Source organism: Desulfovibrio litoralis DSM 11393, assembly GCF_900143255.1.
Classification (GTDB): domain Bacteria; phylum Desulfobacterota; class Desulfovibrionia; order Desulfovibrionales; family Desulfovibrionaceae; genus Frigididesulfovibrio_A; species Frigididesulfovibrio_A litoralis.
In genome coordinates this window covers 230,687-346,029 of sequence record NZ_FRDI01000003.1, presented here as the reverse complement: position 1 = coordinate 346,029, position 115,343 = coordinate 230,687, and the positions used below count along the sequence as shown (strand labels likewise).

Annotated in this window: 114 protein-coding genes (2 of these 114 running past the window's edge); 49 read left to right on the top strand and 65 right to left on the bottom strand. The window is 37.1% G+C overall.

Annotation, left to right across the window (positions count from 1 at the left end):
- From BT999_RS04015 to BT999_RS03910, 22 genes are all read right to left on the bottom strand, one after another.
- A protein-coding gene (locus BT999_RS04015) for a methyl-accepting chemotaxis protein (protein WP_072696481.1) crosses the window boundary here: on the bottom strand, positions 1–1,604 show its 5' portion. It extends 148 nt beyond the left edge of the window; the window shows 1,604 of its 1,752 coding nt (coding positions 1–1,604); its start codon is at positions 1,602–1,604; its stop codon lies beyond the left edge, outside the window.
- Between the two features lie 90 nt (positions 1,605–1,694).
- Positions 1,695–3,113 (bottom strand): DNA integrity scanning protein DisA nucleotide-binding domain protein, encoded by a 1,419-nt coding sequence (locus tag BT999_RS04010; protein WP_072696480.1) that lies wholly within the window; start codon positions 3,111–3,113, stop codon positions 1,695–1,697.
- A gap of 47 nt (positions 3,114–3,160) precedes the next feature.
- Complete coding sequence (locus tag BT999_RS04005; protein WP_072696479.1) at positions 3,161–4,015, bottom strand: 4-hydroxybenzoate octaprenyltransferase; 855 nt, start codon at positions 4,013–4,015, stop codon at positions 3,161–3,163.
- A gap of 7 nt (positions 4,016–4,022) precedes the next feature.
- Positions 4,023–5,438: a glutamyl-tRNA reductase gene (hemA, locus tag BT999_RS04000; RefSeq protein WP_072696478.1), complete on the bottom strand. Its 1,416-nt coding sequence runs from the start codon at positions 5,436–5,438 to the stop codon at positions 4,023–4,025.
- Positions 5,439–5,524: 86 nt separating this feature from the next.
- Positions 5,525–6,385 carry a cytochrome c biogenesis protein CcsA gene (gene ccsA, locus BT999_RS03995; protein WP_072696477.1) on the bottom strand — a complete coding sequence of 287 codons (861 nt, stop codon included), beginning with the start codon at positions 6,383–6,385 and terminating at the stop codon, positions 5,525–5,527.
- Positions 6,372–7,079 carry a precorrin-2 dehydrogenase/sirohydrochlorin ferrochelatase family protein gene (locus BT999_RS03990; RefSeq protein ID WP_084650579.1) on the bottom strand — a complete coding sequence of 236 codons (708 nt, stop codon included), beginning with the start codon at positions 7,077–7,079 and terminating at the stop codon, positions 6,372–6,374. The genes ccsA and BT999_RS03990 overlap by 14 nt, the downstream gene beginning before the upstream one ends.
- A gap of 16 nt (positions 7,080–7,095) precedes the next feature.
- Positions 7,096–8,484 (bottom strand): peptidase U32 family protein, encoded by a 1,389-nt coding sequence (locus BT999_RS03985; RefSeq protein WP_178139309.1) that lies wholly within the window; start codon positions 8,482–8,484, stop codon positions 7,096–7,098.
- A gap of 108 nt (positions 8,485–8,592) precedes the next feature.
- Entirely contained in the window at positions 8,593–10,068 is a 1,476-nt protein-coding gene (locus BT999_RS03980; protein WP_281246531.1) for a sodium:proton antiporter, read from the bottom strand.
- Positions 10,069–10,203: 135 nt separating this feature from the next.
- Positions 10,204–10,692 carry a transcription antitermination factor NusB gene (nusB, locus tag BT999_RS03975; RefSeq protein WP_072696475.1) on the bottom strand — a complete coding sequence of 163 codons (489 nt, stop codon included), beginning with the start codon at positions 10,690–10,692 and terminating at the stop codon, positions 10,204–10,206.
- Between the two features lie 9 nt (positions 10,693–10,701).
- Positions 10,702–11,172 (bottom strand): 6,7-dimethyl-8-ribityllumazine synthase, encoded by a 471-nt coding sequence (gene ribH, locus BT999_RS03970; protein WP_072696474.1) that lies wholly within the window; start codon positions 11,170–11,172, stop codon positions 10,702–10,704.
- A gap of 36 nt (positions 11,173–11,208) precedes the next feature.
- Positions 11,209–12,444 carry a bifunctional 3,4-dihydroxy-2-butanone-4-phosphate synthase/GTP cyclohydrolase II gene (locus BT999_RS03965; protein ID WP_072696473.1) on the bottom strand — a complete coding sequence of 412 codons (1,236 nt, stop codon included), beginning with the start codon at positions 12,442–12,444 and terminating at the stop codon, positions 11,209–11,211.
- A 65-nt stretch (positions 12,445–12,509) separates the two neighbouring features.
- A complete protein-coding gene (locus BT999_RS03960) occupies positions 12,510–13,178 on the bottom strand; it encodes a riboflavin synthase (protein ID WP_072696472.1) in 669 nt (222 codons plus the stop codon).
- A 4-nt stretch (positions 13,179–13,182) separates the two neighbouring features.
- Entirely contained in the window at positions 13,183–14,394 is a 1,212-nt protein-coding gene (gene ribD, locus BT999_RS03955) for a bifunctional diaminohydroxyphosphoribosylaminopyrimidine deaminase/5-amino-6-(5-phosphoribosylamino)uracil reductase RibD (RefSeq protein ID WP_072696471.1), read from the bottom strand.
- A gap of 155 nt (positions 14,395–14,549) precedes the next feature.
- Positions 14,550–15,062, bottom strand: a complete 513-nt coding sequence (locus tag BT999_RS03950) for a deoxycytidylate deaminase (protein ID WP_425429655.1) — start codon at positions 15,060–15,062, stop codon at positions 14,550–14,552.
- A 389-nt stretch (positions 15,063–15,451) separates the two neighbouring features.
- Positions 15,452–16,690 (bottom strand): serine hydroxymethyltransferase, encoded by a 1,239-nt coding sequence (gene glyA, locus BT999_RS03945; RefSeq protein ID WP_072696470.1) that lies wholly within the window; start codon positions 16,688–16,690, stop codon positions 15,452–15,454.
- Between the two features lie 11 nt (positions 16,691–16,701).
- On the bottom strand, positions 16,702–17,949 hold the full coding sequence (gene fabF / locus BT999_RS03940; protein ID WP_072696650.1) for a beta-ketoacyl-ACP synthase II: 1,248 nt from the start codon (positions 17,947–17,949) through the stop codon (positions 16,702–16,704).
- Positions 17,950–18,386: 437 nt separating this feature from the next.
- Positions 18,387–18,620 (bottom strand): acyl carrier protein, encoded by a 234-nt coding sequence (gene acpP, locus BT999_RS03935; protein ID WP_072696469.1) that lies wholly within the window; start codon positions 18,618–18,620, stop codon positions 18,387–18,389.
- Positions 18,621–18,693: 73 nt separating this feature from the next.
- Positions 18,694–19,446 (bottom strand): 3-oxoacyl-[acyl-carrier-protein] reductase, encoded by a 753-nt coding sequence (gene fabG / locus BT999_RS03930; RefSeq protein WP_072696468.1) that lies wholly within the window; start codon positions 19,444–19,446, stop codon positions 18,694–18,696.
- A 179-nt stretch (positions 19,447–19,625) separates the two neighbouring features.
- Complete coding sequence (locus tag BT999_RS03925) at positions 19,626–20,636, bottom strand: beta-ketoacyl-ACP synthase III (protein WP_072696467.1); 1,011 nt, start codon at positions 20,634–20,636, stop codon at positions 19,626–19,628.
- 10 nt (positions 20,637–20,646) lie between these two features.
- Positions 20,647–21,684 carry a phosphate acyltransferase PlsX gene (plsX, locus tag BT999_RS03920; RefSeq protein ID WP_178139313.1) on the bottom strand — a complete coding sequence of 346 codons (1,038 nt, stop codon included), beginning with the start codon at positions 21,682–21,684 and terminating at the stop codon, positions 20,647–20,649.
- Between the two features lie 11 nt (positions 21,685–21,695).
- Positions 21,696–21,884: a 50S ribosomal protein L32 gene (rpmF, locus tag BT999_RS03915; protein WP_072696465.1), complete on the bottom strand. Its 189-nt coding sequence runs from the start codon at positions 21,882–21,884 to the stop codon at positions 21,696–21,698.
- 39 nt (positions 21,885–21,923) lie between these two features.
- Entirely contained in the window at positions 21,924–22,541 is a 618-nt protein-coding gene (locus tag BT999_RS03910; protein ID WP_072696464.1) for a YceD family protein, read from the bottom strand.
- A 307-nt stretch (positions 22,542–22,848) separates the two neighbouring features.
- On the opposite strand from BT999_RS03910, the gene rpmB reads away from it, so the two are divergent.
- Together rpmB and BT999_RS03895 are read left to right on the top strand one after the other, a co-directional pair.
- Positions 22,849–23,058, top strand: coding sequence for a 50S ribosomal protein L28 (gene rpmB / locus BT999_RS03900; RefSeq protein ID WP_072696462.1), 210 nt, complete (start codon positions 22,849–22,851; stop codon positions 23,056–23,058).
- Between the two features lie 135 nt (positions 23,059–23,193).
- A complete protein-coding gene (locus BT999_RS03895; RefSeq protein WP_072696461.1) occupies positions 23,194–23,607 on the top strand; it encodes a PaaI family thioesterase in 414 nt (137 codons plus the stop codon).
- Between the two features lie 120 nt (positions 23,608–23,727).
- Here the strand turns inward: BT999_RS03895 and BT999_RS03890 are convergent, their stop codons facing one another.
- Complete coding sequence (locus tag BT999_RS03890; RefSeq protein WP_178139308.1) at positions 23,728–24,927, bottom strand: OmpP1/FadL family transporter; 1,200 nt, start codon at positions 24,925–24,927, stop codon at positions 23,728–23,730.
- 271 nt (positions 24,928–25,198) lie between these two features.
- On the opposite strand from BT999_RS03890, the gene yecR reads away from it, so the two are divergent.
- A complete protein-coding gene (gene yecR, locus BT999_RS03885; RefSeq protein WP_072696460.1) occupies positions 25,199–25,456 on the top strand; it encodes a YecR family lipoprotein in 258 nt (85 codons plus the stop codon).
- A 165-nt stretch (positions 25,457–25,621) separates the two neighbouring features.
- Here yecR and dmpI read toward each other — a convergent pair whose 3' ends face one another.
- The 9 genes from dmpI to BT999_RS03840 all read right to left on the bottom strand — a co-directional run bounded on the left by dmpI (position 25,622) and on the right by BT999_RS03840 (position 31,088).
- Positions 25,622–25,837, bottom strand: a complete 216-nt coding sequence (gene dmpI, locus BT999_RS03880) for a 4-oxalocrotonate tautomerase DmpI (protein ID WP_072696459.1) — start codon at positions 25,835–25,837, stop codon at positions 25,622–25,624.
- A gap of 202 nt (positions 25,838–26,039) precedes the next feature.
- Positions 26,040–26,480: a GNAT family N-acetyltransferase gene (locus tag BT999_RS03875; RefSeq protein ID WP_072696458.1), complete on the bottom strand. Its 441-nt coding sequence runs from the start codon at positions 26,478–26,480 to the stop codon at positions 26,040–26,042.
- A 13-nt stretch (positions 26,481–26,493) separates the two neighbouring features.
- Positions 26,494–27,561 (bottom strand): hydrogenase expression/formation protein HypE, encoded by a 1,068-nt coding sequence (gene hypE, locus BT999_RS03870; protein WP_072696457.1) that lies wholly within the window; start codon positions 27,559–27,561, stop codon positions 26,494–26,496.
- Between the two features lie 17 nt (positions 27,562–27,578).
- Entirely contained in the window at positions 27,579–28,667 is a 1,089-nt protein-coding gene (hypD, locus tag BT999_RS03865) for a hydrogenase formation protein HypD (protein ID WP_072696456.1), read from the bottom strand.
- A 107-nt stretch (positions 28,668–28,774) separates the two neighbouring features.
- Entirely contained in the window at positions 28,775–29,335 is a 561-nt protein-coding gene (locus BT999_RS03860) for a DciA family protein (protein ID WP_072696455.1), read from the bottom strand.
- 72 nt (positions 29,336–29,407) lie between these two features.
- Positions 29,408–29,710 carry an isoamylase early set domain-containing protein gene (locus BT999_RS03855; protein WP_072696454.1) on the bottom strand — a complete coding sequence of 101 codons (303 nt, stop codon included), beginning with the start codon at positions 29,708–29,710 and terminating at the stop codon, positions 29,408–29,410.
- Between the two features lie 90 nt (positions 29,711–29,800).
- Positions 29,801–30,163 carry a hypothetical protein gene (locus BT999_RS03850; protein WP_072696453.1) on the bottom strand — a complete coding sequence of 121 codons (363 nt, stop codon included), beginning with the start codon at positions 30,161–30,163 and terminating at the stop codon, positions 29,801–29,803.
- A gap of 295 nt (positions 30,164–30,458) precedes the next feature.
- Positions 30,459–30,752 (bottom strand): hypothetical protein, encoded by a 294-nt coding sequence (locus BT999_RS03845; RefSeq protein WP_072696452.1) that lies wholly within the window; start codon positions 30,750–30,752, stop codon positions 30,459–30,461.
- Positions 30,753–30,776: 24 nt separating this feature from the next.
- On the bottom strand, positions 30,777–31,088 hold the full coding sequence (locus BT999_RS03840; protein ID WP_072696451.1) for a helix-turn-helix domain-containing protein: 312 nt from the start codon (positions 31,086–31,088) through the stop codon (positions 30,777–30,779).
- Positions 31,089–31,647: 559 nt separating this feature from the next.
- Between BT999_RS03840 and BT999_RS03835 the strand changes: the two genes are divergently transcribed.
- From BT999_RS03835 to tgt, 11 genes are all read left to right on the top strand, one after another.
- A complete protein-coding gene (locus tag BT999_RS03835; RefSeq protein ID WP_072696450.1) occupies positions 31,648–31,977 on the top strand; it encodes a dual-action ribosomal maturation protein DarP in 330 nt (109 codons plus the stop codon).
- Positions 31,978–31,999: 22 nt separating this feature from the next.
- Positions 32,000–32,776, top strand: a complete 777-nt coding sequence (cbiR, locus tag BT999_RS03830) for a cobamide remodeling phosphodiesterase CbiR (RefSeq protein ID WP_072696449.1) — start codon at positions 32,000–32,002, stop codon at positions 32,774–32,776.
- Positions 32,777–32,838: 62 nt separating this feature from the next.
- On the top strand, positions 32,839–33,711 hold the full coding sequence (amrB, locus tag BT999_RS03825) for an AmmeMemoRadiSam system protein B (protein ID WP_072696448.1): 873 nt from the start codon (positions 32,839–32,841) through the stop codon (positions 33,709–33,711).
- Between the two features lie 40 nt (positions 33,712–33,751).
- Positions 33,752–34,486 carry a flavodoxin family protein gene (locus BT999_RS03820; protein ID WP_072696447.1) on the top strand — a complete coding sequence of 245 codons (735 nt, stop codon included), beginning with the start codon at positions 33,752–33,754 and terminating at the stop codon, positions 34,484–34,486.
- Positions 34,486–35,397 carry a ComF family protein gene (locus BT999_RS03815; RefSeq protein WP_072696446.1) on the top strand — a complete coding sequence of 304 codons (912 nt, stop codon included), beginning with the start codon at positions 34,486–34,488 and terminating at the stop codon, positions 35,395–35,397. The genes BT999_RS03820 and BT999_RS03815 overlap by 1 nt, the downstream gene beginning before the upstream one ends.
- A 250-nt stretch (positions 35,398–35,647) precedes the next feature.
- Positions 35,648–36,490 carry a sulfide/dihydroorotate dehydrogenase-like FAD/NAD-binding protein gene (locus tag BT999_RS03810; RefSeq protein ID WP_072696445.1) on the top strand — a complete coding sequence of 281 codons (843 nt, stop codon included), beginning with the start codon at positions 35,648–35,650 and terminating at the stop codon, positions 36,488–36,490.
- Positions 36,483–37,922: an NADPH-dependent glutamate synthase gene (gene gltA / locus BT999_RS03805; protein ID WP_072696444.1), complete on the top strand. Its 1,440-nt coding sequence runs from the start codon at positions 36,483–36,485 to the stop codon at positions 37,920–37,922. Before BT999_RS03810 ends, gltA begins: the two co-directional genes overlap by 8 nt.
- Positions 37,923–38,006: 84 nt before the next feature.
- Complete coding sequence (locus tag BT999_RS03800) at positions 38,007–39,185, top strand: glycosyltransferase (RefSeq protein WP_245790980.1); 1,179 nt, start codon at positions 38,007–38,009, stop codon at positions 39,183–39,185.
- A 280-nt stretch (positions 39,186–39,465) separates the two neighbouring features.
- Complete coding sequence (pth, locus tag BT999_RS03795; protein WP_072696442.1) at positions 39,466–40,053, top strand: aminoacyl-tRNA hydrolase; 588 nt, start codon at positions 39,466–39,468, stop codon at positions 40,051–40,053.
- A 107-nt stretch (positions 40,054–40,160) separates the two neighbouring features.
- Positions 40,161–40,685, top strand: coding sequence for a CarD family transcriptional regulator (locus tag BT999_RS03790; protein ID WP_072696441.1), 525 nt, complete (start codon positions 40,161–40,163; stop codon positions 40,683–40,685).
- A 54-nt stretch (positions 40,686–40,739) separates the two neighbouring features.
- A complete protein-coding gene (gene tgt / locus BT999_RS03785; protein ID WP_072696440.1) occupies positions 40,740–41,897 on the top strand; it encodes a tRNA guanosine(34) transglycosylase Tgt in 1,158 nt (385 codons plus the stop codon).
- Between the two features lie 1,283 nt (positions 41,898–43,180).
- Here the strand turns inward: tgt and BT999_RS03780 are convergent.
- Positions 43,181–43,573 (bottom strand): Fur family transcriptional regulator, encoded by a 393-nt coding sequence (locus BT999_RS03780; protein WP_072696439.1) that lies wholly within the window; start codon positions 43,571–43,573, stop codon positions 43,181–43,183.
- Positions 43,574–43,913: 340 nt separating this feature from the next.
- On the opposite strand from BT999_RS03780, the gene rpsB reads away from it, so the two are divergent.
- The 5 genes from rpsB (at position 43,914) to frr (ending at position 48,277) form a co-directional block, all read left to right on the top strand.
- Complete coding sequence (gene rpsB / locus BT999_RS03775; protein ID WP_072696438.1) at positions 43,914–44,705, top strand: 30S ribosomal protein S2; 792 nt, start codon at positions 43,914–43,916, stop codon at positions 44,703–44,705.
- 2 nt (positions 44,706–44,707) lie between these two features.
- Positions 44,708–45,574 carry a translation elongation factor Ts gene (gene tsf / locus BT999_RS03770; protein WP_072696437.1) on the top strand — a complete coding sequence of 289 codons (867 nt, stop codon included), beginning with the start codon at positions 44,708–44,710 and terminating at the stop codon, positions 45,572–45,574.
- Positions 45,575–46,059: 485 nt separating this feature from the next.
- Positions 46,060–46,932: a glycosyltransferase family 2 protein gene (locus BT999_RS03765; RefSeq protein WP_072696436.1), complete on the top strand. Its 873-nt coding sequence runs from the start codon at positions 46,060–46,062 to the stop codon at positions 46,930–46,932.
- 71 nt (positions 46,933–47,003) lie between these two features.
- Positions 47,004–47,720, top strand: a complete 717-nt coding sequence (gene pyrH / locus BT999_RS03760) for a UMP kinase (protein ID WP_072696435.1) — start codon at positions 47,004–47,006, stop codon at positions 47,718–47,720.
- 2 nt (positions 47,721–47,722) lie between these two features.
- On the top strand, positions 47,723–48,277 hold the full coding sequence (gene frr / locus BT999_RS03755; protein ID WP_072696434.1) for a ribosome recycling factor: 555 nt from the start codon (positions 47,723–47,725) through the stop codon (positions 48,275–48,277).
- An 83-nt stretch (positions 48,278–48,360) separates the two neighbouring features.
- Here frr and BT999_RS03750 read toward each other — a convergent pair whose 3' ends face one another.
- From BT999_RS03750 to BT999_RS03740, 3 genes are read right to left on the bottom strand one after another with little or no spacing between them, the layout of a single operon-like run.
- On the bottom strand, positions 48,361–49,029 hold the full coding sequence (locus BT999_RS03750; RefSeq protein ID WP_072696433.1) for a class I SAM-dependent methyltransferase: 669 nt from the start codon (positions 49,027–49,029) through the stop codon (positions 48,361–48,363).
- A gap of 34 nt (positions 49,030–49,063) precedes the next feature.
- Positions 49,064–49,303, bottom strand: a complete 240-nt coding sequence (locus BT999_RS03745; RefSeq protein ID WP_072696432.1) for a hypothetical protein — start codon at positions 49,301–49,303, stop codon at positions 49,064–49,066.
- Positions 49,304–49,312: 9 nt separating this feature from the next.
- Entirely contained in the window at positions 49,313–51,205 is a 1,893-nt protein-coding gene (locus BT999_RS03740) for a hypothetical protein (RefSeq protein ID WP_072696431.1), read from the bottom strand.
- Between the two features lie 387 nt (positions 51,206–51,592).
- Between BT999_RS03740 and BT999_RS03735 the strand changes: the two genes are divergently transcribed.
- The 4 genes from BT999_RS03735 to BT999_RS03720 all read left to right on the top strand — a co-directional run bounded on the left by BT999_RS03735 (position 51,593) and on the right by BT999_RS03720 (position 58,418).
- A complete protein-coding gene (locus tag BT999_RS03735) occupies positions 51,593–52,702 on the top strand; it encodes a sigma-54 interaction domain-containing protein (protein ID WP_072696430.1) in 1,110 nt (369 codons plus the stop codon).
- Between the two features lie 85 nt (positions 52,703–52,787).
- Positions 52,788–56,561, top strand: coding sequence for a tetratricopeptide repeat protein (locus tag BT999_RS03730; RefSeq protein WP_072696429.1), 3,774 nt, complete (start codon positions 52,788–52,790; stop codon positions 56,559–56,561).
- A 41-nt stretch (positions 56,562–56,602) separates the two neighbouring features.
- A complete protein-coding gene (locus BT999_RS03725) occupies positions 56,603–57,610 on the top strand; it encodes a polysaccharide deacetylase family protein (protein ID WP_072696428.1) in 1,008 nt (335 codons plus the stop codon).
- Positions 57,611–57,758: 148 nt separating this feature from the next.
- A complete protein-coding gene (locus BT999_RS03720) occupies positions 57,759–58,418 on the top strand; it encodes a hypothetical protein (protein WP_072696427.1) in 660 nt (219 codons plus the stop codon).
- Positions 58,419–58,504: 86 nt separating this feature from the next.
- On the opposite strand, the gene lgt is transcribed toward BT999_RS03720, so the two are convergent.
- From lgt to BT999_RS03705, 3 genes are all read right to left on the bottom strand, one after another.
- Positions 58,505–59,287 (bottom strand): prolipoprotein diacylglyceryl transferase, encoded by a 783-nt coding sequence (lgt, locus tag BT999_RS03715; RefSeq protein WP_072696426.1) that lies wholly within the window; start codon positions 59,285–59,287, stop codon positions 58,505–58,507.
- 82 nt (positions 59,288–59,369) lie between these two features.
- Positions 59,370–59,726, bottom strand: a complete 357-nt coding sequence (locus BT999_RS03710) for a ferredoxin-thioredoxin reductase catalytic domain-containing protein (RefSeq protein ID WP_072696425.1) — start codon at positions 59,724–59,726, stop codon at positions 59,370–59,372.
- Entirely contained in the window at positions 59,716–59,976 is a 261-nt protein-coding gene (locus tag BT999_RS03705) for a glutaredoxin family protein (RefSeq protein WP_072696424.1), read from the bottom strand. The genes BT999_RS03710 and BT999_RS03705 overlap by 11 nt, the downstream gene beginning before the upstream one ends.
- Before the next feature lie 292 nt (positions 59,977–60,268).
- On the opposite strand from BT999_RS03705, the gene hisI reads away from it, so the two are divergent.
- From hisI to BT999_RS03675, 6 genes are all read left to right on the top strand, one after another.
- Complete coding sequence (hisI, locus tag BT999_RS03700) at positions 60,269–60,691, top strand: phosphoribosyl-AMP cyclohydrolase (protein WP_072696423.1); 423 nt, start codon at positions 60,269–60,271, stop codon at positions 60,689–60,691.
- A complete protein-coding gene (hisG, locus tag BT999_RS03695; protein WP_072696422.1) occupies positions 60,691–61,581 on the top strand; it encodes an ATP phosphoribosyltransferase in 891 nt (296 codons plus the stop codon). Before hisI ends, hisG begins: the two co-directional genes overlap by 1 nt.
- 176 nt (positions 61,582–61,757) lie before the next feature.
- Complete coding sequence (gene selD / locus BT999_RS03690) at positions 61,758–62,810, top strand: selenide, water dikinase SelD (protein ID WP_143145486.1); 1,053 nt, start codon at positions 61,758–61,760, stop codon at positions 62,808–62,810.
- 36 nt (positions 62,811–62,846) lie between these two features.
- Positions 62,847–63,740, top strand: a complete 894-nt coding sequence (gene tsaB, locus BT999_RS03685; protein WP_072696420.1) for a tRNA (adenosine(37)-N6)-threonylcarbamoyltransferase complex dimerization subunit type 1 TsaB — start codon at positions 62,847–62,849, stop codon at positions 63,738–63,740.
- Between the two features lie 286 nt (positions 63,741–64,026).
- On the top strand, positions 64,027–67,275 hold the full coding sequence (carB, locus tag BT999_RS03680; protein ID WP_072696419.1) for a carbamoyl-phosphate synthase large subunit: 3,249 nt from the start codon (positions 64,027–64,029) through the stop codon (positions 67,273–67,275).
- Positions 67,276–67,400: 125 nt separating this feature from the next.
- Positions 67,401–68,105 (top strand): ABC transporter ATP-binding protein, encoded by a 705-nt coding sequence (locus tag BT999_RS03675; protein WP_072696418.1) that lies wholly within the window; start codon positions 67,401–67,403, stop codon positions 68,103–68,105.
- A 202-nt stretch (positions 68,106–68,307) separates the two neighbouring features.
- Here the strand turns inward: BT999_RS03675 and tyrS are convergent, their stop codons facing one another.
- On the bottom strand, positions 68,308–69,525 hold the full coding sequence (tyrS, locus tag BT999_RS03670; protein WP_072696417.1) for a tyrosine--tRNA ligase: 1,218 nt from the start codon (positions 69,523–69,525) through the stop codon (positions 68,308–68,310).
- 274 nt (positions 69,526–69,799) lie between these two features.
- Here tyrS and BT999_RS03665 point away from each other — a divergent pair, with 274 nt between their 5' ends.
- The 4 genes from BT999_RS03665 to purE all read left to right on the top strand — a co-directional run bounded on the left by BT999_RS03665 (position 69,800) and on the right by purE (position 72,054).
- Positions 69,800–70,396, top strand: coding sequence for a MerR family transcriptional regulator (locus BT999_RS03665; RefSeq protein WP_072696416.1), 597 nt, complete (start codon positions 69,800–69,802; stop codon positions 70,394–70,396).
- Between the two features lie 97 nt (positions 70,397–70,493).
- Entirely contained in the window at positions 70,494–71,144 is a 651-nt protein-coding gene (gene rpe / locus BT999_RS03660) for a ribulose-phosphate 3-epimerase (RefSeq protein WP_072696415.1), read from the top strand.
- Positions 71,145–71,213: 69 nt separating this feature from the next.
- Positions 71,214–71,534: a hypothetical protein gene (locus BT999_RS03655; protein WP_072696414.1), complete on the top strand. Its 321-nt coding sequence runs from the start codon at positions 71,214–71,216 to the stop codon at positions 71,532–71,534.
- Between the two features lie 13 nt (positions 71,535–71,547).
- Positions 71,548–72,054 carry a 5-(carboxyamino)imidazole ribonucleotide mutase gene (purE, locus tag BT999_RS03650; protein ID WP_072696413.1) on the top strand — a complete coding sequence of 169 codons (507 nt, stop codon included), beginning with the start codon at positions 71,548–71,550 and terminating at the stop codon, positions 72,052–72,054.
- 100 nt (positions 72,055–72,154) lie between these two features.
- Here purE and icd read toward each other — a convergent pair whose 3' ends face one another.
- Positions 72,155–73,294, bottom strand: a complete 1,140-nt coding sequence (gene icd / locus BT999_RS03645; RefSeq protein WP_072696412.1) for an NADP-dependent isocitrate dehydrogenase — start codon at positions 73,292–73,294, stop codon at positions 72,155–72,157.
- Between the two features lie 48 nt (positions 73,295–73,342).
- Positions 73,343–73,903, bottom strand: a complete 561-nt coding sequence (locus tag BT999_RS03640) for a hypothetical protein (RefSeq protein ID WP_072696411.1) — start codon at positions 73,901–73,903, stop codon at positions 73,343–73,345.
- 262 nt (positions 73,904–74,165) lie between these two features.
- Here BT999_RS03640 and BT999_RS03630 point away from each other — a divergent pair, with 262 nt between their 5' ends.
- Positions 74,166–75,179: an HDOD domain-containing protein gene (locus BT999_RS03630; RefSeq protein WP_072696409.1), complete on the top strand. Its 1,014-nt coding sequence runs from the start codon at positions 74,166–74,168 to the stop codon at positions 75,177–75,179.
- A gap of 16 nt (positions 75,180–75,195) precedes the next feature.
- Here BT999_RS03630 and BT999_RS03625 read toward each other — a convergent pair whose 3' ends face one another.
- Entirely contained in the window at positions 75,196–76,653 is a 1,458-nt protein-coding gene (locus tag BT999_RS03625; protein ID WP_072696408.1) for a two-component system sensor histidine kinase NtrB, read from the bottom strand.
- A gap of 233 nt (positions 76,654–76,886) precedes the next feature.
- On the opposite strand from BT999_RS03625, the gene rimO reads away from it, so the two are divergent.
- Positions 76,887–78,233: a 30S ribosomal protein S12 methylthiotransferase RimO gene (gene rimO / locus BT999_RS03620; protein ID WP_072696407.1), complete on the top strand. Its 1,347-nt coding sequence runs from the start codon at positions 76,887–76,889 to the stop codon at positions 78,231–78,233.
- Positions 78,234–78,288: 55 nt separating this feature from the next.
- Here rimO and BT999_RS03615 read toward each other — a convergent pair whose 3' ends face one another.
- The 3 genes from BT999_RS03615 to BT999_RS03605 are packed head-to-tail and all read right to left on the bottom strand — an operon-like array spanning position 78,289 to position 81,411.
- Positions 78,289–79,131: a toxin-antitoxin system YwqK family antitoxin gene (locus BT999_RS03615; protein ID WP_072696406.1), complete on the bottom strand. Its 843-nt coding sequence runs from the start codon at positions 79,129–79,131 to the stop codon at positions 78,289–78,291.
- Between the two features lie 21 nt (positions 79,132–79,152).
- Positions 79,153–80,271 carry a toxin-antitoxin system YwqK family antitoxin gene (locus BT999_RS03610; RefSeq protein WP_072696405.1) on the bottom strand — a complete coding sequence of 373 codons (1,119 nt, stop codon included), beginning with the start codon at positions 80,269–80,271 and terminating at the stop codon, positions 79,153–79,155.
- Positions 80,272–80,292: 21 nt separating this feature from the next.
- Complete coding sequence (locus BT999_RS03605) at positions 80,293–81,411, bottom strand: toxin-antitoxin system YwqK family antitoxin (protein ID WP_072696404.1); 1,119 nt, start codon at positions 81,409–81,411, stop codon at positions 80,293–80,295.
- Between the two features lie 164 nt (positions 81,412–81,575).
- Between BT999_RS03605 and miaB the strand changes: the two genes are divergently transcribed.
- The 4 genes from miaB to BT999_RS03585 are packed head-to-tail and all read left to right on the top strand — an operon-like array spanning position 81,576 to position 85,853.
- Positions 81,576–82,955 (top strand): tRNA (N6-isopentenyl adenosine(37)-C2)-methylthiotransferase MiaB, encoded by a 1,380-nt coding sequence (gene miaB, locus BT999_RS03600; protein WP_072696403.1) that lies wholly within the window; start codon positions 81,576–81,578, stop codon positions 82,953–82,955.
- Positions 82,949–83,704 (top strand): bifunctional nuclease family protein, encoded by a 756-nt coding sequence (locus tag BT999_RS03595; RefSeq protein WP_084650576.1) that lies wholly within the window; start codon positions 82,949–82,951, stop codon positions 83,702–83,704. Before miaB ends, BT999_RS03595 begins: the two co-directional genes overlap by 7 nt.
- Before the next feature lie 2 nt (positions 83,705–83,706).
- Positions 83,707–84,393 (top strand): histidinol phosphate phosphatase domain-containing protein, encoded by a 687-nt coding sequence (locus tag BT999_RS03590; RefSeq protein WP_072696401.1) that lies wholly within the window; start codon positions 83,707–83,709, stop codon positions 84,391–84,393.
- Positions 84,394–84,446: 53 nt separating this feature from the next.
- The gene (locus BT999_RS03585; protein ID WP_072696400.1) at positions 84,447–85,853 is read left to right on the top strand and encodes a dienelactone hydrolase family protein; all 1,407 of its coding nucleotides are present in this window, start codon (positions 84,447–84,449) and stop codon (positions 85,851–85,853) included.
- A 193-nt stretch (positions 85,854–86,046) separates the two neighbouring features.
- Here BT999_RS03585 and BT999_RS03580 read toward each other — a convergent pair whose 3' ends face one another.
- The 4 genes from BT999_RS03580 to BT999_RS03565 form a co-directional block, all read right to left on the bottom strand.
- Positions 86,047–86,961, bottom strand: coding sequence for a DMT family transporter (locus BT999_RS03580; protein ID WP_072696399.1), 915 nt, complete (start codon positions 86,959–86,961; stop codon positions 86,047–86,049).
- A 73-nt stretch (positions 86,962–87,034) separates the two neighbouring features.
- A complete protein-coding gene (gene ahbB, locus BT999_RS03575) occupies positions 87,035–87,520 on the bottom strand; it encodes a siroheme decarboxylase subunit beta (protein ID WP_072696398.1) in 486 nt (161 codons plus the stop codon).
- Between the two features lie 76 nt (positions 87,521–87,596).
- Positions 87,597–88,967 (bottom strand): DNA repair protein RadA, encoded by a 1,371-nt coding sequence (radA, locus tag BT999_RS03570; protein ID WP_072696397.1) that lies wholly within the window; start codon positions 88,965–88,967, stop codon positions 87,597–87,599.
- Between the two features lie 107 nt (positions 88,968–89,074).
- Entirely contained in the window at positions 89,075–89,635 is a 561-nt protein-coding gene (locus tag BT999_RS03565) for a hypothetical protein (RefSeq protein ID WP_072696396.1), read from the bottom strand.
- 505 nt (positions 89,636–90,140) lie between these two features.
- Here BT999_RS03565 and BT999_RS12280 point away from each other — a divergent pair.
- The 3 genes from BT999_RS12280 to BT999_RS03550 all read left to right on the top strand — a co-directional run bounded on the left by BT999_RS12280 (position 90,141) and on the right by BT999_RS03550 (position 93,205).
- Entirely contained in the window at positions 90,141–90,518 is a 378-nt protein-coding gene (locus tag BT999_RS12280) for a hypothetical protein (RefSeq protein WP_178139307.1), read from the top strand.
- A gap of 146 nt (positions 90,519–90,664) precedes the next feature.
- Positions 90,665–91,933, top strand: coding sequence for a glutamate-1-semialdehyde 2,1-aminomutase (gene hemL, locus BT999_RS03555; protein ID WP_072696394.1), 1,269 nt, complete (start codon positions 90,665–90,667; stop codon positions 91,931–91,933).
- A 12-nt stretch (positions 91,934–91,945) separates the two neighbouring features.
- Complete coding sequence (locus tag BT999_RS03550; RefSeq protein WP_072696393.1) at positions 91,946–93,205, top strand: cobalt-precorrin 5A hydrolase; 1,260 nt, start codon at positions 91,946–91,948, stop codon at positions 93,203–93,205.
- Between the two features lie 38 nt (positions 93,206–93,243).
- On the opposite strand, the gene recR is transcribed toward BT999_RS03550, so the two are convergent.
- The 5 genes from recR to BT999_RS03525 form a co-directional block, all read right to left on the bottom strand.
- Complete coding sequence (recR, locus tag BT999_RS03545; protein WP_072696392.1) at positions 93,244–93,855, bottom strand: recombination mediator RecR; 612 nt, start codon at positions 93,853–93,855, stop codon at positions 93,244–93,246.
- Positions 93,856–93,920: 65 nt separating this feature from the next.
- A complete protein-coding gene (gene mazG / locus BT999_RS03540; protein ID WP_072696391.1) occupies positions 93,921–94,787 on the bottom strand; it encodes a nucleoside triphosphate pyrophosphohydrolase in 867 nt (288 codons plus the stop codon).
- Entirely contained in the window at positions 94,787–95,311 is a 525-nt protein-coding gene (locus tag BT999_RS03535; protein WP_072696390.1) for a CvpA family protein, read from the bottom strand. The genes mazG and BT999_RS03535 overlap by 1 nt, the downstream gene beginning before the upstream one ends.
- A 101-nt stretch (positions 95,312–95,412) precedes the next feature.
- Positions 95,413–95,934, bottom strand: a complete 522-nt coding sequence (locus tag BT999_RS03530) for a hypothetical protein (protein WP_072696389.1) — start codon at positions 95,932–95,934, stop codon at positions 95,413–95,415.
- 68 nt (positions 95,935–96,002) lie between these two features.
- Positions 96,003–96,575, bottom strand: coding sequence for a hypothetical protein (locus BT999_RS03525; RefSeq protein WP_072696388.1), 573 nt, complete (start codon positions 96,573–96,575; stop codon positions 96,003–96,005).
- Positions 96,576–96,798: 223 nt separating this feature from the next.
- Here BT999_RS03525 and rpsF point away from each other — a divergent pair, with 223 nt between their 5' ends.
- Genes rpsF through rplI form a run of 3 tightly spaced genes read left to right on the top strand, consistent with a single transcriptional unit; the run spans position 96,799 to position 97,891 of the window.
- Positions 96,799–97,104, top strand: coding sequence for a 30S ribosomal protein S6 (gene rpsF, locus BT999_RS03520; RefSeq protein ID WP_072696387.1), 306 nt, complete (start codon positions 96,799–96,801; stop codon positions 97,102–97,104).
- Position 97,105: 1 nt separating this feature from the next.
- On the top strand, positions 97,106–97,369 hold the full coding sequence (gene rpsR / locus BT999_RS03515; RefSeq protein ID WP_072696386.1) for a 30S ribosomal protein S18: 264 nt from the start codon (positions 97,106–97,108) through the stop codon (positions 97,367–97,369).
- A 9-nt stretch (positions 97,370–97,378) separates the two neighbouring features.
- Positions 97,379–97,891, top strand: coding sequence for a 50S ribosomal protein L9 (rplI, locus tag BT999_RS03510; protein WP_072696385.1), 513 nt, complete (start codon positions 97,379–97,381; stop codon positions 97,889–97,891).
- 182 nt (positions 97,892–98,073) lie between these two features.
- Here the strand turns inward: rplI and BT999_RS03505 are convergent, their stop codons facing one another.
- Both BT999_RS03505 and cimA read right to left on the bottom strand, forming a co-directional pair.
- Positions 98,074–98,493, bottom strand: coding sequence for a hypothetical protein (locus BT999_RS03505; protein ID WP_072696384.1), 420 nt, complete (start codon positions 98,491–98,493; stop codon positions 98,074–98,076).
- A gap of 369 nt (positions 98,494–98,862) precedes the next feature.
- A complete protein-coding gene (gene cimA / locus BT999_RS03500; RefSeq protein ID WP_072696383.1) occupies positions 98,863–100,476 on the bottom strand; it encodes a citramalate synthase in 1,614 nt (537 codons plus the stop codon).
- 225 nt (positions 100,477–100,701) lie between these two features.
- Between cimA and BT999_RS03495 the strand changes: the two genes are divergently transcribed.
- On the top strand, positions 100,702–101,067 hold the full coding sequence (locus tag BT999_RS03495) for a winged helix-turn-helix domain-containing protein (protein ID WP_072696382.1): 366 nt from the start codon (positions 100,702–100,704) through the stop codon (positions 101,065–101,067).
- Positions 101,068–101,086: 19 nt separating this feature from the next.
- Here BT999_RS03495 and BT999_RS03490 read toward each other — a convergent pair whose 3' ends face one another.
- Positions 101,087–101,290, bottom strand: coding sequence for a heavy-metal-associated domain-containing protein (locus BT999_RS03490; RefSeq protein ID WP_072696381.1), 204 nt, complete (start codon positions 101,288–101,290; stop codon positions 101,087–101,089).
- Positions 101,277–102,260 (bottom strand): radical SAM protein, encoded by a 984-nt coding sequence (locus BT999_RS03485; RefSeq protein WP_072696380.1) that lies wholly within the window; start codon positions 102,258–102,260, stop codon positions 101,277–101,279. The genes BT999_RS03490 and BT999_RS03485 overlap by 14 nt, the downstream gene beginning before the upstream one ends.
- Positions 102,261–102,625: 365 nt before the next feature.
- Between BT999_RS03485 and BT999_RS03480 the strand changes: the two genes are divergently transcribed.
- Together BT999_RS03480 and BT999_RS03475 are read left to right on the top strand one after the other, a co-directional pair.
- Positions 102,626–103,432 (top strand): ATP-binding cassette domain-containing protein, encoded by an 807-nt coding sequence (locus BT999_RS03480; RefSeq protein WP_072696379.1) that lies wholly within the window; start codon positions 102,626–102,628, stop codon positions 103,430–103,432.
- A 32-nt stretch (positions 103,433–103,464) separates the two neighbouring features.
- Positions 103,465–104,568 carry an ABC transporter ATP-binding protein gene (locus BT999_RS03475; protein WP_072696378.1) on the top strand — a complete coding sequence of 368 codons (1,104 nt, stop codon included), beginning with the start codon at positions 103,465–103,467 and terminating at the stop codon, positions 104,566–104,568.
- 234 nt (positions 104,569–104,802) lie between these two features.
- Here the strand turns inward: BT999_RS03475 and pseI are convergent, their stop codons facing one another.
- Positions 104,803–105,858, bottom strand: coding sequence for a pseudaminic acid synthase (pseI, locus tag BT999_RS03470; RefSeq protein WP_072696377.1), 1,056 nt, complete (start codon positions 105,856–105,858; stop codon positions 104,803–104,805).
- 42 nt (positions 105,859–105,900) lie between these two features.
- On the bottom strand, positions 105,901–107,409 hold the full coding sequence (pseG, locus tag BT999_RS03465) for a UDP-2,4-diacetamido-2,4,6-trideoxy-beta-L-altropyranose hydrolase (RefSeq protein ID WP_072696376.1): 1,509 nt from the start codon (positions 107,407–107,409) through the stop codon (positions 105,901–105,903).
- Positions 107,410–107,680: 271 nt separating this feature from the next.
- Here pseG and nadD point away from each other — a divergent pair, with 271 nt between their 5' ends.
- Positions 107,681–108,409 (top strand): nicotinate (nicotinamide) nucleotide adenylyltransferase, encoded by a 729-nt coding sequence (nadD, locus tag BT999_RS03460; RefSeq protein ID WP_072696375.1) that lies wholly within the window; start codon positions 107,681–107,683, stop codon positions 108,407–108,409.
- Between the two features lie 11 nt (positions 108,410–108,420).
- Here nadD and BT999_RS03455 read toward each other — a convergent pair whose 3' ends face one another.
- The 4 genes from BT999_RS03455 to BT999_RS03440 form a co-directional block, all read right to left on the bottom strand.
- A complete protein-coding gene (locus BT999_RS03455) occupies positions 108,421–108,969 on the bottom strand; it encodes an NADPH-dependent FMN reductase (RefSeq protein WP_072696374.1) in 549 nt (182 codons plus the stop codon).
- A gap of 81 nt (positions 108,970–109,050) precedes the next feature.
- Positions 109,051–110,250, bottom strand: coding sequence for an AI-2E family transporter (locus tag BT999_RS03450; protein ID WP_072696373.1), 1,200 nt, complete (start codon positions 110,248–110,250; stop codon positions 109,051–109,053).
- A gap of 196 nt (positions 110,251–110,446) precedes the next feature.
- A complete protein-coding gene (locus tag BT999_RS03445; protein WP_072696372.1) occupies positions 110,447–113,998 on the bottom strand; it encodes a response regulator in 3,552 nt (1,183 codons plus the stop codon).
- Positions 113,999–114,338: 340 nt separating this feature from the next.
- Positions 114,339–115,343, bottom strand: partial view of a UbiD family decarboxylase gene (locus BT999_RS03440; RefSeq protein WP_072696371.1) — the 3' portion only. 861 nt of this gene lie beyond the right edge of the window; 1,005 of the gene's 1,866 nt are visible here — the last part of the coding sequence; its start codon lies beyond the right edge, outside the window; the stop codon is at positions 114,339–114,341.

The following is a 115,343-nucleotide window of genomic DNA, read 5'->3' as shown; positions in this document are numbered from 1 at the left end:
CTTGCTTGCGATTGTTCTTCGCTTGCCGTGGCGATAGATAATACTTTATCTGAGGTCGCTTCGGCTATTTTTACAATATCAACAAGGGCTTGTCCGGCTTCTTTTGCCAGATCTGAACTTTTCATTACAACCACGCCGGCTTCTGACATAGTTTGTATGTTGTTGGTTGTGCTTTTTTGAATTTCTCTGATAACGTCGCCAACTTGTTTTGTGGCTGCCATAGTTTTTTCGGCGAGTTTTCTAACTTCATCGGCAACAACGGCAAAGCCTCTTCCGGCTTCTCCGGCTCTGGCTGCTTCTATCGCCGCATTAAGAGCCAGTAAGTTTGTTTGATCGGCAATATCTGTAATAACAGTCATGATTTGACCTATTCCTTGGGCTTGTTCGCCTAGGACATTCATTTCTTGAGACATAACTTGTGCCTTTTGACTGACCTCGTAGATAGCTTTTATTGTAGCGTCTACAATACTTGAGCCTTTATCGGCATTTTGTCTGGTTTCTGAGGCACTATTTGAGGCTAAAGAGGCGTTTCGTGAAACCTCGATTACCGTACTGGTCATTTCATGCATGGCACTTGAAGACTCGGCAAGTTTGATACACTGTAACTCTGAGCCTTTATGGGCTTGAATAACTTTTTCTGCTAAAATATGTGCAGTATTGTTGGCTTGTTCAACGATATTTTCGAGACTATCCGCTGCTTGTTGCATTCCTTCTTTTTTAGCTTTTTCTGCTTCTAAAAGTGCCTGATTGGCTTTTTCAGTAGCAGTTTTTGCATGTTCAAGGTGCATTTGGACTTCTTTATTTTTTTCTTCTGCACTTTTCAACATAGTGGTGATATTATCTACCATATTGTTGAGACCGGTTGAAAGAATACCGATTTCGTCGCCTCTGTTTAATTCAAGAGGTAAGGTATCTTTGCCGGCTGAGAAGTTGTTAACAAAGGTAGAGAGTTGAATAATTGGTTTTGTAATAATTTTTGACATGATAAGCCAGAAAATACCAGCTAAAACAATAGCAAAAGCAACGCCGATATAAGTTATATTTAGAGAGTTTTTTGTAGTTTTTGCTAGTGTTTCTAGTGTTTTATTTGATTCTGTTTGCAGGATATTTCTAATTTTCGTAAAAATTTCGCGCAGCCCTGATAAGTTTTTTAGAGTAATGTCTTCAAAGGTTTTTACCGATTGCACGGTGTCCCCTGCTTCATGAAATTTGATGATAGTAGGAACACTCTGGTGCATGGCAGAATGGTAGGCTTCTATGTTTTTTAATAAAGGAATAAGTTCAGGGAAAAGTTTTTCGGCTTCTTTTCTGCCTTCTCCGTAATACCAAACTCCAAAGGCACATTTATGAGGGTCTTGTTGCACAGAGAGGGTTTTTTTGTCATTGTTGAATACATATTCTTGTACGGAATTCACCCAACGCAGGTGGTCTATTTCTCTTCCGAGAACGTTTTTAATAATTTCTTGTGCGGTATTATTGCGTTCTATGCTTTGAGATAAGTTTTTACTGTTTACAATAAAAAGACCTGCCATAAACATTATAACTAGTAATAATGCAAAGAAGATAAGGCCTATTTTTTTATTAATGCCAAAACTTGTTGCCATATTTTTAACTCCGGTGTGTGTAATTTTTTATATGATGGTTTAGATTAAAATATACTTTTTTTTGTTTTTGTAAATGGGAATAATTATTGTTTATTCACTAAACTGGGTTGAATCTGGTTGGTTTTTGGGGCAAAAGGTTATTTCTTTGCCTATCAACCTATTGTATTCACTTCCTTTATATATGATTGAAATCGGGCGATCAGACGAGACAACAATTACGACAACATCAGGGTGTCTGGCGCTAAAGCGTAAAGCACTGTTATAACGAGCTCCGCGGCCTCTGCATTCTTGTGCCATGCTTGGACCGTCTAATAAACTGGCAAAGCTTAAAAGTTGAGCCTCTTTATTGATATGTAACGCACCGTCAATTTTAGCAAAAGAGGCACTTAAAGAGATGTTTTCGGGAATTTTTAAGTCTAGCGGGCTGGTGAGTGATAAACCCGAAATATAAGTTGGTGGTTCGCCTAAGTCTAGAACAATAGAACAGCCGTGTTTTCTCCCTTGAGCATATTCGACAATATTAAAGCTACAGTTAAGCAGGGCGTTGGCTTCTTCTTCCGAAAGTTGAAAGGTGTGTAATAAGCGTTCAAGCGTATCTAAGTTTGGTCGACGATTTGTTCCCACAAAACCACTTTCAGTAAAAGCACAAATGGTTTTATTATCAAAACGCAAAAATCCAAAACGCCCTTTAAAATCAGCGACCACTGTTCCTTTGGGTAACTGGCTTTGGCTTATTCCGACTATTGTTGTTCCGTCGGAAATTAGTAAACGTGTAGAACCTTCAACCGCTTGTATGAGCTTGCGACAATGTTTTATATCTTCGAGAGTTGGTTGTTCATGGCTTGGAAATGACGCCATAAAATTTACATGATCAATAACGCTTGGGTCTACAAAGGCTATTCCGCCTCTTGCCCAAGCCCCTTCTTCTCTGGTGCTTGCGATATTTATTATTGTATCTAAAATATTATAAAAAGATAAAGCAACGTCCATTCCGAGTGCTTGGGTTCTTAAGTCGCTTAAATGGTCTCTTACTGCGTGCATGGCGTAACTTTCTATTGCCAAATTTGAGATATTTTCACGCAGATTTTTTTTGTCCATAATATCAAGATGTAGCTGGCTTGCGGCAAACTCAAGCCAACGCAAAATAGGTTCTTTTGAACACAAGTCAGATTGTCGCTCGACTATCCAATATTGCATGGCGATATGTTTCATATTACAGCCAAAACTGATAGTATTTGCAATTTTTAAATTTGGAAGGAGGTTATAATCGAGGTTTGTTATCCAGTTAGCTTGCTTTAACTCTTTTTTAAGGGTTGGAGATTTTAAAAAACGCTGTATTTGCTCTGTGTTTTCGTCTAATAAACCGCTAGGATCATAGATTTCAGGCGTACTGTTATTTTTTAGTTTAATGATTAAAGCGATACGGTTAGAGCCAAAAAATACGCCCAGCCCCCTTGATAAGGCGGCAAGGGTTTGAGCGATAATACGTTTATGTTTTTTTCTTTCCATGAGTTTATTATATGTTTGAGTTAAAAAAATCAGTAATTACACGATGTTTAGGGAGAACAAAGAATAAAGCCTAATAAGATTAATGGTGAAATAATAGCATTAATGTAAAAAAAAGCTATATTTACTTTTGATAGATTTGTGTGGCTGACTAATTTGTGTTGCCAAATCAGAAGACCACTCACAGTAGCCATGATAAGATACCAGTAAAAATTAAGGTTTAACGCCAAGCCGGATAAAAGGAAAAAGATTATCGTATTTATATGAAAAAAACCGGCAAAAGTTAAAGCTGTGTTGAGTCCGTATTTTACCGGAAAAGAATTTAGACCTTGTTTTAAATCAAATTCAAAATCTTGGCAGGCATAAATAATATCAAAGCCCGCAACCCAAAACATTACTCCAAGACCGATTAAAATAGGGGTAAGAGTAAGTTCCGTTCCTGTTGCAAGCCACCCGGCGACAGGCGAAAGCCCTAAAATTAAACCAAGTATAAAGTGGCATAAAAAGGTAAAGCGTTTGGCATAGCTATATAATACCGACAGGCATAAAATAATTATTGCCAAGATAACACACTTAATATTCAATAAAGCCGAAAAAATCAAAAGCCCAACTCCCATGCTGAGGCTAAAGATAAGAGCTTGTTTTTTTGTTATTTCGCCGGTGACCAAAGGACGCATCAAGGTTCTTGGGTTTTCTGTGTCAATCTTGACATCAAGAATGCGATTTATACCCATTGCGAATGAACGCCCGCAAACCATAGCCAAGCTGAAAACAATAAAGGTCAATAAAGAGGGAAAGGTGTCTTGAGCCGCAAATAAGCCAAACCACGCAAAAGGCAGAGCAAAAATGGAATGCTCTATTTTAATCATTCTGCATAAAGCAAAAAATGTTTTTAGTTTTGTCATACAAAGTTTATTTTTTAGCCTTGAGCTGAGAATCAAGTTTGAACATTTGCCGCGTTATATCAATATATTGCGTTCCGCTTTCTTCTTCAAATTTCTGTTTTAAAAAGGTAATGGGTTCATGATTTATTTTTTTGACAACAGCCGCCAACATAATTTGAAGGGCTTCTCTGCTTTGTTCGTCCAATTGTGGTAATTTCTTTAATGTTTTATTTAATTCTTCCGTAGCGATTTCATCAGAGCGATTTAAAAGCTCGACGATAGTTGGTTGAAGGTCAAGAGAACGCAACCATGTGCAAAATTTATGTGTTTCTTCTTCGACGATTTTTTTGGCTCTTTCGGCTTCGCTACGTCTTTGAGCAAGATTTTCTTCAACAACGTCTTTTAAATCGTCAATATCATAAAGATAAACGTTATCAAGCTCGTTTACGTTTGTATCAATATCTCTTGGAACGGCGATGTCAATAAAGAACATGGGGCGTTGTTTGCGTTTTTTTAAAACTTCTTTAACCTGATCGGCGTTTATTATGGGTTCGTGTGCTCCGGTTGAGCTGATAATGATGTCTGCTTCTTGCAGTGCCGGAATAAGTTGATTAAAGTCAATGGCTTTAGCGTTTATTTGCGGGAAGTTTTTAATTAATTCTTCGGCTCGTTCCAAAGTTCGGTTGACAACAATCAAATTTGAAATTCCGGCATTAATCAGGTGGGTTGCGGATAATTCCGCCATTTCTCCCGCTCCGATCAACATAGCGGTATAACTTTCCATGTTGCCGAAAATACGTTTTGCTAACTCAACGGCGGCATAGCTAATAGAAACCGCACTCGAGGCGACGGCTGTTTCTGTTCTCACTCTTTTTGCGACAAAAAAAGCTTTATGTAAGAGACGATTAAGAATAATTTTTGTTTGTTTGTCATCAACGGCTTTACGATAAGCGTCTTTTAGCTGTCCTAAAATTTGAGGTTCGCCAAGCACGAGCGAGTCTAAACTTGAGGCAACGCTAAATAAGTGTTTTACCGCATCAAAGCCTTTATGTATGTAGACATGAGACTTTAACTCAGAGGCGGTTTTATTCCTTGCCTTTGCCCAAAGTTCAAGCATGTAGTCGGCGGCACTTTCGTTTTTTCCGACTATGGCGAGTTCGACCCTATTACAGGTAGATAAAATCAGGCATTCTTGAACGGGACAAGTATAGGTTTGTTGACACTTGTCAAAAGAAGGACAAGGCTCTTCCGCATGTTTTTTATTGCTTTGCGTTTGATATTCTTTTTGTTTTTCCCAACATTCTTGTGGGTTGCGTTTCATACAAGGCTTTACGGGTAGTAAACATTTTGCCTTTACCTCAGGGTCAGAAAGGGCAAAAGATTCTCGAATGGAAACGTCAGCACAATGATGATTTAAACCGAGGATAAATATTTCTTTTTTCATAGTGTTGTGAACAGATTGGAATAAGTTGAGGTTTAGAAGGGGGTTTTTAACTCTAAGATAGGCTTATTTTCCGAGCGACAAAGTTTTTAAGGTTTTGTGCTGTTGCTTGTAAAAAAATTATGATGACTGTCTATAAAAAAGTTACTTAATAAAGACAAAATAGCAATACAAAAGACTAAAATTAATAATAAAGCTGTTTTCTTACCTCGCATGTTTAAAGCCAAGCGAAGATAAAACAAATAGGCAAAACAAAGCCAGTTAAAAATTGAAATAAGTTCTTTTGCGTCCCAACTTATGGTCTTTCCCCAAGTTGAACCCGCCCAGATAAAACCTGAGGCTAAGCCCAAAGTATAAAGAGGAAAACCCAAAACCGTAACAAGCTGATTAACATTATCACAGGTAGCCAAGGCGGGAAGGTCGGGGTCAAATTCTTTCAAACGATTTTTTTTATGTTTAATTTTGTTTTCGCTGTAAAGAAAGAATACGCTTGCGGCAAAACCTAAAACCAAAAGGGCAAAACTAATAAAAAATGCACCAATGTGAAAGTTTAAAAAAAGCTGTGATAAGTCGGGTGGAAGATTACTTTTCACGTTGGCAACTTTAAAAGATAAACCCAAAAGCAAGAGAGAAAGCGGTAAAATCGTTACGGAAAGCAATTTAAAGCCAAGTTTTTTCCTGAAAATAATATAAATTAAAACCAAACCAAAAGAGAGTAGGCGTAAATAATAACCTTTTGTGAGGTTATTGGAAAAATCCATGATAAAAATTTCGGCGTTAGCTTCTGTTGAATCAAAGAGCGAAGCGATTAAAAGATAGCCGTGAATAATAAAACCCAAAATCGTCAGATAATAAGACAGATTTTTTAGCTTGTCATATTTAAACTGAATAGCGATCAACACAAGGAAAAAACTTAAAGTATAAAGGGCGATAATGCTAAGTGCAATCATGGAGCAAGTCTCCGATACGGTTATGTAATTGAGATGGAAGGAGTTTTGATAAGGTTTTTTGAGCCTCGCCGACTTGGTTTTGATTAAGTTGGTTCATTAACTCAGAGGCAATTAACTCTCTAAAAATTCTTGTATTCTCTTTTGTATTGAAATTTAGTTCTAAAAGCAAGGGGCGTAATTTACCAAGTAATTTTAGTGTCTTATCAAAACGGTCTGTGATAAAACCTTCTAGTTCTTGACGTATGACTCTTGCCAGAGCCGGGCTTTGTCCTGATGTTGAAATGCTAAGTTGTAATCCGTTATGTGAAAAATGGGCGGGAACAATAAAAGAGCTAAGTTCCGGTGAGTCAATAATGTTACATAGTATATTGTTTTGGTTGCATAAATCAGCGATAAAGTGGTTGATTTCTTTATTGTTTGTACAGGCAAACACTAAGTTACGTCCTAAAATATCGCTATCGGCAACATTTCTTTGTTCAAAAATAAAGTTATTGTTTTCTGTCTGTTGTTTTATGCATTCCAATTTTTCTTTTGTTAACGAGATTAAATCTAATAAAAGCAGGTCTTTGGGTTTGGCTTGCAAAACCGACAAGGTTTTACGCATACCGACTTCACCAGCACCAACTATTAATATGCGAGCTTGAGTTAGATTTATATTTATAGGCAGGTATTGCATGGCTTGTCTTTGTATCATGCTAAAAATTAACAGCTTAAAGAGTTGAGCGGATAAAAATTCCGGCTATGAGTTCGGGGTTATTGGCTTTTAACCTTGCCCTAACGCCTGAGTGTAGGACGCTTATTTTTTCGCCTCTTGTATTTTCGAGGCTGTAACTATTGGGTTCTAGTATAACTTTTTTAAAGTTTGGCAACATTAATTCAGCCGGAAGGCTACTATCCCAAGTTCCTTTTATTTCAATATTCCAGTCGCCTTTTTCTTTGGCGGCTTCGGCAAATTTTTGTTGATCCAAATCAAGTATGCGAGCGAGAAGGCGTTGCCCTTTGGTGTTGGTGTTGTGAGCGTTTTCTGTTCCGGGTTCTGTCTCATTAAAATTAAGTCGCATATTTGGAATAAAAAAGCCTGAACCCAAAGGTCTGGTGGCTGTGCTGAAAAGTTCTTGCAAGTATGCACTTGAATCAAACAAGTTTAGGCTATTGTTTTGCGTAAGCGTGGAAAGCTGATTTAACGCCGCCCGATACACATTAACAACATAGGCGACATAAGCCGAGCTTTTCATACGTCCTTCGATTTTAATCGAGTCAATTTTATTTTTTACAAACCAAGGCAGATAAGGCAACAAACATAAATCTTGTGGCGACCAAAATCTTGCATAATCACGATCTTGATCTATAGTCCAAACTCGTTCGTTTGGTCTTTTGCGTTCACTCACGCTTAATTCTGTTTCGGGATATAAATCGCCATCACAACTATCACATTGTGTTTTGGGTTTGGCTTCCAAGGTTTTATATTCAAAACGACAAGGGTGGGTACAACGTCCTAAGTTTGCCGGGCGGTTATTAAGCCAAGCCGATAACAAACATTGACCGGAAACCGCAAGGCACATAGCACCATGAACGAAAACTTCAAGCTCTGTATCGGGACATTTTTTTCTTAAGCGATAAATATCCGAACAAGAGAGTTCTCTGGCTAAATTGACACGACTTACACCTTGTTCTTTCCAAAAATTAATACTTTCGCTGTTGGTGGTATTGGCTTGAGTTGAAAGATGAATTTCTATTTGAGGAGCATATTTTTTAGCCAGCCTTAAAACGCCGGGGTCAGCAATGATAAAACCATGCACCCCTGCGAGTGCCGCTTGTTCTATTTCGCTGGGAATATTTTTAAGGTGTTTTTCCATAGGCAGGGCATTTAAACAATAATATATCTTTGCTTTTTTTGCCTCTGCTTCGAGAACGGCTGTTTTTAATTGGCTAAAAGAAACACCATCGGCACTTGCTCTTAAGTTAAGGTTTTCGCTACCCATATAAATAGCATCAGCCCCATAGAGCAGGGCTGTTCTAAATTTTTCAAAGTTGCCTGCCGGTGCAAGCAGTTCCGGCAACTTGATTGAAGTATTTTTGCGGTGTGTTTCTTGAAGCACTTTGGAATCCATTTTGAGATAAAATATTTACAATTACTATACAGAAACCACTACATAATAGCAAGCTGCCGGTATGTAGTGGTTTTTTATAGTATATTTTTTTTAAAATTAAAAGAATATAACTGTCATTATTGCAAATAACGGAACGAGGATACCGAATGACCAGGCCATGTAGCCAAAGAAGCTAGGCATCTTAACACCGCTGTCTTCAGCGATAGAACGCACCATAAAGTTTGGAGCGTTACCAATATAAGTGTTTGCACCCATAAATACAGCACCGGCAGAGATTGCCACTAGAGTGCTGATAGCTTCAGTAGTTAACTTAACTGCATCACCACCGGCAGTATTAAAAAATACTAAATAAGTAGGAGCGTTATCCAAGAAGCTTGAGAGCATACCCGTTAACCAAAAATACATAACGTCTACTGGTTTTCCGTCTGGGGTTGTTACAAGAGAGATTAAATCTCTTAAAGCACCATTGTGAGCTGCTTTAAGAATGGCAATAGCGGGAATCATACTGATAAAAATACCTAAAAATAATTTACCGACTTCTACAATCGGGAACCATGAAAATTCGTTTAAACGACGATTTTCAGCGGTGGTAAGTTTAAGAGATAAAAGAGCTATTACAACTAAAATTACGTCACGAGCAATGTTTTGAAGCTCCATAGTAACGTGATAAACGGTTATGCCTGAGCCTGGCTTCCACATACCGCTCATTAATACAGCGGCAACAACACCAAGTAAAAGGAAGAGGTTTATCCCACCATCAATAGCAAGTTTTTCGTTGTTAGCACTTTTAGGGGCTTCAGGGGAACCTTCTTTTTTGTATAAGACAGTATCAATTACAAAATAAAGAGTTAACAAAACAGTCGCAGCGAACAAAGTTTCTGGCCACATATGTTGAGCTGTCCAGAAAAATGGTACACCTTTTAAAAACCCTAAGAATAAAGGTGGGTCGCCTAAAGGAGTTAAAGAACCACCAATGTTAGCTACTAAAAAGATAAAGAATACGACAGTATGTACTTTATATTTACGATGGTTAATAGCACGCAAGAGCGGGCGAATAAACAACATCGCCGCCCCGGTTGTTCCCATCCAGCTAGCGAGTAGAGTTCCGATAAGTAGGATTGTTAGGTTTACTGCCGGAGTCCCTGCTAAAGAACCTTTTAAGCGAACACCGCCGGCAACGGTAAAGAGTGAAAAAAGTAAAATAATAAATGGAATATATTCACCCAAAATAGTGTGTAATACTTCATATAAAGCGAGAGAAGAGCCATAGTATATAGTAAATGGCACTAAAAAAGCTAACGCCCAAAAAGCAGAAACCTTTCCAAAATGGTGATGCCAAAAATTTGGTGCTACCAGTGGAAAAATAGCAATAGATAGCAACATACAGGCAAAAGGAATTATCCACATAATACTAAGTTCCGCACCGTCTAAATGTGGTGCGGCATGTGCAACGTCGGCGACATGTGCAGCCTCCGTTGCGTTTGTTCCAATCGCCCAGCAAAGAGCCGGTATACATAATGTCATTAAAGCAGATAAGATTAACATCAATCCCGATTGTCTTTTCAATGTCATTTTTTTTCCTCCCGGATAGTTAATTGTTGTATGTTATTTTTAAAACAATGTTCTATTCTATAAAAGGCTAAGCTTTATGGCAATCTTTTATTTTAAGCTTATTTTATGATTTGGAAAACTCGATTTTTACGAAAGTTAATTATTACTATGCTTTATAACTCCGTCCAAAATTCCGTTAATAAAGCCTTTAGAATTTTCTTCGGCAAAAAGTTTGGATAACTCTAAGGCTTCGTTAATTGCTACTTTATGGGGAATATCATCACGATATAAAATTTCAAACATAGCTATGCGTAAAATAGTAATTTCTACTTTGCCCATACGTTCGATGCGCCAATGTTGTGAAAAAGTGGCAATATTTTTGTCCAAGTCGTTTAGGCTAAGCCAAACGCCATAGACTAAGTCCCATGCGTAGCCGCTTTGTTCGATATTGTTATCTTCGTTTTCTTCTTTAGACGGAACAGATAAAAACGCTGATTTTAATTTTTCTTCGTTATCTATTTGAGAAAAAGTCAGACCGTATAAAACTTGAAAGGCTTTGGCTCTTGCGTTTTTCCTACTGGCATTTTTCGGTTGAGAGCTTTTTGTTCCGCCGGTCTGCGATTTTGTGTCGTTGGTTTTGCTCATGTTAATCTCTTATATTTTTTCCAAGACTCTTATTGTCTCTAACATGGCGGCGGCGGCATCAACGCCTTTATTTCCGGCTTTTGTTCCGGCTCGTTCTATGGCTTGTTCTATGTTGTCGGTTGTAAGCAGTCCGAATCCCAAGGGAATTCCAAACTCCAAAGAAACTTGTGCCAAGCCTTTGGTCGCTTCGTTGGCAACAAAGTCAAAATGTGGAGTCGCACCTCTAATGACAGCACCAAGGGCAACGATTCCGTTAAATTTTTTAGATTGTGCAAGTTTCTTACAGACAATGGGCATTTCAAACGCACCGGGAATGCGAATAATCGTAATATCATTTTCACTTGCACCGTGGCGTGTTAAATAGTCAACAGCACCCCCAACAAGACGGTCTACGATCAAGTCATTAAAACGAGTGGCAAGAATGGCTATTTTTAGCCCTTTTGCGTCCATTTGTCCTTCTATTGTTTTCATGTTTGGCATTTTTGACTCCGAAATTTTTTACTTTTTATTGTTTATTTATTTCTTACATTTTTGATCAGGCAGGTTTAATAAATGCCCCATTTTTTCTTTTTTAGCTTTTAAATATAACGAGTTATGTTCACAAGCAGCAAGTTCTATCGGTACTCTTTCAACAACCTCAAGCCCATAACCTTCGAGTCCGACTATTTTTGTTGGGTTATTAGTCATAAGACGCATTTTCTTTATGCCTAAGTGAACTAAAATTTGTGCTCCGATACCATAATCTCGCAGATCAGGTTTAAATCCGAGTTTTTCATTGGCTTCAACCGTATCAAAACCTTGGTCTTGTAAGGCATAAGCTTTGATTTTATTAACTAAACCTATACCACGTCCTTCTTGGCGCATATATAAAACAACGCCTGAACCTTCGTCTTCTATTTTTGAGAGTGCTACAGAAAGCTGTGGACCGCAATCACAACGCAGACTACCTAAAATATCACCGGTAAAACATTCGCTGTGAACACGCACCAAGGTTGGTTTACTTGGATCAATAGTTCCTTTAACCAAGGCGATATGAACGTCATTGCTCAAGTCGTTTTCAAAGGCAATAATTTTAAAATCGCCGTAACGAGTTGGGATATTTGCTTCTGCCAGACAACGAATAGAGAGTAAGCCGGTACGCATGCGCAACCTGATTAAGTCTTTGATTGTTGCAATTTTTAGATTATGTTTTTCGGCAAATTTAATTAAATCAGGCATACGAGACATTTCGCCGTTGTCATTAATAATTTCACAGATAACCGCACCGGGCTTTAAACCGGCAAAACGAGCGAGGTCTACGCTACCTTCGGTTTGTCCGGCACGCACGAGTACGCCGCCTTTTTGGGCTTTTAAAGGGAAAATATGCCCCGGAGAAACAATATCGTTTGGTTTTACATCATCTTTAATCGCAGTAAGTATGGTGGTTGCTCGATCTGCTGCGGAAATTCCCGTTGTTACGCCTTTTCTGGCTTCTATGGAAACAGTAAAGTTTGTACCGAATTGCGATTCGTTTCTTGTTGCCATTAGTGGAAGCTCGAGTTTTTCAACCCACTCAGGTCCAAGGGGCATACAGATAAGTCCGCGTCCGTGAATCGCCATAAAATTAATGATTTCGGGAGTAATAAATTCGGCGGCAATCGTTAAATCACCTTCATTTTCACGATCTTCGTCGTCAACGAGAATAATCATTTTACCTTGGCGTATTTCTTCTATGGCTTCTTCGGCACTGCAAATTGGGGAATGAGCACTCATATTATTCTCCTTAACGTATCATAAATTTTTTTGTGATTTTTTTGTAATCTTTTATTAAGCTGTTTTTAAAATCCGTTTTCTCTTAAAAACTCCAAACTGAGCTGTGTTTTTTCCGCTTGTTTTTCCGTTTGTGTTTTGGGCTTAAGATAATGGGTTAACATACGTTTAACATATTTTCCCAGTAAATCGGTTTCAAGGTTAACTTTATAACCTTTTTTCCAAGTTGAAATATTTGTGATATTTTGTGTTTCCGGAATTATACTAACTGTAAAAAAATCTGTTTCACATTCATTAACGGTGAGGCTTATTCCATCTAACGCCACGGAACCTTTAGAAATAATTTCGCTTGTATATTCGTTTGGAATTAAAATTTTATAAATTATCGCCAATCCGACTTTGTTTATTTCGCTTACTTCGGCTAAACAATCAACATGACCTGAAACTAAGTGTCCGCCAAGCCTGTCGCCTAAGGCTAAAGCTCGTTCTGTATTGACTTTTGTTCCGATTTTCCAGTTGTTTAAATTGGTACATTTTAAAGTTTCGTTAGATACAAAGACGGTATAAGAGTCGGTCGTAAAGCTTTCAACGGTTAAACAAACGCCATTAGCGGCTATGCTTTCACCTTTTTGAAAATTTTTCAGTTCAAAAAGAGGCGTAAAGCATATTCGGCATTCGTTTGCCATTTTATCCAAACCGCTTATACGGGCTTGCCCTTGTATTATTCCTGTAAACATTTTGTTAGTTTTTCTTAGCTGTTATATTAGGCTGAAAAGTGTTTATACATTGTAAAATGTCGTTATGAGGTCTTAGCTTTATAATGGTATCAGTTCCGAGAATTTTTATACTCAATATTTTTAAAGGAATAGCTTCGGTCATTTGCATCGGACAACGCCCGTCAAAAAGACTGATTGCTTCATGGTCTCCTAATATTTTAGGGGCATAATGCAAATGAAGTTCATGTGCTAAACCGTCATCAAGCAAGGCTGTTCCGAGTTTTCCGCCACCTTCACACATGAGGTGATAACAATTGTGTTCTTTTCTTAAAATTTCCAAACCCACACTTAAATCAAGAGTAACCCTAGTTGAACTTCCAGCTTTTGCTTTAATGGGTAAACCGTAAACAGTTACTCCGATATTGCGTAAAGCGGCTGCTTTTGGGCTTGCCGCCGCTGCGACTGTTGTCCAAAAAATAGTTTGGGTTGGGCGTTCTTTAATGAGTTTAAAGTTTGATTCAGCAGAGGGTAGCCTTGAGGTTACGATAACTGCTAAGGGTTGTTTGGTTGCCGGAGGACAGCCCTCTTTGGGGCGATAAGTCAGGCTTGGATCATCTTGATTAAAGGTGTTGCCCCCAACGATAATAGCGTCCATCTTGCTTCTTAAAAAGTGTACCTCAGCCCTGCTTTCTTCCGAGCTAATCCACTGAGACTGTCCTGTTCTACTAGCGATTCTTCCGTCGAGGGTTGAGGCTAGTTTAAGAATAGTATAAGGCACATTTGTTGTTTTCCAAACATAAAAGTCGGCAATCAGATCAAGGCAGGCTTCTTCGGCTATTCCAACTTTAACGTTAAGCCCTTTTTCTTGTAAAAAAGTCGCACCGCCCGAGGCTTCGGGGTTTGGGTCAAGACAACCTATGACAATATTTTGAATGCCTGATTGTAAAATTGCCTCTGTGCAGGGCGGAGTTTTTCCTTTGTGTTTGCAAGGCTCTAAGGTGATAAAGAGAATATGATCCGTTAGGTTGAGGTTTTTATTTTTTGCTTCATTAAGAGCGTTAATTTCAGCATGAGCTTCCCCATAAGCTTTATGAAAACCTTGGGCAACTATTTCTCCTTGAGGTGAAACGATTAATGCACCAACACAAGGATTGGGCGTTGTTATCCAACGTCCTTGTTTTGCTAATTCTACAGCTTTTAACATTAAATTATGAATTTTGTGCTCAGAAATATTCAAAACAAACCTCTCGTAAACGATCTAATTAAAATAAACGGTGTTTTTCTCTTATAACCAAATTGTGTAAAATTTGCAAAGCACAAAGTAGTCTTTTTTATGAGAGTTTTTTTTAGGTAATGAGTAAAAATAATACAAATTTTTTGTGTTAAAATAGGTTAAGTTATATTCGAATTATTCTTAAAATTAATAATTTTAAGCTCAACTCCGGCTTCTTTCAAGATCTCATCGGCGAGAGGGTCGGGGTAGTTTTCGGCTGAATATATTGTTGTGATGTTACAGTTAATCAGCATTTTAGCACAAATACTGCATGGTTTGTGGGTGCAATAAATAACCGAACCGCCTAAGGGTATTCCGTGGAGAGCCGCTTGGATAATCACATTTTGTTCGGCGTGAAGAGCCCGACAAAGTTCGTGTCTTTGACCTGAGGGAATATTTTCTGCATCTCTTTTACAACCTATATCAAGACAGTGGGAGACTTTTGAAGGTGCTCCGTTATAGCCTGTTGCTAAAATTCTTTTGTCTTTAACTGCAATTGCCCCGACCCGTCTTCTTAAACAAGTAGAACGTTCTGCAACCAAATAAGTGATTTGCATAAAGTATTGGTCCCAAGAAATGCGTTGGGGTTTTATATTGAGTTCAGTCATGGTAAGTTTGTCTTGATTGTTCATAGTTTGAAGACCGTTGCAAAACTTTGTTTTATGTTCTTTGTTTATCATTTTATATTTTGTTTGCACGCCGCATAAAATGTCTTAATCCTCAAAAAAACGCTAAATTTACAGGAAAAATAAATTTGACTTTTGGTTTCGTGGTTATAGTTTCGAAGTTATAAAGTCTACCGGCAGGCAAAGCGGTATGAGTATCTTTATTCGTGTTTTTTAGAGTTGAGGCTATTGTGAAATAGTCTCGTCTTTTATTTTTCTATTAAAGAGCATTTGTTTTATTCGCCTGCTTAAAAAAATAAGTCAAGGAAAAGCTTTTATTTTGGTTTTTTAATAAAACAACAGGTCATTTCGTTTTTTGAAATGACCTGTTGTTTTGATATTTTTATATAAAGAGCTTACCAAGCAAAAAGTGGAAACTTTTTAGAAAAGGCGGTTACTCTTTTGTTTATATCAGCCAAAGCAGTTTCATTGTTGTGTTTTGCAAGAGCTTCAGTAATAAAAGCCGCAACTTGTTGCATGTCTTTTTCTTTAAAGCCTCTGGTGGTTAGAGCCGGAGATCCTAAACGAATTCCTGAGGTTACAAAAGGCGAACGAGTTTCAAAAGGTATTGTGTTTTTATTAACGGTAATACCGGCAAGGTCAAGGGCGTGTTCCGCATCCTTTCCCGTATAATCTTTTAAGCTTAAATCTAATAACATCAAATGGTTATCTGTTCCGTTTGAAACAAGTTTAAAACCGGCGTTTTTGAGTTCGCTTGCTAAAACTTGTGCGTTTTTCACAACCATTTTTTGATATTCTTTAAATGCGGGTTTTAAAGCTTCGCCAAGGGCAATGGCTTTAGCGGCAATAACGTGCATTAAAGGACCGCCTTGAATTCCCGGAAAGATTTGACTATTTATGGTTTTTCCAAATTCTTCAGTGGCAAAGATCATTCCGCCTCTTGGACCACGCAAAGTTTTGTGAGTTGTTGTCGTAATAAACTGGGCGTGCCCTACGGGAGTAGGGTGTTCGCCTGTTGCGACCAAACCTGCGATATGAGCCATATCGACCATTAATTTAGCCCCGACGGAATCGGCGATTGCTTTAAACTTATCAAAATGCAAAGTTCTTGGATAAGCACTTGCTCCGGCAACAATCAACGCAGGTTTATGTTCTTCGGCAAGTTTTTTGAGTTGATCAAAGTCAATCAATCCGCTTTCTTTATCAACTCCGTAAGACACGATCTTATAAAGACGACCGGAAAAGTTTACGGGGCTACCGTGGGTTAAGTGTCCACCGTGTGAGAGATCCATGCCGAGTATGGTGTCTCCGGGTTTTAAAGCGGCAAAGTAAACGCCCATATTTGCCTGACTGCCTGAGTGAGGTTGGGCATTAACATAGTCTACGCCAAAGAGTTCTTTTGCTCTTTCAACAGCCAAATCTTCTACCAAGTCAACATATTCACAACCGCCGTAATAGCGTTTATGAGCGTAACCTTCGGCATATTTATTGGTTAAAACAGAGCCTTGAGCTTCTCTAACCGCTTGAGAAACAAAGTTTTCCGAGGCGATAAGTTCAAGCTTTTCGGTTTGCCTTCCCATTTCTTTAATAATGGCATCAGCAACCGCTTTATCGTTTAAGATAATATTTTCCATTTATTGATTCCTTATGCTTCCCAACGTTTAAACAAGACGCTTGCGTTTGTTCCGCCAAAGCCAAATGAGTTGCAGAGAGCGTAAGTTGGATCAAGTTTTTTAGAACCGTTGGACATATAGTTTAGATCACATTCAGGGTCAGGGTTTTCATAGTTAATAGTTCCCGGAATAATCCCTGTATTTAAGGTCATAACGGAAAATACGCTTTCAATACCGCCGGCAGCACCGAGTAAATGTCCGGTCATTGATTTATTCGCAGTAATCGGAATATTGTAAGCATGTTTGCCAAAGAGCTTTTTGATTGCTGTTGTTTCACAAAAGTCATTAAGATAAGTGGAGGTAGCGTGTGCATTAATATGATCAATATCAGACGGTTGTAACCCGGCATCTTTGATCGCATTACTCATGGCTTTTGCCATGCACTCTCCGTCTTCTCTTGGGGCAGTCATATGGTTTGCATCATCAGAAGCACCGAAACCAATGATTTCGCCATAGATGGTTGCTCCACGAGCCTTAGCAGACTCGAGACTTTCAAGCATTATGAATCCGGCACCTTCGCCCATAACAAAGCCGTTACGGTTTTTATCAAAAGGACGAGAGGCTTTGGTGGGTTCTTCGTTGTGAGTAGAAAGGGCTTTCATGGATGTAAAGCCGGATATACCCATTGGGGTAATGGTTGATTCAACACCGCCCGTAATCATAGCATCAGCACGCCCGAGTAAAATCTCGGAATAAGCCGCACCGATAGCATGAAGAGCAGAGGCACAGGCACTGGTCATAACTACGTTTGTGCCTTTTATTCCGGTCGCTATAGCGATTTGTCCGGGTGCCATGTTTGATATAAGCATGGGTATCATAAAAGGAGAGACTTTGTTTGGGCCGGCTTCGACCAAGCGAGAGTGGAACACTTCGATTGTCGCAAGACCGCCTATTCCAACACCAAGAATAATACCTATTTTATCTTCGTTTTCAGGGGTAATAACATATTTGGAATGGCTCATAAGAGAGTTTCCGTTGGCAACGGCATACTGCACGAATAAATCCATGCGTTTTGCATTTTTTGCACTGATTCCAAAGTGTTCGGGGTCAAAGTTTTTGATCTCACCCGCTATGCGACTAGTATATTCAGACGCATCAAAACGTGTAATGGGGGCTATCCCAGATTTACCAGCCACAAGATTTTCCCAGCTACTGGCGAGGTCGTTGCCCAGTGGGGTTAGAGCCGAAAGACCTGTAACCACAACGCGTTTTCTAGACATGGATAAATCCTCAATCAATAAAATTATTAAAAAAAAAATTACCAATAACAATTTATATAGTATATAGTTTATTGTTATAAAAGGCAATGAATTATTAGTATTAAGACCTTGTTCTGTTATATCAAGACCATTGCAAAACTTTGTTTTGCGTACTTTTGTCATCATTTTATGCTCTGTATGCACATAGCATAAAACGTCTTAAGTCACAAAACCCACTAATTTTACAGGAAAATTAAATTTTCCTTATTCGTGGTTTTTGGAGTGTCTTTCTGACGAAAGCCACTTTGAGCCTATTGTGCAATAGTCTCATATCAGTAAAAAAATTACCTTATGTTTAACATAAGGTAATTTTAAAGTATAACTCATTATAAAACCAGAATTTTGCCTGATAGTTACAATGATAAAGATAATACATTGATAAGTTTTTTATATCAAACTTATTTTGTTTTATTTTCGATATATGAGATAGCGTCTTGTACTTTAAGAATTTTTTGAGCATCATTTTCATCAATGGTGATGGAGAAAGTATCTTCCATATTCATGATAAGCTCAGTCAAATCAAGAGAGTCAGCACCAAGGTCTTCTAAAAAAGAAGCTTCTGGTTTAACGTCTTCCGGTTTAACTCCGAGTTGATCAACAATAATTTTTCTTACTTTTTCTTCTACAGACATGATTCCTCCGAATGGTTGCTACCATTTTATTTTATGTTTAAAAACAAGCTCTTTTACAAGCTTGAAATGTTTTTTAACTATACATTCCACCGTTTACTGCCAATACTTGAGCCGTAATGTAATTAGCTTTTGGAGAGGCTAAAAACGCTACTGCTTCGGCTACATCTTCGGCTGATCCAAGACGACCGAGGGGAATAGCCTTTGCGTAATTTGCTTTAACTTCATCAGACAATGTTGCAGTCATTTCCGTTTCGATAAAACCGGGGGCAACTGCGTTGACGGTAACGTTTCGAGCCGCCAATTCTTTTGCCAAAGATTTGGTCATTCCGATAACACCGGCTTTAGTCGCAGAGTAATTGATTTGCCCGGGGTTACCCATTTGCCCTACAACAGAAGATATATTGATAATTTTTCCGCTACGTGCTTTCGCCATTAATTTACTGGCTTCACGCATACAATAAAACGCTCCGCGTAAGTTTATATCGATAACTGAGTTAAAATCTTCGTCTTTCATGCGTAAAATAAGACCATCTTTGGTGATTCCCGCATTATTAACCAAAACTTCGAGTTTAACTTTATCTTTAATTTCATTGTTAAAGAGTTCGCTAACGGCGTTTGAGTCTCCGACATTAAGTTTAAAAGCTTTTGCTGTTCCGCCGCTTTTAATAATTTCGTTTACTACCGCTTCGGCTTCGTCTGACCTGCTGACGTAAGTCAAGATAATTTGAAAACCGTCTCTGGATAAAATTTTAGCTATACTTTTTCCTATTCCTCTCGAACCGCCGGTAACTAGTGCCGTTGGGGCTGTGGGGCTAAATTCACCCATGTGCAGGTCTCCTTTAGTGCTTTGAAAATAAGATTTTTAGTGATTAATCACTAAACAACAACTTTATATTTATGTTAAAATAAAAATAAAACGCTTTTAAAAATTACGCATTATTCAGTTTGTTTTTTATATATAACCGAAGAATCAACGAAAGACAATTATTTAGTTTAAGAGAAAGATTAATTTTTTATTGTTTGAAATAAGGCGGTTCCCCATGTAAAACCGGCCCCAAACGTTGTAAGCAAAATTTTTTGATTTTCTTTGATCAATTTTTTTTCTTTTGCTTCTTTTAAAGCAATGGGAATTGAGGCGGCTGAGGTATTTCCATATTTTTCTACATTGGAAAAAATTTTTTCTTGGCTAAAATTCATTTGTTTTCCAACGGCTTCGATAATACGCATATTGGCTTGATGTGAAATAAATAAGTCAATATCGTTTCCCGTTAGGTTCATCTGGGTTAAAAGTTCTTCACAAATACTCGTCATAGAACGCACGGCGTGTTTAAATACTTCTCTTCCTTCCATTTCCAAAAAGTATTCTTTTCCGACTTTATCGTTTAATTTATAAGGATAAGCCGAGCCACCGCCTTTTATGGTTAAAAGTTGTCCCAAGTCTCCGTCAGAATTTAATTTTAGACCGATCAGATTGGCAAAACCTTTTTTTTCTCCGATTTTAGAATCTTTGTGAGTAAAAACGCCCGCTCCGGAGCCGTCTCCAAATAAAACACAGGTTGTTCTATCTTCCCAGTTGGAACGCAAAGATAAAATCTCAACGGCAACGAGTAAAACAACAGCGTTTGGGTTAGTCGAAACAAGGGCGTTAACCAACTCTAACCCATAAATAAACCCAGAACAGCCGGCATTAATATCAAGCGCCGTTTGTCCTTTAATATTCAACTTTTGAGCAATGATACAAGCGTTATTGGGGCAGTAAGTATCAGGGGTGCAAGTCGCACAAATAATGTGAGTCAGTTGTTCGGCTTTTATGCCGGCATCATTCAATGCCTGCAGAGCGGCGGTTACAGCGAGGTCTGTTCCAAGCTCTTGGTCAATAACTCTTCGTTCTTTTATTCCGGTTCTGGTATAAATCCATTCATCAGTCGTATCAACAATCTTTTCAAGATCTTTGTTGGTAATGACTTTTTGGGGAATACCCGCTCCGACTCCTCGCAACTGAGCAGAAAAATTCATAATAACAACCTTAGTGCTTAATTGCTTTGCTATAGCGAGAAAGTTCTTCGTTAGCACTGATTGCTTCGGTTAAGCGTTGATTTGTGCCTTTCCTGACATAATTTGCCGCCATGATGGTTGCATTAGTGATGGCTTTGATGTTTGATTTTCCATGACAGACTATGGCGATATTTTGCAAGCCGAGCAGGGGCGCTCCGCCATATTCGGCATAATCTACGATACGGGAAAAGCGTTTAAAGGCTGATTTAGAAAGCCAAGCTCCGAGTTTGGTTACCGTAGAAGAAAAAATTTCGCGTTTTAAAACTCTGGCGAGCGAACCGGCAAGACCTTCGGATAACTTTAAGGCAACGTTACCGACAAAACCATCGGAAACAATAACATCAACATCACCCGTAAAGAGGTCTCTTCCTTCAACGTTTCCAACAAAATTAATATTTTTTGCCAATTTAAAGAGATCGTAAGATTCTTTAACAAGGTTGTTGCCTTTTCCTTCTTCTTCGCCAATAGATAAAAGCCCGATTCTTGGGCTTGAAATATCGAGCAAATCTTGGGCAAAAGGGTGAGCCATAAGACCAAACTGAAAAAGATGGTGGGCTTTACAGTCTACGTTAGCACCAACATCAAGCAAAATAGCCGGATTTTTTTCGGTTGGGATAATGGTTGCGAGTGCTGGGCGCTCAACTCCGGGAACACGCCCGATAATAAACATTCCGCAAGCGACTGAGGCTCCGGAATGACCTGCACTGACAAAACCGTCAGCCTTAGCTTCTTTGACCAAACGACAACAAATCTGAATAGACGCATCTTTTTTGCGTCTTAATATATCAGACGGTTGTTCGTTCATAAGGGCAACTTCAGCTGCATGAACTATCTCAAAATTAACGCCACTACAATCGTGTTGTTTTAGTTCAAGTTCTATAGCTTCTTTACGCCCTACAAGGAGTAGGTCGATATTGCTACTGCGAGCTGCGGCTAATGCCCCAGGTAACACAACGGGCGGTCCAAAATCGCCGCCCATAATGTCAACAGCTATAACAGGTTTTTTAATACCCATATAAATTAGTTCGCCTCTGTGCTTTTTACCTGAACAACAGTACGATCACGGTAAACGCCACAAGCAGGACAGGCGGTATGAGAAAGGGTTGCTTCTCCGCATTTGCAGAAAACAACGTTAGGAATGTCTACTTGGTGGTGGGCGCGACGCATTCCTTTTTTGGATTTTGATTTTTTATTTTGTTGAACAGCCATGTGTATCTCCTTGGGCTTTCTTGGTATTAGATTAAAATGTTAAGATTTTTTGTTGAGATGTAAATTTTGTAAAGCAGCAAGTCTTGGATCTTGTATTTCTGATTTACATTCGCAAGTAGCTTCGTTAAGGTTTTGTCCACACTCGGAACAAAGCCCCTTACAGCGTGTATTACAAAGAGGTTTAACGGGAAGAGATAAAACAAATTCTTCCCATGCCAGAGCAAAAAGATTTATTTCAAAGCTTTTTAGTTTTTGGTTATAACGCAAAACTTCGCTGTCTGAGTCAAGATCAAAGTCTTGTTCTTCTTTTGTTGCTTGTTTAGTCGTTTGGTTTGATTTTAAAATATGTTTATTTAGCGGTGTATCAAAAGAAAGTTCGGGCGGAAAAGGTTCAAAGCTTTCAAAACTATGAGAAACCGTAACTTTTGTGTCTTCTGTGCAACGATTGCAGGGCAACACGAATTCGCCGTTTATTTGACCACGCACAAAACAACCCTCGGCTTGGGGCAAAACAAAAAATATTGCTTTAAGCGGAGAGGTGATTTGACAGTCTAAATTATATTTATCAATAAAATCAGTGAAATATTTTTCTTCACTAATTTCAAACTGTTTACCTTCGGCAGGTATAGCATTAACATCAATCCATAACTGACACATTATATCCTCACAAATGAACCTTTTAACTTTAAATCTTTATTCTTGTCAAGGAAAAGGCGTAATTTTTCATTAAAGTATTTTTTCTATGAAAAGTATTTTTTATGGTGCCTTATTGATTTATTTTTATTATTTTTACCCAAAAAATATTTTTTATTTTGATAACTCTTTAATCATATTATATAATTTTTATATATTCTTTTTTATAAAAATAGTTGCATTTTGTTTGGTTAGGGGGTATATATCTCTTTCTTTAATTTTTTGTGCGTAAATTTGTCATGAATTTTATTTATAGATCGGAGGGATTATTATGTCCAGAGAATGTGCAATGTGTGGAAAACGTCCTCAAGTAGGGAACAGCGTAAGCCACTCTAATATTAAGAACAAACGTCGTTTTAACCCAAACTTACAAAATGTACGTCATCAACATCCTAACGGTCAGGTTGTTACCTTGTCTGTTTGTACAAGATGTTTACGTAGTGGTTCTGTTGTTAAGCCTGTGGCGCGTAAAGCAAATTAATTTTTTTGTTATTTTGTTTTTAACGGTTTACACTTTAAAGGTGTAGACCGTTTTTTTTGTGTCTTTATTTTTTTATAAAGATGTTGTATTTTATTTGAGAGTTAATACTGTTGATTTTTTATATGAGGTATTTTTATGCAAACTTATTTGGAAGATGTGGTAAAAACTCCGCAAAGTGTGAACCCCTTACTTAATACGCTTGGGGTAAAAATTGTTGAATTAAGCGATAAAAAAGCGATATTTAGCCTTAAAGTTTGTGAAAACCTCGCACAGGGAGCGGGAAATTTGGCAGGTGGAATTTTAGCCACGATAGCCGACGAAGCAATGGCGCATGTCTTATTAAAGGCTTTGGACGGACACAAACAAATAGTAACCACCAACTTAAACGTGAGTTTTTTGCGGGCTGTGAGACAGGGGCTTATTACTTGTGAGGCGATTGTTTTAAAAAAAGGTCGCAGTGTGGCTTTCGTTGAAGCTAAAATATATAATGATGAAAAAGAATTAATTTCTACCGCCACGGCAACCTTTCATATAAGTCAAATTAAATAGAATTATTTTATAATTATAATTTTGTTAAATCTATATTGGGTTTATTGTTGATATAAAAAAAGAGTCAGTCTTAAATATTTAGACTGACTCTTTTAAATTTCTTAAAATAGATAAATTATCTTAGAAATTAATAGAATACATTATTTGAGAACTTGTTTGTTCGTGAGTTGTTGATGTGCCCCTGAACATTCCATCATTATTTACTCTTACTTTTGGAGCGTAAGAAAAGCTGGCGTTAACGGAATGTGTTTCATTAAACTTATAACCAAAACCGGCGGTGTAATGATTTTCTATAATAGCAGGGAACATTGGAGTAGCATTTTTGTTAACAGGGTTGTCGCCTAAGTTTACCCCGGCTCTTAAAGTTAGTTCCGGTAAAGACGGTAGGGTATAAGCCAAGCCCATTGATACTACGTTTTGATCTCTCCAGTCTTGGCGTAATTCTGCTTTTTGGTTACCTTGGGTGATAGTAATAGTTTGCATCACCTCAGACCAAAAGATTTTTTGATAATCAGCGGTAAACATAAGATCATCAGTAATATTGGCGGCAAAACCAATATTAGCTGTTGCAGGCATATCAAAGCCTTCAACTCTTGCACCTTTACCCGTTAAATCGCCTATACCGCCTTTATTGTGATAAGCTCCACCAATAGTGAAACGGTCATGCAATTTATAAGTAAAGCCTAATTTTCCTGATACACCATAATCAGAGGTAGCACCGCTAAAGTCAGAACCGTCTTTAAAGTCAAATTTGGGCATCATTGGACCTCGTGGTTTCAAGACTATGTCCATTTGAGCTTGAGTCAATGAGATTGTGGCACCTATGGTAAACTTATCGGTAACATCGTAAGCGAAAGGCACTAAGATTTTACCGACAATCACTTGAGAATACATACCTAAGTTATCATCAAGATAGTCTGTTCCCATTCCGCCAAGAGAATACATACCGATACCATAGGCAAAATCACCATCTTTTCTGACGTAACCAATAGCTGGCATTAAAAACAAATCTGAGCTAGACTTATAGGTTTTTCCGGGAGTTTCATAACGCACGTCCGGCATTAAAAAACCTAAAGCAATATCAACTCGATTGCCATCAGGCATAAGCCCCAAGGTTGCGGGGTTATTAGACATAGCCGCTGTTCCGTTGTCATACGCCATGGAGGCACCGCCCATTGCCTGACTGATTGGGCCGTATCCGTCAAAGAGCATACCGTTTGTGGCGAAAGCTTGTTTAGCTGTAAAGGTGGATAAAGTAACAGCTGACAACATTAAGAACGCTAAAAAAGCTTTAACTTTGGTTTGGTGAAAATTTAACATAAACATACCTTTCTGATATTGTTGGTTTCTTTTATGTAGGCAATTACATAATATATTTATATTAATAAATATTTAAAAATAGAAAAAAAGCAAGCAAAAAATAGCTTAACAGCAGTTTTTTTCTTAAAGATTATTTGAAATATATCATGGTTTTATAAAACATCTGTTCTTTTAACTTGAAATATATTATTTTTAGTGTACTTATCTTGATATAATTTCAATAAAACAAGAGTTCTGTGTAGATAAAATTTAATTTAAAGGGTTATAATTTATGAAAAAAATACTATGTTTATTACCTGTATTCATGCTAATGCTTTCCAGTTGTGCAGTTAAAAAAGATTGGGCTGCTACTGGTGGTAGCCGTGCTGATGCGACAGTGCGTTTATCTTATAGTTACGGTGGATTTGAACAGCCAGTAGTTGATGAAGCACAGGCTCTTGCGGTAGCAACTCAGCGTTGTCAATCATGGGGCTATACAGGAGCAGATTTGCGTACTTTTGTCATCGCTTTATGCTCTGTATGCACATAGCATAAAACGGCTTAAGTCACAAAACCCACTTATTTTACAGGAAAATTTAATTTTCCTTATTCGTGGTTTTTGGAGTCTCTCTCTGACGAAATCCACTTTGAGCCTATTGTGCAATAGTCTCAAATGCGTGGCAATTTGCTGAAAACAATTTGTCAATATAACTACTTATTTTTTGATTTGATTCTGTTGATATTCTTGCTTAGTTTTATCAATAGTTTTGCCGTTGATTCCAATGTTTTCATCGGGCAATTCTTTAATCGTAACAAAGAAAAATTCGCTTGGAATCTGTGTAATTTTTGACGCAACTTGTGTTATTTCTTCAATCAGCTTACTTTTTTGCTCTTTCGTTAACGAGCCACTTTCTATTGTTATATATGGCATTTGTACTCACTCCAAATATTTACGAACTAAAATTTTATTTTAAATATAATTTTTAACAAATGCGTGGCAATTGTTCACCTTCAAGCATGGAAAGTAGTCTTGTTCCACCGAGTGGAGTTTCTAAAAGCACTTGCCCGGCTTTTGCGTTTAGGGTGCGTTGTCTTTTTTACCTGTTGGTTTGCAATTTTTATACTATGATTTATTATTCATCATAAGTTAACTTCTTTTTAAATCCTTTAACCATTGGATATCCTAAGTTTTCATAAAATGTATGTGCTTCTTTCCTTGCATTTCCAGAAACTAGTATAATGAGTGCACACTTGTTTGAATATGCAATGGCTTCAAGTTCTAGCATCAACATTTTTCCAATACCTTGACCTCGATAACTTTCTGAAACAACTACGTTTTCAATGAGCATAAAAGGGGCACATAAATCAATCAAATCGTAACATATAACCCCCATAGCCGTACCAACTGCCTTGTTCTCTTGATTTAGTGCAACAAGGAGATAATAATTTTTATCCTTTGATATTAAATCAAATATTGGTTTCATTTTATTATGTTCTGGATATTTCTTCGTCAATTGATAATATAGGCTGCTTAACTCTTCAACATCTGAAAGATTTGCTTTCTCTATTTTCATATAACAATCTCCTTTAACAAATGCGTGGCAATTGTTCACCTTCAAGCATGGAAAGTAGCCTTGTTCCACCGAGTGGAGTTTCTAAAAGCACTTGTCCGGCTTTTGCGTTTAGGGTGCGTTGTCTTTTTAATTCAATATTACCTGGTGCAAAGATTTCACCAATATAACAGGCGTTTTGACTCGCTTTATGTTTGTGCATAATTTCTAGAGCTTTGTCTTGGTACTGTTTTGGTAAAATACAGATTAATTTTCCTTCATTCGCAAGGTAAAGAGGGTCTAGCCCTAAAATAGAACAGCCTTGTTTAACATCATTTAATACAGGGATTAGACTTTCTTCAATTTTACAAACTACGCTTGATTGCATGGTAATTTCATTTAAAGTTGTCGCTAAACCACCTCTTGTTGGGTCTCTTAAAACGTGTATTTCTGGAATGTTTTGGATTAATTCTTCGATAATTAAGTTTAGCGGAGCAGAATCGCTTTTTAAAGCCGCACCAAGAGGCAGGTTTTCTCTGGCCGCCATAATGGTTAAGCCATGATCGCCCATAGTGCCTGAAATTAAGACCACATCGCCCGCCTGAGCTTTAGAGCCTGAAGGGGGATTATTCGAGATGATTTCTCCTAAGCCTGTGGTATTAATAAAAATTTTATCAACCGCCCCCTTAGGAACAACTTTAGTATCGCCGGTAACAATCAGAACTTCGGCTTCTTTGGCTGCTTCCGCCATGCTTTTAACTATGCGTTCAAGCAGTTGCATATCCAAGCCTTCTTCTAAAATAAAAGCTGTGGATAAATAACGGACTTTAGACCCTAACATAGCGACATCATTCACTGTTCCGTGGACGGCCAAAGAGCCGATATTCCCGCCTTTAAATTCTAAAGGAGTAACGGTATAAGAATCGGTACTTATCGCTAAGTGTCCTGATAAGTGTAGTTCAGCGGCGTCGTTCATTTGTCTTAAAATCGGATTGTCAAAATAATGTAAGAATAAATCATTAATCAAACGATGCGAAGCTTGTCCGCCACTGCCATAATCTAATAATAAGTTACCGATAAATTTAGTTTTAGAGTCTTTAGACATGGTAAATCCTTAAATTATTATACATTATATTTATAGTAGGCCGCACAACTGCCTTCGCTAGAGACCATACAAGGTCCGACAGGGTTGGCGGGGGTACAGATTTTTCCAAATAAAGGGCATTTATTGGGTTGCATTTTACCTTTTAAAATTTCGCCACAGCTACAACCTGCGAGGGGTTTAGTAGGTTTTAGCGTTAAACCTAAACGCTTTAACGCATCAAAGCGTGCATATTTTTCTCTTAAACGCATGCCCGCTTCGGGGATACTGCCAATGCCCCTAAATAAACCATCGCACACTTCAAAAACTTCATTCATAACAGCACAGGCTTTGGGGTTTCCGTTTTCTGCCACAAGGCGTGTGTATTGGTTAATGAGTTTTGGCTTTCCTGTGTTTTGCATCTCGCTCATATAAATAAGAGATTCGAGAATATCCGCAGGTTCAAATCCGCCAATGACAGAAGGCATTTTAAAATCAGTAATGAGAAATTCATAGGGTTTTACACCAATCACTGTGGAAACATGCCCGGGAAGGAGTAGGGCGTCTAGCTTTGGAGCTTCTTTATCGCTAAGCAATGCGGAAAGTACGGGTGGAACGAGTTTATTGGCACAAAATACGGCAAAGTTGTTAAGCTTTAAAGCTTCGGCACTTTGGATTGTCGCCGCTATGAGGGGAGTGGTTGTTTCAAAGCCAACACTCAAAAAAACAATTAAATGGTCAGGTTTTTTTTGTGCTAATTCAAGTGCATCAAAAGGTGAATATAAAACAGAAATTTTTGCACCATTTGCTTGTGCGGTTTTTAATGAACGCCCGTCAGGACTGGGAACACGCATAAGGTCGCCAAAAGTGGCTACTATTACTTTATCTTGAGAGGCTATATCTAAAAAAGCCATTACTTCGCTATCGTGAGTAACGCAAACTGGGCAGCCTGGACCAGATAAATGAGTAATATCTTTAGGTAAAATACCTTTTAACCCACTTTGGAAAATAGACATGGTATGAGTTCCGCAAACTTCCATAAAAGTAAGCGGTTGTTTTAAATTGGCTTCAAGTTTATCTAATAATTTTGCACAAAGCTCGGGGTTATGAAAAGCTTCTTGATTAAACATGATAGTCTCTTTTTTGTCTTTAAGTTATGGTTTTGTTTTACTTGTTTTGTATAAAACAGTTTTGCTCGCTTGTCATGTTTAAATATTGGTGGTTTATGAGGGAGTTTTTATTTTTTTGTTTCTCTGGTTTTAAAATAATTATAATAGGCTTTAAAACAGCTCATAACAGGGGAATTGGGATTTAGTTTTTCTTCTACCGTATCAAGCCCCGGTGGTTCGGGTACGATATATTCATAGACAACAGGTTGTTCTATTCCTTTATAGCTGTCTAAGCCTTGTTTGCCTTTGGGCAGGGTCAGTTGGGCTTTTACAAAAAAATTTTCGCCCATGATATCCCAGAGATATTCATTAACCAGTCGCATGATCGTTTGGAGCTGATAATGAGCCTCTTGCATCATTATACTATCTTCAACGGCAAGCACCAGAGTTCTGTCTTTATTTCCGAGAGGTTTAACCAGTTCGGCTAAATCTTCGCCCAAAACTTCTGACCATGCCAGCCAAAGGCGAGTTAGCCGCATCGACTCAGTACCTTTTTTGCGTTTTGTAAACCTGTTTATGCCGTCTGAAAACGACAAAAGCTTACGATTACGCAAGCTTTTTGGGTTTTTTACAACATTATTAGCATTGGAATAACTAAGGTTTGTTGATGTAAAGTTTTTTTGTGGCATTTTTTGCTCAAAAATAGATTTTTATTATTCTATTTAAAGAGATAAATTTTGATATTTCAACTTTTAATAAGGTTATAACGCCACTACGGAATTTTGAACACCTTCAAAACCGGAAGCTGTATACTCGTCGGCTTCGGGGTCATTGATCCATTCCGAGGAGTTTAAAACATATCTATAACAATGCTTTTCTCCACAAGGTAATGAAAATTCAATGCTTGCCGAACCATCTTTAAGTATTTTCATGGGGTTTAACTCCCAATCGGTAAAGCTAGCCGCCAACGCAACTTCTTTTGCATTTTTAATGTCGTCTTTAAACAGTTTAAAACGAACTCTACACTTATCGCCAACTTTGTTATAAGTTTTAATAATGGGCATGAGTCCTCCTTATAGCCAAAAATAAGGCTATAGTTTGAGTGTTTAAGGTATATATACTTTTTTATATACGATAAACAAATAAAAGGCAACTTAACAAGAGGCTGTGTTTAAAGATTCTACTAAAGTTTCGCGTAAATCAAGAGCGTCTTGGTTATCAATGCCACAAAGGTTAAAAACAGACGAAAGCAACAAATCAATGCTAACGTTCATTTCTAATGCACCATTGTTGATTATACAGTTTTCACCTTCGATACGCATTTTGTACACACGATAACTTTTTTGTGCCGCAGAACCGCTTACTATTGAATAAACGTATTGGCCACTTTCTTCTTTGTAGAGGCAATGACGGGTGAGAACACCGCTAACATCCTCATAGTACGAGCTTTCTGAAAACATTCTGCCGCGAAAACGGACTTCATCTCCGAACTCGTTCTTTAAGGAAATCTGCTCCATTTTACTCTTCCTGTTTTTGCCTGCCGTTAACTTGTCAGCAGGGTCAACTGCATAGGCGCATTTGCCTTTGCAACTTTGTTTTGTTTGTCTTTGTTTTTCTCTGAATTAAGAACATTTTTCTTCTTTGTTCTTGATTCATGGTTGACTCTTCTTTTGAGGGAAAAGTTCGCCTCCGCCTTGTTCGTTTCAATAAAGTAGTGAAGTCGATTTTAGAAACCTTTCTTCCCCACCTGCTTGAATTATTATTAAAGAGTATTCTCTAATATTTTTGTTGAAATTTGTTTTTATTAATGTTTTATCGCTGGCATAATACATTTTGCAATAACACGTCGTCATCTATGGACATTTCTAAACTACCATTGTTTATTATGAAACTATCCCCTTCACGACGCATTGTATAAACACGAGACTTTTTTTCTTCTCCTGAACCGCTTACTATAAAGTAAACGTATTCACCATTTTCTTTTTCGTAGAGGCAATTCCGGGTAAGAACACCGCTAACATCATCATAGTGTGCGTTTTCTGAAATCATTCTTCCACAAAAACAGACTTCTTCTCCGAACTCGTTTTTTAAGGAAACCTGTTTCATTTTACGCTACCTGTTTGGGGGTTGTTAACTGGTTGGAAGAGTCAACTGCATAGGCTCGTTTGCCTTTGCGGCTTTGTTTTGTTTTTCTTTGTTTTTGACCGAATCAAGCATATCTTTTTTATCTTGGTTTGATTCAGAATTAGACTCTTCTTTGGGGAAAAGTTCGCCTCCGCCTTGTTCATTCCAAAATGCTGTAAGATCAACTTTAGAAATTCGCCAGCCTCTACCTAAGCGAGCCGCCCTTAAAGAGCCTTCTTTTATTGCTCTTCTTAGGGTCTCTTTATGGCAACTTAATAAAGTTGCAGCTTCGCTGAGGGTATAGGTTGTCTTCTTCATTCTTTATTGACCTGAATATTAACAAAAAGCAATACTAATTTTAGCTTTTTGCTAAAAAAAATCTAAAAAATCTTTATTTTTTTTCTAACTTTTAAGCTAAAATAAAGTAATCTATAGTTGATATGTTGACCACTACCATTAAACACGACTTAATGTCAACAATATATCTTTAAAATAGTATAAAAAACATTTAGCATGTTGTATATTGTTTAAAAGTGTAATCAGCGTCTTTAATATACCGAGATATCGATAAGGTTTTTATCATTAATAATACTTCGATATTATAACTTTTACCTGTTTAATATTGATTAAAATTTACTTTGTGTCAATATATATCTTTTAGGTATAACCACCTCAACCACAATCAACTCAAATAAACTTAAATCAACTTTGATTAACAAAAAGCAGAGAAGGGTAAGAGTGCGTTTTTTTTGTTCTTTTTCTAACCCATTAAATTGTATAGAATAAATTAAAAAATTATTTTTATTTTGAAAAACTGGACTTCGCCTAAACAAAGTTTTAGATTAAAAAAATAACAAAATATAACAAAGAGTAAAAAATGCGTAAAAAACCAGCTCCAAAACTTCCAAAACCAGAAGATGAAATTTTAGAAAAAAGCCGTTCTCAAAAAAAACGAGAAAGTACAGCGATCCAAGAGCTTGGCGAAAGACTCGTTGCTCTAACCAAAACAGGGCAGGGCAGGGCAAGGCTCAAAGAGCTTGTTGCTCTTGAATTGTTGGATTTGGACGTTTATAATGCCCTTCTTGAGCTTGGTGCTCTTAAAACTCACGAGGCAAAACGCAGGCATATGCAATATATTGGTAAGATGATGCGCCTTTGTGATTTGGATAAAATGCTTCAAATATCTGAACTTATAGCTAAAGATTAAGTTTTTAATTTAGGATTTTGATTTGAACAGCGTTGAAGGGTTTAGGGAAAAATTTGTTTTAGTGGCTCCGTCTTGGGTAATTCCCGGTGGTATAGTTGAAAATTCAATGTTTTTAGCCGATAAAGTTGATGAAGTATCTTTGTGCTTTTTTGAATTGAACTCGTCTTTGGCGTATACAGAAAAAGATATTCCACAAAGCTTAGCCCTCTTGCCTCTTTCGTGGCAGGTGCATTTGCCTTTTGATTTGCCTGATAAAGCTGAAATGGCTTTTGAAAATTGTTTGGAGTTGTTAAAAAAAATCTCTTTTTTACGTCCAAAAGCTTGTGTTTTACACCCGTTTAAAGGTGAAGGCGGAGTAAGTGAGCTTCGTTGTTTCTTACAATTATGGCAAAACTTAGATTTTAGTGTTTTTATAAAACCTGAACTTTGGATTGAAAACACTGAAGAAAATGATCTTATTGAACTGTTCGATTTGATTTGTGAATTTGATTTGGGTATTTGTTTTGATCTTGGACACGCCGTTGCGTATAATCAAACAGAATTAATAAGGCTTATCACAACAGAAAAACATTTGACGAACAGGGTCAGGCAAGTGCATATTTCGGTAATTGATAAAAATATTCATGCTTCACGGCATTTGGAATTACCTTCCGTTAATGATGTAAAATGGAAAAACGAGTTGGCTTTTTTTAAGCCACTTTTAAAAAAATTAGCTCAAGGTACTAGATTACAGCCTGAAATTTTTAACTGGAAGAAATATATAAATTCGGTTAACAGATTAAATAAGTATTTTGATTAAAAAAATGTAAAATCTAGTTTTTCAAGGGTTCTTTATTGGTGATTTAAAAGGGAGGCAACAAAATGCAAAATTTATCTCGCAAACCTATAGTCAGCGGACGTTTTTATCCTGATAATGCTCAAGAATTAGGCGGGGTTGTAAAAAGATTTTTAGAAGTTAAAAGTGGTGTTGTTATTCCTGAAAAACCAAGCTTGATGACGATAATTCCTCACGCCGGTTATCTGTTTTCCGGAGTTGTCGCCGGAGCAACTTTGGGTACGGCACATTTAGAAAAAAATTGTATTTTACTCGGACCAAACCATACCGGACGAGGTGAGGCTTTATCGGTTTGGCCCGGCGGAGAATGGCTTAGCCCTTTAGGGGCGGTTCCCGTTAATTCTTCTTTGGCTAAAGCCATTATTGATGCAAAGCTGGGTTTTGTTGCTGATACTGAGGCTCATTTGGGAGAACATTCTTTAGAAGTAACCTTGCCTTTTATTCAAGAAAAATTGTGTATTCAAGATAAAGGCATTTGCATTCCCCCTCATATTGTTCCTATTTGTGTGGCGAGTGTTGATTTTGAAACCTTAAAAAAAGCCGGGCAAGGTCTTGGAAAACTTATTAAAAAGTATAATGCTCAACACTCTTCCCCTGTTTCCTTGATTGTAAGCTCTGATATGAGCCATTATGTTTCCGCCAAAGAAGCCAGTCGCCTTGATAGTTTGGCATTAAACGAAGTTTTGTCTCTCGATCCTAAGGGCTTGTTTGATGTGGTAAATCGTGAAAAAATAAGTATGTGCGGAGTTGCCCCTGCCGTGCTTGGTCTTTTTGCCGCTCTGGAACTTGGAGCGTCTAAAGCGTATAAGGTGGCTTATACAAACTCGGGCGAAACAGGAAGCAGTTTTGGTGCAACTATGGACAGCGTTGTCGGTTATGCCGGAATTATTGTGCAGTAGTCTTAAAGTTTGTCTGTAATATTGCGACTAGGAAAAGAAAATGAATTCTTCCATATCAGCCGTATCTTTGCAAAATAATGCTTTAACAAATTTAGCTTTAGGCATTTCTGTTAGTCCAAGAAAATTGGGAAATTCAGATTTTGCCGCTGAATATTTCATGCAGTTTTTTAATCAAAAACAGAAGCACATGGACTTTTTGGCGTTGCGTTCTTTTCCTGTTAAAGCTTGTGTTTCTTGTGGTCGTTGTGATCAAAAAAATAATTTGCCTTGTATTTTGGATCGGTCAAAACCTGTTGAAACCCTTGAGTCTGAAAAAAATATTTTAGCGTTTGAAAATAGAGCTAATTATTTAGCCGATAGCGAAGACAACGCCAATTTTTTATTTGATAAGCTTTTTTCTGTTCCGGCTTTGTTGATTTGTTCGCCAATATATTTTTATCATGTTCCCGCTTTGTTTAAATCTTTGATTGATCGCAGTCAATATTGGTGGAATCGTAAATTGCAAGGGCATGAAAGATTTGCGACTTTACCGCCCAAGCGTTTGGCATATTTAATTTTAATCGCCGCTCGCCCTCAAGGGTTGCGTTTGTTTGAAGGGGCTTTAGTTAGCTTAAAATATTTTTTGGATATATTTAACTTTGAGTTGCAAACTCCTTTGTTGTTAAAGGGGTTAGACGCGAAAAATGCTTTAAAAAATAACCCCGAGGCTTTGGCGAATATTAAACAGTATGCGGAGTTTGGGGCAGAACAATTTTCTCTTGAAACGCTTTTGTAATGTTGTTGAGTAAACGGTTTGTTCTGCAATGTTTAAGTGCTGTGGGTTTGGGGGAACGGCGTTGTCTTTGTTGCGGTGAACCTTCAAAAGTACAGCATTTTTTCTTGAAGGGTGTTGCTTTTGATTTGGCGTTATGTGATTTGTGTCGAAGCTTGCTACCTTGTTTTCATGATTTTTTTGAATATGAACTGAATGGTAGCGATTGGTGTTTGACTGAAAAAAATATTAAACCTGAAAAGTATGATGCAAAAAAGAACTGTGCTAGTTGTTTTTTGCCTTTTTTTAATAATGAACATGCGATGTTTTCAGATGGTGAAGAATATAAGTGTTTGTATTGCATAACAAAAAATACTTGTTGGCGAGATATTTATTGTTATGGTGAATATACAAAAACCCTTAGAAACTTATTGTTGTCAGCAAAGTTTTCAAATAATTTAAGTGCGTTACATCTTGTTGGGTTGTTGTTGGCGGAAGCTGTTTTAATAAAACATCAACATAAATTTGGCGATAAAAAATTTGATTGGGACTTTATCACCGCAGTTCCTCTTCACCCAAAAAGATTGCAAAAGCGTGGTTTTAATCAATCTTTAGAGCTTGCCAAACAACTTGGCAAACTTTTTAAGCTTCCTGTTGAACAAAAGGCTTTAAAGCGTATTGTTTTTACCACCCCGCAAGCAGGCTTAAGCCAAAAACAACGCAGGCTTAACCTTGTGGGTTCAATTCAGGCAGGGACTTTGACTTCTAAGAAGTTTATCAATAATTTTCAAGGCTTAACTGTTTTGTTGGTTGATGATATTTTTACAACCGGAACGACGTTGGAACATTCTGCAAAGGCTTTGTTGGAAGCGGGGGTAAAAGCTGTCGATATCGCTGTGGTTGCAAAAACTTCAATGCTTTCGGTTAAGCCGTAAATCTTTGCACTTATCTTATTGTTTAATTTAGTTGGTTGGTTATAAAAAAAATAAAAAAACGAGCCTCAAATACTTTCAATCGTTTGAATAAAATGCTACATTGAAAAAACATTATTATTCTCTGATAGAGTCATTATAAAAGATATGACAATTTTAATTAAGAAGTTATAAGTTGAAATATATAACTGATTAGGTATTCGTTTAAAATTGTGGCAAAGCATTTTTGCGCCGCCCGTAAGAAGGAGTTTTTATGCCCTACCTGATAAAACAAAAAACCATACTTATAGAAGGTCAAACCTGTAAGATGGTTATAGAAGCACCCCATGTGGCTTCAAAAGCAAAACCGGGAAACTTTGTTATTTTAAGAGTTTCTGAAAACGGTGAGCGTTTTCCTCTTACTATTGCCGATGTTGACCAGGAAAACGGCACTATTGTTTTGGTATTTTTAATAATGGGTAAAAGCAGTGCGTTACTGTACTCCTTGAATGAAGGTGATTCAATCATGGACGTTTGTGGCCCTTTAGGAAAACCAACCCATATTGAAAAATGTGGAACTGTCGTTTGTGTCGGTGGTGGAACGGGTATTGCCGCCATGCACCATATCGCCAAAGGGCATCATGCCGCCGGAAACCACGTTGTTGCCATTATTGGTGCAAGAAGCAAAGACCTATTGCTTTTTTATGACGAATTGTCTGCTTTTTGTCCCGAAGTGTTAGTTTGCACAAATGACGGCAGTATGGGCGTTCAAGGTTTGGTTACGGATATTTTAAAAGCTAGACTGGAACAAGACAAAAACGTAGCCGAAGTCGTTGCTATCGGTCCTGTTCCGATGATGCAAGCTGTGGCTGATTGCACTCGTCCTTTTGACGTAAAAACAACAGTTAGTTTGAACCCAATTATGGTTGACGGAATTGGTATGTGCGGTGCGTGCCGTGTTGAAGTTGACGGAAAAACCAAATTTGCTTGTGTTGACGGACCTGAATTTGATGGTCATTTAGTTGACTTTAATCAGTTAAGACAGAGGCTTGGAGCTTTTAAAGAACAAGAAACCCTTTCTTTTGAAGAATATAAGTGTAGGTGTAACAATGGCTGATGCAAAACCTAAAAAAGCTGTGTTGCCACGAGCTGAAATGCCTTGTCAGCCGGCGGCTCAAAGAGTAAAAAATTTTGATGAAGTGGCACTCGGATACACAGTTGAAGAAGCACTATACGAAGCTAAACGTTGTTTACAGTGTAAAAAAGCCGGTTGTGTAAAAGGTTGTCCCGTTGAAGTTCCTATTCCGCAATTTATTGCTGAACTTGCCAAAGGAAACTTTGCCCAAGCTTATAAAATTATAAAAAGTACCAATAGTTTACCGGCTATTTGCGGGCGTGTTTGCCCTCAGGAAAACCAATGTGAAGGTTCTTGTATTTTAAACGCCAAAAAAGAACCTGTTGCTATCGGGCGGTTAGAGCGTTTTGTCGGTGATATGGCGATTCGTGGAGAAAATGCCTGTGAATTGGTTGATGCCAGTAATGCTTGTAGGTTAACCGACGAAAATTTAAAGGTTGCTTGTATCGGAAGTGGTCCTTCAAGTTTGACCGTTGCCGGTTTTTTAGCCAGTCGTGGAATAAAAGTTACGGTTTTTGAAGCCTTACATGAAACAGGAGGAGTTTTAGTTTATGGAATTCCTGAGTTTCGTTTGCCTAAAGAAAAGGTTGTTGGCCCTGAAGTTTCGGCATTAAAAGCCCTTGGTGTTGATTTTGTAACCAACTATGTTGGCGGGCGTTCTTTTGATATCGAAGATTTATTTAAACAAGGCTATAAAGCTGTTTATATCGGTGTTGGTGCAGGTTTACCCGGCTTTTTAAATATTCCCGGTGAAAACTTGAGTGGCGTTTTTTCAGCCAATGAATATTTGACAAGGGTTAACCTTGGACGTGCTTATGAGTTTCCGCTTTATGATACGCCAACTTTACGCGGTAAAAACGTAACTGTTTACGGGGCGGGAAACGTAGCTATGGACGCCGCCAGAACCGCTAAACGTCTTGGTGCCGAAAACGTTTATATCGTTTATCGCAGAACGGAAAAAGAAATTCCTGCCAGACATGAAGAGTTAGAACACGCCATTGAAGAGGGTATAGAGTTAAAGCTTTTATCAGCTCCGATAAAGTTTATTGGAGATGAAAACCATAGGCTTGCGGCGGTTGAAATACAAAAAATGCAACTCGGTGAGCCTGATGCTTCGGGTAGACGTTCTCCCGTGCCTGTTGAGGGTGAGACTTTTACTTTGAAAACTGATTTAGCGATTATTGCTGTTGGAACTCGTCCTAATCCGATTTTACTTGAAGCGACTCATGACTTAAAGCTCAATAAACGCGGATATATTGAAGTAAATCCGGAAACTAACGAAACCTCAATCCCTAACGTGTTTGCCGGTGGTGATATCGTTACGGGTGCGGCGACGGTTATCTTGGCTATGGGAGCGGGACGCTTGGCAGCAAGAGAAATTGCTACGCGCTTGATCGGAAAAGAAGCATTATAAAGCTTTTTTGAGTTTTTTACTTGAATTATTTACAGGGAGGGGCTTAATTCCCTCCCTGCTTTTATTATATATTTTTGATAACATATGCAGAATATTCAATTTTCCATGAATGCCAATCCTGATTTAAGTGGCGAAAAAAAACTGAAAATTATTCAGGTTGTTAATGTGCGTTGGTTTAATGCAACGGCATGGTACGCTCTTTTTTTGTCAAAACTTTTGAAAGAAGCTGGGCATGATGTTTTGGTAATCGGTTTAAAAGATACCGATAGTTTTAGGCAAGCCGAAAAGTTTGGTCTTAAACCAATTAGTCTTGATTTAAACAGCTCTAATCCGTTTAAAATATTTTCAACATTTTTTCGTTTAAAAAAACTTATTCAAACTTTTCAACCTGATGTGATTAATTGTCATAGAGGAGAGGGGTTTGTTCTATTTGGTTTGTTAAAAAAAATCTTGAACAGCTTCGTTTTGATTCGTACTCGTGGTGATCAACGTTTGCCTAAAAATAATTGGATTAATCGTATTTTGCACGTGCGGGTTAGTGATGCCGTGATTGCGACCAATCAATATATGGCAACGCACTTTTTGAAAGAAATAAAAGTAAGTCCTGAAAATTTATATACAATTTTTGGCGGAGTAGACAATTCAAAATTTTATCCCGCTCTTGAATATAGAGAAGAAATACGCAGGCGTTTGGGATATAAAAACAGCGATTTTGTACTTGGCTTATTGGGGCGTTTTGACTTGGTTAAAGGACAAAAAGAATTAATTAAGGCCGTTTCGCTTTTACATAAAAAAGGTCTTAAACAAGTTAAATTGCTTTTATTGGGTTTTAGCACTACATTAAAAGAAGAAGAAGTCAGAGCTTGGATTAAAGAAGAGGCTTTGGAAGAAAGCGTAATTATTACAGGCAAGGTAGATAAGATTAATGAATATCTTCAAGCTCTTGATCTTGGCGTTGTACCTTCTTTGTGGTCAGAAACAATAGCCAGAGCCGCTTTAGAGTTGATGTCGGTTGGAATTCCGACAATTGGAACAACTGTTGGGGTTATGCCGGATATTTTTCCTCATTCGGCGTTGATTCCTCCGAATAATATTGAAAAGCTGGCGGAATTAATTCAAAAAAGTATGGAAAATAAACAGTTTTTAACTCAAATTAAAGAAGCTGAAGAAATCATAATTAAAAAGTTGAGCATGGAATCTTTTTTAAATACGACTTTGATAATATATTATAAAGCTCTTGATAATCTCCATGCGAAACATTAATTTAATACTATTGTACAATAATTTTAAAGTAAATTTAACAAGGAAGGCTCTCTAAAAAACACGAATATAAAGAAATTAATGCGGTTTTGTTTGAGAGTTAACTTGAGATTTTGAGGGTGTAGCCCTAAAACAAAAAGTCAAATTTATTTTTTCGTAAAATGAATGATTTTTGTGCCTGAAGATGTTTTATACTATGTACATACAGAAGATAAAACGATGACCAAAAAACGCAAAACTGAGTTTTGCAATGATCTGAATTTAGAATTTTAACGGAGCATTAATGTATAGTGGATTAATTGTCGGGCTTGGTAACCCCGGATCTGAATATAATAATACAAGACATAACTTTGGTTTTATGTTAATAGATGGTATCATTCGATATGCAGAAGAAAAAGGGGCGGCGATTACGCGACTAAGTTCCAAGGGTAAATATGAACTTTGGAAGTGTCAAATTCAAAACCAAACTTGGCTTTTACAAAAACCTTTGACTTTTATGAATCTTTCGGGTGAGGCTGTTATTCCTGTTTTAGCTTATTATAAATTAAAGCCGGAACAACTTATTGTTGCACATGATGAACTTGACCTGCCACTTGGACGTATTAAATTTCAACTTGGCGGAGGTGCAGCAGGGCATAATGGCATCAAATCAATACTTCAATGTATTGGTGGTGTTGACTTTTGGCGTTTACGTTTGGGAATAGGAAAAAACCAAGTCGGTTCAAGTGCCGGTTATGTTTTAAATAATTTTTATTCTGAAGAAAAACAGTCTGTTGAAGAGTGTTTAACCAATATTTGTGATAAGTTTTGGAAGTATTTTAATAAAGGTTTTATAGAGTTACAAAAAGAACTTAATACGAAAAAACCTTAATTGTGCTTATATATTTGTTGCGTAATATGTTTTTGTGCAACAGGTATATATGTTTTAATATTTTGAAATAGTTATAGAATTAATCTTTTTTAGGTCGGGTTGTTATTGTGTTTTCTTTAAATGAGCTTATTGTGTACCCTGCTCAGGGGGTTGGGCGTATTTCTGCTATTGAAAATAAAACAATAGGAGGAAGTTCGCTTGATTTTTATATTGTCTGTATTTTAGGCACGAAAGTAACCCTCATGGTTCCTGTGAAAAATGCCGCCAATATAGGTTTAAGAAGCTTATGTTCTCGTGAAGAGGCGTTGTTGATTTTAGATTCTTTAAACAATGATGATGGTTTTGTCGGTTATGCCGGTCAAAACTGGAATCGCCGCCAACGTGAATATAGCGAAAAATTAAAAAGTGGAAAGCTCCCCGATGTTTGTTATGTCTTAAAAGATATAAGCATGATCGCCAAAAACAAAGACTTGTCGTTTGGCGAACGTCGTATTTTTGAACAGGCAATGAACTTGCTTTGTTCCGAGCTTTCTTCGGTTTTGGATAAAGAATTTATTGAAATAGAAAAACAGGTTGGCGGATATTTATCTCTTAGCGTTTTAGTTAATGATGAAATTCCCCAAACTACTTAAAATATAGCTATTTCTTTGTAAAAAATAAAAAAATATCATAAATTAATTAGTAATATGCAAAAAGAGAATATCGGAACTTTTAAACTTCTTAATAAAGATAATAAAGCACGCACAGGGCTTTTTTATACGGCTCATGGTGTTATTCAAACTCCAATTTTTATGCCTGTTGGTACAGTCGGAACAGTAAAAGCGATTGCCCCCGATGATTTAGATAATATTCAGGCGGAAATTATTTTAGGAAATACCTACCACTTACATCTTAGACCGGGTGATGAACTCATTAAGGGTTTTGGTGGGTTACATGAGTTTATTTCTTGGGATAAACCAATTTTAACAGATAGCGGCGGTTATCAGGCTTTTAGCCTTTCCTCTTTGCGTAAAATAAGTGAAGCCGGCGTGGAATTTCGTTCTCATTTAAACGGAGCGAAACTTAATTTTACACCGGAAAAAGTTATTGAAATTCAACGCAATCTTAATTCTGATATTATGATGGTTTTAGACGAATGTGTTGCTTATGGAACAGATAAGGAATATACCGCAAAATCAATAGAATTAACAACTCGTTGGGCAAAACGTTCCAGAGTTTATTACCCTCAAAACAGCGGGCAAAACCTTTTATTTGCAATCACTCAGGGTGGCTTTTTTAATGACCTTAGAACGGAATCAGTAGAGCAGTTAACTTGTGATGATCTGTTTGATGGTTATGCGATTGGTGGTGTTTCTGTTGGAGAACCAAAGCCCGAAATGTATCAGTTGATGGAACATACGGCCCCTTTGTTGCCTGAAACACGTCCTCGTTATCTTATGGGAGTGGGAACTCCTTTGGATATTGTCTATGGAATCGCCCAAGGTGTTGATATGTTTGATTGTGTATTGCCAACTCGCAACGCACGCAACGGAACTTTGTATACCTCGCTTGGTAAGGTGAATATTAAACGCAAAGAGTTTGCTGAAGACAAAAACAGTCTTGATCCAAACTGTTCTTGCTATACCTGTAGAACCTTTAGTCGGGCTTATTTAAGGCATTTGTTTGTTAGTCAGGAGCTTTTGGCGTTTAGGCTTAACTCGTTACATAACTTGACGTATTTTTTGAATATTGTGCAAAAAGCCAGACAAGCGATTAATGAAAAAAGGTATAATGCCTTTTTAAACGAAATGATTGCTTTATATCCTGATGAAGCGGCTTTGGGTGGAATAGGGCTTGGGGTATAGGATATAGAAGCGGTGTTTTATTGTTGGTTTTGTTTGGGTGGAATTGATATTATGTTGTTTTTATTATAACTTTTTTATTAATCCCAACGCTCTCACGAAATAGACCTTGCTTTGGTCGTCTCCGACTATTCATATAATAAAATTCATTTTATTATTATATTATATTAAATTTCATACTCTCGCGAAATTAATTTTACTGGTCGCCTCCGGCGGGCACGGGCTTTATGTGAAGCCCTTTGCATTCCCCACAACAGGGCTGCCGCCCTGTACCCGCAAACGCACCACGCATTAGTTGATGCCTATCGGCATCAAAAGTTTGAACGCACCGTGGTTTCTTTTAATGGCAATTATAGCTTGAAACTTTCTTGATTATAACGGCAACTAAAAACGTAAGTTTTTTGTAAAATAGATATGAAATTTTGTATTTATTAGGTTTAAGCTTTTTTGTAATCCGCTTAAAAACCCTATGCTCTCGCGAAATTAATTTTACTGGTCGTCTTATATATCTATAATAAAACTTGTTTTTATTATAACTTTATTATTAATCCCAACGCTCCCACGAAATAAACCTTACTTCGGTCGTCTCCGGCTATTCATATAATAAAATTCATTTTATTATTATATTATATTAAATTTCATACTCTCGCGAAATTAATTTTATTGGTCGTCTTCGTTTTTTATTTAACCACCATGTCCATGTAAAATTTAAGTTACTGTTTCTGTATGATGATTTAAACACTATTAATCTTTTCCAACAGCATAGTGTTAGCTTGCCAATGAAAGAGACTAAAGTGCGTTTAAACTTTTGATGCCGATAGGCATCAACTAATGCGTGGTGCGTTCGTGGGGTTAAGGGGCGACTAGCCCCTTATGGCGGGAATGCAAAGGGGAAAACATTTTCCCCGTGCCCGTCGGAGACGACCAATAAAATTAATTTCGTGGGAGTGTGAAGTTTAATATAATATAATAATAAAATGAATTTTATTATATGAATAGCCGGAGACGACCGAAGTAAGGTTTATTCCGTGGGAGCATTGGGATTAAAGATAATATAATAATAAAAATGTAATTTTATTATCAATATATGAGTAGACCAAAAACTTAATTTTGTGGAATCATGGGCTTTAAAAGTATAGGCTTTAAAGATAAACTATGATAAAAATGATTTATTGAATTATGTGTCAAATTATTACTGCACGATAGTTTTATTGCAACTTTCGCCAGAAAGATACTTCAGAAAGACACTCCAAAAAACACGCAAAAAATCCGTTTTGCAATGGTCTTTAATTAGATAAGGTTGCACACTTATCGCAGATACCTTCAAACTCTATGCGGGTATTGGTAATTTTGAATCCTTCAACACTGGGGATTTTGTCTAAGGTCATTGGAAGAGTCGTCATTATATCGCCGATGCGTCCGCAATGTGTACAACGTACATGCTGATGTGGGCTTAAATCGCCGTCAAATCTTTTTTGAGAGCCGGCATTTTCGATTTTTAAAATTTCGCCGTTTTCCGCTAAGATTTCAAGGTTGCGATAGACGGTTCCAAGGCTTATTTTGGGTATTTGTTCTCTTACGATATGATAAACTTCATCTGCTGTGGGGTGAGTTTTAAGTTTTTTTAAAACGTTAAGCATGACGGTGCGTTGTTTGGTGTTGCGAGTAGCTTGAGACATGTTTTAATTTCCTTTCTGGTCAATAAAATATAAAACATATAAATAAACAAGTGTGGTTAAGATAATCAGAATTTTGCTATAGGCTTGCTTATTATGTTTAATCTGTTAAATTTAAGTATTAGCCTCTAAATCTAAGCAGTAACTATTATTAACAGCAAACAAAAAAAAAGTAAATAATAATTATATAAAAAAAAGCTTGCAGAACTTTGATTTTATGGGTAAGTAGAAATGTTTTTAAATAAATACTCACAATAAGAGAAAAGCCCGGGGTGTTCAAAATGTTTTTGAACTTGACGGCTAAGGTCTTATTGGAGGCAAAACCCCTTTTAGGAGCTTTTTTATGTCTTATGTTAGCATGAAGCAAATGCTTGAGACTGGTGTCCATTTTGGTCACCAAACCAGACGTTGGAATCCAAAAATGAAGCCTTATATTTTTGGAGCTCGTAACGGAATTCATATTATCGACTTGCAACAAACCGTTAAACTTTTCCATACTGCTCATGACAAAATTGTTGATGCGGTTGTGCGTGGTGGTAAGGTTATTTTTATCGGAACCAAGCGTCAGGCTCAAGAAGCTATCGCTGGTGAAGCCGAACGTGCCGGTCAATATCACGTTACTCATCGTTGGATGGGCGGAACTTTAACTAACTTCCAAACTATCCAAAAAAGCATTGCTCGCATGAAAAAACTTGAAACAATGTTTGAAGATGGTTCTATTAATCGTTATCAGAAAAAAGAAATTTTATCTCTTCAACGTGAGCTTGATAAATTAAAGCTCGTGCTTGGCGGGATTAAAGATATGGAAAATTTACCTGCTATTGCTTTTATTATTGATCCTCAGCGTGAAGCGATTGCCGTTCAAGAATGCCGCAAACTCGGTATTCCTATTGTTGCGATTACTGATACAAACTGTGATCCTGATTCTATCGACTATGTTATTCCGGGTAACGATGACGCTATTCGTGCTATTAAGCTTTTCGTTGGCCATATCGCCAATGCTTGTTTAGAAGGCGAAGCCATGCGTAAAGAAAAAGGCGGAAAAGACGTTGAAGAAGAATTAAAGAAAAGTGCTAATGCCGCTTCTTCTTTAGTACAACAGGCTGAAGAAGAAACAGAATTACAGGGAGAATAATCATGGCTAACTATACAGCTCAAATGGTCAAAGAACTGCGTGAACTTACCAGTGCCGGTATGATGGATTGTAAAAATGCCCTTGAAGAATGTAAGGGTGAGCTTGATAAAGCTGTTGATTGGCTTCGTCAAAAAGGTTTGTCAAAAGCCGCCAAAAAATCAGGGCGTGCTACCTCTGAAGGCGTAGTTGCACTGCGTGTTAATGATAACAACACTTGTGTTGCTATGGTTGAAGTTAAGTGTGAAACAGACTTCGTTACTCGTGGTGATAAGTTCCAAGCTTTCGCCAAAAGCGTTGTTGAAACCGTTTTTAATAAAAAACCTGCTGATGCTACTGCTTTGGCTGATTTAACTTCTACTTCTTTGAATGAGCAAATTGCTATTATCGGTGAAAACATGACTATCGGGCGTTTTGCTCTTTGGGAAATGTCAACCCCCGGTGTAATTGGTGCTTATATCCACTCTAACGGAAAAATCGGCGTTTTGGTTGAAATTGATTGTACTAAACCCGAAACCGCTGCAAACCCTAAGTTAATGGAACTTGCTCGCAATATCGCCATGCAAGTTGCTGCTGTTAGCCCTGCGGCTTTAGATGCGGCAAGTCTTGACCCTGCTTTGGTTGAACGTGAGCGTGAAGTTTATCGCCAAAAAACTATAGAAGAAGGCAAGCCTGCGGATAGAGTTGAAAAGATCGTCGACGGTCGTATTCAAAAATTCTATAAAGAAGCTTGTTTGATGGAACAAGGATATATTCGCGATGATAAAGTCAGCATTAAAGACTTAGTCGCCGCCGAAGCTAAAGCCTTGAACGATACTTTGACTGTTAAGCGTTTTGTTCGCCTTCAACTTGGTGAAGATGCGAGTGCATAAGCTGTTTTAAATGAATCACAATAGGGGGTCGAAAGACCCCTTTTTTATACTTTGAGACTATTGCACGATCGTCTCAAAGTGGCTTTCGCCAGAAAGATACTTCGGAAAGACACTCCCAAAACCACGAATAAAGACAATAGGCTGGCTTTGCCTGGCAGTGGCTTGGGGGCTTGGGGGCTTCGGGGGTATCCCTCGAAACAAAAAGAAAATTTAATTTTCCTGTAAAATGAGTGCTTTTTGTGTTTGAGATTATGGTTTTTATTTTTAAAAAGCTTGTTGCTTTTTTTGAGCTGTGCTTTGCCTAATAAAAAAACTATAGCTTTTAATCTTAAACAGGTTTAATATATTTAATAAAGATTATTGCAAAGCTCCGTTTTGCGTGCCTTTGCCCTCGTTTTATGAGTGTCGTCCAGACGGAATACACTCTGAGCCTATTGTGCAATAATCTCTAATCGCATTATCACTATATCAGGGTGGCGTAATAAATGTCTGAAGATAACGTTGATAAATTTAATTCCAATAATGACTTTGAACTAACGGCTTTGATTTTAACTTATAATTCAGAACGCTTAATTAAAGCGTGTTTGGAGTCTTTAGCTTTTTGTACTCGTATTATTGTTGTCGATTCTCATAGTACGGATAACACTCAACAAATAGTTAAAGATTTTGGTGCGACTTTATTGATCAGAGCTTGGGAAGGTCCTTACCCTCAGCTTCAATTTGGTTTCAAATATATCGAAGAAAATATTGTAAACGCTAATCCAAAACTCAAACATTGGATACTTTGTATTGATTCTGATGAAGTTTGCGATCTTGCCTTACAAAAAAATATTCAACAAGTTTTAACCGAACCAACGCTTGAACAAAAAGAGTGTACGGCTTTTGGAATAAACCGCCTTTCTTGGTATTATGACCGTTTTATGTATCATAGCTCTTGGCACCCCGATTGGTTAAATCGTTTGTTTGTTTTTGGTGAGCTTGAAATTAAAATGAGTGGAGCCCATTATTCTTTTCACCCGAAATCAAAAGCCGGTAAGCTTGACGGGCTTTTATATCATTATCCTTATACCGGTTTTTTTAATCAGCTTGAAAAACTTAATTCTTATGCCGAACAAGGGGCGAACGACCTTCGCAAAAAAGGGCGTAAGGGTGGAATTTTAGTTGGTTTAATTCATGCTAAAGTATGTTTTATTCGTAAATATATTTTAAAGCGTGGTTTTTTAGACGGGCGTGCGGGTTTTATTTTGGCGGCTCATGATGCCTTTTATACTTTTCTAAAATATGTTCGTATTCCTGATGCGAGCTGGGGCAAGCCTTATAACCATTTTGAATCTCAACAACAGGCAAAAAAGAACTAAGATAATTTCTTGATATCATAACTGTTTTTAGCTAAAATTTCAACGAACCAAAAAATCTTCAGGGGTGTTTAATGAGTAAATTAAAATATAAACGTCTGCTTTTAAAATTGAGCGGAGAAGCCTTGGCAGGCGATAACAAATTTGGAATTGATCCTGCTACGGTTGTTGCAATTTGTGCTGAAATTTCCGAAATAGTCAAACTTGGTGTCGAACTTGCCATTGTTATTGGCGGAGGAAATATCTTTAGAGGTTTGGCGGCTTCTGCCAAGGGAATGGATAGGTCTTCGGCTGATTATATGGGAATGCTTGCTACTGTGATGAACTCGGTTGCGGTGCAAGATGCTTTGGAAAAATTAGGACACAGCACAAGAGTTTTGTCTGCCATTACCATGCAGGAAGTTTGCGAACCTTATGTGCGTCGTCGTGCCGAGCGCCATCTTGAAAAAGGGCGAGTTGTAATTTGTGCTGCCGGAACCGGTAACCCTTATTTCACAACCGATACCGCCGCTACTTTAAGAGGAATGGAATTAAAGTGTGATGCGATTGTTAAGGCGACTAAGGTTGATGGAGTTTACGACAAAGACCCTATGAAGTTTTCTGATGCCGTGATGTTTCATGAGCTTGGACACATGGAAACCGTCAACAAACAGCTTGGCGTTATGGACAATACGGCGATTACTTTGGCAATGGAAAATAACTTACCGATAATTGTATGTAATATGTTTGGTGGAAATATTCGTCGTTTAGTGCTTGGCGAAAAAGTTGGCACCATAGTTCAAGGAGGCTAATTATGGAAAATATTAAAAAAGATACTGAAGAACGCATGAATAAAGCGTTAGCAGCGTTAGACAAAGAATTTGACAAATTGCGTACGGGGCGTGCTTCTACCTCTCTTGTAGATAATGTCAAGGTTGATTATCACGGAACTCCGACTCCGATTCAACAACTTGCCTCTGTGGCGATTCCCGATAGCCGTTCAATTACTATTCAGCCTTGGGATAAATCAGCTTTTTCTTTGATTGAAAAAGCTTTGCAAAAATCTGATTTGGGAATTAATCCCGTGAATGACGGAAAGATTATCCGCATTAACATACCGCCTTTAACAGAAGATCGTCGTAAAGATTTGGCAAAACTAGCAAAAAAATATGCAGAAGAAGCAAAAGTTGCTGTGCGTAATATTCGCAGAGACGCTAATGATGCGTTTAAAAAGCTGGAAAAAGATAAAACCATATCAGAAGACGACCACAAAAAATCCAGTGATGTCGTACAAAAAACTACGGATAGCTTTGTTCAGAAAATTGATCAAAGACTAACCGCCAAAGAAAAAGAAATTATGGAAATCTAAGTTCTTTTAATCGAATATTGATTTGATAAAAAAATCCATTGTAATATATAAGTTACAATGGATTTTTTGCGTTTTGCTAGTATTTATTTTTTGGCGTATAAAACGCAAAAATGATAATATTTAAACAAAACATCACTATATTTAAAGCCGGCTTTTTTAAGCCAAAGTAACTGGTCTGATAAAGTAGAGGGGTTATCAAGGGTTAATCTTTGATAAGCCTTTTTTATTTCTTCAGGCTCAAGACCGCTTTGTTCCACTTCTTTTTTCCATAAGTTTGAAAACATACTTTCAACTTCGGGGTAAGGGCTTAATACTTGATCGGCATTGATAAAAATTCCGTTGTCATTCAACATCTTATAACATGAGTCATAAAGAACCTCTTTTTGCGTTGCCGAGAGGTGGTGAATAGATAGGGCGGAAATAATTATATCAAATTTTTCATTAAACTTATGTTTGGTATAATCTTCTGTGATAAATTTAAAGTTGATATTGTTTTTAAAGCGTTCTTTGGCAAGTTCCAACATTTTATCGGACAAATCAATTAAGGTGAACTTTGCGTTTGGATATTTTTTTAAAAGTACAGAGGAAAAAAGCCCCGTTCCACAACCTATATCTAAAATATTTGGAGTTGTGCCTTGAAAATCCAAAACTTCAGAGGGTAGTCTGTAAAAGTCGTCAAAACAGGGAATAAGCCCTCGACGTTGTTGATCATATTGTTTTGAGATACTGTCAAATTGTTCTTTAACGCTCATAAATAGTCTCGTGGCTAAGAAAGTTAGTTAAGCTTTAAAAAGAGACATAGCTTAGTTTTTTTATTTTATTCAAACAAAACAAAAGCTCAACCGTTAAGCGGTTTTGTTTTTGTTTCAGATTGTGAATTTCTTGAGCAAAAAAGATGCCCTGTTGTGGTTTTTCAGCCAACATGAGTTCTTTTATTTTTTCCGTGATATTTTTCTGTTCGGTTTCAATTCGTTCTTTTTCTTGAACGAGCAAAGCCTGTTGTTCTTTTATTGATATTTCGGACATAAGCTTAATTTATTCTGCGATAAAACGACGTTTTGTCGGTTCATCGGCTTGACTTACATTTTGGGTGTTTTTCAAAGACGGGTTTGGTAAGGCGTTAAATAAAGACCAATATTGTGGGTATATTTGTTCAATATCTTTTGGGTTAACTAATTGTAAGGAGGCTTTTTGCCCTTTAAATTGACCAAGATATTGTAATGAGGCAACAGCTAATGCTAAAATCCACCAAGGGTTTGGGCTGATAAACGCCGTTTGATTTTCCGTTTCGCTTACTTCATTTTGTTTTTTTAAACAATTATCTTCAATAGTTAATCTTAATAAACTTAAAAATTCAGAGCTAACTTGTTTAAATTCTTCGCTTTCTTCGCTTAAATTGAGCGTTATTTTGGAAACACCTTTTAACACCAAAGTTGCCAATAAAGCCAAGGCAATCGGTTTAAATTTTGTGTTCAAAGAATTAAAGTCATTAATTTCAAGTTGTTCAAAGTTTTTTATTTGCCAATCTGTTTTGCGTTTGGCACTTAAACAATTTGCGTTTTGTTCAAGTTCTATTCCGATTTTATTGAAAAAAACCGAAATATTGTTTTCTTTTAGTTTATAGTCGGCATAAAAATCGTTTAAGTTGACTATTCCGCCGTGTGCAAGGCTTAGTGCCAAGAAAGAAGCACTTAAATTTAGGTCGGAATTTATTTTGACTTTTTGAGTTAAGTCGATTTTTTCAGCGTTTAGGCTTAAATTATTTTCCGATAACTCAGAGTGAACATTTAATTGGCTTAAAAAGGGTAAGACAAGCTTAGAGGCTTTATTAAAGCCTTTTTGACAAGAAGAGTCTAAGTTTTCCGTAGTAATGGAAAAGCTGCGTTTAGTGGAACTCAATGCGGTAAACAGAGCGGCACAAAAGCTAAATACAAACTCTTCACGTTCGTTTGCCTGAATGTTTTCAAATAAAGTTCCGTTTAGGCACAATGTTGAGTCAAACACGCCGGAACTTTCGATAAACACAGGGGCAGAACTTGAACCCGGTATTTGATGTGCAAGTCTTGCTCCAAGCTGTGGTAAAAAGCTTCGCAAGGATTTAAGGTCAATATTTTTTAGTTGGTTTCCGGTGTTTATGCGACAACGCCCGATATTGAATGTATTTACAAAGCTTAGTAAAAAGAAGTTAAAAAGTTGTTCGCCGGCAAATAAGCTTTTATCAAAGAAGTTTAACTTTTCTTTGGTCGCATTAATTAAGGTATTATTGTTTCTATAAATATTTGCATTGCCCATATTCAGAGCTTGGATAAGGCTCTCGCTTGCTTCGGTTTGAGGCAGGTTGGCGATTTCTATAGGGCTCATAGTATAAGCCCCAAGGAAAATATAGATGTTTGCAAGTAGTTGTTCCGCTGTGGCGTTAAGGTTAAGTTCAACAGGCTTGCGAGCCGGAGAAAGCTTATAAGCCTCTTTGGCATCATTGGCAGAGTGTAATAATTTAAGGTCTTGTATTAAGTTAAAAAATTGACGTGTAAATTTAGGATCTCGGCTAAATTTTTGAGCGTTGCTTTCAAAAGCCTGACGCACTTCTTTTTCGAAAGAGCTAAAGGCTTGTCCGCTTAGTCTTTGTTGTGCTTTGTTTAAGAGCTTGCTACGACGCACTAAAAGTTTCATTAAATCAAGGTCAAGCTCAATCAGACCTTCTGTCATCTGATTATTGGGTTTAAAAACTTCAGTTTCGGCGTTTTCTTGATTTTCGGTGTTGTTATATGAGCCACCTTCACGCTTTATAAAAGATGACTTTCTTTTTTCGTGATGTTTATATTCATTTTTGTTTGTATCGGAAAAGTTCTCGTTATCATGAGGCTTGTTTTTATGCTTGTCAGAACTTTGATTATCATTTTTTTCGGGGAATTTTTTAAAATATGACATTTCTTTTCTATTATTTAAAAGGTTAATATTTGATTTTGTCAGAACAAAATAAAACTTTATTCTTAATATGAAAAGTCTTTTTTAAAAATATTTTAAAAATAAGTGTAACTATGGTAAATATATGTGTTTTTGTTTTAGTTTAAACAGGTTTGAGTTGTCTTGAGTTGACGAAAGTTTATTTAATTAGATGTTTGTGAGAAATATTATACATATTTTTATAAAAAATATTAGAAAAACTCTTGACATGACGTCATAAATTTGACATTGAAGGTTAAGAAACTGACTAATGTGTCGTGAGCCTTGTAGAAATAATTTTAGTAAAACTTCAAATAAGATTTTATAAAGACTTTTTAAAGTTGCACTGTTTGTTGCCGTTGAGGGTATGTAATGAAACTGGATACAAAAGGAATTATAGGGCAAAGCTCTACATTAAACGAGTTGTTTAAGGTGCTTGTTAAAGTTGCACCAACAGACAGTACGGTTTTGGTTGCGGGAGAATCGGGGACGGGTAAAGAGCTGATTGTAAGAGCTTTACATGCAAACAGCGTTAGAGCGGATAAGCCTTTTGTGCCTATTAACTGTGGGGCTATTCCAAAAGATTTGTTAGAATCTGAACTTTTCGGACATGAAAAAGGGGCTTTTACTTCGGCTGTGCGTTCTCGCCCGGGGCGTTTCGAGCTTGCAAACGGCGGCACGATTTTTCTTGATGAAATCGGCGAGATGGATCTTTTGTTACAAGTTAAGATATTAAGAGTTTTACAAGAAAAAGAAATAGAGCGTGTTGGTGGAACGGAAATCCGCAAAGTTGATGTGCGTATTGTTGCGGCAACCAATAGAGACTTAGAGCGAGAAGTTGCGGCAGGGCGTTTTCGCGAAGATTTGTTTTATCGTTTAAATGTTATTCCTTTGTCTTTACCGCCGTTGCGTGAGCGTGGCGGAGATATCCTTCTTTTGGCGGAACATTTTCTCGAACATTTTCTCGAACATTTTTGTAAAAAGAAAAATCGTCCTTTATTAAGACTTTCTTCTGATGTCAAAAAAGCTTTAAATGCATATCATTGGGCGGGTAACGTCAGAGAGCTCGAAAATTTTATGGAACGTATTTCCATTTTGTGCGATGATGATGTTGTTCAATTGAAAGATTTACCTCAAAAATTGTTAAACGAAGTGGGCGATGTCAGTCTTTTGTCTATGCCCCAACCTCTTGAACCTGTTTGTGAGGTTGTTAAAGAACAAAAAGTTTCACATAACGAGGAAAGAAATTTTTTCAAAGCTGTTTTTAGTGAAGAAAAATCGGAATTTTCTTGGGCAACGGTTGATGACTTGAAAAAACTTGGAATTGGTTTAAAAGAGTTTTTAGAAATTTCAGAAGAGCGTTTGTTGAACGAAGCTTTAACAATGGCAGACGGAGTCAAAAATCAGGCGGCAGAAATCTTGGGGATTAAACGAACTACTTTAATTGAAAAGCTTAAGAAAAAGACTAATGAATCAATTTAATTAAATATTTTATTTTTATTGATATTAAATTTGTTTTGTGTTTTTGGTCTAATTGTTGCATATCATTATTTTAAGGTGCTAACTAGTGAAAATAAATATTTTTATACCAAAATGGCTTGTTTTATCGGCGGCGTTAAGTTTTATTTCTCCCGTTGACTTTGCGTTAGGGGCTGATTATACATGGAAAATGGAAAAAGGGCGTGAACGCTTGTCTATTGCGTTAGACTCTTTAAAAAGTTCCCGTGCTACTGTTGTGCGTACTGCTCCAAACGCTTTGAGTATCAAGCTAGACGCTCCTCTAGTTTCGTTAAATAATAGCGGAATTCAGCCCGGTGATAAAAATATTTTTTCTACTGTAAGTTTAGATGGGAATATCATCAACATTACGACCAATACTCCTGCATTTGGACATTTTGTCTTTAATAATGACCCTAAACAGGTAGTGATTGAATTTTATCAAGATGAAGTCGGAAGATATTGGAAAGGCGATAAAAATTTAGTAAAAAGTGAACAGATACAGCCTCAAAACAATATTCAGGCTAATTTGACAGAAGCAAAAAAACAGCCGAACCCTGAGCTACTTAGTTCTAAAAATGTTGAATCTAAGAGCTCCCTAGAGAAGGCGATATCTCTTCTTTCTCCATCTGTTGCCAGTGCGGCGACTGAGGTTGGAAACACTTTGCCTGCTCAAGACAATATTTCGGCTGAACCAATTTTAGTGGCACAAGCAAACCAAAATGCTGTTGCTCAAGTTCCACAACAAAATATGCAGCCAATTCAACAGCCAATTCAACAACCTATGCAACAACCTATGCAACAACCTATGCAACAGGTGCAACAGGGTTTTGTAAATCCTTATGCTCAACAACCTATGCAGCAGCCTATGCAACAGCCTATGCAACAGCAGGCACAGCCCGTTCAAGGACAAAACCAACAAGGGTTTGTAAATCCTTATAGTCAAGCCGGGCAACAGGGTCAAAGTGGTTTTGCTAATCCATATGGACAAGCCGCTCCTTCTCAAAATGTTTATGCCCAGCCGAATACTCAACCGTTTGCACAGCCGCAAAACCTGACTCAAGGTCAAAATATGCCGCAAGCTGTTTATCCTCAGCAGACTCAGGCTTCGCAAATGCCGATTGGACAACAGCAGTCGCAAAATATGCCTCAATCTCAAATGGGGCAACAACCTCAAGCGGTTTCTCAAACTCCTGCACAAAATCCGAATGCAGGTCCGAATTTATCTGTTCCGATTCAGCTTGGTCCTCCGCCCTCCGAACTTTATGCACCTCAACCTCAAGCACAGGTGCAAACTCCTCAAAATCAAATGCCTCAAAATCAAATGCCGGCAATGCAACAGCAACAGTTTGTGCCACAGGCACAACAGCAGTATCAACAACAGGCTCAACAAATGCCTTACGGGCAACAAGGATTTCCGCCTCAAGGTAATCAAGTTCAACAACCTGTTCAGCCGTCTCAAGCATCACCACAGTCATTGCCACAAAATTTACCTCAAAATCAACAGGTTCCTTTTGTTCCACAAAACCCTCAGGGGCAAGCTTTACAACAAAATCCTTATAATCAACCAATACAGCAACAAGGGCAAAATCAGGTTCAACCTATTCCGCAAAATATGCAAGGTGCAGGACAGCCCTTAACGCAACAGCAACAGCAACAACAAGCAACAGGACAACAGCAAGCAACAGGACAACAAGGGCAACAGGCGACAGGGCAACAGGCGACAGGGCAACAGTCTTTTACTCCTGAACCACGCCAGCTTGAACTTTTAGTAAAAAGTAATGCTAATACTACCAATAATACGGCACAAGCTCAGGAAGGACACGGTACTCAAGGTAAACAAGAACCTGTTCCGCCAACGATTGATGAACTAATTACTCAAGCCAAAGCTAATGTTAAAGTGCGTGAATATGAAGCGGCGTTGGCGATCTTAGAACCATTACGGGGAAGAGCCGACTTAAGTTTTGAACAGCGTGAAACGGTTTTAAATGAACTTGCTACTGCTGTTTATGAGCTTGGGAAGAGTGACCTTTTGGCTAATTTCTCAAAAATAGTTTCAAGCACCACCGAAGCGATGAATTTTAATCTAAAATCACCAATGGTGGCAACTCATTTAATGCGTCTTGGTTTCGTCAATTTAAAAAGTAACAACCCTCAAGAAGCCGAAGCGTATTTTAATATTCTTAAAAAACAATTTCCAAAAGATCCTAATATTCCTCTTGTTTATTATAATTGGGGTGAATATTATTATAACAAAAAAGAATATCAAAAAGCTGCTGATGAATATCAATATGTAGTTCAAAATTATCCGGATAATCCTTATGTGCGAGAGGCTGCGGTTGCACTTGCACGCACTAACTATAATCTTGGTTATTATGAGGAAGCTTATAAAATCGTTGAGTTTATTGAAAGACGTTGGCCTCGTTTTTATCTTGATCAGCCTAAATTTTTAAATATGCTCGGCGACTTGGCCTTTAGAGTCGGAAAAAATGATAAAGCTCGCCACTATTATTGGACTTATTATAACATTCTGCCTAACGGTGATGAAACTGATATGGTTTTGGCACGTTTGGGTGATATTTATGCCATAGACGGTCAGGTTAGTGCCGCCAGAGAAACTTATAACGAAGCTGTAAGAAAGTTTCCTGATAAAGACGGTGGCTTGGTTTCTATGATGCGTTTAGCGGAAGAAGGTATTTATGATGCTCCAACCGCAAGGGATATGAGCGTAATTTTTGATAATAAACAGTTTAGCTTGGGTGCGGTTCAGGTTTATAACAGAATACTTAAAGATTTTCCTCAAAGTTCTTTGGCTCCTTTAGCTCGTTTAAAGCTGGCTATGTGGTATCTTTGGAACAAAGATTATGAAAACACTTTGGAACAAGCTACCGCCTTTGTTAAAGATTATCCTAAACACAGCCTTATTCCAAAAATTAAAGAAATAGCCATGCAGGCGTTTGATAACGCCGTTGCTCAAGGAATTTTAGAAAATAGAACAACTTTGGCAACGACTTTATGGGATAAATTCCCTATCGTGCGAGAACAAAAAAATGAATTGCGTCCTTCAAGCACAATCGCTTTGGCGAGAAGTTTGTGGAAAACCGATTCGCCTCAAAGGGCTTTAGATACCCTTGAGCCATTTTTCCAAGGGGCGAAAATTCCCGAATATGGTGAAGACGCTCTGGCAATGGCTTTAAATATTTTAGTGGAAAATGATCGTTGGGACGCTGTTAAAGATTTACAGCGTAAGGTACAGTTGTGGGAGTTAAACGATAAAGCGGCTCAACAACTTGACTATTCCGTTGCTATCGCAGAAGAAAAAACAGGTAACCCGGACAAAGCGGTGTTATTGTGGAAAAAACTTCAGGGCGATACCGGTCTTACTCCATTACAACAGGCCTATGCTCAATATTTTACGGCAAACGACTATTGGCAAAAACGAGATTTGGAAAACGCCAACCGTGTTGCTAAAGAAAGTTTACGCAATTTTTTAAGTCTTGCAGACAAAGACCCGTTACAACTTGATCGTCCGAAAATTAAGTTATTATTAAATATGCTTATGGATATTTCCGAAAGTGCGGGAAGACCCCAAGAAGCTTTAGATTATATGCTTAAATATCCACAGTATATGGAAATTCAAGATGCTGATAAGTTGGCAAACCTTTACAGACAAGGAACTTTATATAAAAAGATGGGTAACCTTCCTAAGTGGCAGGCAATAATGAAAGATTTGGCAGAAAAACATGCGAATGATGTTTATGGGCGTTTAGCCGCTTCTGATTTAAAAACTTATAAAATTTCGGAAGATGCCGCTCGGTTTACTTCAAATCCTAACCTTAGATAAGATAACGTTATCATTGTTTATATTTGTATAAAGAGACTTTTATGTTTAAATTAAAACTAAAGCATAGTCTGCTTTTAGTCGGTTTCATTTTTTGTGTTATATTTTTGGTTGTAAAAAATATAGAGGCACAAAAAAGTCAATCAGAACCGTCAAATGCGGGTCTCGCTCCTATATCTAACCTTGTCTTAAACTCAACAGAAAAAGCTGAAGGCGAAACTGAAATACAAGGAACTATAGCACCTGAGTTTAATTCAGAAACAACTTGCCCTAAGTTAATTTCCGAGTGGCGAGAGTCATCTAATAGTTCTTTAAAACCTAGAGAATGGTCTGAAACCTTAACGGGAATTGACTCTCGTTTACCTTTTTCGGTTGTAAGAAGCGGTAAATATCATGAAAAATCAGGGGAGCATATTGAGTATGAGGCCCCCGTTGTGGCTCTTACTTTAGATGCTTGTAGTGGTATGAAAAACGGAAATTATGACGAAGGTTTATTGCAAACGTTAGAGAGTTTAAAAATTCGGGCAACTTTTTTTGTTACGCCCTCGTGGATAAAACATAATCAAGCAGTATTTCAACGTATCGCCGAAAACCCCTTATTTGAAATCGCTTCCCACGGTTTGACTCATCGTCCTGCCTCCGTTAATGGAAAATCTGTTTATAATATTCAAGGAACTCGCTCAGTTGAAGAACTTTGTGCTGAAATAATTGAGAGTCGTAGGCAGATTTATCAATATGGACTGTTGCAACATAATAAAAAAATCTCTTGGTTTCGCTCGGGAACGGCGTTTTATGACGAAGTTGCCGTAAATTTTATTCATTTTGCGGATTATCGTATCGCAGGATATAGCATTACCTTAGATCAAGGGGCAACTTTAAACGCCCATGAAGTAGAAAAACGCACTTTACAAAGCAAAGGTGGCGATATTCTACTTGCTCATTTTCACAGACCGCAAAGCGGAACCGGTGCCGGCTTAGTCAAGGCTTTACCCCAACTTTTAGAACGTGGTTTTGTATTCGTAACCTTATCGGAAGCATTCGGGAAGAAGTAGTTTTATAACCATAACTATAAATAATATAAGCTTATATTGATTATATTGCGATATTTTTTATTTTATGGTTAAAGTTTTTACATATTCTGACGATAGTATTATATGTGGTATAATGTAACCCTATATATGATTGTTGCAGAGGTGTAAGATGAATCTTATCGAAGAATTAAGCGGTAGTTTATCAAGTTTTTTGATGGAAAAGTTAGATTTAAAAGATATGTTGAAGAAAAATTTCAAAGATCTTTTAAATAAGGATCTTGTAAATAATGAAAAATTACTTAGTGATCCTTTAATTCCACAAGATGTTCTTACGTTGTCTGACGCCTCAAGTTTGTTAATGCAAAATTCATCTAATTTGAATAATCAACAATCTGGGTCATCTAATTTAATGCAAAATAATTTTTTCAATCAAAATTATCAAGAATCACAATATGTTCAAGCGACAAAAAATGCTCTAATAACAAGAGAGAAAATGAAAGATTCTATACAAGATACTATAAATGGTATGCTTGAGGCTTTTGATGCAGATCCTAGTGTTGCTGATCCAAGAATGAGACGTGCTAAAGTGATGAAAAAGGTTGTAGACGGTAGTGAAGCAAGCTTTAAAGAAATGCAAGACAGTATGGAAAAGGGTGTGGAAGAAGCTATGGCACCAAAAGATGCCAATGGTAACCCAATACCAAGTAGCCCTGAAGTAAATAATGTCGTTGCTGAAGCAAGTGGCAATTCTGTAGCTATTGAAAGCATACCTGATAGTGCACCAACTCCAACTGTTAACGTAAATGTATCATTAGATATTATAGTATAATCGCAGTCAAAATTTTTTATATAAGTTTAATTAATGATACCCATCATGCTATACTGTATTCAGTGTACGAGATGGGTATCATTCTTTTATTTTTCTACTTTTTCAGCGTAATACAACATGGCCCCTCCGATTAGGATCATCGGAATAGAAAGAAGTTGTCCCATAGTCAGCCAGTTAAAGCCAATATAGCCCAGTTGTAAGTCTGGTTCACGGTAAAATTCGACAATAAAACGAGCGACTCCATAGCCTAATAAAAATAAGCCCGAAGGTCCAAAGCGTTTTCTTGGTTTACTGGAATAAATCCAAAGTATTATAAACAAAACTAAGCCTTCTAAAAGGGCTTCGTATAATTGCGAAGGGTGGCGTGGGGGGTATCCGATATTAGGAAAAACTACGCCCCAAGGTGCATCTGTGGGTCGTCCCCAAAGCTCACTATTGATAAAATTTCCGAGGCGTCCGAAAAAAAGTCCGGGGGGAATACAAGGGCAAGCGAAGTCGGCAACTTTAATCGGGTCTTTATATTTTAAATAACTGAAAAGAAAAACAGTGCAAATTACGCCTAGTACTCCGCCATGAAAAGACATTCCACCTTCCCAAACCGAAAATATATCTAAAGGGTGGCTGAGATAATGTTGAAAGTTATAAAAAAGAATATAACCAAGTCGTCCGCCTATTAAAACGCCAAATGCCGAATAAATAACCAAGTCTTCGATAAAAGCCGGTTTTAGATAGCTGTTTGGTTGTTTAGCACGATAACGCCCGAGCCACCAAGCAACGCTTAGCCCGACAAGATAACTTAAGCCATACCAACGCACGGCGAGTGGTCCAAGGCTAAAAGCTACGGGATCAATAGGAGATAAGACGATCATAAATGAAAAAAAATCCTTGTAAGGAGTTATTGAAAAACACGGTAAATCACTCGTTCAAGCTTTAACGCTCAAAAAACTTAAATTACCACTTAATTTTTTCGGGTGGTCTGCGTTCCGGAACGGCTTTATGGGATATTTTGTTTTCGTTCCACTCAGCACTAACATATAAATTACAGTAACAAGAGCCAAACTCTTTTACGTCTTCTTCCCGATAAACACAAGGGCAAATAATATCGGCATCATCAGCTCTGTTTCCATTGGCGAGGCGACAGGGGCAGGTCATATAACCGTATCTTTCTTTGGTTTTTAAAAGAGATTCAAGTAATTCAAGAGTGGTTGCCTCTTCGGCATTAAAATAATATCCCTTTTTTTCTTGAATGGGTTTAAGAATATTTAAAAGGGTAATAGGGTCATTGGGCTTAGCGGTTTTATTGTCCATTTCCCACAAACTCCCTAATTTCTTCCGGTTCAAAGCCCACAATAACTTTATCGCAGTTTTCAAAGACAACAGTAGGGAAAGAAACTTTGGGGTTGACTTTTTTTACGGTGGCGATAGCGTTTTGACGTTCTGTTCCCTCAAGTGTATCAACATAGATACAGTTCATGGAAACAGCGAGTTCTTCTAATAAACTTTTAGTTTTTTTACAATGAGAACAGGTCGAAAGGGCATAAAGAGTACAACTTTGCATAGAAATTTCCTCAATGATTGTTATTTTTTATTGAGTGTTGGCTTGTTTTAACTATTTTAACTGTAATAAAAAGATATGTAAAGTAAAGAGCTAAATAATCTTGAGACGTAATTTTTTTATCTAAGTATTTTTTTCTTTTCAAGAAATCTTAACTATAGTAGGGTAGCAGAGATATTTTAATCAATTTTTTTATCGTGTTGTTAAGGTTATATCTTTTTAACTTTTTATCTTAACCTAATTATAGGAAAATTAAATTTCCTTAGAAGTAAAAACTTCTTAAACATAAAATAATATGAATGACATCAAAAACACACAAAGTATATTTATTGAAAAAAACAATAGCCTTTCTCCAAACTTTTCAAAGTCCGAATTGTTACCAGTAATTGCACAGTGTGCGGATAGTGGCGTTGTGCTGATGCTTGCTTATATGAACAAAGATGCTTGGGAGCTTAGCCTTAAAACAGGCGAAGCTCATTATTTTAGTCGTAGCCGCAATAAAATTTGGCATAAAGGCGAAAGTTCCGGGCATGTACAACGTATAAAAAATATTCGCATTGATTGTGATGAAGATACTATTTTGCTTTTAGTGGAACAAAAGGGCGGTGCTGCTTGTCATGTTGGTTATAAAAGTTGTTTTTACAGAGAACGTGCAAAAAACGCCGAAACACTTATTTGTTCTGAATTAATTTTTGATCCTAAGGAGATTTATAAATAATGTCTTGTGTTAATGATAATGCTTTAATTAAATTTGGTATTCCAAAAGGTTCTCTTGAACAAGCAACCATCGCTTTATTTGCCAAGTCTGGCTGGAAAATAAATCTTAGACATCGCAATTATTTCCCTGAAATTGACGACTCTGAAATTAGTGCGAGACTTTGTCGTTCTCAAGAAATGCCGACTTATATCGCAGACGGTATTTTAGATGCGGGTTTAGCGGGAAAAGATTGGATTTTAGAAAGCGGCGCCGATGTCTTTGTTTTATCTGACCTTGTTTATTCCAAAGCCAGTAATCGCCCGGCAAAATGGGTTTTAGCCGTTGCCGGAGATTCGCCTTTTCATAAACCCGAAGATTTAGCGGGTTGTCGTATTGCTACAGAAATTATGGGCTTAACAAAAAAATATTTTGACGATAAAAATATTCCGATTAAATTGCAATATTCTTGGGGGGCGACCGAAGCTAAAGTTGTAGAAGGTTTAGCTGATGCTATCGTTGAAGTTACTGAAACCGGAACAACAATTCATGCTCACGGTTTGCGTATTATTGACGAAGTTTTAAGTAGTAATACCCAGTTGATTGTTAATAAAAAAGCTTGGGAAGACCCTAAAAAGCGTAAAAAAATAGAACAAATCAACTTGCTTTTACAAGGTGCGTTAAAAGCAGAATCTATGGTTGGTCTTAAAATGAACGTTCCAAGCAAGTCGTTGGCAACTGTTTTAACGATTATCCCTGCTTTAAATTCGCCGACCGTTTCTCCTTTGCAAGATTCTGAGTGGCATGCTTTAGAAATTATTGTTAAAACTCATATCGTTAGAGATTTAATTCCGCAATTGGTTGAAGCCGGAGCTCAAGGTATTATTGAGTATCCTTTAAACAAAGTTATTTAACTTATTGATAAAATTCGCTTGTTGCATCTTCGTTTGGGCTTGCCCCAAGGGCAACAGTGCATTTTTATTGTATTTTTATTATGAATAAAATTTTTTCAAGCGAGATTCAGCTTTTAAAAAAAGCTAAATCAGCCGGCTGAGCGGCGAAATTGGCTCCGGCGGTGTTGGAGAAAATTTTGAGTGCTTTAGGGTCTGATGATTATGCCGAGCGTCTTTTATCAAATAGTTCGCATCATGAAGATGCGGCTATTGTAAAGATGCCCGATCTTGAGTGGTGGCGTAAAGACAACTCGTTACCTGATAATTTATTAGGGTTTGAGCTTGAACATAAAACTACCAAACTTGCTCTAGCACAAACAGTAGATATTTTAAGTCCTTTGGTGAACGACCCGTTTCAATTTGGAGAAGTCGCCGCCACTAACGCCTTGTCTGATATTTATGCGATGGGTGGGCGTCCTTGGTCGGCGATGAATATTTTAAGTTTTTCTTCTTGCGAGTTTGAATTGGAAGTTGCGTCGGCTATTTTAAACGGCGGGGCGGAAAAACTCAAAGAGGCCGGGGTGGTTTTAGCCGGCGGTCATACTTTAGAAGACAGCGAAATAAAATATGGATTGTCCGTAACGGGTTGTGTTGACCCCTCAAATTTTGCAAGCAATTCAGGGTTACAAACAGGCGATCTTATTATTATTACAAAACCTTTGGGGACGGGCGTTTTATCAACGGCTATCAAGGGCGAGTTAGATGATGAATATCGGACTCTTGAAAAAGAAGTATATATTTGGGCAAGTTTGTTAAACGCTTTACCCGCCAAATTAATTCGATCTTTTAAGTTAAAAGCGGCAACAGACATCACCGGCTTTGGAGTTGGCGGTCATTTAATGGAAATGGCGGAAGCTTCGGGAAAACAAATTGTATTGTATGCTGATAAGTTACCGCTTATGTCAAAGGTTCAAGACTTTGCGGAAATGGGGCTTTTGCCTGCCGCTTGTCATGCGAATCGGCATTATTGTGTGGAAGAAAAAGCCGGGTTGGAAATTGCCGATAATTTACCGTTAAGTTTAAGCGATTTGTGTTTTGACCCTCAAAGTTCAGGTGGAATAGCCTTGGCAGTTCCAGAAAACAAACTAAAAGAAATTGAAACAATCTTATTGGATAACGGACACTTGGCAACACTGATCGCAGAGGTAAAAAACCTTAATAAAACCGATAAGTTGGTTTTGATAAAATAATCGCTTTTAATGTTTATGATAACAAGCGGCTTTGATATGAATAATTTTGATATGAATAATAATGAATTGATTTTAGTTTTAAATTGTGTCGAAGGTAATATCCAAGTTGTGCTTGGCGAGACGCAACCCGTTAATATACCCGTTAATATACCCGTTAATATAAATGGTGTTGGGTCTTTTAAGCAAAATCTTTTATATACTTCAACTTGGTCCGGTGGCAGTCAGGGTGTGGAAAAATTAGCACCAAATTTAAGCTTTGCCTTTGAGCAAGTAGGGCGAAATATTCAAGAGCTAACAAAAATCGGCGTAATATGCGGTGCGGGTTCGTTTACGGGAATACGCCTCGGGCTTACTACTGCCTCTGCTTTAAAGCGTTCTACAAATGCTAAACTTTCCGGTTTAGTTTTTTCAGATTGTTTGGCGTATAGTCTTGAAGAGTGTTTGCCTGAAAATAGCGTTTTGGCGGTTGTTTGTGCGGCTCGTACAAATTTGGTGTATCTTAACATATTTCAAAAACTTGGCAATAAACTTACTTTGTTGACGGAACAGATTCCCTTGGTTTTATCTACGGAACAGACTGTTGAAAAAATTCAAACGGTTTTAACAGCTCAAAAAATAAAGCTTTCTTTAAAAGGACTACCTTTATATTTTGTAGGGTCGGCACTGTTAAAAAGCCGTGAAATTTTTCAAACGGCGTTTTCTGATGCAACTTTGTTGAGTGCTGATTATAATTTGCCTTCTCCTTATATTTTATTAAATTTAGCGTTTAACGCAAAGGTAGAAGACGAAGACCTTGAACCTCTTTATCTGCGTTCATCAGATGCAGAGGATAATATTGGGCAAATAGCCAAAGGGCTTGGTTTAGACCCTTTAGAGGCGGAGAAAAAGCTTAACCAGCTTAAAAATAGTGTTGAGCATATTGAGAGTTGATTTTTTATAATATATTGTATTATCTTTTCTTTTTTATTGTTGTAACGTTTAGATTTTCTTAGAAAAAATATTTTTTTTATTTTATTGCTATTTTTTCCTTGTCAGCTTTTGGGGTCTTGTGGTATAAATGTGAAGTTTTGAACCAAGGGCAGCAAATGCTGTAAGTGTTACAATTAATATTTAATTTATTTTAAATTGTTTAAATTAATCGTATAATCTTCGTAGCGGTAGACTGCCAAAGTCTACCGTTTTTTTTATGTAATTTTCTAGCTGAAGAGGTGATTTTATGCCAAAGCGTACGGATATTTCAAAAATTATGGTAATCGGTTCAGGACCTATTGTCATCGGACAAGGGTGTGAATTTGACTATTCGGGAACTCAAGCGGTTAAAGCCCTAAAAGAAGAAGGGTATGAGGTTGTTTTAGTTAACTCAAATCCGGCAACAATTATGACGGATCCAAACCTCGCTGATCGTACTTATATTGAACCTATTGACCCCAATATAGTAGCGGAAATTATCCGCAAAGAACGTCCCTGTGCCTTACTGCCGACTTTAGGTGGACAAACGGCGTTAAACACAGCCCTGACTTTATCCGAGATGGGCGTATTAAAAGAGTGTAACGTTGAGCTGCTTGGGGCTGATATTGATGTAATTCGCCGTGCCGAAAGCCGTGAACTTTTTGGCGATTGTATGCGTTCTATCGGCTTAGCCATGCCGGCAAGTGAGATTGCTCACGATATGGACTCTGTACGTCGTTTAGCGGCTACGATGCCGTTTCCGATTATCGTTCGTCCGGGCTTTACCCTTGGTGGAGCAGGCGGCGGAATTGCCTATAATTCCGAAGACTTGGAAGAAATTGCGGCTCGTGGGTTAGCGGCAAGTATCAGTCATGAAATTTTGCTTGAGCAGTCTGTTTTGGGCTGGAAAGAGTTGGAAATAGAGATAATAAGAGATCGTGATGATGTTTCCATTGTGGTTTGTACTATTGAAAACTTTGACCCAATGGGCGTACATACGGGCGATTCCATTACTGTTGCCCCTGCTCTTACTTTAAGTGAAAAAGAAGTAGATAAGCTTATTTCTACTTCAAAAGATATTATGCGTGCCGTTGGAATGAAAGGCGGCGGTGCAAATATTCAATACGCCATGCACCAAACCACGGGTGAGCTTGTTGTTATTGAGATGAACCCTAGGGTTTCTCGTTCTTCTGCTCTTGCTTCTAAAGCGACCGGTGTGCCTATTGCCCGTATTTCAGCCAAGCTTGCGGTGGGTTATACTTTAAGCGAAATTCCCGGTGCTAAATTTGGTGAAACAATGGCGGATTATAAGGCAGATATTGATTATATCGTTGCTAAAATTCCACGTTTTGCCTTTGAAAAATTCCCCGGTGCAAAAGATGAACTGACTACTGCTATGAAAAGTGTTGGTGAAATCATGTCTATCGGTAAAAGCTTCCAAGAGGCGATGCAAAAAGGTTTACGCTCTTTAGAAGTCAAAGCAACAGGGTTTTCTAATATCTTTAAAACTAAATTGCCAGAAAAAGAAGAAATTTTGGCAAAATTGCGTGTGCCTAATTCTCAGCGTATTTTTTACCTGCGTCTTGCCATGCTTTCCGGAATGAGCATTCAAGAGCTTTATGAAATTACTTCCATTACTCCTTGGTTTTTGGAACAGCTTAAAGAGCTTCTTGTTTTTGAACAGAAATTAGAGGGCTTTGCTCTTGCAAATTCAATGACTTCAGACAACGAAGAGTTGGGAGTCTTGTTTAAACGAGCTAAAGAACTTGGTTTTTCCGATGCTCAACTCTCAGAAATCTGGAAGCGTCCTGAAGCTGATATTCGTTCTTTGCGTAAAGCCTTTAATATCTTGCCTTCTTATTACCCCGTTCGTACTTATGCCGGTAAAATAGACGAAAAAAATACTGTTGGAACTCCTTATTTTTACTCAAGTTATGTTGGTAAAGAGCGTCCGGTTTTATCTGATCAGAAAAAAGTAATTATTTTAGGTGGCGGACCAAACCGTATTGGACAAGGTATTGAATTTGATTACTGTTGTTGTCATGCCTCTTTTGTTCTTAAAGAACTCGGAGTTTGTTCAATAATGGTTAACTCAAACCCCGAAACGGTTTCAACAGACTTTGACTCTTCAGACCGCTTATACTTTGAGCCTTTGACCTTTGAAGATGTTATGAACATCATAGAGTTTGAAAACCCTTACGGAGTGGTTGTTCAATTTGGCGGTCAAACCCCGCTGAACCTTGCCGTACCGTTATTCCGTGCCGGAGTAAATATTTTAGGCTCAAGCCCTGATGCGATTGACCGTGCGGAAGATCGTGAACGTTTTGTCGCTCTTATTACTAAACTTGGTTTACGCCAACCTGCCAGTGGAACAGCGTTTTCATTTAAAGAAGCCGCGTTAATTGCCGAAAAAATCGGTTATCCCGTGGTTGTACGTCCTTCTTATGTGCTTGGTGGGCGTGCCATGATGGTTGTTTACGATGAAGCGGAGTTAAACGCATATTTTGTTGAAACAGTAGGACAAGTTAAACCGGAACACCCGATTTTAATTGACCATTTCTTGGAAAGTGCGATTGAGGTAGATGTTGATGCCTTAAGTAACGGTAAAGAAACTTATGTTGCCGGAATTATGGAACATATCGAAGAAGCCGGAATCCACTCCGGCGACTCTGCTTGCGTTCTTCCTCCACATACCTTGACCTCAAGTATTGTCGATGAACTTGCCGCACAAGCTAAGTTGCTTGCCGAAGAATTAAGGGTTGTCGGAATGATGAACGTTCAGTTTGCCATTAAAGACGGTCAAATTTATATCCTCGAAGTTAACCCTCGTGCAAGCCGTACTGTGCCTTTCGTTTCTAAAGCGAGCGATGTGCCTTTAGCCGGTTTGGCGATGAGGGTTATGCTTGGCAAGAGTTTAGCCGAGCTTAAATCAAGTTTACAACCGAAAAAATCTTTTGTTTCGGTTAAAGAAGCGGTCTTCCCGTTTGGACGTTTCCCGGGAGTTGATATTATTCTCGGACCTGAAATGCGTTCTACCGGTGAAGTTATGGGAATTGCACAAGGTTTTGAAGAAGCCTATATTAAGGCTTTACTCGGAGCCGGGTTAAAATTACCTGAAAAAGGCAGGGTATTTATTTCTGTAAATGATAGAGATAAAGCCTTTGTTTTAGATGTTGCAAAACTTTATGCGGAACTTGGTTATGAGCTACTTGCCACTAGTGGAACAGTAAAAGTATTTGAAAACGCCGGAATACCTTGCACAAAAGTGCTTAAGGTCTATGAAGGTCGTCCAAATATAGTGGATCGTATTAAAAATAACGAAGTTGCCTTGGTAATTAATACTGCCTCAGGAAAAAGCACGGTGCAGGATTCAAAAGCCATACGTCAAACAACGATTTTATACGGCGTTCCTTATTTTACGACTCTGTCCGGTGCAAAAACAGCGGCTCTTGGTTTGCGTTTTGTTAAAAAACATGGTCTTAATATTAAGAGCATTCAAGAATATCACAAAATATAATAACACCAATAGATATTAAAAAGCTGCACAATAGTTGCAAAAAATGCAAAATTGTTGCTATTGTGCAGTTTTTATAAGATGCTAAAGGCTTCTTAAAAGAATTTTTGTCGGAGATAAAACAATTCATGCTTCAACTTAAAAATATCAATACATTTTACGGAAAGATTCAAGCCTTGTGGGACGTAAGCTTACAAATTGAAGAAGGTAAAATCGTGTCATTGGTTGGTGCTAACGGAGCGGGAAAAACCACAACTTTAATGTCTATTTGTGGTGCAATTCCTATAAATTCCGGGCAAATTCTTTTTGAAGGTAAAGAAATTCAAACGCTTAAGCCAGACCAGATAGTGCGTTTAGGAATTAGTCAAGTTCCGGAAGGGCGTTTGATTTTTCCTGACCTTACTGTTAAAGAAAACCTCGACCTTGGGGCATATTTACGCAACGATAAACAGGGAATTAAAGAAGACCTTGACTATCTTTTTGATATGTTTCCGATTATCGGACGCAGGCAAAATCAACAAGGCGGAACTTTATCGGGTGGCGAACAGCAAATGCTTGCAATCTCAAGGGCGTTAATGGCACGTCCAAAGCTTTTGTTATTAGATGAACCTTCTTTGGGTTTGGCTCCGATAGTTATTAAACAAATCTTTGATATTATTATGAGAGTTAACGAAAAAGGTACAACAGTCTTTTTGGTCGAACAAAACGCCAACCAAGCTCTAAAAATTTCGCATTATGGTTATGTTATTGAAAACGGTCGTATAGCTATGTCGGCATCAAGCGAAGAATTGCTTGCCAATGAAGATATTCGTAAAGCCTATTTGGGTATGTAAATATTCGAAACTATTATACAAGCTCAAAGAATATCCCTTCATGAAGACACTCCAAAAATTCTTGAATTATGCTTTGCATGTATAAAGCGTAACATATTGACAAACGAACGCAACATGCAGTTTTGCAATTATTTAAAGTCAGGATACTTATCACTTAAGAAAATACCCTGACTTTTTATAACGTATTATTTCAAATTATAAACTAGCGTACTGTTAACTTTAAAAAGCGTTTTTTTCCAAGTTTAACGATATATTCACCGCTGACTAAAGGGGTATTCGGGTCGTTACAAATAACGCCATCAATACTTAAAGCCCCTTGTTTCATTAATCTTTTGGCTTCTGAACGAGAGTCAACCAAACCTGATGCTTCCAAAAACGCTTGGGGCATTGAGTTTTCGCCATGCTCACAAGTATAAGTTGGTGCATCGTCAGGCACGCCACCTGTTTTAAAAACAGCGTTGAACTGAGTTCTGGCTTCTTCTGCGGCGGTTTTAGAGTGATACATGGCAGTTATTTCTTGAGCGAGATCTTCTTTTACTGTTTTGGGGTGCTTTTCGCCTTTTTCCACGGCTTGTTTGAGGGCTTGAATTTCGCTTAAACTTTTTGTGGAAATCAGTTCAAAATAACGCCACATTAACTCGTCGGAAATAGACATTATTTTTCCAAACATATCATTGGGTTGATCAGTAATTCCAACATAATTACCCAATGATTTTGACATTTTTTTAATTCCGTCAAGCCCCTCGAGAAGTGGAACGGTTAAGATACATTGTGGTTCAATTCCGTAGCTACTTTGTAGAGAACGCCCAACCAACAAGTTAAATTTTTGGTCTGTTCCGCCAAGTTCAACATCAGCCTTTAAAGCAACGGAATCATAACCTTGGCACAAAGGATAAAGAAATTCATGAATAGAGATAGGTATTTGATTTTTAAAACGTTTTTCAAAATCATCTCTTTCCATCATACGAGCAACCGTATAACAAGAGGTAAGTTTGATAAAATCTTGGGGGCTGAGTTTATTTAACCATTCAGAGTTAAACATTACCTTGGTTTTTTCCGGGTCTAATATTTTAAATACTTGACTTTTATATGTTTCTGCGTTGGCTAAAACTTGTTCTTCGGTGAGAGGCGGGCGAGTTTCCGAACGCCCTGATGGGTCGCCGATTCTACCTGTAAAGTCGCCGATTAAAAAGATAACTTCGTGTCCAAGTTCTTGAAAGTGGCGTAATTTGTGAATTAAAACCGTATGTCCTAAATGGAGGTCGGGGGCGGTTGGGTCAAACCCTGCTTTAATTTTTAAAGGTTGATTGCGAGCGATTTTTTTGCGTAATTCACCTTCGTCGATAAGTTCAACAATACCGCGTTTAATTTGTTTCAATTGAAGGTCGATTTCTTCTGTGCTTAATTTGGCATTCAACATTTTTTCCTCAATAAGATCTTTTAATATTTGTATAAACTAAGAGAATCAATTAGTATTGACTACTAAAGTGCAAATAAATTTTTAAGAATGGTAAAGATTAAGCAAAAACTTAATTGCTTAATCCTTTAAATGCAAGCAAAACAATAACAGATTACAAAATAATTAGTAGCTGAACAACAAAATACTAAAACTTGAAGCATTTTGTTTATTTTGCTAATATTTCGTTATAAATACATTTTAACATATTTTATTAAAATATTTTTTAAGTGATATTATGAGCATGAAAATTTATCGCATAGGTGAAGCCGCTGAAATACTTAACTTAAAAAGTTTTGTCCTACGCTTTTGGGAAACGGAATTTAAAGAGCTGGCTCCGCAACGCACACACAAAGGGCAACGCCTTTACTCTGAAAAAGACTTAAAATTATTAAAACGCATTAAATTTCTTCTGCATGAAAAAGGTTTGACTATTGAAGGTGCAAAAAAAGCTTTGGTAGAAGAACAAAACATGGCAACACCACAAAGTGAAAAAAACACGAGCGAAAAAAACAAATCGGACAATATTGAAATTCTAAAAAATGAAGAGCCTGCCTACGTTCGTTTACAAAAACAAACGGAACAAACGTTAAAGTTTTTGCAACAAAGCCAATTAGATTTTGGTGTTAATAATGAGCAAAAAACTGACGGGTCTTTCTCAAGAAATAATAATGAACTTGAACAATTAAAACTTATCCCAGAGTTAAATATTCCGTCTCAGTCTCAAAAAAAAGCTCAAGATGAGACCCAACAAAATCTTTCTCAACAACAAGACCGTGAATTGATAAGTGCTGTGATTAATGATTTACTTGCCTTAAAAAAACTCTTAAACTAGCTTCGTTAACGATCGCTATTACACTATTGCCTAGTTTTTAGTGGGCTGTTTAAGTTTTTTGATTGAAAATTATTTATATATTTTAAGGAATTATAATATGTTGCTTTCTCCATCTTTGTTGTCTTCCGATTACGGACATTTGGCTGATGAACTTAAAGCCCTTGAAAAAGCTGATTTGAAATGGGTTCATTGGGACGTAATGGACGGTCAGTTTGTTCCGAATATTACTTTGGGAGCCCCAATTATCAAGTGCTTGCGTAAAGAGAGTAACTTGTTTTTTGATGTACATTTAATGGTCGATAGACCTGAGCGTTTTTTAGTTGATTTTGCCGAAGCTGGGGCTGATTTGATCTGTGTTCATGCCGAAGCCGGTAATCACTTAAACCGCACGATTCAAGAAATTAAAAAACTCGGAAAACAGGCAGGCGTGGCATTAAATCCGCATACGCCTTTAAATGTTTTGGATTATATTTTGCCTGAGCTTGATCTTGTTTTGATCATGAGCGTTAACCCCGGGTTTGGTGGTCAAAAGTTTATTCCTTATACTTATGCAAAGGTGCGTGAGTTAAAAGAAAGAATTAATAAGCTAAATTTAAAAACTTTAATTCAAATAGACGGCGGTGTTGACTTAACAAATGCCAAAGCCTTGGTTGAAGCCGGGGCAGATGTTTTGGTTTCCGGTTCGGCGTTTTTCAATTTTCCACCTTATGGCGAGAGAGTAAAGGCGTTTTATAAAGCGATAGAGTAGAGAAGATTAATGTTGTTTTCAGTGGGTTGTCTGGATATTTTTTAACTCTTTACCTTGTAGGTGATAACTATGAATGACAAAAAAGTGATATCACTCAAAGATCCTTACAATAAGGATAAAAAAGATCTCATACAATCAGTTGATAAAATATTAGAAAATGAAGAAGGTAATTGTATTCATATTAGTCGCCTTTATAATATATTATCACATAGGAACATTAATTCAGATGCTACTGAATATGATGCTATTGCTAGAAAACTAGGCTTAAAATATAAATTTTGTTGTTTAGGGGATAGCATAGATTTGCGATATAGATTAAAAGAATTTGGTTTTCATATTGATGATACGAGTGAGCCAGGAAGAATTATTGTAAGCAAACCACAAAAATAAAGGACAAAAAAATATGACTAAAAATACTAAACAACATGCGAAAGTAGCAATTTTTATGGGTAGTGCGTCTGACGAAGCTTTAGTTCGTCCTTGCACGGAAATTTTAAATCAGCTTGATATTCCATACTTTTTTACAATTACTTCCGCACACCGCACCCCTGAACGCACCGCCGATTTAATTAATGAACTTGAACAAAATAATTGTCAGGTTTATATTTGTGCGGCGGGAATGGCGGCTCATTTAGCCGGTGCAGTAGCGGCAAAAACCATTAAGCCCGTGATTGGAATTCCCCTAAACGCCTCGCCTTTAAACGGAATGGACGCACTTTTGGCAACGGTGATGATGCCTCCGGGTTTTCCTGTTGCGACTGTGGCTTTAGATAAGGCGGGTGCTAAAAACGCGGCTTGGTTGGCGGCACAAATCTTGGCTTTAAAAGATGACAAGTTGGCTGATAAAATCAAATCCACTAGAAAAGAATTTAAGCAGGCTGTTGAAGAAGCGGCAAGTAAATTGAAATAGTTTTTGTTAACTCTTTTAATTTATAAATTTTATATAAAAACCCCACTTAACTTTTTTATTAAAGTCAGGTGGGGTTTAATTTGTTTTTTTGTTGCAAAAATTAGAATTTTGCTTGTAACAATTCGCTAAACGCCTTACAGCCAACGGTTTTAGCCCCTTGCATTTGACCGGCTAAGTCTTCGGTTACGGTTTTTTCTTCCAAAGCTTGATTAATCGCATTATAAATTAATTGAGCGGCTTCGTTCCAACCGATATGTTCAAGCATCATTGCGCCGGATAAAATAAAACTTGAGGGGTTAGCTTTGTCTTTTCCGGCAATAGCGGGAGCCGTTCCGTGGGTGGCTTCGTAAAAAGCAAGTTTTTCAGACATATTAACGCCTGGTGCCATGCCTAAACCGCCAACTTGTGCGGCGAGAGCGTCGGAAATATAGTCTCCGTTTAGGTTTGGAGTAGCAATAACAGAATATTGTTCGGGTTTGATTAAAACATCTTGAAACAATGCGTCGGCGATACGGTCTTTGATTATCAGTTTTCCCGCAACTTTGTTGTCTTCGGTGCAACATTTATCGCCGAATTCTTTGGCGACTTCATAACCCCAAGCTCTGAACCCGCCTTCGGTAAATTTCATGATATTACCTTTGTGCATTAAAGTTACACTAGGCTTATTTTGAGCCAAGGCGAATTCTATGGCTTTTTTTACCAAACGCCCCGAGCCTTTTTGAGTCATGGGTTTTATACCAATAGCCGCACTTGCATCAATTTTTGCACCAAATTCAGAACGTAAAAAATCAATAAGTTTTTTGGCTTCCGGGCTGTTGGCTTCATATTCTATTCCGGCATAAACGTCTTCGGTATTTTCTCTAAAAATAACCATATCTACGAGGTCTGGTCTTTTTAAAGGTGATTCTATACCCTTAAACCAACGTATTGGGCGAATACAGGCATATAAATCAAGGGTTTGACGCAAGGTTACGTTTAAACTGCGAAAGCCTTTTCCGACGGGAGTTCCAAGAGGCCCTTTAATGGCTAATTCGGCATTTTTTAAAGCGTTTAACGTGGCTTCGGGCAGCAACTCTCCCGTTTCTTTTAAAGCTTTTTCGCCTGCCAAGAGTTCTTTCCACTCCAAGCTTTTTTTCCCGGAATAGGCTTTTTTTACGGCGTTGTTAAGAACATTTTTCCCAGCATGACTAACTTCCGGGCCGATTCCGTCGCCTTCTATAAAATATATGGTTTTTTGCATTCAAGACTCCGTTATGATAATTTTTTTAGTTAAAATACAAAAAGCAATTTAGCCATTTTGCCTAATAATTTCAGTATAGCGATTTAAAAAACGTTCTTTTGCCGAAGCCGGAGGCAATAAATCTAAATTGATCCCCCAAGGTTCAAGAAGGTTGTCTCCCCATAACTCCGGATACATGCCAAGTTGATGAGCTTCATCGGCCAAAAGGCGTGAATCGGCATTTTTGACTATCTCAGGTTCTTGAAGGTCAAGTTTAAAACGCAGACAAACAGCTTTCATTACTTTTTTTTCCATCGCTTGATAATCATTTAAAAGCAGTTTGACGGGACGAGGCACATCAACAAGATAAGCTTCGCCAGCATCATGTAACAAGCCCCATAAAGCGTATTCTTTAGGTACCAAAGAAGATACCAAAACACTATGTTCGGCAACAGAAAAAAAACTGCGACAATGTCCGCCCCAACGGCAAGAGTTGGCGAGAGAGTGGGCAATATCTTGGATATTAATATCTTCGGGTTTGGGGTTTAAAAGACTAAACATTTTACCGCTAAAAGTTATGACGCTTCCATGTTTTGGAACAGCCGTCGAATAATCTCTTTCAGAATTCATACACAACCCTTTTAAAGCTAAAATCTATGAAATAAATTATGCGTTATATTTGGCGTCATGGCAAGTTAAGAGTCTTAAAAAACAAAAATATTTTTCGTTTTGTTTTGATTTTAATTAAAATATATGAATTTTATGTTTTTATAGTTGCGATAGTTTTTGCTGTTTGTTATCATAGCACTGAAGTTTTTGCTGTTTGGTCTGTGCAATTAATTTTTAGAAATTACGGCATCTTAAATATTTATTAAATATTGGTGAAATGGATATGTCTACACAAGATATACTAAAAGAAAGATTCCCTAAAGCTGCGCTTGACAACCCGGCTATGTTGATGCTGTTTGATATAGCGCGTATGAGGCTTGAAAATAATATCAACTTACCCGGTTATCAAGCTCCTGAGTCTGAACTTTCAGTTCAGAACATAAAAACAAATATTGCAAATATTGATCCTATTGATATTGTCCAGATGGAAGTAAGGCTTCCCTCTGTTCCCCCTGTGTTAAGCGAGCTTCATAGCGTAATTTCAAGACGCCACTCTACGGCTGACCATGTTGCCAAGGTTATTTTAAAAGACACCGGCTTGTCTGTTTGGTTGTTAAGACTTGTCAACAGCCCTTTTTTTGGATTTGCGGTTAAAGTTGAAACTGTTTCTCGTGCGGTTGCCTTGGTTGGAATAAAACAAATTCAGTCTTTGGCGATTGGTGGTGCGTTAAATGGTTTAGCGGCTCGTTTAAGACCTGATGTTTTAGATATACGTTCTTTTTGGCGACACAGTATGTCCGTTGGAGTTTGCGCCCAAGAAATCTGGCGTATTACCGGGCGTGCCGAGCCTGAACGCTTGTTTGTTGCCGGAATGTTGCATGATGTTGGACACCTTTTACTTGCTACTACTGCTCCGGAAACCTTTAAATCCGTTAGCTATACAACCAGATCTCGAAAGGGCTATTCGTGGGAAGTGGAAAATGAACTGCTCGGTTTTGATCATGCCAGACTTGGGGGCATGTTGTTGCACCGCTGGAATATGCCACTACCTTTAATTATGTCAGCTTTACGCCATCATTCGGCTGAAGGTATGGACCGCTATAATGAGGCGGCGGTTATACATATTGCTGATATTATTACCAAAGGTCTTGGTGCAAGCACTCATTTCGCTGACCCTGTTCCGCATTTGTTGCCGGAAGCATGGGAGATAAGCAGTTTAAGTCCGGAGATGTTACCGAGTATTATTGAGGCTATGCAGGTCAAGATAGAAGGTTTGTCAAAGGTCGGCTTGGCTTAAAGATTTCTTTGTTTTATTATGAGGTTGGGATTGGTTTAAGGTTTAACGTAATGGTTGTTCCTCGTGATTCAAGGCTTTGAACGTTAATTCCACCACCCATTTCTTCCAAGGCTTTTTTTATTAAAATAAGTCCACTTTTTTCTTTGTTTTTTCTTAAAAGCGGATTAAAAAGTTGGGGAATTCTTTCCGGGGCGATCCCTTTACCCGTGTCTGTTACTTGTATTTTGACTGTTCCGCTTATTTGTCGACTGCGTATGGTAATTATTCCGGAATCAGCTATTGCGTTTCTGGCGTTATCAATCAGCTCTGAGAGACATTGTCGTAAGAGTTCGCTATCCCCTTTAACCTTGGCTAAACCGTCATGTAGGTCGGTTTTTATAATCAAATTTTCTCGAGTATTGGTTTTTTGATAGTGTCCAACTACCTCTTTAATGAGTTCATTCACAAAGACAATACCTTGTTTGGGAGAAATTGGCTTTATAGCTTCGGAAAGTCTGGAAATTAAGCCGTCAAGGCGTTGTGATTCGTCGAGTATTGCCTGTACTTTGTTTTGAGCAGACTCAGAAAGCTCTTGATTTTTCAATAAAGAGTTTGCAAAACCGCCGATTACGAAAAGCGGGTTTCTAAGTTCGTGAGTAATTTGATGTAATAGGGCTAACTCGTTAGAGATACGCTTTGAAATTTGTTCTTCTTGTTGTAAAACCACTTGGGTTGTTACATCACGACGCATTAAAAATACCCTGACTATCTCTCCGTTATAATTGAGAATTGGGGAAACATGCACTCTAAAATAAACTATTTCACCTTCAGCGTTAAAAAAAGATAAGTTTCTTTCAACGTGTTTTTTAGTTTTAATACACTCTTCAAAGGGGCAGGGTTCAAGATTTTCTACGGGGCAAAAAGGGGTACTTTCTATTTGTTTAAAGTTTTTCCCGATATATTGATTTTTTGAACCGCCGACGCTGTGTAAAGCGGCTTTATTTAGATTGATAATAATGCCATCAGGTGATAAGATTAAAAAAACTTCGTTAAGGTGATCAATTATACTGCCGACCATGCGTTCTGTTTGAGCTAAAATTCCGTTATGCGAAAGCTTATGAATTAATGTTTTCATAAACGAGGCAAAAGATTCTAGTTGTAACGATATGATTTTATTAAAAGTAGGCAGGGGATCATTTTCATAACCGAGAAAAAAAAGTATTTCTATATCTTTTTCTTTTTCTACCAGTTCTTTAATTGTAGTATAACGCCTTGAATTGCCTAGAGGTTTGACGATTGTTTCGGGTAATTCCGCGTTATTTAGTATCAAGCCGAGAATTTCAAAGTGGGGCAGTATTTGATATTTTCGGCTGGTGAGATATAGTGAGTTTAGTGAACCGAAAAAATTAAGGTCTATTCCGTCTTTACAGACTATTCCCGCTTTAATGACGGCACTGTCATCTTTGTCATATAATGTGGCAGTTTTTTTATTCATTAGTTTTACTCCTGCATTTATAATATGATTTTGATACTTATGTAATAATACGTTTAGAGCATTATTTATTCAGAGTAGAACTCTTTGACAGCGGGCTTGTATAGTTGTAATAACGCATTCAGAGATTGATATAGCGTTTTGTACTAAAGTATTAAGCTAAAAATATAATTATAAAATTAAGCTGATCTTACCCCATTGAACAAAAAAAAACAAATAATTTAATAGAAAAAAATATGTTGAAAATATACCCTATTAGTCTTGGTTGTCCTAAAAACCGTGTTGATACGGAAAAGTATCTTGGAGCTTTGTCGGCAACTTTATCAGAAAGTTCCGAAGACGCCGATTTGGTTTTTATCAATACTTGTGGTTTTATCCAACCTGCTATTGCTGAAAGCGTAAAAATTATTTTGGAAGAAATAAAAACACGCACAGTATATCAAAAAAACAACTCTGATTCGCATACTAAAATTGTTGTAGCCGGTTGTTTAGTCGGGCGTTATGGTCAAGGGGCTTTACAGGAAGAGCTTTCTGAGGTTGATCTTTGGTTAGATAATAAAGACACTTCTAACTGGGCTGATTTAACTTTAAATTTTTTAAACCAAGACGAAGCCTTAAAAAATAAAGTCAATAAAATAAACTATCAGGGACGTTTTTTAACGACCGCTCCTTCTTATGCTTGGCTTAAGGTCAGCGACGGTTGTGAGCATAATTGCGCTTTTTGTACTATTCCGTCTATTCGTGGAAAGTTACGCAGTCGTAAGATTATTGATATTCACTCGGAAGCAAAAATGTTGGTTGATGGCGGAGTAAAAGAGTTGGTTTTAGTGGCACAAGACCTTTTATCTTGGGGCAAAGATTTAGATAAGACTGAAAAAAAACACGGCATTCAAAGCGTCTTAGAAAAACTTTTATCTTTACAAGGTTTGGCTCGGTTGCGTTTAATGTATCTTTATCCTGCCGGATTAACAAAGGAACTTTTAAGTTTTTTACAAGGTGCGGGTAAACCTTTTGTCCCTTATTTTGATATTCCGTTGCAACATTCACACCCCGATATTTTACGGACTATGGGGCGACCTTTTGCTCAAAACCCTGAACTGGTTTTAGATAGAGTCAGAGAATATTTCCCTGAGGCGGCGTTAAGAACTTCGTTAATTGTCGGTTATCCCGGTGAAAAAGAAAAGCATTTTGAACATTTAATGAACTTTGTAGAAAAACAGCGTTTTACTCACTTAGGTGTCTTTTCTTTTCAAGCCGAAGAAGGCACTCCGGCGGCACTTTTAGAACAAAAAAAGAGTCAAAAAGTAAGCCAAAAATTAAAAGAAGAACGCAGAAAAAACTTAATGTTATTACAAAAAGAAATTAGTGCGGATAATCTTAGTAAGTATCTTGGGCATGAACTTGAGTTTTTAGTCGATAGCGTCCACCCGGAATGGGAAGGGTTGCACGTCGCCAGAGCGTGGTTTCAAGCCCCTGAGGTCGACGGCGTAAGCTTTATTAGCGGAAAAAACGTAGCCCCGAATAAAATAATCAAGGGAGAAGTAGTAGAAACTCAAGATTATGACTTGTCGGCTTTGGCGTAACTTTTATTGACATAAAGAAAGTACTAAGTATAAAGCTAATTATTTTAATGTGAAATTAATAACAGTGAGCATATACAAACTTTTCCCAGTTTGTGAGTTCTTGCTTTGTTAAAGGTCTTGTGGTTCCGTCTGCATTATGCCACAGACCATTTACGGGTGAATCTTTCGCAAAGGTGATAGTGATAAGTTTTTCTCTGTTGTTGCCATAAAAGTTTGCAACCCCTTCTTTGACATTAGCGTGATAGATGAGTTCTGCATAAAGCCTTCCGGTTTTATTGTATAGTTTGGCAATCCCTTCCATATTACCTGATACCCAAGATATTTCAGAGGCAACTGTTCCATCTTTGTGATAGTCTTTTTGAATACCGTTTTCCATATCATCGACAAATGGGGTTTCAAAAAGTAAAGTTCCTTTTTCAGAATAGTGTTTTGACGTACCTTCTCTTTTACCGTTTAGAAAAGTAGTTTCAGACATAATTGTACCACTCTCATAATATGTTTTTGTAATACCTTCTATTATGCCGTCTAAATATGGCGTTTCATCTGCGATACGTCCACTTTTGTAATAAATCTTTTGAGTGCCTTGTTGTTTACCATTGATAAATGATCTTTCAGAATAAAGTTTTCCATTTTCATAATATGTTTTTTTAGTGCCATTTAGCTTTTTTCCCAAATATGGAGTTTCTTCTTGAAGTTTTCCGTTGATTCCATAAAGGCAGATCATATAAGACTCCGCTTGAAGAGATTTATATGCATTTTTTTCTATGTGTTCATATGCTTTATCTTTTTTTACTTCTTCGAGAGTAAGGGGGCATGAATCTTGTGCAAAGACAATAGGTATATTACTAAATAAAGAAACAGCGGCTAAAAAAGCAAATACGGAAATAAAAAATCTCATGATGATAATGTTCCTTTTTAATTAAGGTTGAGTTATTACGCATTGCGGATGCATGTCTAGATTGAAAAGCTTTGGACCATCAGCATCAGTAACTGTTTTCTTTACTCTATTATCATAATAATCATCTTGTATCTCCCTAAGATACTCAGAAGCTCGTATAAAATTGCGCAATTTTAGTAGCTCTTCATCTGTCAAAGGTCTTGTTGTTCCATCTTGGTTATAATATGTGCCTTCGCCATAGATACGACTACTATCGGCTTTAGATTGTAAGATTGTTCCGTCTTGTCTGTATAATTTTTCGACCCCTTTAGGTTTTCCCGCTATAAATTGAATTTCAGCGTAAATTTTACCATTTTCATTGTATATTTTTGTGATTCCTTCCAGTTGGTTTTCTGTAAACTGAGTTTCATAGGCAAGGATACCATCTTTTCTATAGATTTTTTCAACTCCTTCTAGTTTGTCTGCAAAAAATGGAGTTTCGCTATAAAGTGTTCCATTTTCGTAATATTTTTTCATAGTTCCTTCTATTTGATTTTTTACATATGGAATTTCAGCTTGAAGATTCCCGTTTTCATAATAGTATGTTGCAATTTTTTCTTTTTTACCTGCTATATATGTTTCCTCAGCTTTAAGCTTTCCATTTTCATAATAAAGTTTGGCGTTTCCTTCTGGTTCTCCTGAGACATACGTGCCTTCTCCTGCAACCTTTCCGCTTTTATAATAAAATTTGCAAATCCCATTTTCTTTGTCGTCAATAAATGTGGTTTCCGCTGTGAGTTCTCCACTGAGGCGATATGCTTTTTGCACTCCTTCTTTTTTCCCGGCTATAAATGGCGTTGCTATATATTGGCTTGGAAAATGGAGAGAGTATTCTTTAGGGTATTCTTTTACAAGTCCTTCTATTTGATTATTTACATAAGGCGTTTCTGACAAAAGATTGCTGGCACCATAGTCGCATATCAGATAAGAATCCCCTGATTGAAGAGATTTATATTCCTTTGGTTTTATACGTTTAAATCTCTTATCTTTTTTTACTTCTTCGAGAGTGCGGGGGCATGAGTCTTGTGCAAAGATATTAGGTATATTACTAAATAAAGAAACAGCGGCTAAAAAAGCAAATACGGAAATAAAAAATCTCATGATGATAATGTTCCTTTTTAATTAAGGTCGAGTTATTACGTATTTCGGTTTCATATCTAGATTGAAAAGCTTTGGACCATCAGCATCAGTAACTGTTTTCTTTATTCTATTAGCATAATAATCATCTTGTATCTCATTAAGATACTCAGAACCAGTCCAGATAAAATTGCTCCATTTTAGTAGTTCTTCATCTGTCAAAGGTCTTGTTGTTCCATCTTGGTTATAATATGTGCCTTCGCTATAGGTACGACTACTATCGGCTATAGATTGTAAGATTGTTCCGTCTTGTCTGTACAATTTTGCAATCCCCTTAGGTTTTCCCGCTATAAATTGAAGTTCAGCGTAAAGTTTACCATTTTCATCGTATATTTTTGTAATTCCTTCCAGTTGGTTTTCTGTAAACTGAGTTTCATAGGCAAGGATACCATCTTTTCTATAGATTTTTTCAACTCCTTCTAGTTTGTCTGCAAAAAATGGAGTTTCGCTATAAAGTGTTCCATTTTCGTAATATTTTTTCATAGTTCCTTCTATTTGATTATTTCTATATGGAATTTCGGCTTGAAGATTCCCGTTTTCATAATAGTATGTTGCAATTTTTTCTTTTTTGCCTGCTATATATGGTTCTTCGCCTTTAAGCTTTCCATTTTCATAATAAAGTTTGGCGTTTCCTTCTGGTATATTTGCGACACACGTTAATTCCCATGAAACCTTTCCGCTTTCATAGTAAGCTTTGCCAATCCCGTCTGCTTTATCATCTACAAACGGTATTTCACCTTTAATTTTTCCACTCGGGTGATATACTTTTTGCACTCCTTCTTTTTTTCCGGCTATAAATGGAGTTTCTCTTGCAACTTGAGGCACGCGTGCTTTTTCGTAGTAATATTTTTCAAGCCCTTCTTGTTTGCCATTTACATACGAAATTTCTCTGTAAATAAGCCCACTCCAGAAATAGTCGCATTTCAGATAAGAATCCGCTGATTGAAGAGATTTATATTCCTTTGGTTTTATACGTTTAAATCTCTTATCTTTTTTTACTTCTTCAAGAGTGAGGGGGCATGAGTCTTGTGCAAAGACAATAGGTATATTACTAAATAAAGAAACAGCGGCTAAAAAAGCAAATACGGAAATAAAAAATCTCATAATGATAATGTTCCTTATATAATCAGCTTTGCAAATGTTCTTGACCGCCTGCGATAAGGGCGGTAGAATTAGCGACACTTATTTTAGTGTTCTTTGTAAATACTGTTTATTTTGTTTTATTTCAACGATAAATATATCTTTTCATTCTTTTATAAATATACAATATGTCTAAACTTCCTACTTTTTATATCTTTACTTTTGGTTGTCAGATGAATGCTAATGATTCTGACTGGTTAAAGCGTGCTTTATTGAGCTATGGTTTTGAATATACGACTCATGATAAAGCGGAATTAATTATTTTTAATACTTGTTCCGTGAGGGATAAGCCGGAACAAAAGGTTTATTCCGAAATCGGGCGTTTTTCTAAAATAGCCCAAAGAAAAAAAAGAAAAATAATGATCGCCGTGGGAGGTTGCGTTGCACAACAGGTCGGCAAGACGCTTCTTTCTCGCTTTCCATTAGTGAAATTAGTTTTTGGAACAGATAATTTAGCTCAAGTACCTAAGTTTATGTTAGAGGTTGCCCAAGACTCCTCTAAGCGTTTTTGTTTAACTGACTTTAACGAAGAAATAAATGAACGCACGCATTATTTTGAAATGATGAACGTTAAAGAACAATCAGGTTCTGCTTTTGTAAATATTATGCAGGGTTGTGATAATTTTTGTTCTTACTGTATTGTTCCTTATGTAAGAGGCAGGCAAAAATCTCGCAATAGTCAAGCCATATTAGATGAATGCCAAGGTTTGATAGAAAAAGGTTGTCGAGAGCTTACTCTTTTAGGGCAAAATGTAAATTCTTATGGTCAAGATAAGACGGGAGACGGTACAAATTTTAGCTCGCTGTTAAAACAGCTTTTACCTCTTAAGGGGTTAGAACGCCTACACTTTATGACAGCTCACCCTAAAGATATCTCTGATGAACTAATTGAATTGTTAGGCAGTGAAAAAAAGCTAAGTCCTCGTTTACATTTGCCAATACAGTCAGGCTCAGATAAAATTTTAAAGTTGATGAATCGTAAGTACACAGTGAAAGATTATCTTTTATTGGTTGAAAAAGTGCGTAAAGTTCGGTCTGATATTCAGCTTTCAACAGATATGATGGTAGGTTTTCCTGATGAAAGTGATTTAGATTTTAAAGATACTTTAACTATAATGAACGAAATAAGATTTTTGGACATATATTCTTATATATATTCTGACCGTCCAAATACAAAATCTTTGATGTTTAACAATAAAATAGAACGTAAGCTTGGTTTAGAAAGGCTTAGTATACTTCAAGAGCAACAAAAAGAATATACAAAAAATATTTTATCTGCTATGCTTGGTAATATTACAGAAGTTTTTGTTGATACAAAAATATCAAATCAACAACTGAGTGTAACGGAACAAGGTATATTGGGCTGGCAGGGAAAAGACCACTTTGATACAACCGTTAACCTAATTGTTAAAGAAGATATAGCTCTTAACGGTCTGATTGTTCCATCAAAAATTATAGAAACAGGTCAACATTCTCTTGTGGCTGTACAGGTAGGTAAGGCATGGTAGAAATGTATGTACTCGGCTTAACGCTTGAAGAAGAAACGAAAGCCCCAATAATTACTTTACATTCTAAAAATACCGGTATTAATTTACAAATTATAGTTTCACCGCTTGAAGGTATGAACTTGTCTATGGCATTGCAACAACTTGGTGCACGCAAAGCCCTGACGCACGAACTTGCCTTAAAGCTAGTTGAAGTATTTGACGGTAAATTGTTGGCAGTAGAAATATATCAACCCGGTCAAAATGTCTTTAATGCTGATTTGCTTTTAGAATCATCAGAGGGAGAAACCTTAAGAATAGACGCAAGACCGGCTGATGCGATTATTCTTGCCATGAGTGCAAAGTGTCCTATTTTGGTTAGTAAAGAACTTTTGGATAAGCAAGGTATTAGAGATTTTAAAAATACGGAAATGGCAACCCAGGTTAAAAACTTTGATACTGAAAAGTCTAAAATGTCAAACCTTTCAGAAGAACCAAAAACCCCAACGATTACGGTTTCTATTTTAAAAAAAGATGCTAATGGCGTAGAAAAAATAGTTGATACAATTAAAACCGAACTACGTCAGGTTTCGTCTAATGCGAATAATCTTGATAACATAGAAGACAGAAAAAAATGGTTGGAAAAAGTACAAGAACAGGCTTTAATCAGTAAAGTCGTGGAAACAGTAAATGCGGAAACAAAGGGAACCGAAGACGAAAAACGTTGGCAAGAAATGTTGTCGAAGGAACCTTTGTCAAAATATAAAATGTAACTATGCTTGAACTTTTAACTCATACAACCTTAAGCGACGGAAGCCAAACCCCGGCTGAGGCTTTGCGTTCGGCTAAAATACAGGGTTATCAGGCTCTTGTGCTCTCTGATCATTGCGACCCTTCTAACTTGCTCGAAGTGATTGAGGCAAATAAACGACTTAAAGAAGTGGCTTTGCATATAGGCATAGACCTTATTGTTGGCGTTGAGTTAACTCATATTCCCCCACCTTTAATCGAACAATATGTTTTGACCGCACGCAAACTAGGAGCGGAATTTGTGGCTGTTCACGGTGAAAAAATAAACCTTAATACAAAAACGAACCCTTTTAACCCTCAGTCCAGTTTAATGGAAAGAGGAACTAACCTTGCGGCAATTTTGGGCGGGGCTGATCTTTTGGCTCACCCGGGTTTAATTTCAGAAGAAGAAGTAAAATTAGCGAGTGAACTCGGTGTTTTTCTTGACCTTTCGGCTTTTTCAAAAAACGGCTTGTCTAACGGACATATCGCCAAACTAGCTTTAAAATATAATGCAAAGTTGGTTGTTTGTGCCAACCCTCATGCCGATTTAGATTTTTTGACCCAAGAAGAATATAAAATTGTGGCGAAAGCCGCCGGTTTAAACAACGATGATGTAACAAAAATGTTACATGATATTAATATGTTGCTCTGTAAATTATATAAACGTTGAGTGTTTTTTTATATAACCTTTTTGATATATTAGAAGCTTGATAACTAATTTTTATGATAAAAAAAAACTATATTCTTTTAGTCTTAAGTCTATTTTTAAACTTAATTTGTTTTAGTGAACTACAGGCTTGGCCATCTAAAAATAATAAAGAATATGCTGCGTTATATTCAACAGGCGGTTGGATTCCCGATAGTTCCGAAGGTTTTGAACTTGCCGTTTGGCTTCCTAGTCAAAAACCTAGTTCTTTTTTTGAACTTGATGGCTGGAATCTGTTGCGTTTTAGCTCTACTGTGGCTGAAGCGACCCATAAATATCCTTTGATTATCATTGCTCATGACAGTATCGGCAACCGTTTCAGCTTGAATGATGTAGCCACCAAACTTGCCGCTAGTGGGTTTGTTGTTGTTGCTCCTACTTTTATTGGAGATAATCTTGATGATATGAGTAAGGCTCTTACTCTTGAGAGCTTATTAATAAAGCCCAAACAGTTGGTTTATACGATAGAAACTGTGTTGCATTCGGAAGAGTTTGGATCGCATATAGACAGCTCGAGGATTGGGTTAATTGGAATAGGAAACGGGATAACGCCTGTGTTACAGCTTGTAGGGGCAAGTTTAAGCGAAGAGGGTTGGAGCAACTATTGTCCTTCCGGTGAAAGCTCTGATTTTTACTGTCAACCTATTGTTAAAAGTGAAGTAACCCAACTTATAACAGACTTAGTTGCCTTTAAAAAAACGCCCGAAGCCTTTATGTTAAATCCGCCTTTACAGAGTGCTTTGTTCCCAAAGCCTGAAGTGAAAGTAGAAGAAGTTTTGCCGCCTTTGCCACCTGATCATGATAAAAATATAAAAGACAATACAGCTAAAAAAAATAAAAAAGCCAAAGATAAAAATAAAAAGAATACCGCTTCTGATAATATCGATACTATCGGAACAACTGAGCTAAGCGAAGCGGAACAACAGGCCGTTTTAGCGGAACAAAAGCAAATTGACAAGATGTTAAATAATAAAACACAAGATAAAATTATAATAAAAAGTGTTTTGCTTTTAACGCCGGGACATTCGTTTTTATTTAGTGATGAATCATTTAAAAATGTTACTCTGCCTATTGCTTTAGTTTTGGCTGAAGATGACGAACTTTATCCTTTGGAAAATCATGGACTTCCTTTAACCGGAAAGATAGGCGGTATGCCTGAACAAGTTGTTTTTGAAAAAACAGACCATTACTCTTTACTTGCTCCATTACCCAAAAAGTTAACCGCTCTTTTGCCTGAGCTTTCAGGTAGGGCAACGTTGAAACAAAGGGCAAAAATTGCAGAAAAAAGAGATAGTGAAATTTTAAGTTTTTTCAAAAAAACTTTGGGCGATGGTGTTGAATTGCCTGTAAATATAGGTAATGCTTCAGCTAAAACAGCAGAGAAAACCGAGACTAATGCTTCGGCTCAATTATCTTCAAAATAAAGAACATTGAAAACCTTCGTTTTGCGTGTTTTTTTCATCGTTTTATTTTCTGTGTACCTATAGAATAAAGCGTCTTAGGTCGTAAAAGCCACTAATTTTACAGGAAAATTCAAAATTACCTTTATTTATAGTGTGTTAGAGTGGCTTCCTATTGGAAGTCGCTGAAAGACTATTGTGCAATAGTCTAAAATAATTAAGAGCTTTGTTTTTTCGAGTTATATTGGCTGATTACTACGCCCAAAAAGACAAGCCCCGAGGCGTAAAATTGAGTGATACTTAGCGTTTCGTTTAAAATAAAATAACTAAAAATTAAGGTAAAAACAGGTATTAAGTTAATATAAACAGAGGCTAAGCCTGCTTTTAACCTAGATAAACCAAAATTATAAAAAAGATAAGCCGCCACACTCACAAAAACTCCTAAAAAAATAACTGCTAAACTGGGTATTAAAGGAGGCGGAAAGCTAAGGTTTTTGGTAAATAAAAAGATGCTGGGAAAAAAGAAGATAGAACCCGCAAAAGCCTGCATACAAGTAATAAATATAGGCGTATAGTTGCGAGAAAGATAACGCACGATAACGGAATAAATTGCCCCGGTACACATCGCCAAAAACTCTAACAAGTTGCCTAAAAAATGTTCTTTTGCGTTTATATTTTCTGTCCCTAGTTCTGACGTGCTGAGCCAGATAACGCCAAAAACTGCGATTAAAAAGCCTAGCCAAGTGCGTTTTGCTAACTTTTCTTTTAAAAAAATATTTGCAGTAATCGCAACAAGCAAAGGCATAGTAGCGGTAATCATGCCGGCTTCGGCGGCTGAGGTGAGAGTTAAAGCGTATGATTCCAAGAGGAAATATATAATAGGCTCACAAATTACAAGCAGTAAAAATATCTTCCAATCGCCACTTTGATAGTTTAACCCCGGTCTCCATTTTTTTTGAAACAAAATAAATAATAAGCTCGCAATCGCCATACGCAAGAAAATAATAAACACCGGATGATAAGCACTTAAAGCAAGTTTCATCGCAATAAATGACAAGCCCCATAAGAGCATAGCACCAATTAAGGCTAATTGAGGGGCGAGGCTAGACCCTATGAATTTTTGAAATGTCATTTTTATAAGATATTGCTTGATTTAGTTTTTGCAAGCTGTTTAAATTATTAAATATTATCTTTGGGGAAATAATTTAATTGTTTTCAAAATATAACATAGAGGTTTTTTTAAGCTCTTTTATACTGTCAAGCATGGCGTATTCTTTAAGGGCTGTTGTTGCCTGTAATTCTTGAATAACTTTTAAACAATCGCCTTCTTCTTTTCCGTGTATCATGGTATAAAGCGTATATGGCCAGTCTTCGGCGTCAGACGGACGAAAATAACAATGTGAAATCATTGGGTGTTTTGCTGCTTGTTTGCCTGCTTCCGAAATAAGCGTTTCGTCTATTTTCCAAGCGACCATAGCGTTATGGGTATAACCTGTTTTTTGATGTTTAATGCTCGCACCAAAACGGCGAATTGCCCCATCGTTTTTAAGTTTTTGTAATAACTCTAAAACTTCGGCTTCGCTACAGCCAACTTCATTAGCAATATCAAGATAAGGTGTTAAGCTTTCAGGGATATTTTTTTGTACAATGGCTAAAATGCGACGTTCAATAGCGGTAAACTCATAACTCATTTGAATAAACTCCAATAAAAAGCTGAAACTTTTATGCGTCAAGATAATTATAAATTATTATAAATAATTACGATATTTATTGTTGATTTTGTCTAGGTTTTTTAGCGAAAAATTTAGCCTGTAACTCTTGTAGGGTAGAAACAGAACTCTTTGAATTTTTTTCTGTTTCGTCAGGCGGATGAATTATGGGATCATAGCCTAAGCGTTTGGCTTGATCAAGGCGTAAATTTTGACCGGGAACAGGGCGAATTTGTCCGTTTAAATCTAGCTCGCCCCAAAAAACAGCTCTTTCGGGTAGCGGAATATCATAAAAAGATGATAAAATAGAAACAACAATCGCTAAATCTAACGCAGGGTCAGAGAGTTTTAATCCCGCCCCGACTTTTGCGTATAAATCTGTTTGTGCGAAGTTAAGCTTTAAGCGTTTTTCCAGCACTGCTAAAATTAAATGTAAACGGTTAACGTCTATCCCTAAACCTGCTCGTCTTGGAATAGTGAGAAAAGATCTGGCGGCGAGAGCCTGCACTTCTACTGCGAGAGTGCGTTGTCCATCAATGGCTAAAGCGAGGGCTGTGCCTGATAACGAAGCGTCTCTAGCCCCTAAAAAATAAGTAGAAGGGTCTTCGACTAAGGCGAGCCCTTTTTCTTCCATCTGAAAAATTAAAAGTTCTTGGTTTGGTCCAAAACGGTTTTTTAAAACTCGTAAAAGGCGGAACATTTGCCTTCTATCGCCTTCTAAAGAAATTACAGTGTCCACCATGTGTTCTATTAAGCGGGGTCCTGCGAGTACGCCTTCTTTGGTCACATGCCCGACTAAAACTAAAGTTGTGTTTGACTTTTTACAGCGTTCCATCAGCTCTGAGGCGACAGCGCGAACTTGCCCGACGTTCCCAGCGAGCCCTTCTGCTCTTTGTGAGGAAAGAGTTTGAATGGAGTCGACAATCATTAAAGCGGGCGGGTTGTTACCTTCTATGATATTAAAGGCGTCTTCAACTTGAGAACTCGCCAGCGCAAATAAATTGTCATTTAACATACCTAATCGTTCGGCACGACTACGAATTTGTACTAATGATTCTTCGCCTGAAAAATATAAAACCTGTTTACCGCTTAAAGAAACGGCACCGGCCACTTGTAACAAAAGCGTAGATTTTCCAATACCCGGTTCTCCGCCGACTAAAACCGCCGCTCCGGGAATCAGCCCCTTGCCTAAAATTCTGTCTAAGGCTTCTAAACCACAAGAATAAGTAATCCCTTGAGCAGTAGAAACTTCGGATAATAAACAAGAAGTTTGAGTGTTGTTTGAAGCATGAGAAGCTGGGGGGCGTTTTGTGGAAACTGTTGATAGCTCGAGAGTATTCCATTCTTTACACTGAGAGCATTGTCCCTTCCATTGTGAGTGTTGAGTTCCACAATTTGTGCAAAGGTAGATTTCTTTTAATTTTGCCATATATTTTAATACCGATTGTCGTATTTTTAGTTATTTGAACCAGGGTATATATTGAAAAAGCTTGAGATTGGAATGGAGTTATTTAACAGTTAATATACCTTTTTTATCTATTTTGAGCTAGTTATTTTTAAAATTTTTTTGTTGTGATATAGTTGATTGAGGAATTCACCGAGCTTGTCTCCTAAGGCGAGATCAAAGCACAATGTTTCATCAGAACCCTGTTCTTTTTGCCCTAAATCAACAAGCCATTGCTCACACCACAAGCTATTCAGTATATGTCTTCCGCCTTTTATGTTTTCATCATCTTTAGCGGGTTCTATAATAAGAGCATAAGCTAAACGACTTCTATAACCATAGAATAGGTACGGAGTAAAACTATGCAGTAAAAGCGGATAAGATTTTTCTTGCTTATTGTTATAGTGAACAATGAGTGAGTCTGAGGTTAAAGAGACGCCTATCACTCTTTTTTTTGAATCACATCTAATCACCCATACAAACGATAGAAATAATATTGAAACTAAAACTAATAGTAGCAAGTTTGGGTGTTGTTTTAGTGGTGTCAACACAGTGCTGATTGCAAGGATAAAAGCAAACATTACACCAAGAATATTTTCTGATCTATCGACGCCGTCTCCTGCCTCTAAAGAGTAGTTTTTTTCTGTGTTCATTTTTATATAACCCTTCTTCTTTTAAGCGGAATCTATATTCTATTTTTTTCGACTGCAAGTTTAATTTTGCTTGTTTTAATTTTTACAGATTTTATACTTGCTTTCAAGTAGCTTTAAGGGCATAATTGTTAAATAATTTACTTAATCGAGACTATTGCACAATAAGCTCAAAGTGGCTTTCGTCAGAAAGACACTCCAAAAACCACGAATGTGGCTTTCGCCAGAAAGACACTCCAAAAACCACGAATAAGGACACTAGGCTGGCTTTGCCTGCCATGGAGATTGGGGGACTTGGGGGCTTCGGGGGAATCTCCCGAAACAAAGGGAAAATTTAATTTTCCTGTAAAATGAGTGGGTTTTGTGACTTAAGACGTTTTGCTATGTGCATACAGAGCATAAAACGATGACAAAAGTACGCAAAACAGAGTTTTGCAATGGTCTTTAATCGTTGTTTAAAAGCTTAAGATTTTTTAAAGACACTTTAACATATATAAAACATATAGCCATGAGTTTTCATATTTCCAATAAATTACCTCCAAAATTAACCGATATAAAACAATTCGATCCTGAATTGCTTTATGTTGAATGTCGCCATTGCGGTTCTCCTTTGTTGTGGGGAGCAGGGCAAACAACGGCCATGTTACTTGGTGCGGGTGTTGATATAAGTCGCCTTGATGCGAGTTGTTTGTTGTTGTCCGAGCGTTGTCCTAATTGCCAACCTAATATACATGAGTTTTCTTTAAGCGTTGTTAAATTACCTCAATCAGGTTTGGTTTTAGACGATGCTTTACAAGAAATTATTGACTCTTTGGAAGAAGAGTTAAACACTAATATCAGAGCTAACAATATCTTTAAGTTAAAATCCTTATATGGTCATGCTTAGCCTATTTGTTTTAATATTAAAGACGATACGTCCATTGTTTTAAAGATAAGACACAGTAATAAAAATTAAATTTTGTACTGTGTTTTTTTATACAAGGTCTCTTGAAATAATATCAATCTAATTAATACATTGTAAGGATACTTATCATGCCAACATCTCATGAACTTTTTTTAGAAGCTTCAAAAATTATTCCCGGTGGAGTTAATAGCCCTGTGCGTGCTTGTCGTTCTGTGGGTTGCGAACCTTTATTTATTGCATCAGCTAAAGGCAGTAAGGTAACAACCGTTGAAGGAAAAGAATACATTGATTTTGTAGAATCATGGGGACCTATGCTCCTTGGGCATTGCCACCCTGAGGTGAGTTCCGCTTTACATACTGCTGTTGATTTAGGCACAAGTTATGGTGCCCCTTGTCCTAACGAAGTTGTTTTGGCGAAACTTATCCTCGAAGCCATGCCGAATATGGAAATGGTGCGTATGGTAAACTCAGGGACAGAAGCGACTATGAGTGCTTTACGTTTAGCGAGGGCTTGTACTAAACGCAATAAATTGATTAAATTTGAAGGTTGTTATCATGGGCATGCTGACGCTTTTTTAGCGAGTGCCGGTTCAGGCGTTGCCACTCTTTCTATTCCCGGAACTCCCGGTGTGCCTGATGTGGTTGTTGCTGATACTTTATTGGCGGCTTATAATGACCTTGATGCGGTTAAGGCTCATTTTGAAAAAAATCCAAAAGACATTGCGGCGATTATTGTTGAACCAATGGCGGGCAATATGGGCTTAGTCAAGCCGGCTAAAGGATTCTTAGAAGGTTTGCGTGAGCTTTGCACTAAATACGGGGCATTATTGATTTTTGATGAAGTTATTACGGGCTTTCGTTTAGATTTTGGCGGGGCTCAAAAACGCTATAATGTTAAACCTGATTTAACCACCTTAGGAAAAATTATTGGTGGCGGTTTACCTGTTGGTGCTTATGCGGGTAAAAGAGAATACATGAGCCAAATAGCACCATCTGGTAACGTTTATCAGGCAGGTACTTTATCAGGCAACCCTTTAGCAATGGCAGCCGGCATAGCGACCTTGAATGTTTTAAAAAAATCAGACTATAACGCCTTGGAATCAAGAGTAAAACGTTTTTGTGAGGAGTTAACGGCAGCGTTTAAAGCCAATGGTATCACTGCCTTTATTAACTCTGAGGCTTCTATGTTTACTATCTTTTTTGAAGGTATTGAACCACAAAACTTTAGTGATGTAAAAAAAGCCAGTACCGAAATATATTCAAAGTTTTATCAGCATATGCGTAATGAAGGTATTTTGCTCGCTCCATCAGCTTTTGAAGTTGCTATGGTTTCTTTTGCTCATAGTGAAGCGGACTTTGAAAAAACCTTGCAAGCTGCGAGTCGCTTTAAAATATAATTAAAGACTATTATGCAGGCTAAAACAAAAATTGCGATTTATGCTTTTACTCAAAAAGGAGCAAGCTTAGCTCAAACCGTGGCTAGTTGTTTAAAGTTACCTTTAGACTCAGAAAAAATAGCAGGCGATGAGTATAAGCGTTTAAGCAGGCTTTTGGATCAGCCAAGTATAGAGCTTTATTTTAGTCAAAGTTGTGAAGCAGATAACGAAAATAAAGAGGCGTCGGTTTCGGTATTTTCTGTGAATTGCTTTAGTTCATTGTCAAAGTTGATGCATACAGAGTCGCATTTTTCTCGCTTTTCAGCACATATTATCATTGGGGCAACAGGCATCGCAGTAAGAGCCATTGCCCCTTTTATTCAAGACAAAACCCAAGACCCGGCAGTAATCGTTATAGACCAACAAGCGAACTTTGTAATTAGTTTGCTCTCTGGTCATTTAGGCATGGCGAATAGTCTCAGCTCTTATCTTGCGACTGCTTTAAATATAAAAGGTTTTAAAACACAGGCGGTAATTACGACTGCGACTGATTTAGAAAATGTGCCTGCGATTGACAGTTTTGCACAAGACAGAGAGCTGTTTATTGATAACCCTGATCAGATAAAAACAATTAGTTCAGCACTGTTGCACAAACAAAAAGTTTATTGCCTAGATGAAACACAAAGTTTTTTGCCTGCATGGGAAGAAAAGTTTGGAACAGCTTATTTAACCCGTTTAAATTTATCAGAGTTATCTGAATGTAAAAGTCCTTTGATTTATCTGGGGCATGAAACCTTTAAAAATATGAAACAAGTTTTATATTTACGCCCTAAAACTTTAATCTTAGGTCTTGGTTGTAAGCGAGGCGTAAGCTTTGAAGCTTTGTCTGAAGCTTTAAGCGTATTTTTAACTCAGTGTAAAGTTTCGCAAGCATCTTTAGCAGGTTTAGCGACTATTCAAGAAAAACATACGGAAGCAGGCATTTTAACCTTAGCAGAATATTTTAACATTCCTGTATATTTTTTTTCGGCTAATGAATTGGCTCAAATCAAAACGCCTAACCATAGCCCTAAAGCCTTAGAACAGTTTGGAACACCCAGCGTAGCCGAAGCCGCCGCTCTTTTAGGGGCGAGTTTATTGCATGATAAAAATAACCAACAGCTTGGGTTGACTGATAATAATAGCCTTAATTTAAAAGCGTATCATGTTGATTTTGTTAAGCTACGCCATGAAAAACATAAGTTTATAAATATTACTTTTGCGTTGGCAGAGTTTGCCTTGAGAACGTGTTAATTTTATAAATAAAATAAAATTTAATAAAACAAGCGCTATTATAATTCTTGGCGATAATTAAGCGATTGTCTTAAGGTTTCTTGATCCATAAATCGAACTTCCGAGCCGAGCGGAATGCCTTGTGCCAGCCTTGTTACCTTAATATGTGGAAACATTTTTTGAATAAGGTTTCGCAAATATGAGGCTGTGTGTTCTGCTTCCAAGGTTGCACCAAGGGCGAGAATAACTTCTTTAATCGGCGTTTCTGTTGAAGCTAAACGTTTTTTTAAAAGTTCAAGTTCAAGGTTATCAGGGTGTACATTTTCCAACGGAGCAAGCAAACCGCCCAAAACAAGATATAAACCACGATAAAACGCACCTTGTTCAAGTGCCAGCATACTGTCCCATTCGGCAACAATACAGAGTAATTCTGAGTTGCGGTGTTCATCGCTACAAATAGCACAAGGGTTAGTATCGGAAAGAGCCGCACAATTTTTACATAAAAAAAGTTTATCTCTTAAATCATGAATACTTAAACCCAAACGTCTGGTTTGAGGTTCTGACCACTTTAAAAAAGTCATGGCGATACGCAAAGCTGACTTTGGTCCAACTCCGGGTAATTTAGATAATTGTTCGGTTAACTCACGCAAAGGTTCTGGTAATTGTTGCACTATATTTACTCTTTTAAATAATAACTTGATAAACTTTAAATATTTAAGTGTTTCGTTTTAGGCGTTTATTTTTTTTCGCTTTCTTTAACTGCCTGCCACAAAGCTTCTTTGGCTGTTATATCCAAGTCATTAAATTCTTTGTTTTCTTTTCTGGCTAATTCTTCCATCGCTGTAAAACGGCGTAAAAATTTGGCGTTACTGCGTTGTAGAGCGGTATTGGCTTTAATACCCTTTCTACGCCCTAGTTCTATTAAGCTAAAGAGTAAGTCGCCAAACTCTTCTTCCATCGCAACTTGTTTGGCATCTTGAGTGTTATCAGGTAGTTTTTCATTGTTTTGAGAGACAAACTCATTGTTTAAAGACTGGGAAACTTCGAGCCACTCGAGCCATTCCGCTTCAACTTGTTGTTCCACATCTTCGCTTGAGTCCCAAGTAAAGCCAACGTTTGCCGCTTTGGAGTTAATTCTATAGGCTTGAATAAGAGGTGGTAAATTTCTGGGAAGGCTATCAAAAAGCCCTTTGGGTTTTGAAGCGGCTTGGGGGTCTTTTTCTTCTTTTTCAAGTTTTTTGATACGTTCCCAATTTTTTAACAACTCTTCTTTATTGGCAAAAGAAGCATCGGAAAAAACATGTGGGTGGCGAGCGATCATTTTAGCGGCATTATTTTGCAACGCATCACCAAGGCTGAATAAACCACGTTTTTTATAAATTGTGGCAATGAAAATTAAAAGAAACAAGACATCGCCCAGTTCTTCTTTTATATCGCCGGCTTTATCAGAATGGATACTGTCTATTAGTTCGTAAACTTCTTCAACGACGTAATCGCAAAGTTTTTCCGGTGTTTGTTCTTTGTCCCAAGGGCAACCGTTTTCACCAAGTAACTTGTCTAAAACTTCTTGTATTTGGGCTAAACCTTTATTGTCATCAAGCATTAGCTTAAACCTCCGGGGAGTTTTTTCATTAATTCTTCTTGTGTTTTTTCAAGATCAGGCAGGTGTTGTTTTACAAAGTTGATAAAAACGTCTAAATATGGGGTTACTACTGAATTTTGTAAAAAAGGAGCGTCAGGCAGTACGGTTTTTAATATACCCAAAATAATCGCACAAACAAAAATTCCTTTTGCCATACCTATTGCAAAGCCCAACATTTGGTTTATCAACATGGTTGAGGTGAGCTGAAAGAGTTTTCGCAAACTGTTGGCAACTATTGCGGTTATAATGATTACTACGACAAAAATAACTCCCCAAGCCGTGATTGGTTGCCAAGTCGGGCTGGTAACAAAACCTGAAATATGTGGAATTAATGAGGGATAAAACTGTGAGGATAAATATATTCCGATAATAATTCCGGCAAAACCTGCGATTTCGTCGATAAAACCTCGGGTAAAGCCTCTTATTCCTGTAAAAATCAAGATTATAAGCAGACCAATATCCAATAAATTTAACTGAGTATCCATAAAGTACCTTTTGTTGACAATATATGTTTCTTATAGCTTAAAAGAGAGTTTTTAGTAAGAATAATTTTGTGATTTAATTTAAAAAAACTAAAATATTTGCATTAACGTTCCATAATCGTTTCAATTTTTTGACCTAATATAAGAACGGTTTCACCAAGTTTTTTACGCCAAGCGTCTTGGTCTTTGTTGTTTAAACTTTTTTGGAGTTCTGTTTCTGTATCTTTTATAAAGTTAAGATCAATCAACTTTACCAGCCAAGGTGGTAAATCTATTAAAACGCTTTTATCTTTAAGAGATACGCCAATATAAATCATCATATTGTCAAGCTTGGGTAAATTGATCGATTCATTTTCTTGTATATCAATTATAAGTTTTAATGAAAACTTTTTTTTGAATGCCACCTGCATTTTTTCAATAGAGTTTAGTTCTTCTTTAGTAAAATAAGGTGTGAGTTTGCTTTCTTCGAGTCTATTCGTTAAAAGTGTTTCTTGGCGTTGATAGTTAAGCCAAAAACCAAAGATAGTCAAAGTGAAAACAGTAGTTAAAATAACAATGCGTAAAAAATTTTGTTTAGGAGTATCGGCTTCAACGGCTCTTTGGCGAGGAGCAAAAAGTTTAAACATATTCTTACCTTAGTCTTAGTTTTATTTTATAATTCGGCTTAAAATATCATAAAGTTTTAAAAAAGGCATTATTTTTTACACCAATCCGGGCGTAATCCAACGCTGTCTAGTGCAAGGCAACGCTCTTCAATAGTATAGACGTTAGCTCCGCATTGTTCAAAGCGAATTTTTGTCCATTCTTGTAACCCTTGTAAAAGAATAGCTTTATCATTTTCTTTTAGATTATCATTATTGTTTTGCAAGTCTGATGTATATTGTTTTACAAAATTACTATATTGGTTATTCGTCGGAGAATCACTGTTTTTTGGTGTTCCCGTGTAATCTGTAATAAAATCATTGTTGCTAAAGACGGCAAAAGAGATAGCGTAATGATGAGTTGCCGGAATATATGTATCAGGGTCAATTCTAGATGGTGAGTTTTTAGTTTCATATTCATACTTACATTTATAATCTACAAAATATTTATCGACACAATCAGCATAAATTTTTTGGTTTTCTTTTGTAATATTTTTATTATAATATTTTAGACTAGCTGTTGTAATATATCCGCCTGATTTTGCACCTAGCAATCTATACCAACAACAGCCACTAAATATGCTTAAGATTAAACATATCAAAATGAAATTACAGACTTTTTTCACTGTTTAATCTCCAAAGTTTAATAAAAGATTAATTATAGCCATAAATTTTAAACTTATGAACTGTTGCTGTCAATATAATCTGTTTTGAGTTTTTTAATAAAGAAAAATTTAAAAATATTTTTCGAGAGTCTGCTTGACAGGAAGGGGTTTTATAGATATAGCAGTAAATTCCTTGTTCGTAAAAAAAAGATATTACGAACCATAAAGACCAAAAGGAGTTTACATGAGAAAGTTTGAAACTTTATTACTGCTTTCGCCTGAGCTTAACTCTGAAGCAAGAGAAGCTCTAGTCTCTAACTTTAGTGCAGTAATTGAACGTATGGAAGGCAAGGTTGTTCTTGTTGATAATTGGGGTATGAAAGACCTTGCGTATCCTGTTGAAAAACAAATGCGCGGTTATTATATTCGTCTTGAATATGTTGCTCCCGGAACTGCCGTTGCCGAACTTGAACGTAATATTCGTATTGCTGATGGTATCTTTAAGTTCATAACTGTTAAGTTATCAGATAAAGTAGAGGAGCTTGCATAAGATGAGCCAGAGAAAAAAATTTGCACCAAGAAGAAAATTTTGTCGTTTTTGTGCGGACAAAGAGTTGCCTTTAAACTACAAACGCGCTGATATTTTACGTGATTTTGTTACAGAACGCGGAAAAATAATCGCACGTCGCATTACCGGAACTTGTGCACATCACCAACGCTTATTAACCACTGAAATTAAACGTGCTCGCCAAATGGCTTTGATGCTTTACACAGCTACACATTCAAGTGAAGTTAAGAAAAAGAGCGTACTGTAGGAGGCTTAAATGAAGATCATATTGAGAGCAGACGTTGAAAATTTAGGTCGCCTAGGTGACGTTGTTGAAGTTAAAAATGGTTATGCTCGTAACTATTTAATTCCTCAAGGTTTTGCTATGTTGGCAACAAAAGCCAGCTTGAAAACTTTTGAATTGGAACGTAAAAAATTACAAGCTCAGATGGACGCTCTACGTAGTGCCGCTTCTGATTTATCCAATAAAATTCAGGCGGAAGAACTGGTTATTCGCATGCGTGTAGGTGATAACAACAAGCTTTACGGAGCTGTTACTACCCACATTATTGCTGATCAGTTGGCAGAAAAAGGCGTAGAAGTTGATCGTCGTCGTATCTTGCTTGATGCTCCTATCCGTTTACTTGGCGATTATGAAGTGCGTGTACGTTTACATGCTGACGTTGTTGCCGTATTAAAAGTAAAGGTTGCTGCTGAAGAAAGAACAGTTTACGAAGATGAAGCCGTTGCTGTCGTTGAAGAAGCAAAAGAGCTTGTTACCGCTGAATAATTAAAGATATATTGTTTTTTAAAGCCCTTTGTTTAAGACAGAGGGCTTTTTTTTATTTTGTTTTTTTATTTTGTTGAATAAATGATAATTAGGCTAATAAAAGAACTAATAAAAAAGCAGGCACAATTTTTACACTGTACCTGCTTTTCTTATTCAATATTTTTAAATGATATTATTTTTTATTAACATTTAACGTAATCTTCAAGATTTTCATTTGAGTTGTTTTTACTAACCCAAAAAGCGGCGGCCCAAATCATTAAAGCGGCGGCGGCAGTATCATCAAGCTCTTTTATTTTTGCTTCGAGGGTTTCGTAGCTTGCCCCGTGTTTCAGATGTATTTGATTGTTTTTACAGCTGTCTGAAAGACGCAAGAGTAAATAGGATAGTTTTGTTTGATCAGGAGAAAGCCTTATATCTTTATGGGCTTCTACGATGGTTTTTAATTCGGCGGAAGAAAAAAAGCCTTTAATTAGTGCTGTTGCACGAAAAAAAGTATCCACAGCCCAAGGCAAAATAAATTCTGCTCCGGCGCTTTTGGTTCTAAAATAATCTTTTAACCATTTTTCTTGATCCGATGATATTCTTGCTGCAACCTGTGGCATATTTGGCTCTTGGGGTTGAGGCTTTTAAAAATAAAAGCCTACGAAAGTTTGAATATGAACATAATAATTTAAAAAATTATTATAAGTATATTAACAATAAGAGTATAAACAAAAGCCTCGCTTTAATATTTGAACAACGACCGCCAAGTATTAAAACGAAAACTTAAAAAATAATGATCGAAAATTATCTTTTTATTTTATGTAAATTATGAAACTAAAAGACAATATTACAATTCATAATAATCTTAAGACTTACTATAATCTATTTGATTTGTTTTTTCAACAAAAAATCTAATATTTTTTAAGAATTAGTTTATATATACTTAACAAGTAGATAGCGATAATTTTAGCGTTAAGAAAGATAAAAGTCTATTTTACTTGTTGGCGATGTTCATATTCATCTTTATAAAGTTTATAGATAACCGAGTCGGCTAAAGCCTGCCAGCTAGCTTCTATAATATTATATGAAACACCAACGGTAACCCATTTATTATTTTGATCGGCTGATTCGATCAGGACTCGAACAAAAGAGCCTGAGCCTGTTGAGTTTTCGCTTGCGTTCAAGACTCTTACTTTAAAGTCAACAAGACGCATCTCGTTTAACCTTGGGTAAAAATTGATAAGGGCTTTTCTGAGTGCGTTATCGAGTGCGTTAATCGGACCTAAGCCGGAAGCGGCGGTATGTTCTTCGATTCCTTCTACTTCAAGCACAACGCTTGCTTCGGAAAGGGGTAGGGAGTTTGCGGACATTTTTGACTCTAATACTCGGAAATGTTTAAGCTTAAAAAACTCTCTAACTCCACATCTGGCGAGTTTTCTTAAGATCAATAACTCAATTGAGGCTTCGGCGGCGGCAAAGTCATAACCTTGGCTTGATTTTATTTTTAACTCGTTTAATAGACCTTTTACAACGGGTTCGTCTTTGTCTAGGTGGAAGCCAAAGCGTTTTGCCAAAAAGACAATGTTGCTACGTCCTGCAAACTCGGTAAGTAAAACGCGCTGGCGGTTTCCTATAAGGTTCGGGTCAATGTGTTCATAAAGGCTTGAGTTGCGGTTAACGGCACTAACGTGAATTCCCCCTTTATGAGCAAAGGCGGATAAGCCGACAAAGGCTTGCCTACTAAAAGGTGAGATATTACAAACCTCTGAGACATAAATAGAGGTTGCTCGCAAAAGGGCGAGGTTTTCCGCTGAAATAGTTTGATATTTATTTTTATATTTCAGGTTTAAACAGGGAATTACGGAAATTAAATTGGCATTCCCACAGCGTTCGCCAACTCCGTTGATAGTTCCCTGAACTTGGGTCGCCCCCATTTCAACCGCGGCCAAGCTATTGGCAACAGCCATTTCGCAGTCGTTATGAGCGTGAATTCCTATTTTAGCGTTGGGCAATCTTTCTTTAACTGTTTTTACGGCTTCGGATACTTCATGGGGCATTGTTCCACCGTTTGTGTCGCATAAAACCAAAACGTCGGCTCCGCTTTCATGTGCGGCTTTTAGGGTTGAGAGCGTATATTCGGCGTTATGTTTTAAGCCGTCAAAAAAATGTTCGGCATCAAAAAAAACTTCGCTGAGATTTTGTTTAAGGTAAGCGACCGAATTTTTGATAATTTCCAAGTTGCGTGTTGGGCTTAGGCGTAAAGCCTCTTTTGCATGAACTTCACAGGCTTTGCCAAAAATACAGGCAACGTTGGGGTGAGCGGCAATAATATTATTTAAGGTATTATCGTCTTCGGCGTTTACGTTGGGGTGATGTGTACTTCCAAAGGCGCTAAGTTTAGCATTTTTAAAAGAATAGTTTTGCATTTCTTGAAAAAATTCAGTATCAGCGGGGTTCGCACCCGGCCAACCGCCCTCAATATAATCTATTCCCAATTCATCAAGTTTAGTTGCTATTTTCAAACGATCGGCAACGCTTAAGCTAATATCTTCAGATTGAGCGCCGTCTCTTAACGTAGTGTCGTATATATCAATTTTTTGCATATGTTTTTTATTCTTTTAAAGGTGTTAAGAATTTAACGTAAAATAAAATATTATTGTGTAAATTAAATTTGTCAAGCTTCTTGTTTAGTTGTAATATTTTTACAGGTTATATGTTGTTGTGTTTCGTGTCTGATAAAGAATAAAATATAGCTTTGAAAAGACCGTTGAGTGTTGAAATTATATATTGTATATATTATTCACGGAAAGCTAAAGAGGATTATAAAGATGAGCAGTATTTTGCAAGATAAACTCAAAACCTGTAACCATCAGTTAAAAATAAAGGTTTGGTTAACTAGCCAAGATCAAACCCTAATCAGCCCGGGTTTGGTCGAGCTACTTTGTTTAATTAATGCTCAAGGTTCATTACAATCTGCCGCCAAACAATTATCTTGGTCATACAGAATGGCGTGGGGGCGTTTGCGTAAAGCGGAAGAACACTTGGGTTTTTCTTTGGTAGAAAAACATTCAGGCAATAAAGGCGGGCTTGTGCTTTCGCAAGCCGGTTTGGAGTTAATAGAAAAATATCAAGCCTTAATGAAAAATGTCCAGCTTTTTGCCGAAGAACAAATGAAAAACTTATTTCTTTCTTGACTAGTTTTTATTCAAGGCTTTATTCAACGCCAAAACCTATAGCAATAATAGCCTTTTTAACGGTTTCAAGCTCGACTTTTGTTCCGCTTTTTTCCGTCCAGCTGACGTTGCCTGATAATAAATCAACTTTTATGTTTTCGACGCCGTTAATCGCAGACAGTGCTTTTTCAACGCCTTGTTTGCAATGATTACAGCTCATTCCGCTAACTTTAAGGTTTGGCATAAGGTTCTCCTGACTGGAAATAATGTTTTTGATATACGTCAATTTCTTGTATGAGTTGTGCATTAATATAGAACGGTCTTGCAAGTATATTTAATTCTTCGGCTCGCTTACGAAAGAAAGCTGTTGCAATGAAGGTTTGTTTGCTTATTGCATTGGCGTTAACTTCTCGAAAATCTAGGGAGTAGTTTACCTTTTTTACGTTAAGTCGTAAACAAAGTTGGAAAAATAGTTCTATTTCGTCAAAATTATTATTTTGTTCAAAGACTATATATTTTAGCTCTAATTGATCAGGTTTAGCACAGGCTTTACTATATTCAGTCAGGTTCTCGATTACCTTATCCCAGTGATCACGACCTTTTATTTTATAATAAGTTTCTTTTGTTCCGCTGTCTAAACTAACGTTAACATCACCTTTTCCACTCTTTAATAAGCTTGTAATTCCCTTAGAATAGAGGAGGGCATTGGAATGGACTAATTGAGTATACCCTTTTGCAGTAAGCCAAGCACTCGCCTCATCAAATTCTTTTAATATTGTGCTTTCTCCTCCTCCCCAAGATATGCTGCATTGTGGAGCTAATCTGTTTTGGTGGACAAGAGTCTTTAATAGAGGCAACACGGAGTAAAGTTTTTCTTTTTTCCTTGGGTGCCAATAATCACAATAAACACATTTACAGTTACAATAGTAACGATGGTGATTAATTGAAACTGTTTTAAAACATATACTTGATTTAAGGGCGTTTATATCTTTTTTAATATCAACGTCTATTAGAAAGTTGCATCCTTTGCACAAGTCTGTATCTGTTTGTAGATTATGAATGCTGTCTATAATATATTCGAAATATCCTTCTACTTCAGAGGGTAACCCGCTAAAAGGGTAAGAAGGAACTTTAATATCAAATACATTACAACAAGGTTGTATTGCGTTATCTTCAAGGTTAATATCCATCAATAAATTAAGGCATATTTTCATTTATAACTCCTTGATTCATAATCCCAAAAAACATACCAAAAAAACACAATAAAGTCATCTTTTTAAATTTAGCTATGAGAAAAATGCTTTTTAATTATTTCAAGACCATTGCCAAGCTGAGTTTTGCGTACTTTTCCTATCGTTTTATGTTCTGTATGCACATAGAGTAAAACGCCTTAAGACACAAAAAAACAATCATTTTACAGAAAAAATAAAAATTCCTGATTCGTGGTTTTTCGAGTGTATTTCTGATGAAAGCCACTATGAAACTATTGCACAATAGTCTCATTTCTTGTTTCTGTTTCTCGGGCTTGTCTAAACGATTTAATCTTGTTATTGTCTTTTATCTGAGCTTGGAGTTAATTGTGGATATTCCGTTACTTGAACTAAAAAATGTTTGTAAATCTTTTAAGCTAAACACAGGTGTCTTTTCTGCTCCTTTAGAAATTAAGGCTGTTGATAAGGTTTCTTTTTCTTTAGAAAAAGGTAAAACGCTTGCCTTGGTTGGTGAATCTGGCTGTGGAAAGTCGACCTTAGCTCGTATTATCAGCCGTCTTATTTATCCTGATTCCGGCGAAATTCTTTTTTATGGTCAAAATATTCATAACAAAGACGCTCGTTTTCAAACAGATTTATACCGCTGTATTCAGATGATTTTTCAAGACCCTTTTTCCTCATTAAACCCTCGTTTATCAATAGGTGCAAGTATTGTTGAGCCTTTGGAAAATTTAGCAAAACAAAATACGGTTTTTGGCGAAAAATGGCGAGATAAAAAAACACGCCATGCCAGAGTCGAAGAAATGTTGAGCTTAGTTGGTCTTATGCCTGAACATGCCCTGCGTTATCCGCATGAATTTTCCGGTGGTCAACGTCAAAGAATAGCCATCGCTCGGGCTTTAATTTGTAGTCCTGAATTGGTAATTTGTGATGAACCTGTTTCTTCTCTTGATGTTTCCGTTCAGGCACAGGTTTTAAATTTACTGATGGATTTACAAGATCGTTTTTCCACAAGTTATCTGTTTATTACCCACGATCTTAACCTGATCGGTCATATTAGCGATAGGGTTGCGGTTATGAAACAAGGGCGTATTGTTGAAATGGGCAATAGTTTGGATATATTGAAACACCCGGAACATGAATATACACGGCTTTTATTGCAAAATGCCGTTTAACTTTTTCGATTTTATAACCCACAAATGTTACTATGAATACGCAACAAAACTTTGAAAACGACAAAAAAAGCGAAAAGCTTTTGGAAATAAAAAACCTGAATATAAACTTTAAAACAAAAGAGGGTCTTATTCAGGCAGTACGCAATTTTTCTTTAAGCTTAGACAAAGGGAAAACCTTGTGTCTTGTTGGTGAATCGGGTTGTGGAAAAAGTGTTACTGCCTTGTCGATTTTGCGTTTATTGCCTTCTCCGCCAACTGAAATTAAATCAGGGCAAATTTTTTTTGAAGGTCAGGATATTTTAACTCTCAACACAAAAGAGTTGTTAACAATCAGGGGCAAAAAAATCTCAATGATTTTCCAAGATCCTATGAATTCATTAAACCCTGTGTTGACTATTGGTGAACAAATTTCTGAAATTTTGCGTCTACATCTTGGAATGTCACAAAAGCAAGCAAAACAGCGGAGTATAGAACTGCTTTCCGAAGTAGGAATTGCCGAAGCCGAGCGACGCTATAATGCCTATCCACACGAACTTAGTGGTGGAATGCGTCAGCGAGTGATGATTGCCATGGCGATAGGTTGTAAGCCACAATTAATTATTGCTGATGAGCCGACAACCGCATTAGATGTTACCATGCAAAAACAGATTTTGGGATTGTTAAAAAAACTTGCTTCAGAAAATAATTCTGCCTTATTGTTAATTACTCATGATCTCAGCGTGGTTGCTGAAATGGCTGATGATGTATTGATTATGTATCTTGGTGAGGCTTTTGAATATGCAAAAGTTGCGGAACTGTTTAATTCTCCCAACCACCCATATACCCAAGGTTTATTGCGTTCTCGCCCTGCAATGGCAGAAAGCTTGGATACGGATTCGGCTATTGATAAGGCTTTGAAATTAGTGAATAAAGAAAGTGTCTTAAACTTGCAAAGTTCAAAAGAGCGTAAAAGTAAACGCCTTCCGACTATTTTAGGTTCTGTTCCTTCTTTATTAAACTTGCCGAGTGGTTGCACTTTTCACCCGCGTTGTACGAAAGCCCTGCCTCAATGTTCTGAAATAAAACCAGAATTTTTACCAATTAAAGATAATCCAAGCCGTTTTAACCGTTGCTTGTTGACCCAAAAAAATGATTAGAGTGTTTTCACAATAGTCTCTCAGTTTTTCCGTCAGAAAGACACTCCCAAAAAGGGAAATTTAATTTTCCTGTAAAATGAGTGTTTTTTGTGGCTTAAGACATTTTATATTGTGTTTATACAGAGCATAAAATGATGAAAAAGCACACAAAACGAAGTGTTGCAATGGGTCTTAATCAGACTTTTGGGTTAAACATCTTTTCACGTTAAAGGGAAAATAAACCGTTTTTTTCTTTTAAACGATTAAGTCCCAACTGAGCGGAGTCCCTTTTTTTATGTCTTTGCTGGCGACTTTTCCCGTTACTTCTTCGAGATGACGCGTATGTAACCCATAAGCAGGACGAATTGAGCGTATGTTTTTTTCGCTGAAAGTTTCGCCTTTTTTCATATCATTAACAACAAAGAGAGAGCGACGATAGACTGTGCTGTTGATTTCTTTGGTTGTTCTTTGATAATTGATTGATCCTAAAGCTTTTTCGGTTGTTCTGATAGATTGCACCAAACCTTTAAGCTCGTTTGCTTCCAAGGAAAAAGCGGCATCAGGTCCTCCGTCGGCTCTGGACAAAGTAAAGTGTTTTTCTATGATACAGGCCCCAAGGCTAACGGCGACAATAGGTACGGTTGTTCCCAAGGTGTGGTCTGATAACCCGGAGGGAACGCCAAAAGCCTGACCAAGGTGGGGAATAGTTTTGAGGTTTGCTTCTTCCGGAGGCGCCGGGTAAGCGCTTGTACATTTTAGCAAAGCAAGTTCGGTACAGCCGGCGTTTTGTAAAACTTCGACCGCATCGGATATTTCTGCCAGACTTGCCATTCCCGTAGACATAATTATTGGCTTGCCCGTGCTTGCGATTTTTCGTAAAAGAGGAAAATCTACCAACTCAAACGAGGCAACTTTATAGGCAGAGACATTCATTTTTTCTAAAAAATCTACGGAACTAAAGTCAAAAGGTGAAGAAAAACAGTCAATTCCAAGGCTATTGGCAAATTGTTTCAATTTAGGTTGCCAATCCCAAGGCGTATAAGCCTCTTGGTATAAATCATAAAGGCTACGCCCTGCCCAGATATTGTCTTTTAGTTGAAAATATTCGTTATTACAATCAATAGTGATTGTGTCGGCGGTGTATGTTTGCAATTTAACTGCATCAACGCCACATTCAGCGGCCGCCTTTACCAAGGCTTCGGCTCTTGTATAATCTTGATTATGGTTGGCGGAAATTTCGGCTATAATATAGGTAGGGTGGTCTTTTCCGATTAATTTGTTGCCGATTTTTATTTCACTTTTAAAAGACATTCTTAACCTTTATATTTATTAAGTTTTTATGAGAATAAGCAGTTAAATAAGGCGGTCTCTTGTTAGCCTCATAACGTAAACTTCGTTATCGCCACACTTTATGGTATCAACTTTTTCAAAGCCTTTTTTGACAAACAAGCTGTAAACAGAACCTGAATTTGCAGGTAGTAACGCATCAAGACTTTTTGCACTTTTGACAGTTCGGAAAAAAGCCTGACAGCCATATTGTAACAATAAAATACCAAGTCCTTTACCTCGCCATTGTTGTGCAAGGCAGAGCGTTAAAGTCGGTTCTTGAGTTTGGCTGAATTTTTCAAAAGAGACATAACCGATTACTTCTTTTGTTGGTGTTTCTAAAAAGAATAAGGGTTGGTCTTTTTCTAAAACTTTATTTTCAAACCATTTTTCAAAACTCTCAAAATCTTTTGGAATAGGCATAACAGACATGGCTCTAGCTCTTTGGTCATTACCTATAGGCCAAAGCTGTTTGCAATATTGGAGTGTTGCGGGTAGCAAGTGTCCCTCTTCTCCTCTTAACGCAGAAATAGCCCTATAAACACCCAAACCGTCTATAAGAGCTTGTCCTTTATGCGACATATCTTGGCGTAATTCGGGGTTATCAGATAAACTTGTTATAAGGTCGGGAATTTCTTTGGCTTCTTTCCACTTAATTGCTATTTTGCGATCTGCCAGTGTTTTTACCAGTTGGTCTTGATTTTCGGCAACGGAAGCAACCAAAAATGGCAATCCGGTGTAACAAAGTTCCCAACAGGTACTTCCTCCGGCAGAAACTGCCAAGTCTGCCCACAGCATTTGTTCAAGCATATTATTCACATTTTGTAAAATTGTGTAATGATGTTTTGAACTTGCGGTAAATTCACTTATACTTTTTATGTGGGGGTTACTTGGTCCGAGGATAACCCGTATTTCAAACGTTTGTTTGCTTTTTTCCAAATTTTTTAAAACATCAAGCGTGAGATTTGAGTTGTCTGCTCCCCCCATTGTAATCAAAATATTTTTTGCTTCATTTTTAATAATACGCAGACGTTTATTTAAAATCTCTAAAAATTCAGGGCGTAAAAGAGCGTTTTTTGCTCCGAGAAGAAGCTTACAACCGGGGTTACAGTTATAATTTAAGTCGGAAGAACCGATGTTTTGGTTTAATAAGACATCAGTAATATATCGATTTAAGTGATTATAATCATCAATAATCAAACACCTTCCGGCAAGTTTGCGAATAATTTCTTGATATTCCGTATCAAAGTGGTATCCGTCAAGCACAACATAAGCATGATCTTGTTTTAAAATTTCACGCATAAGTGCAAGGTCAGGCAAGGCGGGGTGGGGGGCTTCCAGGTCAACAAAGTTATAGCCGGCATCTTGAATACGTTTTTTAAACGCTTCCGTGGCTTGGGCAGTAACAAAAAAAACTTTTTTCGGGTTTTCCCATGCCGCAGCTAACGCTAAGCAACGCATGACATGTCCTGTTCCTATTTGGGTGTTTGCATCTGCCCTTAACACCAGAATATCATCAGAAGAATATTTATTCATATAAATCCAGTTAATTATATTGATTTAGAATATTATATTTAGTATTAATTTATCTAATTTGATTAAAAATGTAAAGTTGACCGAGACAGTATTTAACTTAGCAGACAAGACAATGTGAAAAACATTATTATAATGCGTTAGTTAGAATATCTTGTCAATTGAAAATCACGATAATTAAGAAAACAGTTTTATTTTTTTAATGTTTTTTTGCTTAATACTATATAATAATTTGATTTATATATATTATTCATTATTACGATGAGGTGTGCAAATGAATCCAAATAATAATAAACTTGTTGCTCTGTTAGGTGGAAGTTTTAATCCGCCTCATTTGGGGCATTTGCGCCTTGGGCTTGAGATTCTTGAAATCTTGCAACCTTTACGTCTTGATTTTTTACCTGTGGCTCACCCTGCTCATAAAGAGGCAAAGGAACTTTTGCCTTTTGAACTTAGATATAAAATGTTAGAAACTTTTTGTCAGTATGACTCACGCATCTATATTAACCCTTTGGAAAATAAACGCCGAGAAAAATCTTATACTTATAAAACCTTAGAGTTATATCGCAAGGAAAACCCCGATGTTGAGCCTGTTTTTATTTTAGGCGGAGAAGACTATGCTCAAATTCAAACTTGGGAAGAGTGGGAAAGACTTCCGAGTTTGGCACATTTTATTATTATTTCACGAGCCACAGCAAAAAAAGAATGTTTTATAAACAACAGTTTGCGTTTTTGGAAAGGTTCAAAGCCAATTGATTTAAGTTCTAAACAGAATGTTTTGGGAAGTGGCGACTCAAGCTTGAACGTAAAAGCAGACCATGCTTTTAAAACCCAGCAAGGCGGGGAAATATGGCATTTGTCATTGCCAAGACTTGATATAAGCGCGACTATGTTGCGTAAGGCTTGGCTTGAAAACAAAAAACTCTTTGGTTTAATTCACGATAATAATTTGAAATTACTGCAAGAACATGCTTCGCTTGTTGCAGGGCGTTGGATAAGCTAGATTTATTTCACTTAAAATTTATTTACCCATTCTGCGTAGCTGTTGAGATAGTTTTGTAAAAATTCTTTTGTCTTTTCGTTAGTCAGGGTGTTGCCTTCAAAGGCTTTATCGATAAAACCCAAATAAGCCTCAGGTTGTTGTAACATCAAAATATTTAAAAACGCAAAAGTTTGACGAAGATGTTGAACGGCTCCAAAGCCTCCGATTGCTCCAATGCTGGCTCCGATAATGCCGCCGGGTTTTCCGCTCCAACAGTTAGCACCATATGGACGAGAGGCTATATCTAAAGCGTTTTTTAACACAGGAGTTACAGAACGGTTATATTCGGGAGTAATAAACAAAAAGCCGTCTGAATTTTTGACTGTTTCTCTAAACTCAAGCCAAGAGCTTGGTTCGTTTCCGTCTAAGTCTTGGTTATAAAAAGATAGATGACCAATCTCGACTATTTTTAAATTTAGATTTTTTTCACCCAAATTAATAAGAGTGTTGGCGATTTTTCTTGTGTAAGCTTCTTTTCTCAAGCTACCGATAAATATTGATATTTCTTTTATCCGGCTCATAATTTGTCTCCTGTTGCTCTCTTGTTGGTTATTTTGTAACAGCTAAAATTATTGAGAATACTTAATATCGTTTGTAAAAAGTTACTTGTCGTGGTTTAAAAATTCGCTAAATTCATCAGTATAAATTCTTAACATTACAGTTGTAAAGGTTAAGATCATAGGTCCGTATAACAGACCGACAATACCAAATAAATTTACTCCACCGAGTATTGAGACAAAGATAAAAAAGATTGATGCGTTCATTACGCCTTTCATAAGATAAGGGCGTAAAACCGTATCAATAGAACTTACAAAAGCCAGATTGTATAAAGCAAAAAGCGATGCGGTAACCCATTCTCCGGTAAACGCCAAATAAGTGGCAACAGGGAGCCAGACCAGGCTGATTCCCACAACGGGAATTAAAGCCGCAAAGCCCATTACCGTTCCCCAAAACAAGCCCGGAACGCCGACCATTGATAAGCCTATTCCGCCCGCTAAACCCTGCAAAGAAGCAACCAAGAAACCGTCTAATAATACGGCCTTGGAAACTTGACGCAAGTTATGCAAGATTTTATCGCCTTGTTCGGCTTTTAGAGGAGAAAGATATTTTACGGCACGAACCATGCGCGAACCATCTTTTAATAAGAAAAAGAGCATAAATAACAATAACATCAAGTGAATGATAAAAATTGTTGTATTGCGGAATAAAGCAGAGCCGGCCTGCAAAAGGTATTGTCCGGTTTGTCTTGAGATTTCAATTAAACTTTCGTGTAAATTTATACTTTTTAGGTCAATAAAAGGATAATGTTCTTCGACAAAAGCCACGAGTGGTTCCCAAAGATTAAGTAATTCTTGTTGTACATCATTAGAGTTAAGCCATTCGGTAATAGCGCTAATGCTTACTGTTGCTTGCATTACGAAACTGCGTATAAAAAGAATAGCCGGAATACCGATTAAAAAGAACATGCCAAGTACAACGATAATTGCGGCAAAAGATTCTTTAAATCCCTCAGGCCCAGAAAGTTTATCTTTTAATTTTGAGTAGATAGGGTGGAAGGCACCAGCAAAAACAATACTAAAAATTATAGTATTCAAAAATGGTTGAATTAGATTAAAGCTTAAATAAAGAGCGTAAAACAAGAGTGCAAGCAAGCCCCAACGCATTACTTTTGCTTGTTGGGTCGAGTCTTCGTTTTTAAGATCTTTGTTTTTTACTTGGTTGTCGGAATCAATAGTGATGCTTGAAGCTTGTTTATTGGATATTTGATTTCCACTATTCTTTTTTTTATTGTTTTTATACATGTTTTACCTTAAATATTCGGGTGTTAAGAGTGCTTACTGCTTGATATATTAAAGCTTATAATCTTTTTATTTAATATCATAATTCAACGCCAAAGTATAGAGCCTGTTATTGAAATAATTGCGAAGACCGTTGAATAGTTCGTAAGATTGCTTCAATTGTTCAAAAGATAAAATTGATGTTTTTTATTAGTTTTGACTAAGAATTTCTTTGAGCTTGAATCAGCTCGGAAATCGCCAGAGAGGCTGAGTCAAAATCAAAGCGCTCCAGAGCTTTTTTGGTGGTGTCTGCAAACTGTTGTAATCCGCATCTTATTAATTCGTCTTGTATTTGTTCAAACTTGTTTAAAGCTTCGGTTTCATAATTGTTTGCAAGGTCTTGTATTTGCAAAAGTTTTTCTTGGATATTTTGATCTAACAAAGTTGTTTGAGTTGGGCTATCCTCTGGATCAGTTTCAAACAATTCTGATTGCAACAACAGCGAGCCAAGTGTTTTGCAGGTTAAGCTAAGAACAAAGCTCAAAGCCTGTATTTCTGCTTGAATACGTCTAAGTTGGTCTTGAGACGAGTTGTTTTTATTTTGCATACAAGATTTTTCAAGCACACCTGACAAAGCAGCTAAAGTATTTTCGCCTATACTTGCGGATAAACCTTTGATTGTATGTGCGAAGCGTTCCAAATCATCAAACCTTTCTTCGGAAAAGGCGGTTTGAAGTTCGGTAATACTGTTTTCTTGGTTGGTAAGAAACGAATTGAGCAATTTTGTATAAAGTTTATTGTTATTCCCCAAACGTTTCATTGCGTTGTCTAGGTCAAAACCTTGTGCCACAAGGGCTTTATATGTATCATCGTCTATTTGATCTTTGGTCTTTCTTTGGACGTATTCGAGAAGCGTTGTTTGTCTTGGTTCGTCAACGTCAGAGTCTGTTGGCGTTGAATCAAGGTTATCTTCTTGTGTTTCATTGGGGTGAGCCGCGTTAGAGATCCATTTTGCTAAAGTATTAAACAGGGTTGATATATCTATCGGTTTTGTAATGTGGTCATTCATGCCGATATTTAGGCAACGTTCTTTTTCAGCGGGAAGGGCGTGTGCTGTTAAAGCCACAATAGGAAGATTTGCAAATTTTTCTTCGGCTCTGATATGTGAAGTGGCTTCATATCCGTCCATAACCGGCATTTGTAAATCCATAAAAACGAGTTTAAACCTATCGCTAGGGTTTTCGTTAAGAATTTGTAAAGCTTCTTCTCCGTTATTGGCTATAGTAACGGTATAACCGGCATCTTGCAGGAGTTCTCCGGCGACTTGTTGATTTATTAAGTTATCTTCAACCAAGAGTATTTCAACGGCTTTTGAACTGTTTAGAGGCGGAATGCTTGCTATTTTATCTTCGTCGTTATTGTCTTGCGGAATAGCTTGTTCTTGAATAAGTTCAGGGTTGTCAACAGTATCTTGTGTTGTCTTATTTTGACCTAATAAACTCATAAAGTTTTCTTTAATACTTTCAGGGCTGAAAGGCGGATTAAGCATTAAAGAGGCGAGGTTTATGGTTTGATTGTCGTGCTTTTTAGTTTTACCATGGACAAAAATCAATAACGGTGTGTAATTATTACTAAAATAGTTCATTAAAAGTTTAGCAATATCGATATTTTTGTTTGTTTCGGTATAATTTACCAACAAGATATTAAAATGTGTTCCGTTTTTTTCTTCTTCTGAAATAAGCTGCATTGCCAGTTCAGTTTCTCTGACGAAACGAGTTTTTAAGTTTAGTTGTGTAAAAATATCTGTAAGTTCTTTGTTTTCATTTGAGTCATCGCCGACAAATAAAATATTAAAGCGACTCATTATCAGATTTGGATCGTTTGAGTCTAAGCCAAGTTCTTTAAATATATCATTGTCTGCGTATAAGCTTAGAGCATTAAGTTCATTGACTAAATTTAGACAAATATAAAACTCAATGGTGGTTCCAGTGTTTGGGTTGCTTGTTACGGAAATTTCCCCATTCATCATTTCTATTAGTTTTTTGACTATACTAAGCCCGATTCCCGTTCCGCCAAAGCGTCTGGTTGATGAGCTGTCTATTTGATAAAACGGAGTAAAAAGCTTTTCCAATTGCTCGTTGGTCATGCCCATTCCGCTATCTTGAATAATAAACTTTAAAATTATTTGTTCATTTTGTATTTCTTTTAACAGGCAACTGACTTTAATTTGCCCTTTTTCGGTAAATTTAACGGCGTTACTAAACAAGTGGTTAAGAATTTGCCAAAGTTTTAGCGGAGAACCCTTGAGCTCTTGGGGAATTTTTGGGTCAATAAAATAAGTAAACGCCAACCCTTTTTCTTCGGCTTTTTGGGTGTTGATATCTACAACCCCGCTAATTAGTTCTTGAAGATTAAAACGCTCGTTTTCAAGTTCCATGCGTCCTGTATTGATTTTGGAAAAGTCTAAAAGATCATTAATTAGCGTTAAAAGATTGTTTCCCGCACTGTATATTTTACGTATGTCTTTTCTTTGTTTTTCGTTAAGGTTTGATTTTAACAATAAATAAGACAGCCCGATAATCGCATTCATCGGAGTACGCAACTCGTGGCTCATATTTGCTAAAAAGTCGCTTTTTGCTTTATTGGCGTTATCTGCTTCTTGTTTGGCTTTAGTGAGAGCGTTTGTGTTGTGTTCTATTGTTTCAAGCATTTTATTGATGCCTAAACATAACCTTCCTAAGTCGCCATTTACTTTGTCTTGGTCGACTCTGGCATTAAAATCGCCTTTGCTGACGGCGTTTGCAACTTGAACCAAGCGATCTATATGTTTTTCAAAGGTAATTTTTGCCAAAATCCAAGCTATAGCTAAGGCAAAAAGAGTCGCCAACAATAGAAAAAACAAATTATGCAATAAGTTTGTGGTTGCGGCTGCTCCCAGTGAATGTTCCGAAATTGAAAACAAGATGTTAAAGCGAGGAGCTACGCCTTGAGCGGAGTTAATTGGGTGGTGTATTACCAGATAGTCGTTGTTGTCGTTTGGGTTGTAAACTTTGTGAATATTGTCATCAACAGATAAGTCTAATAGCCAGCTCCAGTTTTTTTCAGGCAAGCGTTCACCCGCTTTAATGCCAAAACTTTTTAAAGCTTGAGAGACTGTTAATTTTGAGTCGGTTAGTAAAATTTCGCTGTCTTCGGGAAGTTCGCTTTCTTGTAGCTTTTTTTCTAGCCCTTCACCTATAGCCATGCCGATAGCCAAAAAGCCTATTAATTGATTGTTTTCATCAAAAACGGGAGTATAAGCATAAACTATCGGCTTTTTGTCCGGTTCGTTTGCGATAATACTGCTGATAAAAAAATCATTTTCTTTGGTTTCGACTTGTTGTGAAATAATATGGCTTAGATCGCTACCCATAAATTTATTATTGGTACTCGCCGCAACTTTTGCATTTTTATCCAGAAAAAAAATATTTTTATATTGTGGATTGTTTTTTTCGACTTCTTTTAGGGTTGCGATTGTTTCGTGAATGTTTGATGGGTCAAAAGTATGTTGTGTTGAGAGGGTTGTAAGTAACGTTTTAAGGTTTTCAAGCTTAAGTTCGTCTTCTTTGGCTATATTTTTTGTAAAGTTTATGGCTTGTTCTGTTGTATTTGAAATAATTCGTTGATTTAGGCCTATACCTGAATAAATAATAATTAACATCGCCGGAATAAGGGCGATAAAGACTATTAAATACATGGTTCTGCTGATATAGCCTGAAAAAAAGTTTAACATGTGATCCCTGGAAGTAAAATATATGAATTAGAACACATTTATAATGTTCTAGCGTTATTAATATAAAAATTGTTTGTGATAGTTCAAAAAATGCTAAATACAATAATCATAAAAGTATTAATTTAATATTTTTATTAGTTACCCCATTCTGTTTTGAGACTATTGCACAATCGTCTCAACGTGGATTCCGTTAGGAAGACACTCCAAAAAGCACAAAACTGAGTGTTGCAATGGTCTTCTTTTGTGAAGTTAAGTTACGTTATAGTATTTATCGTTAAAAAACAAATAATATTTTAATTTTTAGCAAGGCTGATTATTTGAGGAATTAGCAAGGATTAAATTAAATTATTCCGTGTAATGGTTTGTTTTTGCTGCCCATTTCTAAAACTTTTTGTTCTATTTTCGGGTCTAACTCTAGTTCGGGTGCGTGAAATTCTTTTTTTCGTGCGTCAATAATCAAGGGTGCATCACAACGCCAATGTTTAGCGTGAATGTTTTCATTTAATCCATAAATATCAGTCGCCGGGTCTGAGCGAGTAAAAGTAACCCATAAAAAATTATCCCAATCGGCACTACAAAAATCAGCATCATCACAAAGCACCAATAAGCTGATTTTTCTCGCATTTTCTTGGCTATTAAGCGTATCTAAAAAGATTTTTAGTTTTTCGTCTTGTTCGCCTCTTTGCTGGGTATGTTTAGGGGCGGAAACAACCGCTATTCCTGGGCTAAAAAGCTGTAAAGAATGAAAACCTTCAGGTAAATAAATTTGAGGCAACTTATCGCAAAGTTCTCTTTTTTTATTCCCGGCGGCAACCCAAATTAGCTTTGAACCTTGGTTTAAGGCTGTTCCTGTATAGTCGAGGGTGTCCATTGTTGTGCGAGTAATAAAATGTAAATCTTCATGAAAATTTGTGCGTTCTAAAATGTGTTTAAAAAAAGCGGGAATATCATAAGCAGATAAAGATGGGGCATCTTCGTGTGCTGTGAGTAACAAATATTTCGAGAGTGAAGTTTGAGAATTACCCAATAAAGATAGGGCGTTAGTCAGTAATTCTTGGGCTTTTCTTTCACTTGCAAAAGGCACATAACGCTCACTACCGATTGCGAGTAATAACGGGTGAACTCCGGCTGCATCTACGGCATGCACTTGTTTTATACCTGTAAATACTTGAGGGATTAGTTCTTGAGTAAGGTCATGAATGAATTCACCAAAAAAAGTATCTTCCTGTGGTGGGCGACCGACGGTTGTAAAAGGATAAATCGCATCTTTGCGATGCCAAACTTTTGTTACCTGCATTACGGGAAAATCATGCTCTAAACTATAATACCCTAAATGGTCGCCAAA

Excerpts from the sequence above, each read along its gene's own strand:
- BT999_RS03590 (WP_072696401.1), top strand. The coding sequence starts at position 83,707 with ATGCTTGAACTTTTAACTCATACAACCTTAAGCGACGGAAGCCAAACC.
- BT999_RS04005 (WP_072696479.1), bottom strand. The coding sequence starts at position 4,015 with ATGACAAAACTAAAAACATTTTTTGCTTTATGCAGAATGATTAAAATA.
- tsaB (WP_072696420.1), top strand. The coding sequence starts at position 62,847 with ATGAATAATTTTGATATGAATAATAATGAATTGATTTTAGTTTTAAAT.
- lgt (WP_072696426.1), bottom strand. The coding sequence starts at position 59,287 with ATGATCGTCTTATCTCCTATTGATCCCGTAGCTTTTAGCCTTGGACCA.
- icd (WP_072696412.1), bottom strand. The coding sequence starts at position 73,294 with ATGCAAAAAACCATATATTTTATAGAAGGCGACGGAATCGGCCCGGAA.
- BT999_RS03820 (WP_072696447.1), top strand. The coding sequence starts at position 33,752 with ATGAATTCTTCCATATCAGCCGTATCTTTGCAAAATAATGCTTTAACA.
- BT999_RS03745 (WP_072696432.1), bottom strand. The coding sequence starts at position 49,303 with ATGTCCGAAATATCAATAAAAGAACAACAGGCTTTGCTCGTTCAAGAA.
- tyrS (WP_072696417.1), bottom strand. The coding sequence starts at position 69,525 with ATGTTGAATGCCAAATTAAGCACAGAAGAAATCGACCTTCAATTGAAA.
- BT999_RS03485 (WP_072696380.1), bottom strand. The coding sequence starts at position 102,260 with ATGAAAATATGCCTTAATTTATTGATGGATATTAACCTTGAAGATAAC.
- rpmF (WP_072696465.1), bottom strand. The coding sequence starts at position 21,884 with ATGGCTGTTCAACAAAATAAAAAATCAAAATCCAAAAAAGGAATGCGT.
- BT999_RS03475 (WP_072696378.1), top strand. The coding sequence starts at position 103,465 with ATGAATACGCAACAAAACTTTGAAAACGACAAAAAAAGCGAAAAGCTT.
- BT999_RS03815 (WP_072696446.1), top strand. The coding sequence starts at position 34,486 with ATGTTGTTGAGTAAACGGTTTGTTCTGCAATGTTTAAGTGCTGTGGGT.
- acpP (WP_072696469.1), bottom strand. The coding sequence starts at position 18,620 with ATGTCTGTAGAAGAAAAAGTAAGAAAAATTATTGTTGATCAACTCGGA.
- BT999_RS03980 (WP_281246531.1), bottom strand. The coding sequence starts at position 10,068 with ATGACATTGAAAAGACAATCGGGATTGATGTTAATCTTATCTGCTTTA.
- pseI (WP_072696377.1), bottom strand. The coding sequence starts at position 105,858 with ATGTCTTTTAAAAGTGAAATAAAAATCGGCAACAAATTAATCGGAAAA.
- gltA (WP_072696444.1), top strand. The coding sequence starts at position 36,483 with ATGGCTGATGCAAAACCTAAAAAAGCTGTGTTGCCACGAGCTGAAATG.
- BT999_RS03895 (WP_072696461.1), top strand. The coding sequence starts at position 23,194 with ATGCAAACTTATTTGGAAGATGTGGTAAAAACTCCGCAAAGTGTGAAC.
- BT999_RS03910 (WP_072696464.1), bottom strand. The coding sequence starts at position 22,541 with ATGTGTCAGTTATGGATTGATGTTAATGCTATACCTGCCGAAGGTAAA.
- BT999_RS03490 (WP_072696381.1), bottom strand. The coding sequence starts at position 101,290 with ATGCCAAACCTTAAAGTTAGCGGAATGAGCTGTAATCATTGCAAACAA.
- BT999_RS03450 (WP_072696373.1), bottom strand. The coding sequence starts at position 110,250 with ATGTATAAAAACAATAAAAAAAAGAATAGTGGAAATCAAATATCCAAT.
- ahbB (WP_072696398.1), bottom strand. The coding sequence starts at position 87,520 with ATGAGTTATGAGTTTACCGCTATTGAACGTCGCATTTTAGCCATTGTA.
- BT999_RS03495 (WP_072696382.1), top strand. The coding sequence starts at position 100,702 with ATGAGCAGTATTTTGCAAGATAAACTCAAAACCTGTAACCATCAGTTA.
- BT999_RS03810 (WP_072696445.1), top strand. The coding sequence starts at position 35,648 with ATGCCCTACCTGATAAAACAAAAAACCATACTTATAGAAGGTCAAACC.
- pseG (WP_072696376.1), bottom strand. The coding sequence starts at position 107,409 with ATGAATAAATATTCTTCTGATGATATTCTGGTGTTAAGGGCAGATGCA.
- BT999_RS03740 (WP_072696431.1), bottom strand. The coding sequence starts at position 51,205 with ATGTCATATTTTAAAAAATTCCCCGAAAAAAATGATAATCAAAGTTCT.
- BT999_RS03580 (WP_072696399.1), bottom strand. The coding sequence starts at position 86,961 with ATGACATTTCAAAAATTCATAGGGTCTAGCCTCGCCCCTCAATTAGCC.
- BT999_RS03585 (WP_072696400.1), top strand. The coding sequence starts at position 84,447 with ATGATAAAAAAAAACTATATTCTTTTAGTCTTAAGTCTATTTTTAAAC.
- hisI (WP_072696423.1), top strand. The coding sequence starts at position 60,269 with ATGAATGACATCAAAAACACACAAAGTATATTTATTGAAAAAAACAAT.
- BT999_RS03530 (WP_072696389.1), bottom strand. The coding sequence starts at position 95,934 with ATGTTTAAACTTTTTGCTCCTCGCCAAAGAGCCGTTGAAGCCGATACT.
- BT999_RS03625 (WP_072696408.1), bottom strand. The coding sequence starts at position 76,653 with ATGAATAAAAAAACTGCCACATTATATGACAAAGATGACAGTGCCGTC.
- rpsB (WP_072696438.1), top strand. The coding sequence starts at position 43,914 with ATGTCTTATGTTAGCATGAAGCAAATGCTTGAGACTGGTGTCCATTTT.
- hemL (WP_072696394.1), top strand. The coding sequence starts at position 90,665 with ATGCCAACATCTCATGAACTTTTTTTAGAAGCTTCAAAAATTATTCCC.
- nadD (WP_072696375.1), top strand. The coding sequence starts at position 107,681 with ATGAATCCAAATAATAATAAACTTGTTGCTCTGTTAGGTGGAAGTTTT.
- fabG (WP_072696468.1), bottom strand. The coding sequence starts at position 19,446 with ATGGGTGAATTTAGCCCCACAGCCCCAACGGCACTAGTTACCGGCGGT.
- purE (WP_072696413.1), top strand. The coding sequence starts at position 71,548 with ATGACTAAAAATACTAAACAACATGCGAAAGTAGCAATTTTTATGGGT.
- hypD (WP_072696456.1), bottom strand. The coding sequence starts at position 28,667 with ATGTTTAATCAAGAAGCTTTTCATAACCCCGAGCTTTGTGCAAAATTA.
- BT999_RS03565 (WP_072696396.1), bottom strand. The coding sequence starts at position 89,635 with ATGAACACAGAAAAAAACTACTCTTTAGAGGCAGGAGACGGCGTCGAT.
- rpsR (WP_072696386.1), top strand. The coding sequence starts at position 97,106 with ATGAGCCAGAGAAAAAAATTTGCACCAAGAAGAAAATTTTGTCGTTTT.
- tgt (WP_072696440.1), top strand. The coding sequence starts at position 40,740 with ATGCAAAAAGAGAATATCGGAACTTTTAAACTTCTTAATAAAGATAAT.
- nusB (WP_072696475.1), bottom strand. The coding sequence starts at position 10,692 with ATGAGCAAAACCAACGACACAAAATCGCAGACCGGCGGAACAAAAAGC.
- BT999_RS03925 (WP_072696467.1), bottom strand. The coding sequence starts at position 20,636 with ATGAATTTTTCTGCTCAGTTGCGAGGAGTCGGAGCGGGTATTCCCCAA.
- BT999_RS03505 (WP_072696384.1), bottom strand. The coding sequence starts at position 98,493 with ATGCCACAGGTTGCAGCAAGAATATCATCGGATCAAGAAAAATGGTTA.
- BT999_RS03710 (WP_072696425.1), bottom strand. The coding sequence starts at position 59,726 with ATGGACAATAAAACCGCTAAGCCCAATGACCCTATTACCCTTTTAAAT.
- BT999_RS03890 (WP_178139308.1), bottom strand. The coding sequence starts at position 24,927 with ATGTTAAATTTTCACCAAACCAAAGTTAAAGCTTTTTTAGCGTTCTTA.
- BT999_RS03845 (WP_072696452.1), bottom strand. The coding sequence starts at position 30,752 with ATGAAACAGGTTTCCTTAAAAAACGAGTTCGGAGAAGAAGTCTGTTTT.
- pth (WP_072696442.1), top strand. The coding sequence starts at position 39,466 with ATGTATAGTGGATTAATTGTCGGGCTTGGTAACCCCGGATCTGAATAT.
- rplI (WP_072696385.1), top strand. The coding sequence starts at position 97,379 with ATGAAGATCATATTGAGAGCAGACGTTGAAAATTTAGGTCGCCTAGGT.
- BT999_RS03640 (WP_072696411.1), bottom strand. The coding sequence starts at position 73,903 with ATGAATTCTGAAAGAGATTATTCGACGGCTGTTCCAAAACATGGAAGC.
- BT999_RS03735 (WP_072696430.1), top strand. The coding sequence starts at position 51,593 with ATGAAACTGGATACAAAAGGAATTATAGGGCAAAGCTCTACATTAAAC.
- BT999_RS03840 (WP_072696451.1), bottom strand. The coding sequence starts at position 31,088 with ATGAAGAAGACAACCTATACCCTCAGCGAAGCTGCAACTTTATTAAGT.
- BT999_RS04010 (WP_072696480.1), bottom strand. The coding sequence starts at position 3,113 with ATGGAAAGAAAAAAACATAAACGTATTATCGCTCAAACCCTTGCCGCC.
- rpmB (WP_072696462.1), top strand. The coding sequence starts at position 22,849 with ATGTCCAGAGAATGTGCAATGTGTGGAAAACGTCCTCAAGTAGGGAAC.
- cimA (WP_072696383.1), bottom strand. The coding sequence starts at position 100,476 with ATGCAAAAAATTGATATATACGACACTACGTTAAGAGACGGCGCTCAA.
- BT999_RS03535 (WP_072696390.1), bottom strand. The coding sequence starts at position 95,311 with ATGGATACTCAGTTAAATTTATTGGATATTGGTCTGCTTATAATCTTG.
- rpe (WP_072696415.1), top strand. The coding sequence starts at position 70,494 with ATGTTGCTTTCTCCATCTTTGTTGTCTTCCGATTACGGACATTTGGCT.
- BT999_RS12280 (WP_178139307.1), top strand. The coding sequence starts at position 90,141 with ATGAGTTTTCATATTTCCAATAAATTACCTCCAAAATTAACCGATATA.
- BT999_RS03765 (WP_072696436.1), top strand. The coding sequence starts at position 46,060 with ATGTCTGAAGATAACGTTGATAAATTTAATTCCAATAATGACTTTGAA.
- miaB (WP_072696403.1), top strand. The coding sequence starts at position 81,576 with ATGTCTAAACTTCCTACTTTTTATATCTTTACTTTTGGTTGTCAGATG.
- BT999_RS03965 (WP_072696473.1), bottom strand. The coding sequence starts at position 12,444 with ATGAGTGCTCATTCCCCAATTTGCAGTGCCGAAGAAGCCATAGAAGAA.
- BT999_RS03860 (WP_072696455.1), bottom strand. The coding sequence starts at position 29,335 with ATGCCACAAAAAAACTTTACATCAACAAACCTTAGTTATTCCAATGCT.
- pyrH (WP_072696435.1), top strand. The coding sequence starts at position 47,004 with ATGAGTAAATTAAAATATAAACGTCTGCTTTTAAAATTGAGCGGAGAA.
- hypE (WP_072696457.1), bottom strand. The coding sequence starts at position 27,561 with ATGTCTAAAGACTCTAAAACTAAATTTATCGGTAACTTATTATTAGAT.
- carB (WP_072696419.1), top strand. The coding sequence starts at position 64,027 with ATGCCAAAGCGTACGGATATTTCAAAAATTATGGTAATCGGTTCAGGA.
- amrB (WP_072696448.1), top strand. The coding sequence starts at position 32,839 with ATGCAAAATTTATCTCGCAAACCTATAGTCAGCGGACGTTTTTATCCT.
- rpsF (WP_072696387.1), top strand. The coding sequence starts at position 96,799 with ATGAGAAAGTTTGAAACTTTATTACTGCTTTCGCCTGAGCTTAACTCT.
- BT999_RS03720 (WP_072696427.1), top strand. The coding sequence starts at position 57,759 with ATGAATCTTATCGAAGAATTAAGCGGTAGTTTATCAAGTTTTTTGATG.
- frr (WP_072696434.1), top strand. The coding sequence starts at position 47,723 with ATGGAAAATATTAAAAAAGATACTGAAGAACGCATGAATAAAGCGTTA.
- BT999_RS03800 (WP_245790980.1), top strand. The coding sequence starts at position 38,007 with ATGCAGAATATTCAATTTTCCATGAATGCCAATCCTGATTTAAGTGGC.
- BT999_RS03855 (WP_072696454.1), bottom strand. The coding sequence starts at position 29,710 with ATGCCCATTATTAAAACTTATAACAAAGTTGGCGATAAGTGTAGAGTT.
- hemA (WP_072696478.1), bottom strand. The coding sequence starts at position 5,438 with ATGAAAAAAGAAATATTTATCCTCGGTTTAAATCATCATTGTGCTGAC.
- BT999_RS03595 (WP_084650576.1), top strand. The coding sequence starts at position 82,949 with ATGGTAGAAATGTATGTACTCGGCTTAACGCTTGAAGAAGAAACGAAA.
- BT999_RS03725 (WP_072696428.1), top strand. The coding sequence starts at position 56,603 with ATGTTTAAATTAAAACTAAAGCATAGTCTGCTTTTAGTCGGTTTCATT.
- radA (WP_072696397.1), bottom strand. The coding sequence starts at position 88,967 with ATGGCAAAATTAAAAGAAATCTACCTTTGCACAAATTGTGGAACTCAA.
- BT999_RS03850 (WP_072696453.1), bottom strand. The coding sequence starts at position 30,163 with ATGGAGCAGATTTCCTTAAAGAACGAGTTCGGAGATGAAGTCCGTTTT.
- BT999_RS03550 (WP_072696393.1), top strand. The coding sequence starts at position 91,946 with ATGCAGGCTAAAACAAAAATTGCGATTTATGCTTTTACTCAAAAAGGA.
- BT999_RS03750 (WP_072696433.1), bottom strand. The coding sequence starts at position 49,029 with ATGAGCGTTAAAGAACAATTTGACAGTATCTCAAAACAATATGATCAA.
- glyA (WP_072696470.1), bottom strand. The coding sequence starts at position 16,690 with ATGGAAAATATTATCTTAAACGATAAAGCGGTTGCTGATGCCATTATT.
- BT999_RS03675 (WP_072696418.1), top strand. The coding sequence starts at position 67,401 with ATGCTTCAACTTAAAAATATCAATACATTTTACGGAAAGATTCAAGCC.
- BT999_RS03990 (WP_084650579.1), bottom strand. The coding sequence starts at position 7,079 with ATGATACAAAGACAAGCCATGCAATACCTGCCTATAAATATAAATCTA.
- ribH (WP_072696474.1), bottom strand. The coding sequence starts at position 11,172 with ATGCCAAACATGAAAACAATAGAAGGACAAATGGACGCAAAAGGGCTA.
- BT999_RS03455 (WP_072696374.1), bottom strand. The coding sequence starts at position 108,969 with ATGAGCCGGATAAAAGAAATATCAATATTTATCGGTAGCTTGAGAAAA.
- hisG (WP_072696422.1), top strand. The coding sequence starts at position 60,691 with ATGTCTTGTGTTAATGATAATGCTTTAATTAAATTTGGTATTCCAAAA.
- BT999_RS03780 (WP_072696439.1), bottom strand. The coding sequence starts at position 43,573 with ATGTCTCAAGCTACTCGCAACACCAAACAACGCACCGTCATGCTTAAC.
- BT999_RS03835 (WP_072696450.1), top strand. The coding sequence starts at position 31,648 with ATGCGTAAAAAACCAGCTCCAAAACTTCCAAAACCAGAAGATGAAATT.
- BT999_RS03630 (WP_072696409.1), top strand. The coding sequence starts at position 74,166 with ATGTCTACACAAGATATACTAAAAGAAAGATTCCCTAAAGCTGCGCTT.
- BT999_RS03665 (WP_072696416.1), top strand. The coding sequence starts at position 69,800 with ATGAGCATGAAAATTTATCGCATAGGTGAAGCCGCTGAAATACTTAAC.
- BT999_RS03610 (WP_072696405.1), bottom strand. The coding sequence starts at position 80,271 with ATGAGATTTTTTATTTCCGTATTTGCTTTTTTAGCCGCTGTTTCTTTA.
- tsf (WP_072696437.1), top strand. The coding sequence starts at position 44,708 with ATGGCTAACTATACAGCTCAAATGGTCAAAGAACTGCGTGAACTTACC.
- BT999_RS03445 (WP_072696372.1), bottom strand. The coding sequence starts at position 113,998 with ATGTTAAACTTTTTTTCAGGCTATATCAGCAGAACCATGTATTTAATA.
- rimO (WP_072696407.1), top strand. The coding sequence starts at position 76,887 with ATGTTGAAAATATACCCTATTAGTCTTGGTTGTCCTAAAAACCGTGTT.
- BT999_RS03605 (WP_072696404.1), bottom strand. The coding sequence starts at position 81,411 with ATGAGATTTTTTATTTCCGTATTTGCTTTTTTAGCCGCTGTTTCTTTA.
- ccsA (WP_072696477.1), bottom strand. The coding sequence starts at position 6,385 with ATGATTGCACTTAGCATTATCGCCCTTTATACTTTAAGTTTTTTCCTT.
- BT999_RS03950 (WP_425429655.1), bottom strand. The coding sequence starts at position 15,062 with ATGAACAATCAAGACAAACTTACCATGACTGAACTCAATATAAAACCC.
- BT999_RS03875 (WP_072696458.1), bottom strand. The coding sequence starts at position 26,480 with ATGAAAATAGAGAAAGCAAATCTTTCAGATGTTGAAGAGTTAAGCAGC.
- BT999_RS03960 (WP_072696472.1), bottom strand. The coding sequence starts at position 13,178 with ATGTTTACAGGAATAATACAAGGGCAAGCCCGTATAAGCGGTTTGGAT.
- dmpI (WP_072696459.1), bottom strand. The coding sequence starts at position 25,837 with ATGCCATATATAACAATAGAAAGTGGCTCGTTAACGAAAGAGCAAAAA.
- mazG (WP_072696391.1), bottom strand. The coding sequence starts at position 94,787 with ATGCTTGATGACAATAAAGGTTTAGCCCAAATACAAGAAGTTTTAGAC.
- BT999_RS03655 (WP_072696414.1), top strand. The coding sequence starts at position 71,214 with ATGAATGACAAAAAAGTGATATCACTCAAAGATCCTTACAATAAGGAT.
- yecR (WP_072696460.1), top strand. The coding sequence starts at position 25,199 with ATGAAAAAAATACTATGTTTATTACCTGTATTCATGCTAATGCTTTCC.
- fabF (WP_072696650.1), bottom strand. The coding sequence starts at position 17,949 with ATGTCTAGAAAACGCGTTGTGGTTACAGGTCTTTCGGCTCTAACCCCA.
- BT999_RS03615 (WP_072696406.1), bottom strand. The coding sequence starts at position 79,131 with ATGAGATTTTTTATTTCCGTATTTGCTTTTTTAGCCGCTGTTTCTTTA.
- BT999_RS03705 (WP_072696424.1), bottom strand. The coding sequence starts at position 59,976 with ATGCAAAGTTGTACTCTTTATGCCCTTTCGACCTGTTCTCATTGTAAA.